The 111,481-nt window shown below is 68.6% G+C and carries 111 protein-coding genes, 2 tRNA genes, 1 other RNA gene, 2 riboswitches and 1 other annotated feature (2 of these 117 cut by a window edge); of the genes, 41 read left to right on the top strand and 73 right to left on the bottom strand.

The genetic code is table 11. The features are described 5' to 3' along the window. The 6 genes from ACW174_RS10240 to ACW174_RS10215 form a co-directional block, all read right to left on the bottom strand. A protein-coding gene (locus ACW174_RS10240) for a UDP-N-acetylmuramoyl-tripeptide--D-alanyl-D-alanine ligase (protein ID WP_492014327.1) crosses the window boundary here: on the bottom strand, positions 1-358 show its beginning. 1,034 nt of this gene lie to the left of the window's left edge; only the first 358 of its 1,392 coding nucleotides appear in the window; it begins with the start codon at positions 356-358; the stop codon falls past the left edge of the window. Next, positions 351-1,808: a UDP-N-acetylmuramoyl-L-alanyl-D-glutamate--2,6-diaminopimelate ligase gene (locus ACW174_RS10235; RefSeq protein ID WP_492014326.1), complete on the bottom strand. Its 1,458-nt coding sequence runs from the start codon at positions 1,806-1,808 to the stop codon at positions 351-353. Before ACW174_RS10235 ends, ACW174_RS10240 begins: the two co-directional genes overlap by 8 nt. Next, positions 1,805-3,415, bottom strand: a complete 1,611-nt coding sequence (locus ACW174_RS10230; protein WP_492017269.1) for a peptidoglycan D,D-transpeptidase FtsI family protein — start codon at positions 3,413-3,415, stop codon at positions 1,805-1,807. The genes ACW174_RS10235 and ACW174_RS10230 overlap by 4 nt, the downstream gene beginning before the upstream one ends. Positions 3,416-3,519: 104 nt before the next feature. Next, positions 3,520-3,954, bottom strand: coding sequence for a cell division protein FtsL (ftsL, locus tag ACW174_RS10225; RefSeq protein ID WP_492014325.1), 435 nt, complete (start codon positions 3,952-3,954; stop codon positions 3,520-3,522). Beyond that, positions 3,951-4,907 (bottom strand): 16S rRNA (cytosine(1402)-N(4))-methyltransferase RsmH, encoded by a 957-nt coding sequence (gene rsmH, locus ACW174_RS10220; protein WP_492014324.1) that lies wholly within the window; start codon positions 4,905-4,907, stop codon positions 3,951-3,953. Before rsmH ends, ftsL begins: the two co-directional genes overlap by 4 nt. Beyond that, positions 4,904-5,386 carry a division/cell wall cluster transcriptional repressor MraZ gene (locus tag ACW174_RS10215; RefSeq protein ID WP_492014323.1) on the bottom strand — a complete coding sequence of 161 codons (483 nt, stop codon included), beginning with the start codon at positions 5,384-5,386 and terminating at the stop codon, positions 4,904-4,906. Before ACW174_RS10215 ends, rsmH begins: the two co-directional genes overlap by 4 nt. Positions 5,387-5,779: 393 nt before the next feature. Here ACW174_RS10215 and ACW174_RS10210 point away from each other — a divergent pair, with 393 nt between their 5' ends. After that, on the top strand, positions 5,780-7,243 hold the full coding sequence (locus tag ACW174_RS10210; RefSeq protein ID WP_492014322.1) for a serine hydrolase: 1,464 nt from the start codon (positions 5,780-5,782) through the stop codon (positions 7,241-7,243). A gap of 122 nt (positions 7,244-7,365) precedes the next feature. Here ACW174_RS10210 and rnpB read toward each other — a convergent pair. Continuing rightward, positions 7,366-7,743, bottom strand: an RNA gene (gene rnpB / locus ACW174_RS10205) — RNase P RNA component class A. Positions 7,744-7,822: 79 nt separating this feature from the next. Between rnpB and ACW174_RS10200 the strand changes: the two genes are divergently transcribed. Further along, positions 7,823-8,032, top strand: a complete 210-nt coding sequence (locus ACW174_RS10200; protein WP_492014321.1) for a hypothetical protein — start codon at positions 7,823-7,825, stop codon at positions 8,030-8,032. Then, on the top strand, positions 8,029-8,316 hold the full coding sequence (locus ACW174_RS10195; RefSeq protein WP_492014320.1) for a type II toxin-antitoxin system RelE/ParE family toxin: 288 nt from the start codon (positions 8,029-8,031) through the stop codon (positions 8,314-8,316). The genes ACW174_RS10200 and ACW174_RS10195 overlap by 4 nt, the downstream gene beginning before the upstream one ends. Before the next feature lie 16 nt (positions 8,317-8,332). Here the strand turns inward: ACW174_RS10195 and ACW174_RS10190 are convergent, their stop codons facing one another. The 3 genes from ACW174_RS10190 to sppA form a co-directional block, all read right to left on the bottom strand. Beyond that, a complete protein-coding gene (locus ACW174_RS10190; RefSeq protein WP_492014319.1) occupies positions 8,333-9,094 on the bottom strand; it encodes an N-acetylmuramoyl-L-alanine amidase in 762 nt (253 codons plus the stop codon). Positions 9,095-9,106: 12 nt separating this feature from the next. Continuing rightward, entirely contained in the window at positions 9,107-9,427 is a 321-nt protein-coding gene (locus ACW174_RS10185) for a hypothetical protein (protein WP_492014318.1), read from the bottom strand. A gap of 105 nt (positions 9,428-9,532) precedes the next feature. Beyond that, positions 9,533-11,314: a signal peptide peptidase SppA gene (sppA, locus tag ACW174_RS10180; RefSeq protein WP_492014317.1), complete on the bottom strand. Its 1,782-nt coding sequence runs from the start codon at positions 11,312-11,314 to the stop codon at positions 9,533-9,535. A 222-nt stretch (positions 11,315-11,536) separates the two neighbouring features. Between sppA and panD the strand changes: the two genes are divergently transcribed. Together panD and ACW174_RS10170 are read left to right on the top strand one after the other, a co-directional pair. Beyond that, the gene (gene panD / locus ACW174_RS10175; protein ID WP_492014316.1) at positions 11,537-11,893 is read left to right on the top strand and encodes an aspartate 1-decarboxylase; all 357 of its coding nucleotides are present in this window, start codon (positions 11,537-11,539) and stop codon (positions 11,891-11,893) included. 58 nt (positions 11,894-11,951) lie between these two features. After that, positions 11,952-12,227, top strand: a complete 276-nt coding sequence (locus ACW174_RS10170) for a hypothetical protein (RefSeq protein ID WP_492014315.1) — start codon at positions 11,952-11,954, stop codon at positions 12,225-12,227. A 129-nt stretch (positions 12,228-12,356) separates the two neighbouring features. On the opposite strand, the gene ACW174_RS10165 is transcribed toward ACW174_RS10170, so the two are convergent. Beyond that, complete coding sequence (locus ACW174_RS10165) at positions 12,357-13,157, bottom strand: SIMPL domain-containing protein (protein WP_492014314.1); 801 nt, start codon at positions 13,155-13,157, stop codon at positions 12,357-12,359. A 218-nt stretch (positions 13,158-13,375) separates the two neighbouring features. On the opposite strand from ACW174_RS10165, the gene ACW174_RS10160 reads away from it, so the two are divergent. After that, a tRNA-Ile gene (locus tag ACW174_RS10160) sits at positions 13,376-13,451 on the top strand. Positions 13,452-13,507: 56 nt separating this feature from the next. On the opposite strand, the gene ACW174_RS10155 is transcribed toward ACW174_RS10160, so the two are convergent. Next, the gene (locus ACW174_RS10155) at positions 13,508-15,004 is read right to left on the bottom strand and encodes a hypothetical protein (protein WP_492014313.1); all 1,497 of its coding nucleotides are present in this window, start codon (positions 15,002-15,004) and stop codon (positions 13,508-13,510) included. Between the two features lie 15 nt (positions 15,005-15,019). Continuing rightward, positions 15,020-16,507: a tetratricopeptide repeat protein gene (locus ACW174_RS10150; protein WP_492014312.1), complete on the bottom strand. Its 1,488-nt coding sequence runs from the start codon at positions 16,505-16,507 to the stop codon at positions 15,020-15,022. 276 nt (positions 16,508-16,783) lie between these two features. Between ACW174_RS10150 and ACW174_RS10145 the strand changes: the two genes are divergently transcribed. The 4 genes from ACW174_RS10145 (at position 16,784) to ACW174_RS10130 (ending at position 20,050) form a co-directional block, all read left to right on the top strand. Next, complete coding sequence (locus tag ACW174_RS10145) at positions 16,784-17,287, top strand: GAF domain-containing protein (protein ID WP_492014311.1); 504 nt, start codon at positions 16,784-16,786, stop codon at positions 17,285-17,287. Positions 17,288-17,357: 70 nt separating this feature from the next. Further along, entirely contained in the window at positions 17,358-18,035 is a 678-nt protein-coding gene (locus ACW174_RS10140) for an SDR family NAD(P)-dependent oxidoreductase (protein ID WP_492014310.1), read from the top strand. Then, positions 18,032-18,859, top strand: a complete 828-nt coding sequence (locus ACW174_RS10135) for an HpcH/HpaI aldolase/citrate lyase family protein (protein ID WP_492017268.1) — start codon at positions 18,032-18,034, stop codon at positions 18,857-18,859. The genes ACW174_RS10140 and ACW174_RS10135 overlap by 4 nt, the downstream gene beginning before the upstream one ends. A 69-nt stretch (positions 18,860-18,928) precedes the next feature. Beyond that, a complete protein-coding gene (locus ACW174_RS10130; protein WP_492014309.1) occupies positions 18,929-20,050 on the top strand; it encodes a beta-ketoacyl-ACP synthase III in 1,122 nt (373 codons plus the stop codon). A 378-nt stretch (positions 20,051-20,428) separates the two neighbouring features. Here the strand turns inward: ACW174_RS10130 and ACW174_RS10125 are convergent, their stop codons facing one another. The 9 genes from ACW174_RS10125 to petA form a co-directional block, all read right to left on the bottom strand. Continuing rightward, complete coding sequence (locus tag ACW174_RS10125; RefSeq protein WP_492014308.1) at positions 20,429-21,607, bottom strand: M48 family metallopeptidase; 1,179 nt, start codon at positions 21,605-21,607, stop codon at positions 20,429-20,431. Between the two features lie 104 nt (positions 21,608-21,711). Beyond that, complete coding sequence (locus ACW174_RS10120) at positions 21,712-23,349, bottom strand: saccharopine dehydrogenase family protein (protein WP_492014307.1); 1,638 nt, start codon at positions 23,347-23,349, stop codon at positions 21,712-21,714. Further along, positions 23,346-23,774: a thiol-disulfide oxidoreductase DCC family protein gene (locus ACW174_RS10115; RefSeq protein ID WP_492014306.1), complete on the bottom strand. Its 429-nt coding sequence runs from the start codon at positions 23,772-23,774 to the stop codon at positions 23,346-23,348. The genes ACW174_RS10120 and ACW174_RS10115 overlap by 4 nt, the downstream gene beginning before the upstream one ends. Before the next feature lie 184 nt (positions 23,775-23,958). Then, on the bottom strand, positions 23,959-24,345 hold the full coding sequence (locus ACW174_RS10110) for a RidA family protein (RefSeq protein WP_492014305.1): 387 nt from the start codon (positions 24,343-24,345) through the stop codon (positions 23,959-23,961). Beyond that, positions 24,345-25,967 carry a M28 family peptidase gene (locus ACW174_RS10105; protein WP_492014304.1) on the bottom strand — a complete coding sequence of 541 codons (1,623 nt, stop codon included), beginning with the start codon at positions 25,965-25,967 and terminating at the stop codon, positions 24,345-24,347. The genes ACW174_RS10110 and ACW174_RS10105 overlap by 1 nt, the downstream gene beginning before the upstream one ends. 238 nt (positions 25,968-26,205) lie before the next feature. Further along, on the bottom strand, positions 26,206-27,852 hold the full coding sequence (locus tag ACW174_RS10100; RefSeq protein WP_492014303.1) for a M28 family metallopeptidase: 1,647 nt from the start codon (positions 27,850-27,852) through the stop codon (positions 26,206-26,208). A gap of 165 nt (positions 27,853-28,017) precedes the next feature. Continuing rightward, positions 28,018-28,896, bottom strand: a complete 879-nt coding sequence (locus tag ACW174_RS10095; RefSeq protein ID WP_492014302.1) for a cytochrome c1 — start codon at positions 28,894-28,896, stop codon at positions 28,018-28,020. A gap of 8 nt (positions 28,897-28,904) precedes the next feature. Further along, positions 28,905-30,203 (bottom strand): cytochrome b, encoded by a 1,299-nt coding sequence (locus ACW174_RS10090; RefSeq protein ID WP_492014301.1) that lies wholly within the window; start codon positions 30,201-30,203, stop codon positions 28,905-28,907. Between the two features lie 17 nt (positions 30,204-30,220). After that, positions 30,221-30,760, bottom strand: a complete 540-nt coding sequence (gene petA / locus ACW174_RS10085; RefSeq protein WP_492014300.1) for a ubiquinol-cytochrome c reductase iron-sulfur subunit — start codon at positions 30,758-30,760, stop codon at positions 30,221-30,223. Between the two features lie 196 nt (positions 30,761-30,956). Between petA and ACW174_RS10080 the strand changes: the two genes are divergently transcribed. Then, entirely contained in the window at positions 30,957-31,400 is a 444-nt protein-coding gene (locus tag ACW174_RS10080; protein ID WP_492014299.1) for a tRNA (cytidine(34)-2'-O)-methyltransferase, read from the top strand. Here the strand turns inward: ACW174_RS10080 and ACW174_RS10075 are convergent. Together ACW174_RS10075 and ACW174_RS10070 are read right to left on the bottom strand one after the other, a co-directional pair. Next, on the bottom strand, positions 31,397-31,978 hold the full coding sequence (locus ACW174_RS10075) for an NUDIX domain-containing protein (RefSeq protein WP_492014298.1): 582 nt from the start codon (positions 31,976-31,978) through the stop codon (positions 31,397-31,399). The two genes, ACW174_RS10080 and ACW174_RS10075, sit on opposite strands and share 4 nt — an antisense overlap. Positions 31,979-31,986: 8 nt before the next feature. After that, a complete protein-coding gene (locus ACW174_RS10070) occupies positions 31,987-33,249 on the bottom strand; it encodes a dipeptidase (RefSeq protein ID WP_492014297.1) in 1,263 nt (420 codons plus the stop codon). Positions 33,250-33,348: 99 nt separating this feature from the next. On the opposite strand from ACW174_RS10070, the gene hemF reads away from it, so the two are divergent. Then, positions 33,349-34,224: an oxygen-dependent coproporphyrinogen oxidase gene (gene hemF / locus ACW174_RS10065; RefSeq protein WP_492014296.1), complete on the top strand. Its 876-nt coding sequence runs from the start codon at positions 33,349-33,351 to the stop codon at positions 34,222-34,224. Here hemF and ACW174_RS10060 read toward each other — a convergent pair. After that, positions 34,221-35,096 (bottom strand): LysR family transcriptional regulator, encoded by an 876-nt coding sequence (locus tag ACW174_RS10060; RefSeq protein ID WP_492014295.1) that lies wholly within the window; start codon positions 35,094-35,096, stop codon positions 34,221-34,223. The genes hemF and ACW174_RS10060 overlap by 4 nt on opposite strands. Positions 35,097-35,172: 76 nt before the next feature. Between ACW174_RS10060 and ACW174_RS10055 the strand changes: the two genes are divergently transcribed. After that, complete coding sequence (locus ACW174_RS10055; protein WP_492014294.1) at positions 35,173-36,213, top strand: YeiH family protein; 1,041 nt, start codon at positions 35,173-35,175, stop codon at positions 36,211-36,213. On the opposite strand, the gene ACW174_RS10050 is transcribed toward ACW174_RS10055, so the two are convergent. Next, complete coding sequence (locus tag ACW174_RS10050) at positions 36,210-38,696, bottom strand: hybrid sensor histidine kinase/response regulator (RefSeq protein WP_492014293.1); 2,487 nt, start codon at positions 38,694-38,696, stop codon at positions 36,210-36,212. The two genes, ACW174_RS10055 and ACW174_RS10050, sit on opposite strands and share 4 nt — an antisense overlap. 37 nt (positions 38,697-38,733) lie before the next feature. Beyond that, positions 38,734-39,423, bottom strand: a complete 690-nt coding sequence (locus ACW174_RS10045; RefSeq protein ID WP_492014292.1) for a type 1 glutamine amidotransferase — start codon at positions 39,421-39,423, stop codon at positions 38,734-38,736. 136 nt (positions 39,424-39,559) lie between these two features. Between ACW174_RS10045 and ACW174_RS10040 the strand changes: the two genes are divergently transcribed. Continuing rightward, positions 39,560-39,862, top strand: coding sequence for an antibiotic biosynthesis monooxygenase family protein (locus ACW174_RS10040; RefSeq protein WP_492014291.1), 303 nt, complete (start codon positions 39,560-39,562; stop codon positions 39,860-39,862). 3 nt (positions 39,863-39,865) lie between these two features. Here ACW174_RS10040 and rlmJ read toward each other — a convergent pair whose 3' ends face one another. Next, complete coding sequence (rlmJ, locus tag ACW174_RS10035; RefSeq protein ID WP_492014290.1) at positions 39,866-40,684, bottom strand: 23S rRNA (adenine(2030)-N(6))-methyltransferase RlmJ; 819 nt, start codon at positions 40,682-40,684, stop codon at positions 39,866-39,868. A gap of 72 nt (positions 40,685-40,756) precedes the next feature. On the opposite strand from rlmJ, the gene ACW174_RS10030 reads away from it, so the two are divergent. Next, complete coding sequence (locus ACW174_RS10030; protein WP_492014289.1) at positions 40,757-41,746, top strand: DNA topoisomerase IB; 990 nt, start codon at positions 40,757-40,759, stop codon at positions 41,744-41,746. Between the two features lie 4 nt (positions 41,747-41,750). On the opposite strand, the gene ACW174_RS10025 is transcribed toward ACW174_RS10030, so the two are convergent. The 6 genes from ACW174_RS10025 to ispH all read right to left on the bottom strand — a co-directional run bounded on the left by ACW174_RS10025 (position 41,751) and on the right by ispH (position 46,786). Further along, on the bottom strand, positions 41,751-42,131 hold the full coding sequence (locus ACW174_RS10025; protein ID WP_492014288.1) for an opioid growth factor receptor-related protein: 381 nt from the start codon (positions 42,129-42,131) through the stop codon (positions 41,751-41,753). 88 nt (positions 42,132-42,219) lie between these two features. Further along, on the bottom strand, positions 42,220-43,272 hold the full coding sequence (gene tdh, locus ACW174_RS10020; protein WP_492014287.1) for an L-threonine 3-dehydrogenase: 1,053 nt from the start codon (positions 43,270-43,272) through the stop codon (positions 42,220-42,222). Further along, a complete protein-coding gene (locus ACW174_RS10015) occupies positions 43,269-43,589 on the bottom strand; it encodes a barstar family protein (protein ID WP_492014286.1) in 321 nt (106 codons plus the stop codon). Before ACW174_RS10015 ends, tdh begins: the two co-directional genes overlap by 4 nt. After that, positions 43,590-44,780, bottom strand: a complete 1,191-nt coding sequence (locus tag ACW174_RS10010; protein WP_492014285.1) for a glycine C-acetyltransferase — start codon at positions 44,778-44,780, stop codon at positions 43,590-43,592. Positions 44,781-44,820: 40 nt separating this feature from the next. Beyond that, positions 44,821-45,738 (bottom strand): DUF4232 domain-containing protein, encoded by a 918-nt coding sequence (locus ACW174_RS10005; RefSeq protein WP_492014284.1) that lies wholly within the window; start codon positions 45,736-45,738, stop codon positions 44,821-44,823. Between the two features lie 76 nt (positions 45,739-45,814). Further along, entirely contained in the window at positions 45,815-46,786 is a 972-nt protein-coding gene (ispH, locus tag ACW174_RS10000; RefSeq protein WP_492014283.1) for a 4-hydroxy-3-methylbut-2-enyl diphosphate reductase, read from the bottom strand. Positions 46,787-46,936: 150 nt separating this feature from the next. Between ispH and ACW174_RS09995 the strand changes: the two genes are divergently transcribed. From ACW174_RS09995 to ACW174_RS09980, 4 genes are all read left to right on the top strand, one after another. Then, positions 46,937-47,635 carry a Tat pathway signal sequence domain protein gene (locus ACW174_RS09995; RefSeq protein ID WP_492014282.1) on the top strand — a complete coding sequence of 233 codons (699 nt, stop codon included), beginning with the start codon at positions 46,937-46,939 and terminating at the stop codon, positions 47,633-47,635. Then, positions 47,635-49,437 carry an arginine--tRNA ligase gene (gene argS / locus ACW174_RS09990; protein WP_492014281.1) on the top strand — a complete coding sequence of 601 codons (1,803 nt, stop codon included), beginning with the start codon at positions 47,635-47,637 and terminating at the stop codon, positions 49,435-49,437. Before ACW174_RS09995 ends, argS begins: the two co-directional genes overlap by 1 nt. A gap of 29 nt (positions 49,438-49,466) precedes the next feature. Beyond that, entirely contained in the window at positions 49,467-50,474 is a 1,008-nt protein-coding gene (locus ACW174_RS09985; RefSeq protein WP_492014280.1) for an adenosine deaminase, read from the top strand. A gap of 107 nt (positions 50,475-50,581) precedes the next feature. After that, complete coding sequence (locus ACW174_RS09980; protein WP_492014279.1) at positions 50,582-51,043, top strand: peptidase S1; 462 nt, start codon at positions 50,582-50,584, stop codon at positions 51,041-51,043. A gap of 75 nt (positions 51,044-51,118) precedes the next feature. Here ACW174_RS09980 and ACW174_RS09975 read toward each other — a convergent pair whose 3' ends face one another. Beyond that, positions 51,119-52,153: an alpha/beta hydrolase gene (locus ACW174_RS09975; RefSeq protein WP_492014278.1), complete on the bottom strand. Its 1,035-nt coding sequence runs from the start codon at positions 52,151-52,153 to the stop codon at positions 51,119-51,121. Positions 52,154-52,263: 110 nt separating this feature from the next. After that, positions 52,264-52,361: riboswitch (glycine riboswitch) on the top strand. A gap of 4 nt (positions 52,362-52,365) precedes the next feature. Continuing rightward, a riboswitch (glycine riboswitch) is annotated at positions 52,366-52,452 on the top strand. A 56-nt stretch (positions 52,453-52,508) separates the two neighbouring features. On the opposite strand from ACW174_RS09975, the gene gcvT reads away from it, so the two are divergent. From gcvT to ACW174_RS09945, 6 genes are all read left to right on the top strand, one after another. Beyond that, a complete protein-coding gene (gene gcvT, locus ACW174_RS09970; RefSeq protein ID WP_492014277.1) occupies positions 52,509-53,621 on the top strand; it encodes a glycine cleavage system aminomethyltransferase GcvT in 1,113 nt (370 codons plus the stop codon). 11 nt (positions 53,622-53,632) lie between these two features. Next, the gene (gene gcvH / locus ACW174_RS09965; RefSeq protein ID WP_492014276.1) at positions 53,633-53,998 is read left to right on the top strand and encodes a glycine cleavage system protein GcvH; all 366 of its coding nucleotides are present in this window, start codon (positions 53,633-53,635) and stop codon (positions 53,996-53,998) included. A 71-nt stretch (positions 53,999-54,069) separates the two neighbouring features. Next, positions 54,070-55,416 (top strand): aminomethyl-transferring glycine dehydrogenase subunit GcvPA, encoded by a 1,347-nt coding sequence (gene gcvPA, locus ACW174_RS09960; protein ID WP_492014275.1) that lies wholly within the window; start codon positions 54,070-54,072, stop codon positions 55,414-55,416. A 14-nt stretch (positions 55,417-55,430) separates the two neighbouring features. Beyond that, positions 55,431-57,002 carry an aminomethyl-transferring glycine dehydrogenase subunit GcvPB gene (gene gcvPB, locus ACW174_RS09955; protein WP_492014274.1) on the top strand — a complete coding sequence of 524 codons (1,572 nt, stop codon included), beginning with the start codon at positions 55,431-55,433 and terminating at the stop codon, positions 57,000-57,002. A gap of 15 nt (positions 57,003-57,017) precedes the next feature. Continuing rightward, positions 57,018-57,971: an SDR family oxidoreductase gene (locus tag ACW174_RS09950; RefSeq protein WP_492014273.1), complete on the top strand. Its 954-nt coding sequence runs from the start codon at positions 57,018-57,020 to the stop codon at positions 57,969-57,971. 104 nt (positions 57,972-58,075) lie between these two features. Beyond that, entirely contained in the window at positions 58,076-58,543 is a 468-nt protein-coding gene (locus tag ACW174_RS09945) for a DUF6789 family protein (protein WP_492014272.1), read from the top strand. Positions 58,544-58,630: 87 nt separating this feature from the next. Here the strand turns inward: ACW174_RS09945 and ACW174_RS09940 are convergent, their stop codons facing one another. The 13 genes from ACW174_RS09940 to ACW174_RS09880 all read right to left on the bottom strand — a co-directional run bounded on the left by ACW174_RS09940 (position 58,631) and on the right by ACW174_RS09880 (position 68,956). Continuing rightward, positions 58,631-59,146, bottom strand: a complete 516-nt coding sequence (locus ACW174_RS09940) for a F0F1 ATP synthase subunit B (RefSeq protein WP_492014271.1) — start codon at positions 59,144-59,146, stop codon at positions 58,631-58,633. Continuing rightward, positions 59,146-59,700 (bottom strand): F0F1 ATP synthase subunit B family protein, encoded by a 555-nt coding sequence (locus tag ACW174_RS09935; protein ID WP_492014270.1) that lies wholly within the window; start codon positions 59,698-59,700, stop codon positions 59,146-59,148. The genes ACW174_RS09940 and ACW174_RS09935 overlap by 1 nt, the downstream gene beginning before the upstream one ends. Positions 59,701-59,788: 88 nt before the next feature. Next, positions 59,789-60,013 (bottom strand): F0F1 ATP synthase subunit C, encoded by a 225-nt coding sequence (locus ACW174_RS09930; protein WP_492014269.1) that lies wholly within the window; start codon positions 60,011-60,013, stop codon positions 59,789-59,791. A gap of 52 nt (positions 60,014-60,065) precedes the next feature. Further along, positions 60,066-60,857, bottom strand: a complete 792-nt coding sequence (locus tag ACW174_RS09925; RefSeq protein ID WP_492014268.1) for a F0F1 ATP synthase subunit A — start codon at positions 60,855-60,857, stop codon at positions 60,066-60,068. 4 nt (positions 60,858-60,861) lie between these two features. After that, on the bottom strand, positions 60,862-61,224 hold the full coding sequence (locus ACW174_RS09920) for an AtpZ/AtpI family protein (RefSeq protein WP_492014267.1): 363 nt from the start codon (positions 61,222-61,224) through the stop codon (positions 60,862-60,864). A 1,406-nt stretch (positions 61,225-62,630) separates the two neighbouring features. Beyond that, complete coding sequence (locus tag ACW174_RS09915; protein ID WP_492014266.1) at positions 62,631-63,032, bottom strand: hypothetical protein; 402 nt, start codon at positions 63,030-63,032, stop codon at positions 62,631-62,633. Between the two features lie 70 nt (positions 63,033-63,102). Continuing rightward, positions 63,103-65,013, bottom strand: a complete 1,911-nt coding sequence (gene dxs / locus ACW174_RS09910) for a 1-deoxy-D-xylulose-5-phosphate synthase (RefSeq protein WP_492014265.1) — start codon at positions 65,011-65,013, stop codon at positions 63,103-63,105. Positions 65,014-65,131: 118 nt separating this feature from the next. Further along, the gene (locus ACW174_RS09905) at positions 65,132-66,043 is read right to left on the bottom strand and encodes a polyprenyl synthetase family protein (protein ID WP_492014264.1); all 912 of its coding nucleotides are present in this window, start codon (positions 66,041-66,043) and stop codon (positions 65,132-65,134) included. After that, entirely contained in the window at positions 66,043-66,393 is a 351-nt protein-coding gene (locus tag ACW174_RS09900) for a tRNA-binding protein (protein WP_492014263.1), read from the bottom strand. The genes ACW174_RS09905 and ACW174_RS09900 overlap by 1 nt, the downstream gene beginning before the upstream one ends. Next, positions 66,393-66,641 (bottom strand): exodeoxyribonuclease VII small subunit, encoded by a 249-nt coding sequence (locus ACW174_RS09895; RefSeq protein ID WP_492014262.1) that lies wholly within the window; start codon positions 66,639-66,641, stop codon positions 66,393-66,395. The genes ACW174_RS09900 and ACW174_RS09895 overlap by 1 nt, the downstream gene beginning before the upstream one ends. 50 nt (positions 66,642-66,691) lie before the next feature. Further along, positions 66,692-67,324, bottom strand: a complete 633-nt coding sequence (locus ACW174_RS09890; protein ID WP_492014261.1) for a peptidylprolyl isomerase — start codon at positions 67,322-67,324, stop codon at positions 66,692-66,694. Positions 67,325-67,335: 11 nt separating this feature from the next. Next, positions 67,336-67,974: a histidine phosphatase family protein gene (locus tag ACW174_RS09885; RefSeq protein ID WP_492014260.1), complete on the bottom strand. Its 639-nt coding sequence runs from the start codon at positions 67,972-67,974 to the stop codon at positions 67,336-67,338. Between the two features lie 61 nt (positions 67,975-68,035). Then, positions 68,036-68,956: a histone deacetylase family protein gene (locus ACW174_RS09880; protein ID WP_492014259.1), complete on the bottom strand. Its 921-nt coding sequence runs from the start codon at positions 68,954-68,956 to the stop codon at positions 68,036-68,038. 64 nt (positions 68,957-69,020) lie between these two features. Here ACW174_RS09880 and ACW174_RS09875 point away from each other — a divergent pair, with 64 nt between their 5' ends. Genes ACW174_RS09875 through ACW174_RS09860 form a run of 4 tightly spaced genes read left to right on the top strand, consistent with a single transcriptional unit; the run spans position 69,021 to position 72,039 of the window. Then, positions 69,021-69,548, top strand: coding sequence for a GNAT family N-acetyltransferase (locus ACW174_RS09875; RefSeq protein ID WP_492014258.1), 528 nt, complete (start codon positions 69,021-69,023; stop codon positions 69,546-69,548). A 51-nt stretch (positions 69,549-69,599) separates the two neighbouring features. Next, entirely contained in the window at positions 69,600-70,259 is a 660-nt protein-coding gene (locus tag ACW174_RS09870; protein ID WP_492014257.1) for a hypothetical protein, read from the top strand. A gap of 60 nt (positions 70,260-70,319) precedes the next feature. Continuing rightward, positions 70,320-71,498, top strand: a complete 1,179-nt coding sequence (locus tag ACW174_RS09865) for a vWA domain-containing protein (RefSeq protein ID WP_492014256.1) — start codon at positions 70,320-70,322, stop codon at positions 71,496-71,498. Between the two features lie 34 nt (positions 71,499-71,532). After that, positions 71,533-72,039 (top strand): hypothetical protein, encoded by a 507-nt coding sequence (locus ACW174_RS09860; RefSeq protein WP_492014255.1) that lies wholly within the window; start codon positions 71,533-71,535, stop codon positions 72,037-72,039. 69 nt (positions 72,040-72,108) lie between these two features. Here ACW174_RS09860 and ACW174_RS09855 read toward each other — a convergent pair whose 3' ends face one another. The 5 genes from ACW174_RS09855 to ACW174_RS09835 all read right to left on the bottom strand — a co-directional run bounded on the left by ACW174_RS09855 (position 72,109) and on the right by ACW174_RS09835 (position 75,778). Beyond that, a complete protein-coding gene (locus ACW174_RS09855; RefSeq protein WP_492014254.1) occupies positions 72,109-72,294 on the bottom strand; it encodes a CsbD family protein in 186 nt (61 codons plus the stop codon). A gap of 86 nt (positions 72,295-72,380) precedes the next feature. Then, positions 72,381-72,833: an NUDIX domain-containing protein gene (locus ACW174_RS09850; RefSeq protein WP_492014253.1), complete on the bottom strand. Its 453-nt coding sequence runs from the start codon at positions 72,831-72,833 to the stop codon at positions 72,381-72,383. 1 nt (position 72,834) lies between these two features. Further along, positions 72,835-73,881, bottom strand: a complete 1,047-nt coding sequence (locus ACW174_RS09845) for a sensor histidine kinase (protein WP_492014252.1) — start codon at positions 73,879-73,881, stop codon at positions 72,835-72,837. Beyond that, complete coding sequence (locus tag ACW174_RS09840) at positions 73,878-74,303, bottom strand: response regulator (protein WP_492014251.1); 426 nt, start codon at positions 74,301-74,303, stop codon at positions 73,878-73,880. The genes ACW174_RS09845 and ACW174_RS09840 overlap by 4 nt, the downstream gene beginning before the upstream one ends. Further along, entirely contained in the window at positions 74,303-75,778 is a 1,476-nt protein-coding gene (locus ACW174_RS09835) for a sensor histidine kinase (protein WP_492014250.1), read from the bottom strand. Before ACW174_RS09835 ends, ACW174_RS09840 begins: the two co-directional genes overlap by 1 nt. A gap of 164 nt (positions 75,779-75,942) precedes the next feature. On the opposite strand from ACW174_RS09835, the gene ACW174_RS09830 reads away from it, so the two are divergent. Next, complete coding sequence (locus ACW174_RS09830; protein ID WP_492014249.1) at positions 75,943-76,650, top strand: hypothetical protein; 708 nt, start codon at positions 75,943-75,945, stop codon at positions 76,648-76,650. A 158-nt stretch (positions 76,651-76,808) separates the two neighbouring features. Next, positions 76,809-82,607 carry a beta strand repeat-containing protein gene (locus ACW174_RS09825; protein WP_492014248.1) on the top strand — a complete coding sequence of 1,933 codons (5,799 nt, stop codon included), beginning with the start codon at positions 76,809-76,811 and terminating at the stop codon, positions 82,605-82,607. Positions 82,608-82,675: 68 nt separating this feature from the next. Here the strand turns inward: ACW174_RS09825 and flhA are convergent, their stop codons facing one another. The 9 genes from flhA to fliQ all read right to left on the bottom strand — a co-directional run bounded on the left by flhA (position 82,676) and on the right by fliQ (position 92,173). Beyond that, a complete protein-coding gene (gene flhA, locus ACW174_RS09820) occupies positions 82,676-84,769 on the bottom strand; it encodes a flagellar biosynthesis protein FlhA (RefSeq protein WP_492017267.1) in 2,094 nt (697 codons plus the stop codon). 83 nt (positions 84,770-84,852) lie between these two features. Then, positions 84,853-86,250: a sigma-54-dependent transcriptional regulator FlbD gene (gene flbD / locus ACW174_RS09815; RefSeq protein ID WP_492014247.1), complete on the bottom strand. Its 1,398-nt coding sequence runs from the start codon at positions 86,248-86,250 to the stop codon at positions 84,853-84,855. Positions 86,251-86,308: 58 nt separating this feature from the next. Next, positions 86,309-86,641, bottom strand: a complete 333-nt coding sequence (gene fliN, locus ACW174_RS09810; protein WP_492014246.1) for a flagellar motor switch protein FliN — start codon at positions 86,639-86,641, stop codon at positions 86,309-86,311. After that, positions 86,641-87,291, bottom strand: coding sequence for a FliH/SctL family protein (locus ACW174_RS09805; protein WP_492014245.1), 651 nt, complete (start codon positions 87,289-87,291; stop codon positions 86,641-86,643). Before ACW174_RS09805 ends, fliN begins: the two co-directional genes overlap by 1 nt. Before the next feature lies 1 nt (position 87,292). Further along, positions 87,293-88,318 carry a flagellar motor switch protein FliG gene (gene fliG / locus ACW174_RS09800; RefSeq protein WP_492014244.1) on the bottom strand — a complete coding sequence of 342 codons (1,026 nt, stop codon included), beginning with the start codon at positions 88,316-88,318 and terminating at the stop codon, positions 87,293-87,295. Between the two features lie 14 nt (positions 88,319-88,332). Continuing rightward, positions 88,333-89,967: a flagellar basal-body MS-ring/collar protein FliF gene (fliF, locus tag ACW174_RS09795; protein WP_492014243.1), complete on the bottom strand. Its 1,635-nt coding sequence runs from the start codon at positions 89,965-89,967 to the stop codon at positions 88,333-88,335. 95 nt (positions 89,968-90,062) lie between these two features. Next, the gene (flhB, locus tag ACW174_RS09790) at positions 90,063-91,139 is read right to left on the bottom strand and encodes a flagellar biosynthesis protein FlhB (protein ID WP_492014242.1); all 1,077 of its coding nucleotides are present in this window, start codon (positions 91,137-91,139) and stop codon (positions 90,063-90,065) included. Then, positions 91,132-91,902, bottom strand: coding sequence for a flagellar biosynthetic protein FliR (fliR, locus tag ACW174_RS09785; RefSeq protein WP_492014241.1), 771 nt, complete (start codon positions 91,900-91,902; stop codon positions 91,132-91,134). The genes flhB and fliR overlap by 8 nt, the downstream gene beginning before the upstream one ends. Positions 91,903-91,909: 7 nt before the next feature. After that, on the bottom strand, positions 91,910-92,173 hold the full coding sequence (gene fliQ / locus ACW174_RS09780) for a flagellar biosynthesis protein FliQ (RefSeq protein WP_492014240.1): 264 nt from the start codon (positions 92,171-92,173) through the stop codon (positions 91,910-91,912). 132 nt (positions 92,174-92,305) lie between these two features. Between fliQ and folE the strand changes: the two genes are divergently transcribed. Beyond that, the gene (gene folE, locus ACW174_RS09775) at positions 92,306-92,881 is read left to right on the top strand and encodes a GTP cyclohydrolase I FolE (protein ID WP_492014239.1); all 576 of its coding nucleotides are present in this window, start codon (positions 92,306-92,308) and stop codon (positions 92,879-92,881) included. Positions 92,882-92,893: 12 nt separating this feature from the next. Here the strand turns inward: folE and ACW174_RS09770 are convergent, their stop codons facing one another. Next, the gene (locus tag ACW174_RS09770) at positions 92,894-94,375 is read right to left on the bottom strand and encodes a SulP family inorganic anion transporter (RefSeq protein ID WP_492014238.1); all 1,482 of its coding nucleotides are present in this window, start codon (positions 94,373-94,375) and stop codon (positions 92,894-92,896) included. Positions 94,376-94,426: 51 nt separating this feature from the next. Then, positions 94,427-94,479, bottom strand: a sequence feature (sul1 is cis-regulatory element that is thought to sense ions involved in sulfur or methionine metabolism; They are found in Alphaproteobacteria). An 82-nt stretch (positions 94,480-94,561) separates the two neighbouring features. Here ACW174_RS09770 and ACW174_RS09765 point away from each other — a divergent pair. Further along, positions 94,562-95,710 (top strand): acyltransferase family protein, encoded by a 1,149-nt coding sequence (locus tag ACW174_RS09765; protein ID WP_492014237.1) that lies wholly within the window; start codon positions 94,562-94,564, stop codon positions 95,708-95,710. A gap of 3 nt (positions 95,711-95,713) precedes the next feature. Here ACW174_RS09765 and ACW174_RS09760 read toward each other — a convergent pair whose 3' ends face one another. From ACW174_RS09760 to flgB, 4 genes are all read right to left on the bottom strand, one after another. Continuing rightward, positions 95,714-96,097, bottom strand: coding sequence for a VOC family protein (locus ACW174_RS09760; protein WP_492014236.1), 384 nt, complete (start codon positions 96,095-96,097; stop codon positions 95,714-95,716). Positions 96,098-96,178: 81 nt separating this feature from the next. Next, complete coding sequence (gene fliE / locus ACW174_RS09755) at positions 96,179-96,478, bottom strand: flagellar hook-basal body complex protein FliE (protein ID WP_492014235.1); 300 nt, start codon at positions 96,476-96,478, stop codon at positions 96,179-96,181. A 10-nt stretch (positions 96,479-96,488) separates the two neighbouring features. Continuing rightward, positions 96,489-96,908 carry a flagellar basal body rod protein FlgC gene (flgC, locus tag ACW174_RS09750; RefSeq protein ID WP_492014234.1) on the bottom strand — a complete coding sequence of 140 codons (420 nt, stop codon included), beginning with the start codon at positions 96,906-96,908 and terminating at the stop codon, positions 96,489-96,491. Between the two features lie 17 nt (positions 96,909-96,925). Next, positions 96,926-97,333, bottom strand: coding sequence for a flagellar basal body rod protein FlgB (gene flgB / locus ACW174_RS09745; protein ID WP_492014233.1), 408 nt, complete (start codon positions 97,331-97,333; stop codon positions 96,926-96,928). 144 nt (positions 97,334-97,477) lie between these two features. Between flgB and ACW174_RS09740 the strand changes: the two genes are divergently transcribed. Genes ACW174_RS09740 through ACW174_RS09730 form a run of 3 tightly spaced genes read left to right on the top strand, consistent with a single transcriptional unit; the run spans position 97,478 to position 98,961 of the window. Next, complete coding sequence (locus tag ACW174_RS09740) at positions 97,478-97,753, top strand: flagellar biosynthetic protein FliO (protein ID WP_492014232.1); 276 nt, start codon at positions 97,478-97,480, stop codon at positions 97,751-97,753. A 20-nt stretch (positions 97,754-97,773) separates the two neighbouring features. Continuing rightward, positions 97,774-98,562 carry a flagellar type III secretion system pore protein FliP gene (gene fliP / locus ACW174_RS09735; RefSeq protein WP_492017266.1) on the top strand — a complete coding sequence of 263 codons (789 nt, stop codon included), beginning with the start codon at positions 97,774-97,776 and terminating at the stop codon, positions 98,560-98,562. 60 nt (positions 98,563-98,622) lie between these two features. Beyond that, entirely contained in the window at positions 98,623-98,961 is a 339-nt protein-coding gene (locus ACW174_RS09730; RefSeq protein WP_492014231.1) for an HU family DNA-binding protein, read from the top strand. Between the two features lie 32 nt (positions 98,962-98,993). On the opposite strand, the gene ACW174_RS09725 is transcribed toward ACW174_RS09730, so the two are convergent. Then, positions 98,994-101,852 carry a tetratricopeptide repeat protein gene (locus ACW174_RS09725; protein ID WP_492014230.1) on the bottom strand — a complete coding sequence of 953 codons (2,859 nt, stop codon included), beginning with the start codon at positions 101,850-101,852 and terminating at the stop codon, positions 98,994-98,996. Positions 101,853-102,006: 154 nt separating this feature from the next. On the opposite strand from ACW174_RS09725, the gene ACW174_RS09720 reads away from it, so the two are divergent. Next, positions 102,007-102,414 carry a DUF983 domain-containing protein gene (locus ACW174_RS09720; protein ID WP_492014229.1) on the top strand — a complete coding sequence of 136 codons (408 nt, stop codon included), beginning with the start codon at positions 102,007-102,009 and terminating at the stop codon, positions 102,412-102,414. 4 nt (positions 102,415-102,418) lie between these two features. Here ACW174_RS09720 and ACW174_RS09715 read toward each other — a convergent pair whose 3' ends face one another. The 4 genes from ACW174_RS09715 to ACW174_RS09700 all read right to left on the bottom strand — a co-directional run bounded on the left by ACW174_RS09715 (position 102,419) and on the right by ACW174_RS09700 (position 106,898). Beyond that, the gene (locus ACW174_RS09715; RefSeq protein WP_492014228.1) at positions 102,419-104,008 is read right to left on the bottom strand and encodes a sensor histidine kinase; all 1,590 of its coding nucleotides are present in this window, start codon (positions 104,006-104,008) and stop codon (positions 102,419-102,421) included. After that, the gene (locus tag ACW174_RS09710; RefSeq protein ID WP_492014227.1) at positions 104,005-104,715 is read right to left on the bottom strand and encodes a response regulator; all 711 of its coding nucleotides are present in this window, start codon (positions 104,713-104,715) and stop codon (positions 104,005-104,007) included. Before ACW174_RS09710 ends, ACW174_RS09715 begins: the two co-directional genes overlap by 4 nt. Positions 104,716-104,717: 2 nt before the next feature. Further along, positions 104,718-106,328, bottom strand: a complete 1,611-nt coding sequence (locus ACW174_RS09705) for a DUF4153 domain-containing protein (RefSeq protein ID WP_492014226.1) — start codon at positions 106,326-106,328, stop codon at positions 104,718-104,720. Positions 106,329-106,821: 493 nt separating this feature from the next. Continuing rightward, positions 106,822-106,898, bottom strand: a tRNA-Arg gene (locus tag ACW174_RS09700). A 308-nt stretch (positions 106,899-107,206) separates the two neighbouring features. Here ACW174_RS09700 and ACW174_RS09695 point away from each other — a divergent pair. Then, positions 107,207-109,693 (top strand): helicase-related protein, encoded by a 2,487-nt coding sequence (locus tag ACW174_RS09695; protein ID WP_492014225.1) that lies wholly within the window; start codon positions 107,207-107,209, stop codon positions 109,691-109,693. Then, positions 109,690-109,971 carry an RNA-binding S4 domain-containing protein gene (locus ACW174_RS09690; RefSeq protein WP_492014224.1) on the top strand — a complete coding sequence of 94 codons (282 nt, stop codon included), beginning with the start codon at positions 109,690-109,692 and terminating at the stop codon, positions 109,969-109,971. The genes ACW174_RS09695 and ACW174_RS09690 overlap by 4 nt, the downstream gene beginning before the upstream one ends. Here the strand turns inward: ACW174_RS09690 and ACW174_RS09685 are convergent. Then, a complete protein-coding gene (locus tag ACW174_RS09685; protein WP_492014223.1) occupies positions 109,955-110,584 on the bottom strand; it encodes a YceI family protein in 630 nt (209 codons plus the stop codon). The genes ACW174_RS09690 and ACW174_RS09685 overlap by 17 nt on opposite strands. 151 nt (positions 110,585-110,735) lie before the next feature. Here ACW174_RS09685 and fdxA point away from each other — a divergent pair, with 151 nt between their 5' ends. Further along, the gene (fdxA, locus tag ACW174_RS09680) at positions 110,736-111,077 is read left to right on the top strand and encodes a ferredoxin FdxA (protein WP_492014222.1); all 342 of its coding nucleotides are present in this window, start codon (positions 110,736-110,738) and stop codon (positions 111,075-111,077) included. 315 nt (positions 111,078-111,392) lie between these two features. Beyond that, positions 111,393-111,481, top strand: partial view of a CarD family transcriptional regulator gene (locus ACW174_RS09675; protein WP_492014221.1) — the beginning only. It continues 454 nt past the right edge of the window; the window shows 89 of its 543 coding nt (coding positions 1-89); its start codon is at positions 111,393-111,395; its stop codon lies off the right edge, out of view.

Raw genomic sequence — 111,481 nt, 5'->3', positions numbered from 1 at the left:
TCGCCTGGGTCACACTGGTCTTGCCGACCGAGCCCGTAACGGCGCCCCGCTTCACCTGCGGCGCCCGCTCGCGCGCGAAGACGCCCAGCCCCTCCAGCGCCCGCAGGGTGTCGGCCGTGATCACGGCGGGCCCGTTCACCGCCCGCTCGACGATCGCGCCGGTCGCGCCGTTGGCGAAGGCCATGTCGGCGAACTCATGCCCGTCACGCGCGCCCTTCAGCGCCACGAACAGGTCGCCGGGCGTGATCTCGCGGCTGTTGTAGGTGATGCCGGTCGCCTCGAACGGGGCGCCGGACAGGCGGCCTCCGGTCGCGGCCTCGATCTCGACGGACGTCCAGAGGGGTTCGATATCAGGCATGGATACGCAGGGCTTCGGCGGCTTCGGTGGCGTCGTCGAAGGGATGGGTCACCCCGCCGACGATCTGGCCCTGTTCATGCCCTTTTCCGGCGATGACCACCACATCTCCTTCACGCATCAGGCTGATGGCGTGCTGGATAGCGCGGCGGCGGTCGCCGATCTCCTGCGCGTCGGGACAGCCCTCGCGCACCGCCTTGCGGATCGCGGCCGGGTCTTCCGAGCGGGGATTGTCGTCGGTGACGATGGCGACATCGGCCAGACGGCCCGCGATCTCGCCCATCAGGGGTCGTTTGGCCCGGTCCCGGTCGCCGCCGGCGCCGAACACCACGATCAGCCGCCCCGTCGCGTGCGGCCGCAGCGCCTTCAGCACCGTCTCCAGCCCGTCGGGCGTATGGGCGTAGTCGACGTAGACCTCCCCCTGGCCGACGCCGCCGTTGATCCGCTCCAGACGCCCCTGGGCGCCCTCGATCTTCTCCATCGCCGCCAGCACCCGCCCGGCGTCCTCGCCCGCGGCGATGCACAGGCCCGCGGCCACCAGGGCGTTCGACGCCTGGAAGGCGCCGGCCAGCGGCAGCAGCACCTCATGCAGTTGGCCCTGCACGTCCAGCGTCAGCCGCTGCCCCTCGGGCACAGCCCGTCGCGCCACCAGCGCCAGATCCCGGCCGCGCTCGCCCACCCCCATCACGCCGAGGCCCGACATGATGCTGGCGGCGGCAAAGGCCGAATAGGCGTCCGAGTCCGCGTTCAGCACCGCCGTCCGCCCGCGCGGCAGCAGGGTCTCGAACAGGCGCATCTTGGCGGCGCGATAGCCGTCCATGTCGCCGTGATAATCCAGATGGTCCTGCGTCAGGTTGGTGAAGGCCGCGGCCCTCAGCGTCACCCCGTCCAGGCGACGCTGGTCGATGCCGTGCGACGAAGCCTCCAGCGCCAGATGGGTCACCCCCTCCTGCGCCAGCTGGGCCAGCATCCGCGCCGCGTCGGCGGCGTCCGGACTGGTCAGGCCGGGGCCGGTCAACGCCTGATTAACGTTACCTGTCTGTTTCAAAACCCCGAGCGTGCCCATGCTCGCGGACGTCAGGCCCAGCGCCGCCCAGATCTGACGGCAGAAGGCGGCGACCGAGGTCTTGCCGTTGGTGCCGGTCACCGCGACGCAGGTCCTGGGCTGATCGCCGTAGAAGCTGCGCGCCGCGATCGCATAGGCCCGGCGCACATCGCCCGAGGTGACCAGCACCGGAGCCAGACCCGCGTCCGTGTCGGACGGCGCCAGCACCGCCGCCGCCCCCTGCGACAGGGCTTGCGGAATGAAGGCCCGACCGTCGGCGGCGGTCCCCGGCAGGGCGACGAACAGCGAGCCCGGCGCGACCTTGCGGCTGTCCGCGGTGACGCCGGTGATCACCGGGTCCGAGGACACGTCGCGGCGCAGCAGATCTGACAGGCGAATGGCGCTCATGGGACGGGCGCCGCGGGCGGGAGGACGGGATCGGCCACGCGGCCGACGCCGAGGAAGCCGGCGATCCGGTCGATCACACGGCCCGCCACGGGCGCCGCCACGGCGCCGCCCAGCTGCGAACCGACCGCCGGCTCGTCGACCAGCACGAAGACCACATAGCGACGGGCGCTGTCCGGGCCGTCCGCCGGGAAGACCGCGGCGAACGAACCGACGCCGTGGCGCGCGTCATAGCGGCGGTTGACCAGCTTGTTGGCCGACCCGGTCTTGCCGCCGACCCGCAGGCCGCTGGCGTTGGCCGACTTGCCCGAGCCGCGCAGGACGTTGGCGCGCATCAGGGCGCGGACATCGCGCGAGGTTTCGGGCGAGACCACCCGGCGGCCCTCGACCTGCGCCCCGCCGCGACGCAGGGACAGCGGCCGATAGAAGCCGCCGTTGACCAGCGCCACCGTCGCCGTCGCCATCTGCAGCGGGGTGATCATGATGCCGTAGCCGAACGACATCGACGCGCGGGTCGAGTCTTCCCAGTTGGCGGGCCGACGCGGACGGGCCGACTCGTGCAGTTCGATCGGCGCGGCGTCCAGCAGGCCCAGCCGCTGGAAATAGTCGCGCATCCGGTCCGCCCCCAGCTCCACCGCCATGCGCGAGGTGCCGATGTTGGACGAGTGCAGATAGACCCCTTCCAGGGTCAGGATTTCGTTGGTGGCGTGGAAGTCGGTGATCCGGCGGTTGCCGATCATATAGGGCTGCGAGGCGTCGAACATGGTGTTCATGTCCGCCAGGCCGGTGTCCAGGCTGGCCGCGATGGTGAAGGTCTTGAACACCGACCCCATCTCGTAGTGGCCCGAGGTGACGCGGTTCAGGGTGTCGGTCGTCGGCCAGCTGGCCATGCCCAGAACCTCGCCGGTGGTGGCGTCCGCCACGATCCCGACCGCGCCCTTGGCCTGCACGGCCGAGGCGGCGGCGGACAGCTCGTTTTCCAGCACGCCCTGCACCCGCAGGTCGATCGACAGCGGGAAGCTGCCGCCGTCGGCGCCGGCGGCGCGGATTTCGTCGTTGAAGGCCAGCTCGGCGCCCGAGATGCCCTTGGCCCCCGTATCGGACACGCCCAGCACGTGCCGCGCCGAACTGCCCAACGGATAGGCCCGCACATTCTCCGGCTCGAACGTCACCCCGCCCAGCGCCAGCGCATGCACCGCCGCCTTCTCTTCCGGCTTCAGCTGACGCAGCACCAGCGACCGCGACGTGCCCTTCAGGACGTCGCGCAGCCTCGACAGCGGCACGCGCGGCAGGGCCCGGCGAATCTGCACCTCGGCCAGTTCGCGGTCCCAGACCTCCTTGGGATCGATGAACAGGTTGTAGTGGGTGATATTGGTCGCCAGCAGCGCGCCGTTGCGGTCGACGACGTCCCCGCGCGACACGGCGTTCGGATTGGCCCCCGGACCGACCACGCCCTTGGGCGTCAGCAGGGCCGCATGCACCGCGCCCATCGCCAGCAGGCAGAAGACCGCCGAGAAGGCCGACAGGATGACGAAGATGCGGACGCGGGTGTCTTCTTCCGGCCGCGCATCGGCGCGGGCCCGGCCGAAGGCGTGCTCGACCCACCACATCGCCTCGCCGATCCAGCGCCACGAGGGCAGCAGGCGACGCAGGCCATAGACGGCGCGCACCGGGCGCTGCGCCGGACGGTCCCAGGCGTGCGGATCGTGAACGCTCATTGCGCGCCCTCCGCGCTGGCGGCCGGCGCTGCGGCGGCGACCGGCGCGGCGTCAGCCGGCGTCGGCGCGATGACCACCACCGGCTTGGGCGCGGGCACGGGAACCAGATGCGCCAGATTGTCCTCGCTGGCCTGCCGCTTCATGTCGACCGGGCCCAGCCCCGCCTCCCGCGACAGGGCTTCCAGCCGCGCGGGCTGCTCCAGCCGGGCGACCTGGGCGCGCAGCAGGCGCACGCGCTGGCCGCTCTCGCCGATCTGCTGTTCCAGCTCCGCGATGCGGGCGCTCTCGCGCGCCGCCGCGGCCTTGGCCAGATAGACCGAGAAGATCATGGCCGCGACCAGCGCCACGCCGATGATCTCGACCCAGCGAATGCCGCGCACCTTCCAGGCGAACAGGCGGTTCAGGGTGTGGCTGAAGACGGCGGCGTTCATGCGGCGATCCTCCCCCACGGCGCGGCGTCGGTGCGGACCGCGGCCCGCAGCTTGGCCGAACGCGAGCGCGGATTGACGGCCAGCTCGGCCTCGCCCGCCTCGACCGCGCCCTTGAAGCTCAGGGTGAAGCTCGGCTTGCGCGGGTCGACCGCCACCGGCGCATGACGCGAGCCGGCCGGCGCATTGCCGGTCCGCTCGGTCAGGAAGGCCTTCACGATCCGGTCTTCCAGCGAATGGAAGGTGACCACCGCCAGACGCCCGCCCGGCGCCAGCGTCGCCTCGGCGGCCTCAAGGCCCGCGCGCAGCTCGCCCAGCTCGTCGTTGACCGCGATCCGCAGCGCCTGGAATACCCGGGTCGCCGGATGGATGGCCGCGCCGCGACGGCCGCCCAGCGCCTTCTCCACCACGGCGGCCAGATCCAGCGTGCGCTCGAACGGCTGCTCGACCCGGCGGCGCAGGATGGCCGTCGCGACCCGTCCCGACTGACGCTCGTCGCCGTACAGTTTGAAGATGTGGGCCAGCGGGCCGTGGTCCCAGGTGTTGACGATGTCAGCGGCGGTGACGCCCTCGTCCGACATCCGCATGTCCAGCGGCCCGTCGCGCATGAAGGAGAAGCCGCGCTCGGCCTGATCCAGCTGCATCGACGACACGCCGATATCGAACACGACGCCATCCAGCTTCGCCTCGCCGGTCTGCGCGAAGGCGTCGGACAGGCCCGAGAACGGCGTGCGGATCAGGCGGAAGGTGTCGGGATAGTCCCGGGCCACCGCATCGGCGTGCGGCTGCACCGTCGGGTCGCGATCCAGTGCGATGACCGTCGCGCCGGTCTTCAGGATGGCGCGCGTATAGCCGCCCGCGCCGAAGGTCGCGTCGATGATCACATCGCCCGTCTGCGGCGCCAGCGCCTCCAGCACCTCGGCGATCAGGACGGGGGCATGAAGAGCGGCGGTCATGCGCCCTCCCCTTGCGGACGGCGCGCCCGCAGGGCCAGCCGTCCGGCCTCGCCCCGCTCGCGCACGGCCTGCCGCGCCAGCGCCCGGCGTTCGTCGCGACGCGCATTCCAGCGGGCGCGATCCCAGATCTGGAAGCGCGAACCCAGACCGACGATGACCACGTCATCGCCCAGCCCGGCCTCCTGGCACAGGCCCTCCGGCAGGGTGATCCGCCCGCCGCCGTCATAGGCCAGCGGACGCTGACCGGCGTAGAAGGTCTCTTCCAGGGCGGTGCGCAGGTCGTCGCCGAACGGCAGCTCCTCGATCATCGAGACATACTCGGCCATCAGCTTGTCGCCGCCGGCCTCGAGGCAATCGGACTCGATCGAGAAGAAGCAGAACACGCCGTGCTCGGCGCCGTTGTCGGCCGTGCGGAATTCCTGCGGGATCAGCAGGCGGCGCTTGCCGTCCAGTTGTTTCTCATAGGTCGAGAGAAACACGCTCTGCCCAATCGAGCCCCTGCGAGCCCGCTCCCCATAATCCCGTTGACGCCAGTCGGCGCACCCACACCCCTACTGAAGTCTGGGATAGCATGGGACTGACTGCGCCTCAATGGGATTAGTTGACGCCCGTTAACCGTCAAGCTGGCCCAAAATCCAGCAAAAACCGGAACATACAGTGAACTATGCACATGGGGACGGGCGGTGGACGGATCCTGACAGCCCCGTCGATCCAAGCGGTTAACACGCGCGCGGCGGCGCTTGCCGAGGCCCTGACGCACGCGTCCCAAGCGCCGGCCAAAAATCCGCGCCGCTCCCGGTCGCCATTACCAAAGCTTCACTGGCGGACGCGGACCCGAAATGGTCGCTTGTCGGCCCGCGATTGGAGCCGCCATGACGTATCGCCACCTGACCCTCGCCCTGGCGATCACCGCCGCCCTGACCGCAGCCCCGCTCGCGGTCTCGGCCCAGCCCTCGGCCCCGTCAGCCACCCCGCAGTCGATCCGCGCCGATCTGGACGCCTGGGTCGGCCGCCAGATGACCCTTCGGTCAATCCCCGGCATGCAGGTGGTGGTCGTGAAGGGCGGGCAGGTCGTCTTCTCCGGCGCCTGGGGCCTGGCCAATCTGCAGACCCCGGTTCCTGTGACCCCGGAGACCGTCTTCTCGATCAACTCCGCGACCAAGACCTTCACCGGGGTCGAGATCCTGCGGCTGGTCGAGCGCGGCGAGGTGGATCTGGACGCCCCGGTCTCGACCTATCTCGCGGACCTGCCCCAGGCCTGGCGTCCGATCACCATCCGCCAGCTGCTGACCCATATGTCGGGCCTGCCGGATATCATCACCCGCGACGGCGGCTATGTCGGACAGGACCGCACCGCGGCCATCGCCGCCCTCGCCGACCTGCCGCTCCGGTCGGGCCCGGGCGAGCGGTTCGCCTACAACCAGACCAACTACCTGCTGCTGCAGTGGATGATCGAGCAGGCGCGCGGACAGTCGTTCGAGGCGGTCGTGGCCCAGGACGCCTTCGCGCCCTTCGGCATGACCCACGCGGGGTTCGGCGACTCGCTCGACCTCATTCCGGGCAAGGCCGACAGCTATCGCTATGGCCGCCCCGTCGGCGGCGAACCGCCTCGCCTCCAGAACGTGCACGAACTCTTCCCGCCCTTCACCCGCGCCGCCGCGGGCATCAACAGCTCGGGCCAGGACCTGGCGCGCTGGCTGATCGCGCTGCAGGCCGGCGAGATCCTTCGTCCCGCCACGCTGGACGCCCTGTGGACGCCCGGTCGCTTCAACGACGGCAGGGCCGGTGAATGGGCCAATGGCTGGGTGGTCGTCGATCGGCCGGAGCATCGGTCCGTCGGCATGTCGGGCGGCGGTCGATCCGCCTTCTCCATCTATCCGGACGACGGAGTGGCCGTGATCATCCTGACCAATCTCGCCGGCGCCTATCCCGAGGAGCTGATCGATCCCGTCGCCGCCCGCTTCATCCCCGGCATGACGCTGAGCGGCGTGACCGCCCTGCGCGAGCGGCTGGAGAGCGAAGGCTTCGACCGGGCCGAACGGATCGTGACGGAGCTCGTCGCCCGCGACGGCGTGGCCTCCCTGCCCGAGAGCGACCTGAACAACTGGGGCTATCGCCTGCTGGGCGGCGGCAAGACCGCCGACGCCCTGACGCTGATGAAGATCATCGTCCGCCTCTATCCCGACAGCGGGAACGCCTATGACAGCCTGGCAGAGGTCTACGCCCGCGCCGGCGACCGGCCCCGCGCCATCGAGAACTACCGCCGCGCCCTCGCCCTCGACCCCGCCAACACCAACGCCGCCGACCAGCTCAGGGCGCTGGAGGCCGCCCACTAAGGTCGCCCGTTCTGGCGCCAGAATCTTCGCTCAAGCAGCGAGGCCCCGCGGGCCGAGCGTTAGCGCACCAAAAACGCCCTCAAGCAGCGAGCGCCCGCGGCGCGAGCGTTAGGGCCAAAATAACGGTCAGACGGCCTGTAAGCCGGGTTCTGTTCCGCCCGAAAGCGGTGACGATCATTCCTCTGGACCGGCCATTGCTGACCGGTTCTCGCGACCTACCCGGATGCTCTCGGGCGGTGAGCCCTGTGAGCCGAAGCCCACGCGACATCCCTATTCGGTCTTGCTCCAGGCGGGGCTTGCCATGCCGGTCCTGTTGCCAGTCCCGCGGTGGGCTCTTACCCCACCCTTTCACCCTTACCGGCCCCGCAGGTCCGGAGGTTTGCTTTCTGTGGCGCTATCCCTCGGGTCACCCCGGGCGGGCGTTACCCGCCGCCTTTTCACCGTGGAGCCCGGACTTTCCTCGACGGAGCAAGCCCCGCCGCGACCGCCCGGCCGTCTGACGGGCGGACTGATGCCCCCCCGGACGCCGGGGGTCAACCGAATGATGCCCGCGAGCCCCGGTTGTGCTAGCCTTCCGACATGGCCCACCCCGCGCCGACATACCCCGTCGACCCCGCGACCGAGACAGCCGAAGCGCGCGCGGCCCGCGTGGCCTGGGAGCGCGCGCGCCTTGCTGAGGCCGAGGAAGACATCGCCGCCGGTCGATACCTTGAAGGCGAAGAAGCCGTCCGGTGGCTTGAAAACGAGTTGGCCGAGGCCGAGGCCGCCTTTGAACGCGAGCCCGAGTGAGCTTGCTGCGGTTGCGGGTCGTTGATCGGGCCCGGATCGACCTCGCGGGCGCGCACGCATGGCTCACCCAACCCGGCAGCGGTCGCAGAGGTCACGGCCGCTACGCCGCCATCATCAAAGCCATGCTGGACCTCAGATCAGCGCCATTGCGCTGGCCCATCGGAGACACGCCCGACGTTCGCGAGCGGGCCGTCGAGGGTCATCGCATCTGGTATCGGGTAGATCTCGAGACCCGACAGATCGAGATTTTGCGCGTCTTCAGTCCCGGACAGGATCGTCCCTGACAGCGCATACCGGGCGTCAGTTCAGCACGCCCGTCACGCTCTCCGCCGTCGCCAGTTGCAGCACCCCCATCAGGGTCGCCCGCGTCTCGCCGTCGGCGACGCCGTCAACCTGTGCCGGCCGCCAGTGGCGCTGGAAGGCTTCCACGGTCCGCTGGGTCGCGGCGTCATAGTCCCCGCCCGGCGGCAGCGCATAGCCCAGCCGATGCAGCCCGGCCCTCAGCACGATCACGCCCAGCCCCTCGTCGCCGGGCCCCAGCGGGGCGCCCAGGGCCGCGATCCGCTCCGGCGCCGGTTCAAACCACAGGCCATGCCCGACCGCGGCCAGTCGCTTCCACGGGAAGCGCTCACCCGGGTCCTGTTTGCGCTCGGGCGCCACGTCCGAGTGGCCGATGATGCGGGCGTCGGGGATGGTCCAGCGGGTGCGGACGTCCGAGATCAGGCTGATGACGGCGTCGATCTGGGCCTCAGGGAAGTCGCGATAGCCGAACTCATGGCCCGGGTTGACGATCTCGATGCCGATGGAGGCGGCGTTGCAGTCGGTCTCGCCCTGCCAGCCGCCGCGCCCGGCGTGCCACGCCCGGCGCTCTTCCGGCACGAGCCGCAGTATCGAGCCGTCCTCATCGACCAGATAATGGGCTGACACCCTCGTCCCGGGGTCGGTCAGTCGCGCCAGCGCGGCCTCGGCGGTCGGCATGCCGGTATAGTGCAGCACCAGCATGTCCGGCGGCGACCGGCGCATGTCGAAATTAGGGGACGGGACGTCCTTGACGATCAGCATGGCGGCGCGGCCTCAGCGGCCCGTCCGCTCCCAGCCGTAGGCGACCCAGGCGTCGCCTTCCTTGCGGGCCTCGATCACATCGTCACCGGCGCGACGGTCGCGGCGGGTCATGGTGCGGCGGGCGCGCAGGGCCAGGCCGGCGAAGAAGACCAGCACCGCCGCGATCACCGCGATCACTGCGACGGCGGCGGCGGTGACGATGGCCAGCACAGCGCCCACGGCCATCGCGGCCAGGGTCGCGATCAGGCCGAACAGCCACAGGACCGGCGCCAGCAGTCCGTTCGACGGACGGCGGGCCGCGGGGCCAAGGATGAGGCGTTCGGAGGGGGTCATGTCTTCACCTGGGTCAGCGCCGGGTACAACGCCGTACAGTCAATGTCGGTCCATGGGGGGCCGTCGTCAATGCGCGGCGCCTTCACAGGCGAGTGTCTGCTCCGCCTAATAGGGCTGTTCGGCCAGCACGGACGCGCCTGACGCGCGCGCCCGGTCGGTCTCGATGCGACGAACCGCCGCCTCCGCCTGCGGATCGTTCATGATCCCGCCGATGCCGATCAGGACCCGCGCCGCCTCGCCCGAGACGCCGAACGCCTTGGACAGGGCCTCGAACGGCGAGCTCGCTTCCGGATAGCGTTTGAAGCGCACGTCGGTGTCGGCCGGGATGCGGGCCAGCGCCTTGGCCTTGGCCACGGCCTCTTCCAGTCCACCCAGCTGATCGACCAGCCCGATGCGGTGGGCCTGCGCCCCGGTCCAGACGCGGCCGCGGGCGATCTCGCGCACGCGGGCCGGCTCCAGCCGACGGCCGGTGGCGACGCGGGTGATGAACTCCTCATAGGTCCGGTCGATCTGGGCCGCGAAGGCGGCGCGTTGGGTCGCCGTGAACGGCTGCGACGGCGAGAAGGCGTTCGCATAGTCGCCGCCGACGGTCAGGTGGCGCATGTCCACCCCGAACCGGCCCAGCGCATCGGCCAGCACGAACTTGCCGCCGAACACGCCGATGGAGCCGGTCAGGGTCGAGGGCTGCGCCACGATCCAGCTGGCTTCCGAACTGATCCAGTACCCGCCCGAGGCGGCATAGTCGCCCATCGACACCACCACCGGCTTGCCGGCGGCCTTGGCCGCGCGCACGGCGGCCAGGATCTGCTCCGACGCCTCCGGCGATCCGCCGGGCGACGAGACGCGGAAGACGATGGCCTTCACGTCCGTGTCCTCGATGGCCTCATAGATGGCCTTGGCCGTGTCGTCCGAGGTGATGGACGAGCCGCCGCCGAACGGGCTGCCGCCGCCGGCGCGGCCGGTCACGATCGCGCCCTCGCCGCCGACGATGGCGATGGCGTCCTTGCCCGAGCCGGCGCGCTCGCCGGTCGAGGCCGCGTAGTCGTGGAAGTCCATGATCTCCGCGCCCTTGCCGGCGCGGCGCTTGATCTCGGCCTCGGCCTCCTCGACCTGTCCGATCTTGTCGACCAGACGGCGTTGCAGGGCCTGCGGCGCCGAATAGGGCCCGGCTTCGATCACGGCCTTCAGCTGCGGCAGGGTGAACCGGCGATCCTGCGCCGCATTGGCCAGGGCGCTGTCGTAGATCGAGGTCATCCACGCCGTCATCGCCTCGCGGTGGGCAGCGGTGAAATCGCTCTGCGTATATTCGTTGACCGCGTTCTTGTACTCGTAGCGCTGCTCGAACTGGGCGTTGACGCCATACCGTTCAAACGCGCGCCCCAGGAACACCGTGTCGGCCGAGAAGCCCGCCAGCTGGAAGCCGGCCGTGTTCTGCATCCACAGTTCGGACGCCGAGGCCCCGACCATATAGCTCGACACCGTCGTCCCGACCGGCTGGAAGCCCTGGCTGTGCGCGATCACGATCTTGCCCGCGCTGCGGAAGCGACGCACCGCCTGTCGGATCTCGTCGGCGGCGGCGGGGGTCATCCCGGCCTCGGGCAGACGGATCAGCAGCGACTTCACCCGCGTGTCGGTCTGGGCCTGGGCCAGGGTGTCCACGATCTGCATCGTCGACAGCCCGCTCCCGCCGAACACCGCGAACGGATTGGTCGGGGTCTGGTCGCTGATGCTCTCGCGCAGGTCCAGCTCCAGCACCGTATTGCTCGGCGCCGGCTCCTTGGCGCTCAGCGACCCGATGGCGATCGCCAGGAAGAAGAAGGGCACGATGACGAAAAAGACGAACAGCCCCGCGAAAACGCCGGCCATCGTGAGGAAGAACTGCTTCATGGGGCGTGCGTGGTCTCAAGGCCGGGCCGGGTGATGGCCACATTTTGACCATAGAGCGGCAGGGCTTTCGGTCAAATGAACGTCGCGTAACCGGCGAATGCGCCGCAGCATGACTTATGGTGCGTTGCCGAAAGCGAGATTGAAGACGGCGAGGGAAATCCCTATATCAGCCGCCTGCGAGCGGGGGCCTATCGCCCCGCGTCATTTCCGGACCGCGCTCCCATGCTGGTCACCCTGATGAAGGCCAAGCTTCACCGCGCCACGGTGACCCAGGCCGACCTCGACTACGAGGGCTCGATCGCCATCGACATGGACCTGCTGGATGCGGCGGGGATCTTCCCGCACGAGCAGGTCGATGTGCTGAACATCACCAACGGCGCCCGCTTCACCACCTACGCCATCGAGGCGCCGCGGGGTTCCAAGGTCATCGGCGTCAACGGCGCCGCGGCCCGTCTGGTGCAGAAGAACGACAAGGTGATCGTCGTCACCTACGGCCAGCTCCCCTCCGAAGAAGCCCGCCAGTGGTCGCCCAACGTCGTGCTGCTGGACGACGATAACAACATCAAACACAGCGCCTGATCCCTCCCGCTTGACGGCGGCGTGTCCCCGGCCTTCCCTCCCCTTCGGAGGAACGGCCATGACCCGCACGATCTCGAGCCTGCGCTGGGTGCTGTACGGCGCCTATGTCCTCGCGGCCGCGGTCGCGCTGATGATGGCGTTTACGCCGGGGCTGGCCCTGCTGGGCCTGCCGCCCGAGCGGGTGACCTTCCTGCCCGCCACCTTCGCCGGCCTGCCGTGGACCCTGCCGCTGCTGGTGGCGAAGTTCGATTCCGTCACCACCCTCGCCATCGCCCTCGTCGGCGCCCTGCTCAACGTGGCGATCGGCCTGATGCTGGCGCGGTCGGGGGACTGACGGGCGTGGCGAGTGGCGCTTGGCGCGTGGATCGCCGTGTCGGATGACAGCGGAAGGGCGGCGCGGACCTTTCGGTCGCACGCCGCCCGCCAGCCACTGGCCACTAGCCACTAACCACTCGCCCGCGCCTTACCGCGCCAGATCGTACACACCCGTGATGTCGATCCGCACCGTCAGCTCGCCGGCCGCGACCGGGGTCGAGTCGGCCGCCATCTCCATGCGCGCGGCGGCGTACATCGGGCGCGGCGGTTGCGGGGCGTAGCCGCCGCCCTCGGTCAGCGAGCGGATGCCGCCCAGCGGCGTGCCCAAGGCCTGCGCGTACAGGGCCGCCTTGGCCTGCAGGTTGCGCACCGCGATCTGGCGCGCCTGGTTCTCGGCCGCCGACGGATCCTTCAGACCGAAGCTGATGCCGCTGATCTGGTTGACGCCCGCGCTGACCACGGCGTCGGCGGTCGTGCCGACCTTGGTCAGGTCGTTGATGATCACCGTCACCTGGTTGTTGGCCTGATAGCCCCGCAGCCGCGGCGGGTTGTTCTCGACATAGTCATACTGCGCCGACAGGTTCAGGCCCGAGGTCTGGACGTCGCGCTCGTTGATCCCGGCGCGGCGCAGGGCGGCCATCACCTGGTTCATCTTGGTGGCGTTCTGCGCCATGGCCTCGGCGGCGGTGGTCGCCTCATTGACCACGGCGAAGGTGATCGTCGCCATGTCCGGCGTCGCCCGCACCTCGCCATAGGCCGACAGGTTCAGGCTGGGGCGCTCGGTGACCGCCTGGATGGTCAGCGGCGCGCCGCCGTTCGGCTGCGACTGGGCATGGGCGGCGGGGGCGGCGACCATCAGGGCGGCGGCCGCCATCAGCGCGCCGCCGAAGATCAGGGCGCGGTTGGACACGGCGGGCAGGGCTGCGGCGGCGGCGGCGGGACGGGTCATCGGGGAAGGCTCCGTGAGAGACGAGGTGTCGTTGCGGACACCGTCGTCGGCGTCCGTGTTCCAACCATGACCATAAGCGCCTGAACGGGCGGTCAGGGTCCATTGGCAGAAACCGTTCATCGGCGTGACAACGCAGACAGGTCGGCGGCGGATCAGAGGCCGCATCGCCCTTGGCAAGCCGCCGCCCCGCCTGCTAGGCCGGACCTCCCTCGCTCCGGGGGCCCGTAGCTCAATGGTTAGAGCCGACCGCTCATAACGGTCTGGTTGGGGGTTCGAGTCCCTCCGGGCCTACCACCGCGAACAAAAACGGCGCCCCATCGGAGCGCCGTTTCCTGTTCCAACTCAGAGGCTCACCGCCCCCAGAACCCGCCCCCGCCACCCCGGCTCCACCGGTCTTCCCCGCGATACCGCTCATCCCGCACATAGCGCCCGTCGCGGTCGTACCAGCCGTTGCCGTCCTGGTAGTCGTCGTAGCCGTCCAGCTGGTAGCCGTCGTCGTAGTATTCGACGCCCAGCAGGCCGTCTTCCTGGCCCCACCAGTCGCGCGGATAGGCCCCGCGCGCGCATTCCCAGCCGTCGCCGGGGCGCCAGTAGGGCTCATGGCGGCCGCGATAGCGGTCGCGGAACTGCGGGCGACAGGCGGACTGCGACCAGACGCGGTTGCCGCTGGCCTGCACATTGGCCCGGGCCTCGCGATAGATGGGGTCGCGCATGCCGGCGAAGACGTTGTTGACGATCACCGCATTGCCCGCCGCCGCCGCGACGCCGACCGAGGTCGCGCGCACCCGGCTGTCGGCCAGCCTCAGCTCGCCGCTGTACAGCACCACCCCCTTGTCCGAGCGGCAGACGCGGCTGTTCTCGATCGAGACAGAGGCGCCCTCGACCACCACCCCCTCGACGAAGCCGCAGACGGCGGTGTTGTCGATCTCGACCCGGCCATAGTCGCGCCCGGCGCGCACGATCACACCGATGCTGCGCGGACCGAAGGCGTTGGGCGCATTGGTCCCCTTCAGGGTGGTGGAGGTCAGGCGTGACGGCGCACCGGCCGCCGGGGTGATCTCGATGCCCGACTGGGCGCCCGACACCACCGTCTCCCAGGTGTTCAGCACCGCGCCGTCGGCGACGATGGCCGGGGCGATGGTCCGGGCCTCGATCACCGCATTGCGAATGTCCAGCAGGCCGCCGTCGGCATAGATGGCCGCCTCATCGCCCGCGTGGTGGAAGCCGACCCGGTTCATGACGATCTCGGCGCCGTAGCCGACGATGCAGGCGGCGTCGCCGGCGCGCGGCGAGGCGAACACCATGTCGCGGATCTCGACCCGCACGCCCTGCGCCACCGTCATGCACGGCAGGCCGTCCGGCGCCTGCAGGGTGGGCTCGGAATTGCGGGCCCAGTCGCGCGGATCAAAGCCGCCCTCGCCGATCAGGGTCATCGGCTTGTCGATGTTCAGCCAGCCGACGCAGGCCCCGGCCCGCGACCGGATCACCAGCGTCCCGCCCGGCCGCACCCGGCGCACGGCGTCCTCGACCGCGCCCGTCCCCGGATTGCCGCCACAGTCGACCAGCACGACCTCTTCTCCGCCCGGCCGCAGCGGCGGGTAGCCGGGGCGCCAGCCGGAATTCCAGTCCGGGCGGTGGCGGCGATAATCATAGCGGTTGCGGTCGCGCCGCTGGCTGTACGACCGGGTCGGCGGGTCCAGCAGGACGCCGAAATTCGGGCGCGTCTGGCTTTCGACCTTGGCCGCGACCTGGGCGTGGGTGGCCGGCGCCCCGAGGGCGAAGGCCGCGACGGTCGCCGCGATCACCGCCGCGCCGCTGATGATGCCGAGGGGATTGCGGGTCGTCATGGGTTCACGCCCTCCTTAGCGGCGCTGCGAACGGGAAACCTGGGCCAGCACGGCCTGCAGGCGCCCCGCTGACGGGCCGAAGCCCGACAGGGCGGAATCGATACGGTAGGCGACGGCCTGGGCCTTGTCCTGATCGGCCACGCCCGAGACGCCGAGGGCGAAATAGCTGGACATGGCGAACTTGGCCTCGGGGCTGCCCTGACGCGCCGCCTCCTCGAACCATTTGAAGGCGCGGGCGTAGTCGGCGGGCAGGCCGATGCCCTCGGCGTACATCACCGCCAGCACCAGCTGCGCCTCGGACGAGCCGTTGACCGCCGCCAGCTGGATCGCGCGCACCCGCTCCAGATAGGACAGCCGGCCCTCCATCGGGTGGCCCAGCATGGCCTCCAGCGTCTCGATCTGCCGCTTGGACAGGTCCTCGGGCCGCTGCGCCGCCGTCTCGGTCACGCCCAGATAGCGCAGGGCGCGGCCCACGTGGATGAAGGGCAGCTCGCCGGCCATCCGGCCCAGCGCATATTCATAGGCGTCCCCGCGCGGCCGGCTTTCGTCCGAGAAGGGCACCCCCGACTGCGGCGCGGTGTTGGGATAGAATTCGAACGGCGGCGTCCACTGGCGCGCCTTCACCTCGACGAAGCGCTGGTACTGGGCCCGGCTCGGGGCCGACCGCTCGAAGTCGCGCATCAGCACATAGGCGCCCACGTCGCCGGTCTGCACCGCCAGATAGTTGTACAGATAGGCGTCCACGTCATTGCGCTGGAACAGGCTGGTCGCCGCCGGATAGCCGCGGCGGTCGCGCTCGCGTCCCTGCCCCCGGTCGGCGTGGCCGCGCCCCCAGGCCTCGCGCGCCTGGCGGTTGTCTTCCGGCTCGCCGAACGGGCCGTACAGGCCGTCATGCAGACGGGCCAGGGTGCGATAGCCCGAGGCGTCCTGCGTCGACAGGATGTAGATCACCCGGTCGCGCACCGCCCCCTGCTCTTCCAGGGTCATATTCCCCAGCAGGCGATCCAGCTTGCGATAGGCCTCATGCCGCTCGAACGCGCGACAGTCGTCATAGCGCGACAGCGGACGCCATCCGCCCCAGCCGCCGCGGTTCACCCGGTTGATCGGCGCATAGCCCTGGTCATTGGCCAGCGCCATCGCGATCCAGGTCGCGCTTTCGATCGGGTCCTCGATATTCTTGTCGGTCGCCCGCACGGCGGAGTAGCGCGCGCCCAGCTCCAGCTGGGCGAAGAAGTCGTTCTGGAAAGCCGCGCGGCGCAGGGCGCGCAGGCCGGTTTCCTGGGCGTTGAACTCGGTGCCCGTCATCGAGGCCGGGCGCGGACAGCTGTTGGAGGCCGCGTCGGACCCGCCCTGCCAGAACCGCACGCCGCTTCCCCGGTCCCCGCACGACGCCATGCCCAGCGCCGCGACGGCCAGCAGGCCGGCCACAGCCGCTATGGCGACGGGACCGCGAGAGCCGCCGGAACGCGAACGTCTGCCGTGATCGCCTTCGCCGTCAGCCATAACCCCTCGCACACCCACGGGCGTCTCCGCCCCCACCCGTTAACCAGTTCCGTTAACCATTGCGGGACTGCGACAGTCCGGTCCAGTTAAGGTCCTGTCAAGGTTAACGCTGTTTTGCGACAAAGCGTTGCCGCATGACGGCCATTTTGTGACCGGACGTCAGTTGTCCACGGGAATCAGCGGCTTGCGAACCGGCGCGGCGGACGTGATTCCCGCCCTCGCTTCCGCCCCGGCGCCGACCTATATGCGACCCACGCGCCCCGGAGTTTACGCCTGATGTCCTACGTCGCCCGCGACGACCGCCCCGCCGACAAGGCCGCCCGCTATGCGGAGGTCGAGGCGGAAATCCTCGCCGTGCTGGACGGAGAACCCAATCTGACGGCCCGCATGGCGACCGTTGCCTCCATGCTGGCCGACGCCTTCCCCGTCTTCTTCTGGACCGGCTTCTATGTCGTCGATCCGGACAAGGCCGAGGAACTGGTGGTCGGTCCCTATCAGGGCACGCTGGGCTGCCTGCGAATCGCCTTCAGCCGCGGCGTTTGCGGCGCCGCCGCCCGCACCGGCCAGACCCAGATCGTCGAGGACGTCCACGCCTTCCCCGGCCACATCGCCTGCGACGCCCGCTCGGCCAGCGAGATCGTGGTCCCCGTCTTCGACGCCTCGGGCGCCCTGATCGCGGTCTTCGACGTGGACGCCACCGTCACCGCCGCCTTTGACGCCTCGGACGCCCGGGCCCTCGAACAGCTGATGGCGCGGGTGTTCGCCGCCCCTTCGGCCTGAGCCGGACCACGCCTTCTTTTTTGACCCGGGCTCTGCACTCTTCGCACCCCGTTTTTTGCTGGAGCCCCTGATGTCTGACCGCGTGATTCTGGTGACCGGCGGCCACGGCGCCCTCGGCTCCGCTGTCGTGCAGGCCGCGCTGGCGGACGGGCTCAAGGTCGCCGTCGTCGACCACGCCGAGGGCCTGCCGGTCCCCGAGGGCGTGCTGGAGCTCGGCGGCGTCGACCTGACGGACCCGGCCTCGGCGCAACAGGCCGTCGACGCCGCCGTCGCCCGTTTCGGCCGCCTCGACGCCCTGCTCAACATCGCCGGCGGCTTCGTCTGGCAGACCACCGACGACGCCGCCCCCGCCTGGGAGAAGATGTTCGCCCTCAACCTCTCCACCGCCCTCAACGCCAGCCGCGCCGCCCTGCCCCACCTGAAGGCCTCGCCCGAGGGCCGGATCGTGAACGTCGGGGCCAATGCGGCGGTGAAGAGCGCCGCCGGCATGGGCGCCTATGCCGCCTCCAAGTCCGGCGTCCACCGCCTGACCGAAAGCCTGGCCGAGGAGTTGAAATCCACCTCGGTCACGGTCAACGCCGTCCTCCCCTCGATCCTCGACACCGAGCAGAACCGCAAGGACATGCCCGACGCCGACCCGTCCCAATGGGTCGCCCCCGCCGACCTCGCCCGCGTCATCCTCTTCCTCGCCTCGCCCGAAGCCCGCGCGGTGACCGGGGCGCTGGTGCCGGTCACGGGCAAGGTCTGACCGTGAGGTCCGCCCTCTTCCTTCCCGCCAGCAATCCGCGCGCCGTCGAAAAGGCCCGCACCCTGGACTGCGACGTCGCCATCCTCGACCTCGAGGACGCCGTCGCTCCTGAAGCCAAGGCCGATGCCCGCGCCGCCGCCGTCCAGGCCGTCCGCGAAGGCGGCTTCGCCACCCGCCTCGGCGTCCGGATCAACGGGCTGGACACCCCGTGGGGCGCCGCCGACCTCGAGGCCCTTACCGAGGCCGGCGCGACCCTGATCGTCGCCCCCAAGGTCGACGACGCCGACGCCGCCCGCGCCCTGACCGCCGCCCTACCCTCCGGCGCCGTCCTTTGGGCCATGATCGAGACGCCGCGCGCCCTGCTGAACCTGAACGCCATCGCCGGGATCGAGGGGCTGGAGGCCCTGATGCTGGGCGTCAACGACCTGGCCGTCGGCCTGCGCACCGGCCCGTCGCCGGACCGCGAGCCGCTTAAGCCCTGGCTGGCCGCCACCGTCGCCGCCGCCCGCGCCCACGGCCTGCTGGCCCTCGACGGCGTCTACAATGCCTTCACCGACGCCGAGGGCTTCGCCGCCGAATGCGCCCAGGGCCGCCTCTACGGCTTCGACGGCAAGAGCCTGATCCACCCGTCCCAGATCGCCCCCGCCAACGCCGCCTTCGCCCCGTCCGAGGCCGAGATCCGCCACGCCCGCGCCATCGTCGCCGCCTTCAGCCTGCCGGAGTCCGAAGGCAGGGGCGCGATCCGGGTCGACGGCCAGATGGTCGAGCGGCTGCATCTTTCCGAAGCCGAACGTGTCCTCGCCCATCTCGACCGGACGCGATGAGAGGCCTATCTAAGGGTTCTGAATAAGAACGGACGCCGCCCACAGCAGGCGCCGCAGGGAACGCATCGAGTGACCACCAACGCCGTCATCGCCGCCACCGGGCTGTTCACGCCCGACCAGTCCATCTCCAACGAGGAACTGGTCACGGCCTACAATGCCTATGCCGACCGCTTCAACGAGCGCCACAGCGCCGAGATCGCCGAGGGCGATGTCGCCCCCCTGACCCACTCCTCGGTCGAGTTCATCGAGAAGGCCTCAGGCATCAAATCCCGCTTCGTGCTCGACAAGGCGGGCGTGCTCGACCCCGAGCGCATGGCCCCCAACATCCCCGAGCGCTCGAATGACGAGCTGTCGGTCCTCGCCGAAATGGCCGTCAAGGCCGCCCGCGACGCCATCGCCGCCTGGGGCAAGCCGGTCAGCGAGATCGGCGCCGTCCTGTGCGCCGCCTCCAACATGCAGCGCGCCTATCCGGCCATGGCCATCGAGGTCCAGCAGGCCCTGGGCATCGAGGGCTTCGCCTTCGACATGAACGTCGCCTGCTCCTCGGCCACCTTCGGCCTCAAGACGGCGGCGGACTTCATCGCCTCCGGCTCGGTCAAGGCCGTGCTGATGGTCAACCCCGAGGTCTGCTCGGCCCACCTGAATTTCAAGGACCGCGACAGCCACTTCATCTTCGGCGACGTCGCCACCGCCGTCATCGTCGAGTCGGCCGATCAGGCCGGACCGGGCGGCTGGGACATCCTCGGCACGCGCCTGAAGACCAGCTTCTCGAACAACATCCGCAACAATTTCGGCTTCCTCAACAACGCCGCGCCCGAGGGCATCGGCGCGCCCGACAAGCTGTTCGTCCAGCAGGGCCGCAAGGTGTTTAAAGACGTGGTGCCGATGGTCTCCGACATGATCGTCGACCACGCCGCCGAACTGGGCGTCGACCCGACCGGCCTCAAGCGGATGTGGCTCCACCAGGCCAACATCAACATGAACCAATACATCGGCCGCAAGGTGCTGGGGCGTGAGCCCGAGGGCGACGAGAATGTCATCATCCTCGACGAATACGCCAACACCTCCTCGGCCGGCTCGATCATCGCCTTCCACCTGCACCACGACGGCTTCGCCCCCGGCGACACCGGCCTGATCTGCAGCTTCGGCGCGGGCTACTCCGCCGGCACGGTCTTCGTCCGCAAGCGCTGACCATCTCCTCCCCGTTCGCGTCGCGAATGGGGAGGTGTCGCGCTTCGGATACGAAGCGTGACGGAGGGGGCGGCTCAGGCTTCAGACAGCCCTCCGCCATCTCCTCCCCGTTCGCGTCGCGAATGGGGAGGTGGCGCGCTTCGGATACGAAGCGTGACGGAGGGGGCGGCTCAGGCTTCAGACAGCCCTCCGCCATCTCCTCCCCGTTCGCGTCGCGAATGGGGAGGTGTCGCGCTTCGGATACGAAGCGTGACGGAGGGGGCGGCGCAGGCTTCAGACAGCCCTCCGCCAATCCCCTCGCCCCTTCGCCGCCCCCTCCGTCTCCTCGCAATGCTCGGAGCCACCTCCCCATCGCGGACCGCGACGGGGAGGAGACGGTCACTCGGCCCGATGCGCCGCCTTCCACTCCATCGCCCGCCGCACCCGGCTCTCGACCGAGGGGTGGTCATAGAAGATGAACTCCTCGACCGCCGACGGCGACGGGGCGCGGTATTCGGCCGTCTTGATCAGGGCCTTGGCCAGCCCGTCCGGCTCATTGGCCTGAACCAGCGAGAACTGGTCGGCGTCGGCCTCGATGGTCCGGGTCAGGGTGCTGAACGCCGGGGTCGCCAGCAGGCCCAGCACCGCCGCGATGGCCGCCAGCACCGGCAGGCCCGCCGGGTCGGCCACGCCCCCGATCCGCGCCCCGCCGCCCAGCAGCCGCTTCACCGGTTCGAACAGACGGTCGGCCAGCCAGAAGAAGATCGCCATCAGGACGATCAGCACGCCGGTCATCCACAGCGTGTGCATATGGACATAGTGGCCCATCTCATGGCCCACGACCCCGCGCACCTCGGCGATGTCAGCCCCCTTGGCGAACATCACATCGCTCATCGCCACCCGCGCCGACCCGAACAGGCCCGAGACATTGGCGGTGTAGCGGTCCGACTGTTTGGAGCCGTCATAGATGTAGATCTTGTCGTCCGGCGTCCCCGTCTTGTGCGCCAGCGCCACCACCGCATCGCGCACCGGCCCGTTCGGCGCCGGGGTATAGGTGTTGAACAGCGGCTCGATCAGGATCGGCGAGATCACCAGCATGAACACGACCGCCACCGCCGTCAGGCCCGCGCCCCACGCCCACCACAGCCCCCGGGCCCGCCGGATGATGAAGTAGAGGGCGACCAGCAGCACGGCCATGAAGGCGGTCGAAATGCCCGCGCTCATCGCCGCCTCGGTCAGCCAGCCGGTCAGCGGCTGCTCCGTCAGCCCGTACTGCCGCTCCCGCCACCAGCTCTCATAGATCGACCACGGCAGGGTCAGGACAAAGCTCATCACCAGATAGACCGCCCCGACCACCAGCGAGACCAGCTTGGGCCTCGGCTTCCGACGTTCCAGCCGATCCCGGATGCCGCTCAGCCAGCCCGACCGGATGATGATCCACGACACGGCCACGCCGACCACCGCCGCCCACAGCAGCAGCCAGTGGCCGCCCTGGGTATAGCTCACCGCCCGCGCGGTCTCCTCGGGCGACAGGTTCGCCAGCCAACGCGCGGTCTCGGCCGCCGGATCGATGCTCATGATGGGTCCCTCCCTGGACGGTGGGAGATGACGCCGCCCCGGCGGCCCTGTCAGCTTAAATCGCCGTCACCTCCGGCAACCGCGCCGGGACGGACGGGAAGGGCTCAGCGGACCCGCTCCAGCCAGCCCCGATAGCGCACCACCCGCCCGATCAGCGGCAGGCTGATCGTGACGTCGAAGACGAACCGGCCCTCCGCGTCCACCTCTTCGAACGCCACCGTCGACGGCGACAACCCCTTGGGCAAGGGCATCGGCCCGGCCCGCCAGCCCTCGACGCGATAGACCAGCCGATCCCCCTCCGGCGTCAGGATCAGGTCCATGCTCAGCGGCCCGAACCGCTCGCTGACCCGCCCGCCGGGCCGGGGCCGCGACAGCACGCTGGCGAAGCCGTGGCCGCCGATCCGCCGTCGCCAGATCGCGCGCTCGCCGTCGGCCTCGACGGCGACCTCGGCCTCGCAGTCCGCCTGCGCCCTGGGGAAGCCGACGAGCCGCGCGACCAGCGCCGCCAGCGGGGTCGTCGCCCCCTCCGTCATCGCCCGGCCCCGCCACAGAGACCGCCCCGGCGTCTCGTGCAGGGTCCGGATCGGTGCGGGCAGGCTGTCGAACGCCGGACCGATGGCGTTGGGATACAGCCCCCTGTGCGTCTCCGTCGTCGTGCTCAGGCCATGCGGCGCCATCTCGTCCACGATGGCCTCCAGCGGCAGCACGCCCACACAGGCCCGCGCGCCCGGCGCGACCCCTCCGGCGGCGATGGCGCGAATGGCGGCCAGGGCGGGCAGCGACGGCGTCACCGGCCCCTCCCCCGGTTCGGCCACCAGCCGCCAGACCGCCCGTACCGCCCGGCCCTGTCCGTCCACGCCCAGCGCCTGCACCCGCATCGCGCCCCGGTCCGATCCGCTCGTGGAATGCAGCTTCGCCATCACCAGCAGCGCCTTGGCCAGCGGCACGGGATTGAACCGCAACCACCCGACCAGCCGGGCCAGCAGCCAGCCCTCCAGATGCAGGGTCGACGGCTCCATCCCCGCCAGAAACAGGGCGCTGTCCCGCGGCGCGAACCGGGCGGGAAACAGGTCCAGATCCGGCGTCTCGCACAACGACACCCGCCGCCGCCCCGCCGCGCCGAAGTCCCGCGCATACAGCCCGCTCCAGCCGCGCCGCATCGTCCAGACGCCGCCATCGAACACCATCACCGGCCGTCCCATCCACGACAGGATGGCCTGCATGACCGACAGCCCCTTGGGCGCCCGCGCGCCGGGCGAGATGGCCGCCTCCACCGACACGATCTCGCGCCAGCCTTCGGTCAGCCGATCCAGCACGGCGTTGGACAGGGCCGGCGTCGAGCTGCACCCGGTCAGGGCGACCACGCCCGCGTCCCGGGCGGCCTCATCCAGCGCCGGAAAGGCCTTCACGAAATCCCGGCCGTCGGCCAGATCGACGGCGTGCAGCCCCGCCGCGATCGCCGCCCGCGCCGTCGTCGGCTCCGCGCCCTGGAACGGCCCGGCCATGTCGGCGACGATAGACGCTCCCGTGGCCTTCAACTGGTCCGGCGTCAGGGTCGTGGTGTCGAGCAAGGCGACTTCGACCGTCTCCCCCGGAAACGCCCGACGCAGCCGCGCCGCCACGCCCTCGGCCCGCGCCCGGTCTCGCCCGGCCACGACCACGCCGAAGCCGTGCCGCAACAGCCCCTCGGCCAGCCGCGATCCGAACACCCCGCCGGCCCCGATCACCAGCACCGTCGTCATGCCAGAAAACGCTCCCGATCCCCGGGCGACGGGACCATGCAGGCGTCGGTCCGCCCGAAGATTGCATAACGGTTCTTCGCGATCAGATCATAGACCGGGTCCCGCAACAGGCGCGGCGCCGCCTTCAGCCCCTTCAGCGCCCGCGTGCGCGGCAAGGCGCCCAGCACCGTCAGGGCCGCGTCCGATTTGAAGAAGATGCGTCCGTCCAGAACCACGGCATTGGTCTGCGGCGCCTCGGGATCGACGCTATACCGCTCCGCCAGCGCCCGCCCCGCGTCCGACTGGATCGGCAGAAAGCGGAAGCGCCGCTCGGGGTCATGATCAATGACGAACCGCACCCAGCGCGAACAGAAGACGCAGACCCCGTCGAACAGGATCAGGCCGTCGGGTTCGTCAGGAGCAGGCTGCGGCGACCAACGGCTCATGGAAGGACAGTGGGCCTCTCGGGAAAAGCGAGCAATGCGGCATTCCTCCCCTTCAGGGGAGGGGGACCATGCGAAGCATGGTGGAGGGGCGCCGGCGGAGTGCGCGGTTGGCCTCGCCGGAGCGCGCGGCAGGCGCCCCTCCACCGCTACGCGGTCCCCCTCCCCCAAGGGGGAGGAACCGGATTTACCCCGCCGCCACGGCCTCGATCTCGACCAGCCAGCCCGCTTCGAACAGCCCCGTCACGATCACCGTCAGCGCGGTTTGCCGTCCGCCCAGCCGTCTCAGCCGGACCTCCCGGTTCGGAAGAGCAAACTCCCGATCCGACAGGAAGGTCGTGACCTTCACCAGATTGTCCAGCGTCATCCCCGCCGCCCGCAGCTGGGTCTCCACATTGTCCCAGACCTGCTCGCACTGGCCGGTGAAGTCGTCGGCCAGCGACCCGTCCGGCGCGACCGGAATCTGTCCGGACAGATAAAGCCAGCGGGTCGCCCCGCTGACTTCACAGGCCTGGGCATACTCGCCCTCCGCCGGCGGCGAGCCGTCGCCGGTCAAGGGGCGGATCGACAGCATCAGTCGCGCGCCGCGTCCGAACGGGCCCGCACCTGGGCGAACTCCGAGGTCGGCTTCCAGCCCGGCCAGTCGCGGCTGTTCGCGAGATCGAGGCCCAGATGGTACAGCAGGGTCAGGTTCTCGACCGCCGAGGTCAGGTCCCAGTCCGCCGACCATTCGTCCGACGCCTTGTGATAGTCGGCGGCGAACTTGGCCTTCCACGCGGCCTCGCCGGCTTCACGCCCGCCCTCGACCCAGTCCCAGCCGTGCCACGGCATGATCGCCGGCACGCCCATGCGGGCGAAGGGGAAGTGGTCCGAGCGGTAGTAGAAGCCCTGCTCCGGCTGGTGATCGTCCGAAACATAGCGGCCCAGCGGGGCGGCCAGCGCCTCCAGCCGGTCCTCCAGATCGTTCTGTCCCTTGCCGAAGATCGGCACGTCGCGGGTCGAGGGCGACAGCGGCAGCATGTCGATATTGATGTCGGCGACGGTGGTCTCCAGCGGATAGACCGGGTTGGCCGCATAGCCGTACGAGCCCAGCAGGCCCAGCTCCTCCGCCGCCATATGGGCGAAGACGATGGTGCGTTGCGGACGCGGCGCGGCGCTCAGCTGACGCGCCATCTCCAGCACGCCGATCGTGCCCGAGGCATTGTCCCAGGCGCCGTTCCAGATCTGGTCGCCGGTCACGCCGGGGTGCTGGTCGGCGCCGCCCACGTGATCCCAGTGGGCCGAATAGATGATGGTCTCGTCCGGGTGGGTCGTGCCGGGAATCCTGGCCAGCAGATTGTGCGTCACCAGGGTGTCGATGGTCTCGGACACGTCCAGCGACAGGCTGACGCCGTTCAGCGGCACGGCCTTGAACGCTCCGCTGGCGGTGTCGGCGAAGCTGTCCATGCCCAGACCCGCGGCCGCGGCCATGGCGAAGGCGGTGTCGTGGTTGATCGCGCCCGAGAACTCTAGGTCCGCCGCGCCCGGCGTCAGGGTGCGGGTGCGGTTGGCGCCGCGGGTCATCCCCTGCCACTGGGGCGAGCTGGCCGGCTGGGCGATCAGGGTGATCACCCCCACCGCGCCGCGACGGAAGGCTTCATCCGCCTTGTAGGCGCCCGACTGGTAGTTGGTGGCGTAGTCGCCGTTGAACACCGCGCCGTCCGGCTCGCCCGCGACGACCACCACGACCTTGCCGCGCACGTCGATGTCGCCGTAGTCGTCCCAGTTCCGCTCGGGCGCCGTGATGCCGTAGCCGGCGAAGACCAGACCCGCATTGCGGATCGAGGCGCGGCCGTCATTGGTCACGGCGCGCAGGGTGATGTCGGTTCCGACCGTCAGGGCGTGGGACTGTCCGTCCGGGCCGGTCCAGCTGGCCGTGCCGCCGGCGACGGGGGTGTAGCGCTTCAGCTCCACCGGCTGCAGCCACTGGCCGTCCGGCCCGCCGGGCTGCAGGCCCATGGCCTCGTACTGCGCCTGCAGGAAGGCCAGCACCATCCGCTCGCCCTCGGTGCCGGGATAGCGGCCCTGATAGTCGTCGGCGCTGATGGTGCGGATGTCGTTGCTGATGCGCTCGGCCGAGAAGCTCTGGGCCTGGGCGGCGCCGCTGACCAGCAGCACGGCGGCAAGGGCGATGCCGCCCGTCAGTTTGCGAAACATGGTGGGAGACTCCATCCCAAATCAGATGGCGCGCACCTTAGGGCGGCCCCGAAAGACCGCCCCTTACTTTTTTGTCATCTGGGCCGCGGCCCGTCCGTCCGTTTCTGACGCATCGGCATGCCATGGTGCCGATGGTCCTTCTCGCCGTCCGCCCGGCCCGAACCCGTTCAAGTTCGAGTCTTCTTTTTCCGAATTCAGAAAATTCGGGTCTGTATCGATCGTAACAGTATCAACCCGGCTACCGCCGCTGGTCCGCCGTCGCCGCCCGGGCCGGACCGAACTCCGAGCCGTCCTTCCACTGCGGCCAGACGCGGCTGTTCGCCAGGTCCTCACCGACCGAATACAGCACCTGCAGGTCCTCGACCTGACCCCGCAGGTCCCAGTCCGCCGACCACTCGTCCGCCGCCTGGTGATACCGGCTGCGGCCATACTCCGACCGGCTGGCCTGACGGTCGGCGAGGGGCTCGTCCCGGAAGTCGCCGGTCGAGCCGCCGTAGGTCATCGGCACCCCGCGCTTGGCCAGCGGGAAGTGGTCCGACCGGAAATAGCCGCCCGAGGCCGGGTTGGCGTCCGGCTGGATCGTCCGCCCCTGGCTCTCCACCACCGCGCCGATCCGCTCGTCCAGATCCGACTGGCCATAGCCGGTGATGCCGTACCGGTTGACCCGGCCATAGACATTCATCGAGTCGACATTGAACCCGCCCACCGTCGTCGCCAGCGGATAGACCGGGTTCGAGGCATAGAACTCCGACCCCAGCAGACCGCTCTCCTCGGCCGTAAAGCTGATGAAGACGATCGACCGCTCCGGCCGCGGTCCCGAACCGAAGGCCCGGGCCAGCTCCAGCAGCCCCGCCGTGCCGGTGGCGTTGTCCACCGCGCCATTGAAGATCGTATCGCCCTCGGCGTCCGGTGCCCCGACCCCGATGTGATCCCAGTGGGCCGTGTACAGGATGGTCTCGTCCGGATGCGTCGTGCCCTCCAGACGGGCGATGACATTGTGCGTCGTCACCTGGGTCGAGGCCACGTCGAACATGGCGCTGACCGTCGCGCCGGTCAGTCCGACCGGGCGGAAGTCGCGGCTGCGCGCGGCGACCTTCAGCGCCTCGAAATCCTGACCGGCGGCGCGGAACAGGTCCACCGCCACGTCGCGCTGCACCCAGGCCTCCATCGGCACGCGCTCGGCCGCCGCGTTCTGGCGCACGATGTCGAACTGCGGTCCCGACCAGCTGTTCGTCACCGTGGCCCAGCCGTAGGACGCCGGCGCGCTCTCGTGGACGATGATCACGCCCGCCGCGCCCTTCCGCGCGGCCTCCTCATATTTGTACGTCCAGCGACCGTAGTAGGTCATGGCCCGCCCGCCAAAGGTGTTCAGCTCCGGCTCCTCGAAGTCGGCGTCATTGACCAGCACGACGATCACCTTGCCGCGGACGTCCACGTCCTTGAAATCGTTCCACTGCCGCTCGGGCGCATCGATGCCGTAGCCGACGAAGACGAGCGGCGCGTCCATCAGGTGCACGTGCTCGCCCGGCAGGCGGGTCGAGATCACGATCTGCTGGCCCTGGGTCAGCGGCACGGCCGTCTCCCCGACCTTGAACTGGGCCCGGATGTTCGACGCGGTGAAGCGGTTCAGGGTCACGTCCTGCGTCCACTGACCGTTCGGCCCGCCCGGCTGCATCCCCGCCGCGCCGTACTGGGCGCTCAGATAGTCGATGACCTTCTGTTCCGCCGGGGTGGCGATGCCGCGCCCCTCGAAGCTGTCGTCCGACAGGACCCGCACGTCCTCGGACAGGCGCGCCGTGTCGAAGGTCGGGGTCTGGGCGGCGACGCCCGTCGCGGTGAGCAGGGCGCCGGCGATCAGCGCGGCGACGGAGACGGACAGACGCATGCTTTGGACACCCTCGGCCTTTTGAACAGGAGGCGGACGTTAGGGCGCCGCGCCGGGGCTGTCGATCAGGCCGCGACGCCGCAGGGGCCGGGATCCGGCGCAACGAAAAACCCGCCGGAGCGCAGGCTCCGGCGGGTCGATCATGTCAGCCTGTGAAGGGGAGCCCTAGTGGGCGACGCCCTTCCAAATCCGGCGGTAGGACAGGTAGGTCACACCGGCGAACAGGAGCAGGAAGATCAGGGCGCCGACGCCGCTGCGCTTGCGCTCGACCTGCTTGGGATCCGACGCCCACGCGATGTAGGCGGCGACGTCCTTGGCATAGTTGTCGGCGGTCTGGGCCGTGCCGTCGTCATAGGTCACCTGGCCGTTCCGCAGCGGATTGGGCATGGCGATGAAACCGCCGGCCGGCACGTGGTCCGCGTCGCCCGTCCAGAACGGGGTCAGGTCGCCGGCCATATAGGCATTGTAATTCTGGCCCGGACGGATGGTCAGACCCGCCGGAACGGCGTGATAGCCGGTCAGCAGCGAGTAGATATAATCCGCGCCGCCGTGACGCGCCTTGGCCATCACCGACAGGTCGGGCGGGGCTGCGCCGCCGTTGGCCGCGGCCGCGGCCGTGGCGTTCGGGTAGGGGTTGGGGAAGCGGTCGGCGGCGGTGCCGTCGCGCATCACCGGCTCGCCGGTTTCGGTGTCGATGTCCGCGATCTGCACTTCCTTGGCCAGCGCCTTGACGAAGCGGTTCTCGGCCGCGCTGGCCTGGTGCGCGTCGTAGAAGGGACCGCCCGGCTCGGCCAGGGTGCGGAAGTGCATCAGGTTCATGCTGTGGCAGGCCGCGCAGACCTCCCGGTACACCTTGTAGCCGCGTTGCAGCTGGCCCTGGTCGAACCGGCCGAACGGGCCGTCGAACGAGAAGCCGCCGTCACGCAGGGCGTGGCCTTCGCCGCCCGCGGCCAGAGCCGGGCCGGCGGCGAGGGTCAGGCCGGCCGCCGCGGCGATCAGGACCAGGGTCTTCTTCATGGAACGCATCGAAGTCTTGAGGGTCATGGTCGCGATCAGCCCTTGTGCTCGTCGCCACCCGACAGAACGGGTTCCGAAATGGTCGCCGGGATCGGGAGCGGCTTCTCCTTCAGACCCACCAGCGGCAGGATCACGAGGAAGAAGGCGAAGTAATAGAGGGTGAAGAACCGGGTCAGCCACAGGTAGCTGTTCAGGTCACCGTCGACGAGGGTGAAGGTCTTGAAGTCACCGATCACCGGGGCATCGGGCAACTGACCACCACACCAGCCCAGACCGATACCGACGATCACGAAGATGATGAAGAAGGTCCGCATCGTCGGGCGGTAGCGCATCGAACGCACCTTCGACGTGTCCAGCCACGGCAGGACGAACAGCACGCCGATGGCGCCGAACATCGCCACCACGCCGCCGAACTTGTCCGGGACAGCGCGCAGGATCGCGTAGAAGGGCAGCATGTACCACTCGGGCACGATGTGCGCCGGAGTCTGCAGCGGGTTGGCCGGGATGTAGTTGTCGGCGTGACCCAGGGCGTTCGGCATGAAGAAGACGAACAGCGCGAACAGGATCAGGAACAGGATGATGGCGAAGCCGTCCTTGACCGTGAAGTACGGGTGGAACGGGACCATATCCTTCTTCTCCCGATCCTTCGGGATCAGGATGCCGACCGGGTTGTTCTGGCCGGCGGTGTGCAGGGCCCACAGGTGGAGGACCACGCAGCCCGCGATCACGAACGGCAGCAGGTAGTGCAGCGAGAAGAAGCGGTTCAGCGTCGCGTTATCGATGGCCGGGCCGCCGCGCAGCCAGATCAGGATGGGCTCGCCGACGACCGGGATGGCCCCGATCAGATTGGTGATCACCTCGGCGCCCCAGTAGGACATCTGGCCCCACGGCAGGACGTAGCCGAGGAAGGCGGTGGCGATCATCAGGAAGAAGATCACGCAGCCGACGATCCAGATCATCTCGCGCGGCGCCTTGTACGACCCGTAATAGAGCCCCCGCAGCATGTGCAGGTAGACCGCGATGAAGAACATCGAGGCCCCGTTGGCGTGGGTGTACCGGATGATGTCGCCGCCGTTGACGTCACGCATGATGCGCTCGACCGAGGCGAAGGCCAGTTCGGTGTTGGGCACGTAGTGCATGGCCAGCACGATGCCGGTCGCGATCTGGGTCGCGAGGCAGAGGGCCAGGATGCCGCCGAAGGTCCACCAGTAGTTGAGGTTCTTCGGGGTCGGCAACGACATGTAGTCCGCGCCGAAGCGGACGATCGGAAGACGGCTGTCGAGCCATTTCTCGACGCCGGTCTTGGGGACGTAGGTGGATTCGTGATCGCTCATCGTTCTCTTATCCGTCCTCAGCCGATCTTCACGCGCGTGTCGGACACGAACTCGTACTCCGGCACCACCAAGTTGGCCGGCGCCGGCCCCTTACGGATGCGGCCCGAGGCGTCGTAGTGCGAACCGTGGCAGGGGCAGAACCAGCCACCGAAGTCACCGGTGCCGAAGGTCGGGACGCAGCCCAGGTGGGTGCAGTTGCCCAGCACGACGAGATACTTCTCGTGGCCCGGCTTGGTGCGCTCGGCATCCGTCTGCGGTTCTTTCAGGTCGCTGGCGTGGTCATCGGCGATGACGCGCTGCAACTCGGCGGGCGAGCGGAAGCGCACGAACACCGGCTTGCCCTGCCATTTGATGACGACCTGCTGGCCTTCCTGGACCTTGGTCATGTCGAATTCGATCGACGCCAGGGCCAGGGTGTCCGCCGCGGGGTTCATCTGGTTGATCAGCGGCCAGACGACCATGGCGCCCGCGCCGACCGCGGCCGCACCGGCGGCGATGTGGATGAAGTCCCGGCGGGTGGCGTCGCCGCCTTCGCCTTCAACGACCGATTCGGCCACGTCTCACTCCTCGTACGCCGCTTTCCACGCCCGGGAAGGAGCATGGCGATCACGGCATGAATGCATTAGCGGAAACCCGGAAATCCCGCCCGACCCGTCTTTGCGGCGCTTCGACGCAAGTGGCTGACGCCACTTGCGAAACAGTCGCAAAACAGACCGCGACAAGCCCCCGGGCCACGCGTATGAGGGCTCTAGAATGCGTCTCGCCCTTTTTCAACCAGCCATTCCGCAGAACGTCGGCGCTTGCATCAGGCTGAGCGCCTGTTTCGGCGTTGAGTTGCACATCATCGAGCCCACCGGTTTCCGTCTGGATGATCGGGCGATGAAGCGCGCCGCGCTGGATTACGGCCCCTTGGGACATATGGTCAGGCATGCCGGGTGGGAGGAATTCCATCGGGACAAGGGGGCTGGCCGGCTGATTCTGTTCACGACCAAGGGCGCCACCCCGATCCAGGACTTCGCCTTCCGGCCGGACGATACGCTCCTGTTCGGCAGCGAGCCCACGGGCGCGCCGGATTTCGTCCACGCGGCCGCGGATGAGCGGGTGGTGATTCCACTGAAACCGGGCGCGCGGTCGTTGAACCTGTCGGTGTCGGCGGGAATCGCCCTGTTCGAAGCCCTCAGACAGACAGGCCTCTAGGCAAAGACCGTCAGGGCCGCGTGTTGCAACAACATGATGGTCTTGGCGTCGCGGATGCGGCCGTCGCCGATCATGGCCATGGCCTCGTTGAAAGCGAGTTCGAGCACGTCGATCTCCTCCCCCTCGCCTTCCAGACCCCCGCCGTCCCCGATCCTCATGGAGGCGTCATATTCGGCGACGTACAGGTGCAGGCATTCCGTGACCGAGCCCGGGCTCATGAAGCTCTCGAACACCAGGCGGATGTCGCCCAGGCGATAGCCGATCTCCTCCTCGACTTCCGACCGGATCCGCGCCTCGGGATCGGCGTCGTCCAGCAGCCCGGCAGGGACCTCGATCAACAGGCCGTCGTAGCCGTTGCTGAACGCCGGATAGCGGAACTGCTGCGTCAGAATGACCGTACGGGTGGCCAGGTTATACGGCAGCAGGGCGACGCCGTTGCCACGGTCGTAAGCCTCACGCTCCTGGGTTTGCCAGCTTCCATCCTTGCGGCGCCAGTCAAAGGTGGCCTTGCGCAGGATATACCAGTTGTCAGAGAGGACCTTGATGGCGTGGACGCGCACACGGTCGGCGACAGACATCGGCTTGCTCATTCCGGGGCGCCCTCGGACGCCAGAACGGCAAGGCCGGGGCGGTCGGCCGACTTTCCGGTCGTGATCGTTTCGACCGCGCGCATCACGCGCAGTACATTCTCGCCCGCCAGCTTCCGGATATCCGCCTCGGTCCAGCCATTCGCCATCAGGGCGGCGAGGATGCGGGGATAGGCGTCCACGCCGCTGATCCCGTCCGGCAGGGCGTCCACGCCGTCGAAGTCGCCGCCCAGCCCCACATGGTCGATCCCCGCCACGTCGCGGACGTGCTGGATATGGGCGACGACATCGGCGATGCCCGCGTGCGGAATAGGGTTGGCGGCGGTCCAGGCGGTCAGGCCGTCGCTCACGGCCTGCGGGGAGCCCGGGTTCAGAGCCTTCAGCCGGGCCTCCTCGGCGGCGCGGCCGGCGTTCCAGCTGCGCACGGTCTCATTCACGAAGCCCGGCACGAAGGTGACCATCACCACGCCGCCGTCCCCGGGCATCATCCGCAGGACAGTGTCCGGCACGTTGCGCGGGTGGCCGGTCACGGCGCGGGCGGACGAGTGCGAGAAGATCACCGGCGCCTCGGACACCCGCATGGCGTCCAGCATGGTCTCCTCCGAGACGTGGCTGAGATCGACCATCATGCCGATCCGGTTCATCTCCCGGACCACCTGCTCGCCAAAGGGCGACAGGCCGCCCCATTTGGGCGCGTCTGTGGCGCTGTCGGCCCACGAGGTCGTCTTCGAATGGGTCAGGGTCATGTAGCGAACCCCGGCCTGGTGGAACTCGCGCAGCAGACCGAGGGAGTCGTCGATGGAATAGCCGCCCTCGATCCCCATCAGGCTGGCGATGCGGCCCTGACGGTGGATGCGGACCACATCTTCGGCGGTCGTGGCCAGTTCGAACACATCGGGATGGGCCGCGACGAGGCGGCGGACGGTGTCGATCTGCCCCCACGTCTCGCGGGCGGCTTCGGTCGGGGGTAGCGAAGCCGGGACATAGACCGACCAGAACTGACCGCCGACGCCGCCCGCGCGGAGGCGAGGAATGTCGGTGTGCAGTTCGGTCGAGGCGTGCAGGTCGCGGGTCAGGTCCACGGCGTAGGGATCGTTGCCGTGTCCCTGGCGCAGGGCCCAAGGCAGGTCGTTGTGGCCGTCGATCAGCGGCGTTCGCTCCAGAATGCGCCAGGCGCGCGCGGAGCCCGAGTCGTCCTGCGCCAATGCCGGCGCCGCCGCGGCGGACAGGGCGGCGGCGGCCATAAGGGCTGTGCGAAGCATCGGCGGTCTCCCCAAACGAACACGGGAGACAGTGGCAGAGGCGTGGGCATCGTCAAAGGCGACACTTTCGTCCGGCGACGCCACGGCCTAGGAAGCGCCATGACCGACGCCTCCGATCCCCTCGCGCAGAAAAAAGCCGACGCCCGCCAGTGGTTCGAAGCCCTGCGCGACCGCATCCACGCCGGGTTCGAGGCGCTGGAGGACGCGGCGCCCGCCGACCTGTTCCCCGGCGAACCCGGCCGGTTCGTGCGCACGCCCTGGGAGCGCAAGGACGGCGGCGGCGGGGTCATGGGCATGATGCACGGCCGCCTTTTCGAAAAGGTCGGGGTCCACGTCTCGACCGTGCACGGGACCTTCCCCGCCGACTATGCGAAGTCGGTGCCCGGCGCAGCCGAGGACCCCCGCTTCTTCGCCACCGGCATCAGCCTGATTTGCCATCCGGTCAGCCCGCGCATTCCGGCGGTGCACATGAACACCCGCTTCATCGCCACGACCAGGAGCTGGTTCGGCGGGGGCGGCGACCTGACGCCCGTGCTGGATGTGGACCGCCATCAGGACGCTCCGGACACCGTCGCCTTCCACGCCGCCATGAAGGCCGCGTGCGACGCGCACGATCCGAGCTGGCATCCGAAGTTCAAGGCTTGGTGCGACGAGTATTTCTGGCTCCCCCACCGCAACGAGCCGCGCGGCACCGGCGGCATCTTCTACGACCACCACGACAGCGGCGACTGGGAGCGCGACTTCGCCTTTACCCGCGACGTCGGCGAAGCCTTCCTAGAGGTCTATTCGCGGATCGTGGCCGGCCGGATGAGCGAAGCCTGGACGGCGGAGGAGCGCGAGGAGCAGCTGGTCCGGCGCGGGCGCTACGTCGAGTTCAACCTGCTCTACGACCGTGGCACCATGTTCGGCCTGAAAACCGGCGGCAATGTCGACTCGATCCTGAGTTCGATGCCGCCCTTGGTGAAGTGGCCCTAAGCCATCAGGCTCACAAAGGCGTCACCCGCCCGACTGCGATACCGGTCCCGGTGGCGTAGCAGGCGGAACGGTCGTTCCGGCAGACGAAACGGCGCCACGACCAGACGGCCCGCCGCCACCGACGCCTGCGCCACGCTTTCTGACAGGGCGGTGGCTCCGGCGCCCGCCTCCGCCGCCGCCAGCACGGCTTCGTTCGCCGGCAGGGTCATGGCGATGGGCAGGGTCGCCGGATCGATCCCCGCGGCCCGCACCGCCTCCTCCAGCGTGGACCGGGTGCCCGAACCCCGCTCCCGCAGAACCCAAGGGCTCGACACCAGATCGGCCGCGTCCAGACGCCGCAGCCGGGCCCACGGGTGATCCGGAGCGACGACCACCGTCAGCCGATCGGAGCCTACCCGGGTCTGGCTGAGCGCCGGATCCTCTACGGTCCCCTCGACCAGACCGATCTCCGCCAGCCCCTGCAATACGGCGTCGGCGACCTCCCGCGTGTTGCCGATGGCGACGTCCAGCTCGACGCCCGGATAGGCTTCGTGGAAGGCGACGAGCCGGCGGGGAAGCCAGTAGCTGGCGATGGTCTGGCTGGCATGGATCGACAGACGGCCGCGGCGAAGCGCGCTCATGTCGGTCAGGGCGGCCTCGGCGGCGGCGGCGCGCGCCAGCACGGCGCGGGCTTCGGGGAGGAAGACGCGTCCGGTCTCGTTCAGGGTCACCCCCCGCCCGACCCGGTCGAACAGGTGGATGTCATATTCCGCTTCCAGCGCCGCCAGGGCGTTCGACACCGCTGACTGCGTCAGGTTCAACGCGCGGGCGGCCGCGGTGACATGCTGACGCTCGGCCACGGCGACGAAGATGCGAAGGCGTTCCAGCGTCATGATCAATCTCCGGATCGGATCATTCAGACAATAACAATCCGTTGGATGTGGGTCGAGCAAGAGCGCACGACAGGTCATGACCGCGTCGCCGATGAGCCCTCCGCTGCCCTCCACGAACACTGTGTGGAAGATCCTGCCCGGACTGGTGCTGTGCGCGGTCGTCAGCGTCGCGGCGGCAGGACTGGCGGAGATCGAGCGGGCGGTGTTCGGCCATGCCTGGCTGGAATCGCTGGTGCTGGCGATCCTGATCGGCGCCGGGGTGCGCACGGCGTGGACGCCCGGCGAGATCTGGCGGCCCGGCGTGTCTCTGGGAGCCAAGACCCTGCTTGAGGCGGCGGTGGTCCTGTTGGGGGCCACGGTCAGCGCGGCGACGCTGCTCAGACTTGGACTGCCTTTCATGGCGGGGATCGTGGCGGTGGTCGCGGTCGCCATCGTTGCCGGATCGGCCATCGGTCGGGCCTTGGGCCTGAGCCCGCGCATGGCCCTGCTGATCGCCTGCGGCAACGCCATCTGCGGCAACTCGGCGATCGCCGCCGTCGCTCCGGCCATTGGGGCGGAGGGTGAGGAGGTCACCGCCTCCATCGCCTTCACGGCCGTGCTGGGCGTGGCGGTGGTGCTGCTGCTGCCACTGCTGGGGACGCTGGCGCAGATGACCCCGCTGCAGTTCGGCGCCTTGGCCGGGCTGGGTGTCTATGCGGTGCCGCAGGTGCTGGCCGCCGCCGCGCCGTTCGGTCCCGTCGCAGTCCAGACCGGCGCGCTGGTGAAGCTGGCGCGGGTGCTGACCCTCGGTCCGGTCGTTTTCATCCTGTCTCTGATGAACCGGCGCACTGTGGGAGACGGCCCTGCCCTCCCCCTGCACCGCATGGTCCCGTGGTTCATCCTCGGGTTCATCGCCATGATCGCCCTGCGCTCGGCCGGCCTGATCCCCGCGCAGGCGCTGGGTCCCATCAGCGGGCTGACCCAGGTGTTGACGGTGCTGGCGATGGCGGGGCTGGGCTTGCAGACAGATCTGCGCGCGGTGGCGAAGTCCGGCGGGCGGGCGGTGCTGGCGGCGGTGCTGTCGCTGGCGGTGCTGCTGGGTCTGGCCCTGCTGCTGATCCGACTTCTGGCGCTCTAGGCGGCCGCGCGATCCGGCTGGGCCGACAGGGCCTCGGTGATCGCATTGAACAGGCTGGCCAGGGTGACCGGCTTGGTCAGATGGCCGTCCGCCCCGGCCAGACGTCCGGCCTCGACGTGTTCCGCCATGGCGTTGGCGGTCAGCATGATGATCGGCGTACGAACCAGACCCTGCTCCCGTTCGAGGGTCCGGATGGCGCGGGTAGCGGTCAATCCGTCCATGACCGGCATCTGCATATCCATCAGCACCAGATCGTAGGCGCCGTTTCGGAACGCCTCCAGCGCCTGTTGCCCGTCCTCGACCGCGACCATGTCCATCGCGGTGGCGGCCAGCATGATCTCGACCACCTTGCGGTTGGCCGGATGATCGTCGGCCAGCAGGATTCGCAGCGGCGTGGCCGACACATCGACCGCATCATCGCCCGCGACCGGCTCGACCAGAACCGCCTCGACGGGCGGCAGCGGAATCTCGAACCAGAAGGCCGCTCCCTCCCCCGGCGTGCTCTCGCAATCCAGAACGCCGCCCATCAGATCGACCAGCGCGGTGGAGATGGCGAGACCCAGGCCGGTGCCCCCGAAGCGTCGGGTAATGGAGCCGTCCGCCTGCTGGAAGCGAATGAAGATGCGGCCCTTCTGTTCGGCGTCAAAGCCGACGCCGGTGTCGTGGACCCGGAAGACGGCGCGCCCGTCCCCGATCGCCTGCACGGCGATGGACACCGCGCCCTCAGCGGTGAATTTCAGCGCGTTGGAGACGAGGTTGTTGAGCACCTGACGCAGGCGGACAGGGTCGCCCTCGACGAAGCCGGCCAAGGCCGGATCGAAATCGACATTCAGGGCCACACCCTTGTCCTCGGCCTTTACACGCCAAAGGGCGGCGACGTCGCTGACGGCCTGTTCGAGGTTGAAGGGGATGGGCTCCAGCGCGACCTGACCGGACTCGATCTTGGCGCTATCGAGGATGTCCGACAGAAGGCGCTCCAGGGTCGCGCCGGACGAGCGGATCAGCTCGACCATCTCATGCTCCTGCGCGTCCAGATCACGGCGCGCGAGGGAGTCGGCCATCGACACCACGCCGTTCAGGGGCGTGCGGATTTCATGGCTCATGTTCGCCAGGAATTCGGACTTGGCGCGGTTGGCTTCCTCGGCGCGACGACGGGCATCGCGCAGATAGCGGGTCAGCCGCCACTGCCAGGCGAGGGCGGCGGCGGCGCACAACAGGAAGAGCACCACGATGGCCGTCACGGCCAGTTGCAGCCGGGTGTTGGCGCGCGCGGTTTCGAGCTGGTGCCGACGTTCGGAAAGCTGCTGCTGCATATTTCCGGTGACCTGATGCACCCCGGCGCTGAAGCTGCGGGCGGCATCGGTTTCGCCGACCAGCATGTGGGCGCGCAGAACGCGATAGGCCTCGGCCGGGCGACCTTCTGCGAACAGGATTTCCGCCTCGACGTGATCCACTTCGGACTGATGGCCGACCTCCATCTCCAAACCGCGCAGGACGGCAAGGTCGCGGCGAGCAGCGGCGACCTGCCCTGTCCGGGCGCGGGCGATAGCCCGCAGCGGCAGGGCGTCACGCGCGAGGAAGGCGGCTTCGCCCAGATCCTCTCCATAGGGCGCCAGACAGGTCAGAACAGCCTGCGGCTGCTGCCGCGCATTGGCCACCGTGGCGCAGAGGCTGGCGTCATAGATTTTCAGCGCCGGCACATCCGATCGCTCGGCCAAACGATGGTGAGCGGCGAAATAGCGCGCTGCCCGGTCGTTGTCGCCGATGCTCACCGCCATCATGGTCAGGTTGTAGAGGCTGTCGAAGTCAGGACGCGGATAGGCCTGGTTGGAATAGTCGATCTCGAATTTGCGGAAGGCGTCGGCGGCGCCCTCGACGTCGTTCAGGTCCTTCAGCCCCATGCCCGCAACCTCCCAGATGCCGGCCCGTGCGGTATCGGCGAAGGGGTCGTTGGCGGGAATGTCCGACTCGGCGGCGGTCAGCAGTTGCAGGCCTTCACCGACCTTGGACTGATCGATCAGCCACAGGGCGGCCAGTCGGGCGGCATGGGCGCGAACGAACCAGTCCCGGCCCGTCGTCGTCATATGGCCCATCTGCGTCGCCACCCCGACCTCGCCCTGATCGTAGCGGATGGCCAGGTCGTTCAACTGGGCGATATCGATGTAGCGGGCGTCGTTCTGGGCCCGGGCCGCGGCGGCGAGGCGGCGGTTCCAGACCTTTGCCCGTTCGAACTCGCCCTGGTTCAACGTGGTCCAGGTGACATGGTAGAGCCGGTTCAGCCCCTCGCGATCCGTGCGGGTCATGGCCTCGCGACCGAAGTGCTCCAGCGCCGCGAACGTGGTCGATGCCGCACGACGCTCAACGAAATCGGCCAGCCGCGTTCCGTCGTCAGAGGGCCGCGACGTCTGGGCGCGCACGGCCGTCGCGCCCCCGAACAGAGCGAGCAAAACAGCAACGGTAAGCGCGAAACGGAAAGGCGGCATGCCCGTCCTCCATCGCACAGCATTCATTGAATAAGGTTTACGGCTTCAGGAAGCCGCGGATCCAGTCCGTTACAACCGCGCGATCATTGGGCCCGGACAGGGTGCCGAGCGCCTCATCGACCGTTTCCGGTGGAATCCGTCCGCGCCGCCCCGCCGTCAGGTCCGCGGCGTAATCAGGGGTGAATTCCGGGTGTCCCTGAAAGCTGATGGCGTCCTCGCCCCACGCCAGTCCGGCGAAGGGTGTAAAGTCGCTCCGCAGGGTGACACGGGCATTGTCGGGGACGGCGACGACCTGATCCTGATGCGAGACCGGGATAGCGACCGTCGCGGCGGCGGGCGTCATCCAGCCGCCCGTCCCGACCACCTGATAGCGATGCAGGCCCACGCCCCAGCCGCGGTCCGACTTTTCGACCCGCCCCCCCAAGGCCTGCGCCATCGCCTGATGGCCGAAGCAGACACCGACCAGCCGGGTCTGGCCCTGCGCCAGCCGGATCCAGTCGAGCAGCGCCTCGATCCACGCCTCGGCTTCGTAAACGCCGGCCGCCGAACCGGTGATGATGGCGCCATCGAAGGCGACCGGATCGGGCCACTCGCCTTGCTGTACATCGAAGGTGGTCACGTCGAACCCGTCGCCCAGCAGGCTCCGGAACATGGCGGGATAGTCGCCGTGGACCAAGGCCAACGTCGGGGGCGGCGCACCGGTCTTCAGGACGGCGATACGGGTCATACGGCTCTCCAGAGGCTTACCGATATGGTCCGACGACGCGGACAGGCAAGGCGCCGCGGGCGAGCTCGGACACGGAGGCCAATTTTAATGGAGCGTCCGTACAAAGCTGAAGCAAAACTCGTCTAGAGGACACGCCATGTCCGACGCCGATCCCGTAGTGCTTATCAACGTCTATCGGTGCGAGCCCGAGCGCCAGCCCGCCCTGATGGAACATCTGGCGATCATGGTCGCAGCCCAAAGGCAGGCAGAAGGATTCGTTTCGGCCACCCTGCACAGGGGACTGAACGGCAAGGTCGCGGCCGTCCACGCGGTCTGGCGCTCCCGTGAGGACTGGAAGGCCATGGCCCGGTCGCCGGACGTTGCGAAAGCGATGGAGCCGATCATGGCCATCGCTACCTTCGAACCGAACCTCTACGAGCCCGGCGAAGTCATAGAATAGGGCTCAGGCGGTCCAGACCTCGGCCTTGGCCCCCGCGTCGCCCAAGGTGGCGGCCACCCAGTCGCAGACCTGACGCGCGGCCTCTTCCGCGCCCGCCGGGGCGTTCAGGATGACCATGGCGCAACCGTTCATCTTCATCGGATTGGTCAGCGGGCGCAGCCGAGCCTCGGCGACCAGCACCCGCTTGGCGCCCGCCTCGTCCAGACGACGCAGGAAGCCGTCGAAGGTTTCAAGATCCTTCAGCGGGGTCCAGACCGCGACCATGGCCCGCGGGTCGGCGCGGACGATCGCGGCGGCGGTGTCGGCGGCGCGGATATAGTCGTCCGGCCGCTCGAACGGCGGGTCGATCAGCACAAAGGCTCCCGGTGCGCGGGCGGCCTCTGACCGGGCCTGATCATAGCCGTCCCCGCCACGGGCCGTGGCCTGCGGAAAGGGCTTGAGCGCCTCGATCAACAGGTCCAGCACCGGGGGATTCAGCTCGAACCCCACATAGTGATCGTCCCGATCCAGCCGCCTCGCGATCAGAAGGGGCGACCCGGGATAAAGGCGTGCGCCGCCGTGCGGGTTCAGTTCGCCCACCGCCTTCGCCAGACCCTCGATCAGCGGCGGACGCCCCTGCGCCGCCATCAGCCGCACGATTCCGGCCTCCGCCTCCTTCGACCGGACCGCATCGCCGCTGAGGTCATAGACTCCGGCGCCCGCATGGGTGTCGATCACCGTCACCGGTCCTGTGGCGCGGCGACGGTCGAGCAGCCAGAGCACGAGCGCATGCTTGACGAGATCAGCGAAATTTCCGGCATGGAAGCTGTGGCGATAGTTCATCTGCATGCCCTCCGCCTCCCGGTGCGCCGGGTCAAGAGGAACCGGTTGATCCGCGTCTCGTTGGTGATCGCCATGACCGACGTCGAAATCCCTGAAGGCCTGACCTGGTGCAGCGACGAGATGTCGGGGCTGTCACGCCGCAAGTCCGGAACCGGGTTCCGATACCTGGACAAGAGCGGCAAGAGGATCGCCGACACCAAGGTGCTGGACCGTATCCGCGGCCTGGCCATCCCTCCGGCCTGGACGGACGTGTGGATCTGTCCCCGCGCCACCGGCCATATCCAGGCGACCGGGCGGGATGTGAAGGGTCGCAAGCAGTATCGCTATCACGCCGACTGGAGCCGCCACGCCTCGGAAAGCAAGTTTGATCGCCTGCCCTCCTTCGCCCGCGCGCTGCCAAAGCTGCGAAGCAAGGTGGAGGCTGATCTGGCGACGCGCGGCGTGACGCGCGAAAAGGTCATAGCCACCGCCGTGCGGCTGCTGGAAATCACCCTGATCCGGGTCGGCAATGCCGAGTACGCGAAGCAGAACCGCTCCTATGGCCTGACGACCCTTCACAAGCGACATCTGGAGCTGGACGGCGCCGCCCTGACTTTCGCCTTCAAGGGCAAGAGCGGCGTGGAGCACGAGGTGAGGGTTCGGGATCGGCGGCTGGCGACCGTCGTGCGCTCTTTGCGCGACCTGCCGGGGCAGCAGTTGTTCAAGTACCGCAACGCCGAGGGCGAGCTTTGCCCGATCACTTCGGACGATGTGAACGCCTATATCCGTGACGCCATGGGCGAGGCCTTTTCCGCCAAGGATTTTCGGACCTGGGCCGGGACAGTTTCGGCGGCGCGCGCCCTGCGGGATGCGGAAACGCCGACCTCGCCCACCGACGCCAAACGCAAGATCACCGTCTGCGTAAAGGCCGTTTCCGGTCTGCTGGGAAACACGCCGACGGTCTGTCGATCGTCCTACGTCCATCCCAAGGTGTTCGAGATGTTCGAGGCCGGGGAGCTGCGCGCCCTGCCCGGGCCCGACGCCAAGGGGTTCGAACCCGCCCTGTTGCGCGCGCTGAAGTGAAGCCTCAGGCGGTCGCCCAATAGCCACGACTGCGGGCGCTGACCGGCGCCCCGCTCGCCTGGACCTTGGCCAGAATACCCGCGCGGAAGGTGTCGGCCTCTTCATCGCCGCGCAGCCGCCTCAGGGCGCGGATGATCCGCGTGATCCGAAGGTGGTTGTGGTCCGCCGACTTCAGCCAGTGATCATTGTTGCGATAGAACGTCGCCATCCGGTCAGTCGCCGCGGCCAGCGTGCACTGGGCCATGACGGAGTCGCAGACGGCGGTCGCCTGTTCGTCGGTCAGCACCGGCGCGTCCGGGACCGCAGACGACGGCTCGGTCAGCGGGAACAGCCACTGGATGAAGTCGTGGGTGTTCTCCAGCGCGGCGTCATCAAACGAGAGCACGTCGAAGACGGTGCGCCCGCGCGCATCGGTCCCTTCGCCCTCAAGAAAGGCGAGGACGGAGGGGGTCGATGCCGTCAGTGTCGCCTCCTCAGGCGGTCTTGTCCCAGTTCAGCACGACCTTGCCCGACTGGCCGGAGCGCATGGCCTCGAAGCCCCGCTCGAAGTCCTGATAGGGCATCTGGTGGGTGATCAGCGGCGACAGGTCCAGCCCCGCCTTCAGCAGGCCCAGCATCTTGCGCCAGGTGGTGAACATCTCGCGGCCATAGACGCCCTTGATCGTCAGGGCCTTGAGGATGATCTGGCCCCAGTCGGTCTCCATCGGCTTCGACGGAATGCCCAGCAGGGCCATGCCGCCACCCATGATCAGGGTGTCGACGCATTGTTTGAAGGCGATCGGCGAGCCCGACATCTCCAGCGCCACGTCGAAGCCGACCTTCAGGCCGAGTTCGTGCATGACATCCTTCAGGTCTTCCTTCGTTGTGTTGACCGTGCGAACGCCGGGCGCGACCTTCTGGGCCAGGTCCAGGCGGAAGTCGTTGATGTCGGTCAGGACCACGGTGCGCGCGCCCGCATGACGGGCGACGGCGGCGGCCATCATGCCGATCGGGCCGGCGCCGGTGACCAGCACATCCTCGCCCAGCAGGTCGAACTGCTGCGCCGTGTGCACGGCGTTGCCGAACGGGTCGAGGATCGAACCGATCTCATAGGGGACATCGTCCGGCAGTTCGATCACGTTAAAGGCGGGCGCCACCACGAACTCGGCGAAGGCGCCCTGTCGGTTCACGCCGATGCCGCGGGTGTCGGGGTCGAGGTGGAAGTGACCGGCGCGGGCGGCTTCGGAATTCAGGTCGATGACATGGCCCTCGGCCGATACACGCTGGCCGATCTTCAGGCGGCGATCCACGTCCTTGCCGATGGCGACGATCTCGCCCGAGAACTCGTGGCCGGTGATCATCGGGACCGGGACGTTCTTCTGCGACCACTCATCCCAGTTCCAGATGTGGATGTCGGTGCCGCAGACGGCGGTGCGCTTGACCTTGATCAGCACATCCTCGTCGCCCGGCGTCGGGATCGGGGCGTCGATCAGCTCCAGGCCGACTTCGGGACGGGTCTTGGCGAGGGCCTTCATGGTGTCGGTCATGCATTACTTCCTGTCGTTTCGGCTTCGGCCGCGCCCTGCGTGAGGTTCAGCCTGAAGCGTGATCGCGGTTCCGTCTCCGCGTCCCTGAGAACGCCGACGACGGTGTCGAAGTCTGTGCCCATGCTCTTGGCCGAGACTTCGGCATGGGTCCAGTGGATGGTCAGCGGCGCCTGGATGGCCGCCAGCACCAGATCGAAGAGGGCGTCGAGATTACGCCCGAACCAGTCAGGGGTTTCGGGGATCCCCTCGATGGCCGCATAGAAGTCCGCCTTCGAAAGGATCGTCCGCCCGTCGAACCGCGCTTCAATCGGCTGCATTCAGATGACGCCGAGTTCGCGCCCGGCCGTCTTGAACGCCTCCACAACCTGATCAATCTGATCGAAGGTATGCGCCGCCGACATCTGGGTTCGGATGCGGGCCTGACCGCGCGGCACCACCGGGAAGCTGAAGCCGATGACGTAGACGCCCAGCTCCAGCAGGCGGGCGGCCATGTCCTGCGCCAGCTTGGCGTCGCCCAGCATCACCGGGATGATCGGGTGCTCGCCCGGTTGCAGGGTGAAGCCGGCTTCGGTCATGGCGGCGCGGTAACGAGCGGCGTTGGCGAAGAGTTGTTCGCGCAGCTTGTCACCTTCCTCGCCGGCAGCGATGCGGATGGCTTCCAGCGACGACCCGCAGACGGCGGGGCTGAGGGCGTTGGAGAAGAGGTAGGGCCGGGCGCGCTGCTTCAGCAGGGCGACGACGTTCGACCTGGCGCAGATGAAGCCGCCCATGGCCCCGCCCAGCGCCTTGCCGAAGGTGCCGGTGACGAAGTCGACCTCGACGCCGTTCCAGGCGTAGGAGCCGCGCCCCTGCGGGCCGAGGAAGCCCGTGGCGTGGCAGTCGTCGACCATGATCAGGGCGCCGTACTGGTCCGCGAGCGCCCGGATGTCCTTCAGGCGGGCGATATAGCCGTCCATCGAGAAGGCGCCGTCGGTGGCGATGATGATTTCTTTCGCGCCGTCGGCCCGGGCCTGCTTCAACTGGGCCTCGAGGTCGGCCATGTCCGAGGTGGCGAAGCGATAGCGTTTGGCCTTGCACAGGCGAACGCCGTCGATGATCGAGGCGTGGTTCAGGCTGTCGGAGACGATGGCGTCGTCGGCGCCGACCAGCGGCTCAAAGATGCCGCCGTTGGCGTCGAAGGCGGCGGCGAACAGGATCGTGTCCTCGAAGCCGAGATAGTCGGCGATCGCCCGCTCCAGCTCCTTGTGGATTTCCAGCGTGCCGCAGATGAAGCGAACCGAGGCCGTGCCGGCGCCCCACTTCTCCTGCGCCCGGATTCCCGCCTGCGTCACCCGCTCGTCGCCGGCGAGGCCGAGGTAGTTGTTGGCGCAGAAGTTCAGGACATCGCGCCCGCCCACCTTGATGACCGGTCCCTGACGGGAGGCGATCACGCGTTCAGGCTTGGTCAGCCCCTGGGCGTCGATGTCGGCGAGTTCCGCGGAGACGCGGTCATAGAAGGTCGCTGTCATGCGCGCTCCGCTACGCCGTTTTCGCGATGGTTTGAACCCCTTAAACCGTCGGTTCAGGCGCGGTCGCGCCGGCCGGGGGCAGCAGACGGATCGGACTGACCCTGACCCGGCTGCTGCAAGGGCTGAAGGCCATGTCCAGCGAGACGGCCGAGGTGTCGCCCGGGGCGGTCACGCGGATGCGCGATACATTCGGGCAGGTCGTCTGGCCCTCGGCCTCATTGGGTACGACGTTCCAGGCGATCTCGAACGCGGCCTTGGCCTGCGGAGCCAGCAGGACAGGGGTCGGCGGCTGGCTCTGGGTGAAGTAGCTGCCCAGGCTTTGTTCGCTGCGGATGGCGGTCAGGTTGCGACCCTGGCGGTCCTGCAGCACCACGCCCGGATAACCGGTCAGGCTGCAGGCCGTCGCGCTGATGTTCTGAAGGCCGATGTTGGTGACGCGATTGCCGGCGCCCGCGTCCCCGCCTTCGGTGGACAGCTTGAGCTGGGGACCGCGGCAGGGCGCGGCGGCGGGCAGGACCCCGCCCGGCGCAGGCTGGGGCGTCGGCACGGGGCCCGGCGCGACCGGGCCCGAGGATGGTCGGCTGCAGCGCTCCAGCACCACCGACCCGACCTCTTCGTTCGGGCCGAGACGGCTCAGGGTCGCACTTTCGGTCCCGTCACGATTGGCGGTCCACCATTCGATGTCTGACCCGACGTAACGGGCTCCGGACGCCGCCTGGGCGGTGCGCAGGGCGTAGGTACGGCCCTGATAGGTCAGTTGCGCGCTCGAGGTATCGGGATAGGCGACGGTGATCGACTGGCCGCTTTCGCAGGCATAGCTGACCGGCGGCGCGGCGGGGGCGGTCGGGGCGGGGGATGGCGGCACGGGCGCGGGCGGCTGTTCGGCTTCCGGAGAACAGGCCGCCACGGCCAGGGCCAGAACGGAAACAGCGGTGGTGCAGGCGGCAGTCAGGCGCATGGAGAAGTCCCTTTCCCGGTCGCAGCGTTAACGCCACCGAACGGCAAAGGCTCCGCTTGTGCAAGCGGCGCGAAGGTCAGGCGGTCAGAAGACGCGGCAGCTTGAAGGTCACCGTCTCGCGTTCGCCGTCGTCCTCGACCACATCGGCGTCGAAGCGGTCGCGCACCGCCTGCACCAGCTCCTCGATCAACCGCTCGGGCGCGGACGCGCCGGCAGTGATGCCCAGTGTCGACACGCCGTCCAGCCACCGCCAGTCGACCTGGCTGGCGTCATCGACCAGTCGGGCGTCACGGGCCCCAGCCTTCATGGCCACCTCGACCAGCCGCACGGAGTTGGAGGAGTTCTTGGACCCGATTACCAGCACAAGATCGCAACCCTCGCCCAGCCGCTTCACGGCCTCCTGACGATTGGTCGTCGCGTAGCAGATGTCTTCCTTGTGCGGGTCGGGCAGTTCCGGGAAGCGCCGCTTGAGCGCGCCCAGGATTTCCGCCGTGTCGTCAACCGACAGGGTGGTCTGGGTGGCGTAGGCCAGCGGGGCGTCGCCCGGACGCTGGAAGGTCTCGGCGTCTTCCACCGTCTCGACCAGACTGATGGCCCCGGCCGGAAGCTGGCCCATGGTGCCTACCACCTCCGGGTGACCGGCGTGACCGATCAGAATGATGTGGCGACCGGCGGCGTGGTGGCGTTCGGCCTCGACGTGGACCTTGGAGACCAAGGGGCAGGTGGCGTCGAGATAGAGCATGTCCCGGAAGCGCGCCGTCTCGGGCACGGACTTGGGCACGCCGTGCGCGGAGAAGACCACCGGCCGGTCGTCGGGGCATTCGTCCAATTCCCTGACGAACACCGCGCCCATCGACCGTAGCCGTTCGACCACGTGGCGATTGTGCACGATCTCATGGCGCACATAGACCGGCGCGCCGTATTTCTCGATCGCCCGTTCGACGATCTGGATCGCCCGGTCCACGCCCGCGCAGAAGCCGCGTGGGGTCGCGAGACGCACGGTCAGGGCGCGCTTGTCGGCCGGTCGGATCGGCTGGTGAACGGTCATGCGGGGGAACCTAGTCGTTCAGGCCGTCCGCCGCCACCGTCGTTTCCGTGCGCGGCGGGTTTGCCGCGCCTCCGTTTAGCCGCTATCAGCGGCAAGCGTGCGAACGGCGTCGGGCTGTCGCCGCCTCCTCGTGATCTGGAAGAGCATTTGATGCGTCGCGTCCTGAAGATTTCCCTCGCTTCGGCTCTGGTCGCCGCCACCCTGTCCACCGCCATGCCGCCCGAAGCCGTCGCGCAATCGCGCCCGGGCAGCCCGCGACAGCAGGGCGGCGCGCAGGATCGTCCCGAAGCCGGTGACCAGCAAAGCGGCGCGCGCCCGGTGCGCATCGCCCCGCTGCGCCGCCGCACCGCCGCCGGGCCCTGCCCCTATGTGAAGGTGCTCTACGACGCCGCGCGTTATGTCGAGATTCCCGCGGGCCAGGTCGCGGCCGCCAACGTCGGCTACACCGGTGAGATCGAGGGTCTTGTCTCTGACTGCGCCTATCAGAGCGACGAACCGATCCAGGTCGAGACCCGCGTGCTGTTCAACCTGGGCCGCGGGCCACAGGCGCAGGGCGAAGGCCGTACCTACCGCTACTGGATCGCCGTCACCGAGCGGAACAGCGCCGTGCTGGAGAAGGTTTATTTCGACCTGCCGGTGAGCTTCCAGAACGGAGCGACCACGACGACGGTGACTCAGGACAACACCATCAGCATCCCGCGCGCCTCCGCCACGACCAGCGGTGACCATTTCGAGATTCTGGTCGGCTTCGACGTCACGCCCGAGATGGCCGAGTTCAATCGCTCGGGCAGCCGCTTCCGCGTCAACGCCGGCCGCGTCCCCCCCGCCGCCCCCGCTCCGGCCCAGTAATGACCGACCTCAGAACGGAACTGGGCGAAGCGGTCGCAGCCGCCTTCGCCGCCGAAGGCGTGGACCCGGCGCTGGCGCGGGTCACGGCTTCTGACCGCCCTGATCTGGCGGACTTTCAGTCCAACGGCGCCCTGGCCGCCGCCAAGGCGTTGAAGGCCAACCCGCGCGAGCTGGCGGGCAAGGTCGCGGCGCGGCTTGAAGGCGACCCGCGATTCGCCTCGGTCGAGATCGCCGGACCGGGCTTCATCAATCTGAAGATCGCGGACGCCACCCTGGCGAAGCGCGCGGCCGAAGCCGCCGCCGATACCGACCACGCGGGCGCCGCCGTGGTCGGGGACCCGCGCAAGGTCATCATCGACTTCGCCGGTCCGAACGTGGCCAAGCCGATGCACGTCGGCCACCTGCGCTCGTCCATCATCGGCGAAAGCCTGAAGCGCCTGTTTCGCTTCCGCGGTGATCAGGTCTGGGGCGACGCCCACTTCGGTGACTGGGGCTTCCAGATGGGCCTGCTGATCGTCGCCGCCGGCGACGAGGGCAAGGCGGACGCCTTCCTGGCCGAGGGCGACGGCCCCTTCCCGGCCGAAAGCCCGGTCACGCTGGAAGACCTGGAGCGCCTGTATCCGCAAGCCGCCGCCAGGGCCAAGGAAGACCCGGCCTTCCGCGACCGCGCCCGCAAGGCGACGGCGGAGCTGCAAGGCGGTCGCCCCGGCTATCGCGCGCTGTGGTCCCATTTCGTCGCCGTCAGCCGGACCGCGCTGGAACGCGAGTTCGGCGCCTTGGGCGTCACCTTCGACCTTTGGAACGGCGAGAGCGACGCTGATCCGGTGATGGCCGAGATGATCGCGCATCTGGAAAGCACCGGCCTGCTGGTCGAGGATGACGGCGCCCGCGTGGTCCACGTCGCGCGCCCCGGCGAGACCCGCAAGAAGAAGCTGGCCGACGGCTCGGTGATCGAGGCCCCTTCGCCCCCGCCCCTGCTGGTGATCAGCTCGGAAGGCTCGGCCATGTACGGCACGACCGACCTGGCCACGATCCTGGACCGCCGCAAGGCGATCGACCCGGACCTGATCCTTTACGTCGTCGACGAGCGCCAGGCCGAGCATTTCGAGCAGGTGTTTCGGGCGGCCTACCTGGCCGGCTATGCCGCCGAGGGCTCGTTGGACCACCTCGGTTTCGGCACGATGAACGGGCCGGACGGCAAGCCTTTCAAGACCCGCGCGGGCGGCGTCCTGAAGCTGCACGACCTGATCACCATGGCCACCGACAAGGCGCGCGAGCGTCTGACCGAAGCCAGGCTGGGCGATAACCTGCCCGCCGACGAGTTCGAGGACATCGCGCACAAGGTGGCCATCGCCGCCCTGAAATTCGCCGACCTGTCGAACGCCCGCACCACCAGCTACGTCTTCGACCTCGACCGCTTCATGAGCTTCGAAGGCAAGACCGGTCCCTATCTGCTGTATCAAGCCGTTCGCATCCGGTCCCTGCTGCGCAAGGCCGCCGATCAGGGCCTCGCGCCCGGCGCCATTGTCATCGGCGAACCGGCGGAGCGCGACCTGGCCCTGACGCTGGACGCCTTCTCGCAAGCCGTGGCGGACGCCTACGACAAGCGCATGCCGCACGTGATCGCCGAACACGCCTACCGGCTGGCGCAGTCGTTCTCGAAATTCTACGCCGCCTGCCCGGTGCTAATCGCGCCGGATGCGGAGACCAAGGCCTCGCGTCTGGCCCTGTCCAAGGCGGCGCTCGACCAACTGGTGATCGCCCTGTCGCTGCTGGGGATCGACACGCCGGAGCGGATGTAGGTTAAGCTCCCGCCCTGAGGAGAAGCTTCATGTCGCTCGACGCCTATATCGCCGGCCTGCCCAAGGCCGAACTGCACCTGCACATTGAGGGCAGTCTTGAGCCTGAGCTGATGTTCGAGCTGGCGCAGCGCAACGGCGTGGCCATTCCGTTCGACAGCGTCGAGGCGGTGCGGGCGGCCTATGACTTTTCGAACCTGCAGGACTTTCTCGACATCTATTACGCCGGGGCCAATGTCCTGCTGACGCGCAAGGATTTCGAGGATCTGGCCTTCGCCTATTTCCAGCGCGCCGCCGCCGACACTGTCCGGTACGCCGAAATCTTCTTCGATCCGCAGACCCACACCGACCGGGGCGTTCCGTTCGGGGTGGTGGTTGAGGGGCTGATCGCCGGGATGGACCGGGCGAAGGCGGAACTGGGCGTCACCTCCGGCCTGATCCTCAGCTTCCTGCGCCATCTGTCGGAGGAGGAAGCTTTCGCCATCCTGGATATGGCCAAGCCCTATCTCCACCACTTCGTCGGGGTCGGGCTGGACTCGTCTGAGGTGGGCCATCCGCCGTCAAAGTTCGTGCGCGTCTTCGCCGCCGCCCGTGAGCTGGGCCTGAAGCTGTGCGCCCACGCCGGCGAGGAAGGCCCGCCCGCCTATGTGCATGAGGCGCTGGACCTGCTGCACATCGACCGGATGGACCATGGCAACCGGTCGATGGAGGACGAGAGTCTGATCCGGAGACTGGCGGCCGAGCAGATGACGCTGACGGTCTGTCCGCTGTCGAACCTGAAGCTCTGCGTCGTCGACGACCTGAAGGACCACCCCGTGCCCGAGATGCTGCGCCGGGGCCTGCACGTGACGCTGAACTCGGACGACCCGGCCTATTTCGGCGGCTATGTGAACGCCAACTACGCCCGACTGGCCGAGGCGGTGAACCTGACCCGCGAGCAGGTGACGCAGATGGCGATCAACAGCTTCGAGGGCAGCTTCCTGAACGACGCCGACAAGGCGGCACGGGTCGCTGAAGTCCGCGCCTACGCCGCGGCCTGACGCGCCAAGCGTCACCATTCTTCTGGAGTTCAGGCGCTGGCAGGTTAGTGTACGCTATCGAACACTTTGACAGCTGCGGCACACGCGCCGCTTGAGAGGGGAACTTCATGATCAAACGCCTTTCTGCGCTGGCGCTCGCCTGCGCCCTGACCGCCGCCGCCATGCCTGCCAATGCGCAGGACGCCAGCCTGACCGCCAATTTCGGCGAGCATCGCCTGACGGCGGGCTTCCGGCCTGACCCGTATTCGGTGGACGTCGTTGCCGGCGGCAGCATCGACGCCGCGCGCCTGGGCGGCAGCTGTGTCGGAAAGATCAGCACGGCACCGGACTTCCAGCTGACCTATACCGGCGGCGGCCTGCCGCTGGCCTTCCGTACCCGTTCGGGAGAGGACACCACCCTGGTGATCAACGGTCCCGACGGCGCCTGGCACTGTGATGACGACAGCTGGGGCGACGGCGACGCCCAGGTCATCTTCCGCGACGCGCAAAGCGGCGTCTACGATGTCTGGATCGGCACCTATGGCGACAATCCGGCGTCGGGCGCCCTGATCATCACCGAAGAGCCGTAAGCCTCTCATTGGTCCAAACGAGAAAGCCCCCGGTGTCGCACCGGGGGCTTTTGCGTTCTGGCCCAGAGGGCGGGTTCAGATCGGCAGGATCGCGGTGCCGAAGGCTTTCTTCAGATCGTGAGCGGCGAGATTCTGGGCCAGGGCGGCGTCGGGGACGACCAGTCCCATGCCGAAGAACTCATGCGTCGAACCGTTGAAGGTCTTGTGGCGCACATCATTGCCGGCCGCCTCCAGCTTCTCGGCCAGTTGCTGGCCCTCGGTGCGCAACGGGTCGATCTCGGCGGTGATGACCGTTGACGACGGCAAGCGCGACAGATCGGCGGCGCCCACCACATTGACGCGTGGATCGGCGGTTTCAGCTTCGCTGGCGAAGGTGTGCTTCACGAACCATTCGATCATCGGCTTGTTCAGCGGCTTGGCCGTGGCGTTCTCGACATAGCTTTCGTTGTTCAGGTCATTGCCGACCAAGGGATAGACCAGAACCTGGTGCATCGGGGCCTGCAGACCCTGATCGCGCGCCGCGATGGAGACGTTGATCGCCAGATTGCCGCCGGCGCTCTCGCCCATGACCGCCACCTTGCGGGGATCGCCGCCGATCGACTGGGCGTTGGCCAGCGCCCATTTGTACGCCGCGACCGCGTCGTCATGGGCGGCGGGGAATTTGTTCTCGGGCGCCTGACGATAATGGACGGACAGCACCACGACGTCGGCGAAGCGAGACACGCCGCGCGGGCCGCCGTCATACACGTCCAGGTCAGCGATCACGAAGCCGCCGCCATGGAAATAGACGACCAGCGGCTTCAGATCGTCGCCGTCGCGCTCGGGGCTGTAGACGCGGGCCTGGAGCGGACCGGCGGCGCCGTCGATCATGATGTCGCGGGTCTGGATGCCCAGCGTCGGGTCCTCGTCCTTGATCGTTTCGCGCAGGATTTTCTTCACGGCGTCGGTCGGCGTCGGCTGGCGACGGGCCTCTTCCGGGCTCAGCGTCTCGATCGGCTTGCCGCCGAGGTCTGCGAGGGTGTCGAGCACCTTCTGCATCATCATGTCCGGCTTGGCCGGGGTCGTGCGAGGCTGGTCGTCGTTACCGAAAATCTTGTCGAGGATCGACATGGGGAGGCTGTCCTTGGTCTGTTTGTACGTCAGGGCAGGCCAACCGTGGGCAAGCGGACCGGTTCCGTTCGGTCCAGCTTGACTTCAAGGCTGAGTCGGGGTCTTGGAACGGGGCTCTCGCGGGAGAGATCGGGACCGTCCAGGCGGGCCCGGAGCCGAAGGCGCAACCGCCCCGGAAACGCTCAGGCAAACGGACCGCGAAAGCACACGGACGCTGGAAAGTCGCTCTAACGGGCGCGCCGACGGAGCAAGGGCGGCCTCACCGAGGGCGCCGGAATCTCTCAGGCTTCAGGACAGCGGGGGCGCGAGGACGGCGGAGCTACCGCCAAAACACGCGACCGCGAAAGTCTGATCCATGACCGACCAAGCCCTGAAGACCACGCCCCTGAACGCCGCGCACCGCGCGCTGGGCGCCCGCATGGTGGGCTTCGGCGGCTACGACATGCCGGTCCAGTACGAAGGCGTGCTGGCCGAGCACCGCTGGACCCGCGAACACGCCGGCCTGTTCGATGTCTCGCACATGGGCCAGTGCAAGATCACCGGCGAGGACGCCATCGCCCAGTTCGAGCGCTTCGTGCCCGGGGACTATGCGATCCTGAAGGCCGGCAAGCAGAAATACTCCCTGCTGCTCAACGAGCAGGGCGGCATCATCGACGACCTGATGGCCGGCAAGCCCGACCACGACGGCCTGTTCGTGGTCGTCAACGCCGGCAACAAGGACGAGGACTTCGCCTTCTGGTCCGCCCACCTTGAGGGCGATGCGGAACTGACGGTTCTTGACCGCGCCCTGATCGCCATCCAGGGCCCGGAGGCGGCCGAAGTCATGGCCGCCCACGATCCGGTGTTCGGCGATTTCGGCTTCATGGATTGCGCCCGCCTGATGCTGTTCGGCGTGGACTGCTACGTCTCGCGCTCGGGTTACACGGGCGAGGACGGCTACGAAATCTCGGTCCCGGCCGCCGACGCCGAGCGCATCTGGACCGAAATCCTGAAGGACGCCCGCGTGAAACCGATCGGTCTGGGCGCACGCGACAGCCTGCGTCTGGAAGCCGGCCTGCCGCTGCACGGGCACGACATTGATCCGACCACCAGCCCGGTGGAAGGCGCCCTGACCTTCGCCCTGTCGAAGTCCCGCAAGGAGCGGGCCGACTTCAACGGCGCCGAACGCATCCTGAAGGAACTGGCCGACGGCCCGGCACGCGTCCGCGTCGGCCTGAGCGTCAAGGAAGGCGCCCCGGCCCGTGAAGGCGCCGAGATCGCCGATCCGGACGGCAACATCATCGGCAAGGTCACCTCGGGCGGCCCCTCGCCGACCCTGGGCCGCAACATCGCCATGGGCTACGTGCCGCCGGCTCTCGCCGAACTGGGCACGGACCTGAAGGTCGTGGTGCGCGGCAAGTCCGCCGCCGCCGAAGTCATCGCCATGCCGTTCGTGGCGCAGCGCTACTACCGCAAACCCAAAGCCTGAGAGATCAGACCATGAAGTTCACCAAGGATCACGAGTGGGTCAGCCTCGACGGCGACATCGCCACCGTCGGAATTTCCAAGCACGCTGCTGACGCCCTGGGCGACGTGGTGTTCGTCGAGACTCCGGAAGCCGGCAAGACCGTCAGCCAAGGCGATAGCTTCGCCGTGGTCGAGAGCGTCAAGGCGGCCTCGGACGTCTACGCCCCGGTGTCGGGTGACGTGGTCGAAGGCAACGCCGCCCTTGCCTCGGCCCCGGAAACCGTCAACGCCGACCCTGAAGGCGAAGGCTGGTTCGCGAAGATCCGCATCGCGGACGCCGCGCAACTGGACGCCCTGATGGACCGCGCCGCCTACGACGCCTTCCTCGCCACCCTCTGAAATGACGTTGCGACCCGCTGATTCAAAGTCAGCGGGTCAGCGCGGCCGCTCTCCCCGGCCTGGAGTTCCCCATGCGCTACCTGCCCCTGACCCCCGACGACCGTACGGCGATGCTTGCCGCCATCGGCGCGAAATCCATCGACGACCTGTTCGTGGACGTGCCCCAGGCGGCGCGCCGTGAGGGCTTCGTCGACCTGCCGCGCGTGGCGGGTGAACTCGAGGTCGAGCGCGCACTCGGCGCCATGGCGGCGAAGAACGCCTCGGCGGGTACGGTGCCCTTCTTCTGCGGCGCGGGGGCTTACAAGCACCACGTCCCGGCGACCGTGGACCACATCATCCAGCGGTCGGAATTCCTGACCAGCTACACGCCCTATCAGCCGGAAATCGCGCAGGGCACGCTGCAGTACCTGTACGAGTTCCAGACCCAGGTCGCGAACCTGACCGGCATGCCGGTGGCCAACGCCAGCCTCTATGACGGCTCGACCGCCATGGCCGAGGGCGTGCTGATGGCCACCCGGGTGACCCGCCGCAACAAGGCGGTGATCTCGGGCGGCGTCCACCCGCACTACGTCCGCGCCACCGAGACCGTGGTTCACGCCGTGGGCGTCGAGACCGAGGCCCTTCCGGCGGCGGTCGACGCCGAAGCGGACGTCATCGCCCGCATCGGCCCGGACACCGCCTGCGTGGTGGTCCAGACACCCAACATCTTCGGCACCGCCACCGATGTGACGAAGATCGCGGAAGCCGCCCACGCCGCCGGCGCCCTGCTGATCGTGGTGGTCACCGAGGCCGTGTCGATGGGCCTGCTCAAGTCGCCGGGCGAAATGGGCGCCGACATCGTCGCGGCCGAAGGCCAGTCGATCGGCAACGCCCTGAACTTCGGCGGTCCCTATGTCGGCCTGTTCGCCACGCGCGAAAAGCTGATCCGCCAGATGCCCGGTCGCCTGACCGGCGAGACGGTGGACGCCGACGGCGAGCGCGGCTTCGTCCTGACCCTGTCGACCCGCGAACAGCACATCCGCCGCGACAAGGCGACCTCGAACATCTGCACCAACTCGGGTCTCTGCACCTTGGCCTTCACCATTCACATGAGCCTGCTGGGCGAGACGGGGCTTCGCAAGCTGGCCCTGCTGAACCACGAGAAGGCCGTCGCCACCCGCGATGCGCTGGCGGCGATCCCCGGCGTCGAAATCCTGACCCCGCGCTTCTTCAACGAGTTCGCGGTGCGTCTGCCGAAGAACGCCGCCGAGGTTGTCGACACCCTGGCGAGCCATCACATTCTGGCCGGCGTGCCCTACAGCCGCCTGGCGCCCGACGCCGGCCTGGACGACGTCCTGCTGGTCGCCGCGACCGAAACCACCCTGGACACTGACATCACCCTGCTGGCGAAAGCGCTCGGCAAGGTGCTGGCGGCCTGAGCGGAGACAGAACGATGAGCACCATGAACACTGTCGGCCGCCCGACCACCCCGAACGCCGTGGCCGAAAAGCCGGCGACCCTGACCGGCGCCCGCGGTCTTCTCCAGAACGAGCACCTGATCTTTGAGGGCGAAGGCTGGGGCAAGACCGGCGTCGACCTCCCGGAGCCCAAGGGTTCTGCCTCGGATCTGGGCGATCTGGTCCGCAAGGATCCGATCGGCCTGCCCGGCCTGTCGGAACCCGAAGCGATGCGCCACTACGTGCGCCTGTCGCAGAAGAACCACGCCATCGACCTGGCCATCTATCCGCTGGGCTCGTGCACGATGAAGCACAACCCGCGCCTGAACGAGAAGATGGCCCGTCTGCCCGGCTTCTCGGACATCCACCCGCTGCAGCCGATATCGACGGTGCAGGGCGCGCTGGAGCTGATGGACACCCTCGCCCACTGGCTGAAGACCCTGACCGGCATGCCCGCCGTCGCCCTCTCGCCCAAGGCCGGCGCGCACGGCGAGCTGTGCGGCCTGATGGCCATTCGGGCGGCCCATGAAGCCAGCGGCCAGCATGAGCAGCGCCGCAAGGTGCTGGTGCCCACCTCGGCCCACGGCACCAACCCGGCCACGGCCGCCTTCGTCGGCTACACTGTGGTCGAGGTCGCCCAGACCGAAGACGGCCGTGTCGATGTGGCCGATCTGGCCGCCAAGCTGGGCGACGACGTGGCCGCCATCATGGTGACCAACCCCAACACCTGCGGCCTGTTCGAGCGCGACATCATCGAGATCGCCCGACTGACCCATGAGGCGGGCGCCTATTTCTACTGCGACGGCGCCAACTTCAACGCCATCGTCGGCCGGGTCCGTCCCGGCGACCTCGGCGTCGACGCCATGCACATCAACCTGCACAAGACCTTCTCGACGCCGCACGGCGGCGGCGGTCCGGGCGCGGGTCCGGTCGTGCTGTCGGAAGCTCTCGCCCCCTTCGCCCCGGCCCCGTGGGTCGTGCATGACGACAACGGCTATCGCCTGGTCGAGCGCGAGGAGGACGAGGCCGTTCAGGCTTTCGGCCGGCTGTGCGCCTTCCAGGGCCAGATGGGCATGTACACCCGGGCCCTCAGCTACATGATGAGCCACGGCTCGGACGGCCTGCGCCAGGTCGCCGAGGATGCGGTGCTGAACGCCAACTACATCAAGGCCCGCCTGTCGGACCTGATGTCAGCGGCCTTCCCCGACGGCCCCTGCATGCACGAGGCCCTGTTTGACGACGAGTGGCTGAAGGGCACGGACGTCACCACCCTCGACTTCGCCAAGGCGATGATCGACGAGGGCTTCCACCCGATGACCATGTATTTCCCGCTGGTCGTCCACGGCGCCATGCTGATCGAGCCGACGGAAACGGAGTCCAAGGCCGAACTGGATCGCTTCATCCACGCCATGCGCCTGCTGGCCGAAGCGGCGAAGGCCGGAGATGTCGACCGCTTCAAGGGGGCTCCGTTCCACGCCCCCCTGCGTCGTCTGGACGAGACCCGCGCCGCCCGCTCGCCGGTGCTGCGCTGGACCGCGCCGGAAGGCTCCAACATCGCGGCGGAATAGCCTACCCGACTTGCGGTGAAGCCCGTCGTCGCCGACATGTCCGGCATGACGCGCTTCACCCTCGACGACATTCCCGACCTGACCGGCAAGCTGGCGGTCGTTACCGGCGCCACCGGCGGCCTCGGGCTGGAGACGGCCCAGGCCCTCGCCGGCGCAAACGCCGAGGTCGTGCTTGCCGGGCGCAATGCGGCCAAGGGCGCCGTCGCCATGGACCGAATCCGCAGCCGCCACCCGACCGCGGCCATCCGGTTCGAACCGGTCGACCTGTCCCGACTGGCCGACGTGCACGCCTTCGCCGACCGCATGCTGGCGGCGGGGCGGCCCATCGACATCCTGATCAACAACGCCGGCGTCATGGCCCTGCCGACCCGCCAGACGACGGCGGACGGCCACGAGATGCAGTTCGGGACCAACTATCTGTCCCACTTCGTCCTGACGGCCCGTCTGCTGCCCCTGTTGACGGCGGGCCGGGCGCGGGTGGTCCAGTTGGCCAGTATCGCGCACAAGGGTGGGCGGATCCGGCTGGACGATCTCAACTACACCCGGGGCTACAAGGCCTGGCCGGTCTATCAGCAGTCCAAGCTGGCGATGCTGATGTTCGCCATCGAGCTGCAGCGCCGCAGCGACGCCAACGGCTGGGGCCTGACGAGTGTCGCGGCCCATCCGGGCTTCGCCCGCACCGACCTGATCGCCAACGGCCCGGCGCAGGGCGGCGGAAGCCTGTTTGGTGGCGTCACCCGCCTGCTGGAACGCCTCGTCAGTCACTCGGCGGCCGATGGCGCCCTGCCCACCCTGATGGCCGCCACAGCGCCCGACGTGACCCCCGGCGGCTATTATGGGCCGCAGGGCTGGCAGGACCTGAAGGGGCCGCCGGGACCGGCCGACATCCGCCCCCAGGCGCTGGACACCGCCGTCGCCGCCGGATTGTGGGCCGCGTCTGAGCAGCTGACCGGCGTCCACTTCTCCTGAGCCCCGCTCCGTGCACGGCAATGTGAACGCGGTTCGGCAGGACAGGCGTATGCTCAGCCTCGCGTTATCAAGAACCGAAACAAGCGTTGGGAGGCGCTCTGGTCATGATGTCACGCGTAAAAAAGGGTCTGGTCGCGGGTTTTGCGGCCACTGTGACGGTCTCGATTCTTGAGGCCGTGAATGCGACGGTCGGCCATTGGGCGGTCAGTTTCCCCCAGCTTCTGGCCTATGCTCTCAAAATGCCGGAGACACCGGCGGTGGGATGGATCGCCCACATCGTCGTCGGCACCCTGGTGCTGGGGCCGCTGTTCGCCATCCTGTGTCCCAGACTGCCGACGGATACGCCTGAGTCGAAGGGCATCCTGTTCGCGGTGGGCGCCTTCATCCTGATGGGCCTGTTCCTGGCGCCGCTGATGGGCGTCGGCATGTTCTTCATGCGGGCGGGCTTCGGCACCCTGGCCTGGATGATCGCCAGCCACGCCGTCTTCGGCATCGTGCTGGGCAATGTCTACGGGCGGCTGGTGAGGCGAGAAAAGCTTCACCCGGTCGTCAACGCCGCCCCGGCGCACTGAACGAGAAAGGCCCCGCCGAACCGGCGGGGCCTTTTTTGTTGGGCCGCGGTCAAAAGGCTTCGCCTTTTCGACCCGACGCGGCCTGATCTAGTTCAGCCGGCCGCCCAGTTGGCCGATGGCGGCGTCGAGCAGGGGATCGGTCGTCTGGCCGGCCACGCGGGCGGTCAGGATCTGCTCGGCGGCCCTGGCGGCCAGATCGGTGGCGGCGGCCTTCACGTCGGCCATGGCCTGGGCCTCGGCCTGCTCGATGCGGCGTTCGGCCAGGGCCTGACGGCGCGTCATGGCTTCTTCCAGCTTGACCTTGGCTTCGGCTTCCAGACGACGGGCGTCGTCCTCGGCGGCCTTCAGCATGGCGGCGGCCTGGGCCTCGGCCTCGGCCTTTTCAGCGCGGATCTGGGCCAGCAGGGCCTCGGCTTCGGCGCGCAGACGGGCGGCTTCGTCGAGCTCGGCCTGGATGGTGTTGGCCTTCAGGTCCAGCTGGCCGGCGACCAGTTTGGGCACGCCGGCGAGGATCAGGATGCCGACGAAGATCAGCAGGCCGATCGCAACCCAGAGCTCCGGGTTGTCGAGGCTGTACATATGCGGATCGAGGAAGTGAGGCATCAGGCGGCTCCCTTGACGGCGGCCAGCTCGGCGGCCGTGGGGGCCTTGCCGGTCAGGCGTTCGACGATGGCCGAAGCCGTGTCATTGGCGATCGCGCCGACGTTGGTCATGGCGGCGTCGCGGGTCTTGGCGATCGCGGCCTCGGCCTCGGCGATGCGGGCCGAAACGGCGGCCTCTTCGGCGGCCTTGCGAGCGCCGGCTTCTTCGGCGATGCGCGTCGCGGCGGCGACAGCCGTGGCGCGGCTTTCGGTGCGGGCGCGGGCGACGTCGGCCTTGGCGGCGGCGGCCTGCTCGGCGGCCTCAGCCTGAACCTGACGCGCGGTGGCGACGGCGCTGGAAATGGTGTCGGCGCGTTCGTCCATCACGCGGCGGAAGCGCGGCGCGAAGACCTTGCTGATCAGCAGGTACAGGACGAGGAACAGAACCAGCAGGTAGGCGATCTGCCCGAACCAGTGCTGGGTTTCGAACTGCGGCAGGCCGCCTCCGCCGCCGTGGCCTTCGGCCTCGGTCGTCGCGTGAGCGTCGGCGTGCGGGTCAATCGGAGTGGTGGCCATCAGGAGTCCGTTGGGTCTGGAAAAGGCGACGACGGCGGAACAGGCTTTCCAGCCCGCTCACGCCGCCGTTTTCAGCGTGATCGCTGGATCAGCCCAGCCAGGCCAAGATGCCCAGAACGAAGGCCAGGATGCCCAGGGCTTCAACCAGGGCGGCGCCGACGAACAGGTTGCCGACTTGCGAAGCGGCGGCCGACGGGTTGCGCAGGGCGCCGGCCAGGAACTGGCCGAAGATGTTGCCCACGCCGATGCCGGCGCCGAGCATGCCCAGGGTGGCCAGGCCGATGCCGAAATATTTGAAGGAAGTCGGTTCCATGATGAGTGTCCTTATTCAGTCAGGATGGTTTGGAGGAAAGCTGGGCGGGCTTTTAGTGGCCGTGGCCCAGGTTGACCACATCGTTGAGATAGATGCTGGCCAGAACGGCGAAGACGAAGGCCTGCAGGAAGGCCACGAGGAACTCGAGGGCGGTCAGGCCGACCACCATGCCCATCGACAGGGCGGCGACCGGCAGGCCCAGCAGGCCCAGACCGCCTGCGGCGGCCAGCGCGCCCATCGAGACGACGAAGCCGGCGAAGATCTTCAGGGCGATGTGGCCGCCCAGCATGTTGCCGAACAGACGAAGCGCCAGGGTGATCGGACGCAGCAGGAACGACAGGAACTCGATCAGGCCCACGACCGGGCGAATCAGCAGGGGCGCGCTGGTCGGCCAGAACAGCGCGAAGAAGCCCAGGCCGTGCTTGGCGAAGCCGATGCCGATGACCAGCAGGATGGTCAGGAGGGCGAAGGTGCCCGTGACGGCCAGCTGCGAGGTCGCGGTGAAGGTCAGGAACATCCCCAGCAGGTTCATCCCGAGGACCAGGGTGAACAGGGTGAAGACGAACGGGAAATATTTGCGGCCCTCGTGGCCGATGATCGAACCGGTGACGCCGTCGACCAGACCGAAGAGCTGTTCGCCCGCCGCCTGCCAGCGGCCCGGAACGATCTTGGCGTTCGAGGTGACGAGGGTCAGGAAGCCGACGACCAACAGGAAGGCCAGCGTCATGGCGACGTGCGAATTGGTGACGGCAAGGTGCACCGTGCCGACGACCGGCAGGGTCACTTCACCGAAGTCCAGACCCGGAAGGGCGTGAATCTCGAACTGTTCGATCGGATCGGCCACGCGCCTATCGCTCCTCGTCTTCGTCATCGAACGGGATGGATTTGGGCTCCACCCCGGCTGCTTTTGCCTGCGCCATCAGCCGGTGGGCTGTGCGACGCGCCATGTAAATCGACAGGGCGAAGCCCAGAAGGACCCCGCCGATAATCCCCCAGGGCCTGGTTCCGAAGAGCCAGTCCGCCCCGAACCCCGCCGCCAGTCCGATGAAGACCCCGCCGAACAGGTCGGCGACGATCTTCCAGGCCTGACTGGTCACCGCCATGCCCGCAGCCTCCGCCGACGTCGGCGGCGCGTTGCGCGCCTCCATGTCGGATGCGCTCTTGTTGAGACGAGCGATCGCCTCTTCGCGCGATTCCGGGGGCAGGGACATATGGGCCTCAGCGCTCCGACGGTGAGGCCGGAGGGGGTCTGAATTCGGCGCGGAACCTATAGGCGAGACCCGCGCAGGTCAAGGCGGCTGAACCATGCCTCAGTCTATTGAAATTTCGCATATTTATTTCTCCACAGGCCAGGCGTGGCGAACGGTCGCTGGGCGGGGGTCGGGATTCGCGGTTTCGACTGCCTTTCGAAGGGGGTTTCGGGGTTTCGGGGCCGGGCGGGTTCCTGGCGACGACGGCGCGTCTGGGGCGGTGGATTGAGGAGCGCGGGCCGTCTGGAGACGTGCGATCCGGCGGGGGCCGATGACATCGGGGTTCGGGACCACTCCGGCCGACACCGCGCCGCCCTCTCCTGATCGACGCTGGCGCGCCGATCTGTCCTCTCCATCGCCTTGAAGGGGCGATGGAGAGGTGAGGACCGGGCACGACTTTTGGCCGCTTCGGCCTGAAGCGGGGATGGGAAGGGCGCGGGACGCCGGGCCTCGCCCGGTGTGGTTATTGGTTTACCGTTTCGACGAGAGCGACGTCCCGCGTGGTCGTTGTACGCGCGCCCTCCGGCTGGCGGCCCTCCTGTTGGAGCCTTGCCGGATCATCCGCCGACGCCGTTGCCGACGACCGACGCGGGGCGGACATAACGATCAATCGCCATCGGCCCGCTCCACAGGCAGCGCGGCGAGCAAGCGGGCAGGATCCCTCCCTGCCCGACGAGGCCCCCTGCACTCTCCATCGCGCAGGCTTCATCGCTCAACCACAGCCCGCCGTCGTCGAGAAGCGTGGATCCGACGCCCTCCCCATCGACGGGATGGGTTGAGTGTGCGGCGGGGGCTTCCTCAGGCGGGAAGATGACGCTGGGGGATTATTTTCGAGCGCGGGATCAGGGGGTTAGGCGGTGGAGATGTGCGGGTTCAGGGGGAATGACTGCGTATTTTTGGAGGACGGACACCGCTTGGGCTATGGAGAAAGGCCCGCTTGTCATCCCGGCCGGAGCGAAGCGGAGAGCCGGGACGCGATGGTGGTCAAGATGATCCACGCCCGGACAGCCCGTCAGGGCTGAGCCGGGCGACAGCCGGAGGTGAACTCAACCCTGCTCCCGGACAAGCGCTGCGCGCTTTCCGGGAGTGCGTTGAAGAGTGCGCCGCGCGTCCCGGCTCTCCGCTTCGCTCCGGCCGGGATGACAAGGGCTGCGGCTTACGCCGAATGCCGACGATCGACCCTCACCCTTTCGCCTTGCCGATCGCTTCGCTTCCGGAGGCTCAAGCCCTCTCCCATCGGGAGCGGGAGCGGCTTTTCCGGCCCTGACGGAGCCGCCCTCTCCTGATCGACGCTGACGCGCCGATCTGTCCTCTCCATCGCCTTGAAGGGGCGATGGAGAGGTGAAGGGTTCAGCCGAAGCGGCGGATCAGTTCGCGGGCGGTTCGGCGGTGGGCTCGCCGCAGCGCAGGCCGGTGTAGAGGCCGTTGAGATAGTACCAGCGCTGTTCCACGGCGGCCTCGCGCGCCTCGCGGCGCTCCCGGCCGGGCCGGTTCAGGGCGTCGACGCCCGCGATGGCCAAACCCGCGCCCGGGATCAGCATCGCCGCGCCCGCGCGTCCCACACCCACCACGCTGCTGAAGACGCCCCCGCCGTGCGCGCCGCCCATCCCGGCGCTGAGCTCGGCGGCCTCATCGGAAATCTGACGGCAGGTCATGGCGGCGTCCCCCTCGCGGAAGATGGGCTGGGCCTCGGGCGGAGCGGCCACCTCCTGCGCGAGAACGGGCCCCGCGGCGAGCGCGAGGGCGAGGGCGGGAATAATGCGTTGCATGACCGTGAAACTCCGAACCGCCCACCGTGCCCAGCGGAACGGCGGACGCGGTCCGAAGTTGCCTGCGACGTCAGGCGCGGACGGCGCGGGTCGCCTCGACGCCGAGGGCCTGCAGGGCGGTGGCGGCGATCTGGTCGGCGTTGAGGCCGGCCTGGGCGTACTGGGCGACCGGGCTGTCCTGATCCTGGAAGACGTCGGGCAGGTGCAGGGTGCGGATCTTCAGCCCGGCGTCGAGCGCGCCCCTTGCCGCCAGCATCTGCAGCACGAAGCCGCCGAAGCCGCCCATGGCGCCCTCCTCCACCGTGATCAGGCATTCGTGCTCGCGGGCCAGACGCAGGATCAGGTCCTCGTCCAGCGGCTTGGCGAAGCGAGCGTCGGCGACGGTGACCGAGACGCCGCGCGCGGCCAGAACGTCGGCGGCCTTGAGCGATTCCTGCAGCCGGGTGCCCAGCGACAGGATGGCGACGGTCGTGCCCTCGCGGATGATGCGGCCCTTGCCGATCTGCAGCGGGGCGGCCAGTTCCGGGATCTCGACCCCGACGCCGTCGCCGCGCGGATAGCGGAAGGCCGAGGGCCGGTCGTCGATCTCCAGGCTGGTGGCGATCATGGCGGCCAGATCGGCCTCGTCGGCGGCGGCCATCAGCACCATGCCCGGCAGGGCGCCCATGAAGCCGATGTCGAACGAACCCGCGTGGGTCGAGCCGTCGGCGCCGACCAGGCCGGCGCGGTCCATGGCGAACCGGACCGGCAGGGACTGGATGGCCACGTCGTGGACGACCTGGTCGTAGCCGCGCTGAAGGAAGGTGGAATAGATGGCGCAGACCGGCTTCATCCCGTCGGCGGCGAGGCCGGCGGCGAAGGTGACGGCATGCTGTTCGGCGATGCCGACGTCATAGGTGCGGGTCGGGAAGGCCGCGCCGAACAGGTCCAGCCCCGTGCCCGACGGCATGGCGGCGGTGATGGCGACCACCGACGGGTCGATCCGCGCGCGCTTGATCAGCTCGGTCCCGAAGACCTTGGTGTAGCTGGGGGTGTTGGAGACGGGCTTGGTCTGCTTGCCCGAGACCACGTCGAACTTGACCACCGCGTGCAGCTTGTCGGCGCTGCTTTCGGCCGGGGCGTAGCCCTTGCCCTTCTGCGTCACGACATGGACCAGCACCGGGCGGTCGGTGATGGCGGCGGCGTTCTTCAGGATGGGGACGAGGTTGTCCATGTCATGCCCGTCGATCGGACCGACATAGTAGAAGCCCAGCTCCTCGAAGAAGGTGCCGCCGACGACCATGCCGCGGGCGTATTCCTCGGCCTTGCGGGCGGCTTCCTTGAACGGCCGCGGCAGGTGTTCGACGAATTTCTTGCCGATGTTGCGGACCTGGCGATAGGCGCCGCCCGAGACCTGACGCGCCAGATAGGCGCTCATCCCGCCCACCGGCGGGGCGATGGACATGTCGTTGTCGTTGAGGACCACCATCAGCTGGCCGCTGGTGGCCTCGATGGCGTTGTTCATGGCCTCATAGGCCATGCCGGCGGACATGGAGCCGTCGCCGATGACGGCCACGACGCGGTTGCTCTCGCCCTTCTGGTCGCGGGCGGCGGCGAAGCCGAGCGCGGCGCTGATCGAGGTCGAGGCGTGGGCCGCGCCGAAGGGGTCGTATTCGCTCTCGCTGCGCTTGGTGAAGCCCGACAGGCCGCCGCCCATGCGCAGGGTGCGGATGCGGTCGCGACGCCCGGTCAGGATCTTGTGCGGATAGCACTGGTGACCGACGTCCCAGATCAGGATGTCCCTGGGCGTCTCGAACACATGGTGAAGCGCGACCGACAGCTCGACCACGCCCAGACCCGCGCCCAGGTGGCCGCCGGTGACGGAGACGGCGTCGATGGTCTCCGCCCGCACTTCGTCGGCCAGCTGTTTGAGCTGGGGAATATCGAAGCTCCGCATATCGGCGGGGAACTTGACTTGGTCGAGAAGGGGCGTGTCGGGCATGCGGGGTGTTTGTACCTAAGCCTTTGGTCTTCCAACACGCAGTAGAGCATTTCGCTGCGGTCGAGGTCGATCCGGTCAGGAAAATCCGTGCAGGAACGGTGCAGGGGAAGCCCCCCTATCAGGACCTGCGCTGAAGCACAAAGTCCACGCTGGCCTTGAGGATATCGGCGTCGGGGCCGAACAGGTCCAGATGGGCGCGGGCCTGATCGGCGAGGTGCGCGACCCTGTGCCGCGCCTGATCGACGCCCAGAAGGGTGACGAAATTGGTCTTGCCCTGGGCCGCGTCCTTGCCCGCCGCCTTGCCGAGAATGTCCTCGTCGCCTTCCACGTCCAGCAGATCATCGACGATCTGGTAGGCCAGGCCGATGTCGTGGGCGAAGCTGGTCAGGGCCTGACGGTGGCTCTCGCGGGCCCCGGCGATGATCAGCGGAATCTCGAAGGCGAAGGTGAACAGGGCCCCGGTCTTGAGCCGCTGCATGCGGGCGACGCCGCCCAGGTCGTCGCGCACGCCCAGCAGGTCGATCATCTGGCCGCCGGCCATGCCGCGGGCGCCGGACGCCAGCGACAACCGCGCCGCCAGCTCGCAGCGGATGGCCGGATCCTCGTGGGTGTCCTCATGCAGGATGATGTCGAAGGCGGCGGTCTGGAGGGCGTCGCCGGCGAGCACGGCGGTGGCCTCGTCATAGGCGCGGTGCACGGTCGGGCGGCCCCGGCGCATGTCGTCGTCGTCCATGCAGGGCAGGTCGTCGTGGACCAGGCTGTAGGCGTGGACGCACTCCAGCGCGCAGGCGGCGCGCAGGACGGGGCGTTCCTCGATATCGAACAGCTGGGCCGCCTCCAGCGCGAAGAAGGGGCGCAGGCGCTTGCCGGGCCCGAGGGCGGCGTAACGCATGGCCTCGGTCAGGCGGGACTCGGGGCCTTCGGCGCGGGGCAGCAGTTCGTCCAGCGCCACGGTGACCAGGTCGGCGACCTCGGCCACCCGGTCGATGACGCCCTGTTCGGGAGAGTTGGCGGCGTGAGGCTTTTGCATCAGAACAGTCTCCCGCCCAGGGGGGTGTCGCGGTCGACGCCGACCAGCACGACATTGCCCTCCGCATCCGGGAAGCCCAGCGTCAGGACCTCGGACATCACGGGCCCGATCTGGCGCGGCGGGAAGTTGACGACGGCGGCGACCTTGCGGCCCTGCAGCTCGTCCAGCGTGTAGTGGACGGTGATCTGGGCCGACGACTTCTTCACGCCGATGTCGGGGCCGAAGTCGATGGTCAGCCTGTAGGCGGGCTTGCGCGCCTCGGGGAAGGGCTCGGCCTTCACGACCTGCCCGACCCGGATATCGACCTTCATGAAGTCGTCGAAGCCGATGGTTTCGGCGATGGCCGACATCAGTCGAACGCGGCCGGTTCGGCGCCGCGCGGCTGGCCGTCGGGGCCCACGACGATCTTCTCGACGCGCAGCTGGGCCGCCTTGAGCCGGGCCTCGCAGTGGGCCTTGAGGCGCGCGCCCTCTTCGTACAGGGCGATGGATTCCTCCAGCGGAGCCTGTCCGGATTCCAGCTTCTGAACGATCTGCTCCAGCCGCTGCAGGGCGTCTTCGAAGCTGAGGTCGGCGGGGATGGGGGCGGCGTCGGTCATGTCCGGCGACCCTAGAGGGGCCGGAAGCGCGCCTCAAGCGGTCAGAGCGCTTAATCCCGGCTTTCAGCGACGCGGGCGGCGGAGAGGATCTGCACGGGCGGCGCCAGCATCTGGCCCTTCATCACCCCCTCGCCCTCCGTCGGCGACTTGGGCGCGACCAGGATGGCGCGGACCAGATCCATGCCCTCAACCACCCGCCCGAAGGCGGCGAAGCCGGGATCGTCGGGCGCGGTCTTGCCCGCATCGAGCGAGGTCAGCGGGCCCCGGATAATGAAGAAATCGCCGGTCGCCGTGCCGGGCGTGTAGCGGGCCATGGAGATGACGCCGTCGGTATGGGTCAGGCCCGTCTGGCTGGTCGGCTCATGGGCGACGGGCGGCAGGATGCGGGTCCGGGCGTTGTTCGTGCCGCCCTGGATCAGGCCGATGTCGGCCCCCAGCTCCATGCCGCGATAGAAGGTCGTGCCGTCGAAGCGATGCTCGTCGACATAGCGCAGGAAGTTGGCGGAGGTGATCGGCGCGCGGGGGTCGGTCTCGATGACGATGGTCCCCAGGGTGGTCACGAGGGCGACCCGGACGCCGGCTTCCGCGACCGCTTCGGTCGTCGGCGCGTCCTGCGCGAGGGCGGGCGCGGCCGTCAGGGCGGACAGGCAGAGCAGGCCGGAAAGCAGGAACCGCCGGATCATATGCGTCTCCGTCAGCGCTTCTCGAAGCGGCGCTGGGACCAGTAGCGGAAGCCCTGGTTGTGGACGAGCTTCCAGCCGGCGGCCTTCAGCCGCTTGCCGACCATGTGGTTGAAATAGCCGTGGGCCAGCACCAGCACGTCCTGGCCGGAGGCGGCGCGGCCGATCAGGACCTGCGCGGCCTGTTCGGCGCGGGCCTCGGCCTCCCGGCGGGTTTCCTGCCCCTCATGATGATTGAAGGCGTGCCACCAGAAGCGGGCGACGCCGCCCCAGTATTTCGGCGGAAGCTTGAACCAGGCCGGGAAGTGCGGCGGCGGCAGGGGCGCCTCGATGAACAGGGCGTCGGTCAGGATCTCCTTGCCCGCGGCGGCGGCGGCGGCGGTTTCCTGCGCCCGGGGACGGGTCGAGGCGTAGATCGCGCCCGCGCCCTCGGCGGTGGCCAGCAGTTCGGGCGGCGGAGTCTGGCCCGCGCGCAGGCCGCCGACCTCGTATCGGGCCCACCACTCGCGGTACTGATCCGAGGTCAGCATGCATTTGCGCGACAGGGCGGGTTCGCCGTGACGCGCCAGGGTGATGGAGCCGGGACGCACCGCCAGCGGGGCCGCGCGAGACGGCGCGGGCTCGATCGGTGCGGACGCGGGGGCTTCAACCAAGGACGTGTCTCTCGCGGCGAGGGGCATGATGTGCGGACCAACGCCTTGCGGCGGTCTGTCCTTATTCCTCCCCCAAGGCCTGTACATGGGCGACCGACGAACGGCCCAGCCCCTCTAGGTCGTAACCGCCCTCGAGCGAGGAGACAACCTTTCCCCCGCAGCATGACCGCGCGACCTCGATGACAGCGCGGGTGGCCCAGGCGAAATCTTCGGCCTCGAGGCTCTGATGCGCCAACGGATCACGCCGGTGGGCGTCGAAACCAGCGGAGATCAGAATCAGGTCCGGCCGGAAATCCTGCAGCGCGGGCATCAACCCGCCGGAGAAGGTGGCGCGCCAGGCCTCGCGCGCCGCATGGGCCGGGACCGGCGCGTTGACGATATTGCCGACGCCGGTCTCCGACGCGGCGCCCGTGCCGGGATAGAGGGGCATCTGGTGGATGGAGCCGAGGAACAGGCTGTCGTCATCCTCGAAGGCCGCCTGGGTGCCGTTGCCGTGGTGGACGTCGAAATCGATGACGGCGACACGGGCCAGCCCTTCCGCCTGCGCCACCCGCGCCGCCACGGCGACGTTGGAGAACAGGCAGAAGCCCATGGCGCGGTCCGGCTCGGCATGGTGGCCGGGCGGGCGGATGGCGGCGAAGGCGCGGGTCAGTTCGCCCCGGCTCACCGCGCGCACCGCATCGACCACCGCCCCGGCCGCCAGCCGCGCGGCGCGAATGCTGCCGGGAGACAGGACGGTGTCGGCGTCCAACTGGTTCAGACCTTCGACGGGCGAGGCGTCCAGCAGGCGGGCCACATAGGCGGCGGGATGCAGTCGCTCCAGATCGGCGACGGCGGCTTCGGTCGCCTGCCGGCGGTCGCGATCCAGCCCGGCCTCCGCCAGAGCCCCCAGAACGGCGCGCAGCCGCTCGGGGCTTTCCGGATGGCCCTGACCCGGCTGGTGGGCGAGCATGTCGGTGTGGGTGAAAAGGGTGGCGCTCATGACGGCGAGACTAGGCGCGCGCCCTCGACTTGTCGCGCGCGGATACAGGCTCTAGGGCGGAGCCATGACCGAAGCCACGATCCGTCCCGCCCGCATCGAAGACGCGCAAGCCCTGGCCGACCTGGGTCGGGAAACCTTCGTCGACACCTTCGTGACCGGGTTCGGCATTCCCTATCCGGTGGCGGACCTGACGGCGTTTCTGGACGCCAGTTTCAACGCCGACACCATCCGCACCAAGATGGCCGAACGGGGCGCGGCCTGGTGGGTGGCGGAACGGGACGGCGAACTGCTGGCCTTCGCCAACACGGGGCCGAACACCCTGCCCCACCCCGACGGCAAGAGCAGTCATGCGGAGCTGCGGCGGCTGTATGTGTCCAAGGCCGCGCAGGGACTGGGGTTGGGCACCCGGCTGCTGGCCATCGCGCTGGAGTGGATGGAGGCCAACAGCGACGGCCCGCTGTGGATCGGCGTCTGGAGCGGCAATCTGAAGGCCCAAAAACTCTATGAGGCCTACGGCTTCGAAAAGGCGGGCGAGTACCGGTATCCGGTCGGCTCGTGGTTCGATGACGAGTTCATCCTGCGGCGCGGATAGACGGGAGCCACGGGGCGTGGCTTGATCGGCGCCTGTTTTCGGGGGACGACCATGCTTGCTCGCTTGACCTTCATCGCCACCCTGGCCGTTGCACCGGCGGCCGTAGCGCAGGACGCGCCGGCGCGCGCCGGCGCGGAACAGATCGCCGCGTCGCGCGCCCTGGCCGATCAGCTTATCGCCGACGGTGACGCCGCGGGCATCTTCGTCAACTCGACCAAGGATGACGGGGTGGCCCGCGTGACCCACGTCGCCAGCGGCATGACCTGCACGTTCGACGGCGGCCCCGAGGATCGGGTCTACATCTTCCCGCAAGGCCCCGGCGGCATTCCGCGAGGCGAGGATGTGGGCTGCGTTTCGCGCGACGACGCCCTGAAGATCGACCTGACGCTCTACGCCACCCATTACCGTCCGCTGCCCGATGCAACCGAGGTTCTGGCCATTGCCCGGCAGGGGATCATGGCCCGTTGGCCTGACGCCCTGCCCTACACCGGGAGTCTCCCCGCAACGACCGTGGAAGGCCGCGCCCCGACGCGGATCGCCGCCTACAAGATCCGGATGGACGACGCCGAAATGCTCACGATGGCGCTGGTGACCCATCGCGACGGTTGGGGCTTCAAGGCCCGCGCGACCGGCCCTTACGGGGATGCGACGGGCGTCGCCCTGTACACGGGGCTCATGCTTGAGAGCAGCTTGCTGAGGCGCGAGGACTGAGCCCTCAACCCGCGCCGGATTTAATTGGGCGGCGGCCCCGCCCCTGCTAGTCTGCCTCCCATGCTCCTGCCCTTCTTCACAGCCCTGCGCGACGCCAAGGTTCCGGTCTCGATGAAGGAATGGCTCCATCTGATGGAGGCCATGGACAAGGGGCTGGCCGACGGGAAGGTCGATGACTTCTACCACCTGTCGCGCGCCGTGCTGGTCAAGGACGAGAAGCACTACGACCGCTTCGATCAGGTGTTCGGCAAGGTGTTCGCGGGCATCGAGACGGTGGGCGCGGGCGAGGACCTGACCGCCCGTCTGCCCGAAGACTGGCTGCGGTTGCTGAACGAGAAATTCCTCTCCGACGAGGAGAAGGCCGAGATCGAGGCCATGGGCGGGTTCGACAAGCTGATGGAGACGCTGAAAGAGCGGCTCGAGGAGCAGAAGGGTCGGCACGAGGGCGGCAACAAATGGGTCGGCACCGGCGGGACCAGCCCGTTCGGCCATGGCGGCTACAATCCCGAGGGCGTGCGCATCGGCGGGCCCGGCAAGCACGGCCGGGCCGTGAAGGTCTGGGAAAAGCGCGAGTACAAAAACCTGGACGACCAGGTCGAGCTGGGCACCCGCAACATCAAGGTCGCCCTGCGCCGCCTGCGCCGCTTCGCCCGTCAGGGGGCGGCCGAAGAACTGGACATGGACGCCACCATCGACGGCACCGCGCGTCAGGGCTGGCTGGACATCCACATGCGGCCCGAGCGGCGCAATACGATCAAGGTGGTGCTGTTCCTCGACATCGGCGGCTCGATGGATGCCCATGTGAAGATGTGCGAGGAGCTGTTCTCGGCCGCGAAAACCGAGTTCAAACACCTGGAATTCTTCTACTTCCACAACTGCCTTTACGAGGGGGTGTGGAAGGACAACCGGCGTCGGCACGCCGAGAAGATCGACACCTGGGACGTGCTGAACAAATACCCCGCAGACTGGCGCGCCATCTTCGTGGGGGACGCCACCATGTCCCCCTATGAGATCACCATGCCCGGCGGCTCGGTCGAACACTGGAACGAGGAAGCGGGCGCGGTCTGGCTGAAGCGGGCGACGCAGCAGTGGGACAAGGTCGCCTGGCTGAACCCGTCGCCGGAGCGGTACTGGAGCTATTCCGCCTCTGTCGGCCTGATCCGCGAAGTGGTCGATGAGCGGATGTATCCGCTGACGCTGGAAGGCCTCGAGAAGGCGATGCGGGCGTTGGCGAAATAGGCTAGCGTGGGCGCACACATCCGGAGGCTTCCCCATGCTGACCGCCGCCGTGCTTTCCGCCCTGATGCTGCAACAGGCCGCCGCCGGTCCGGTGGTGTGGACGACGCCCCTGCCGGCGCCCGAGCCTGTCGCTGCGGCCGAAGCGCCGCCGCTCCCGGACTGGGCCCGGGCCGATCCCTATGGCTATGAGCGGTCCGAATGCAGCCCCCTGATCCGGGCCGCGTCGGAGACGATGGAAGCCTGCCAGACGCGCGTCCGCTTCGCCCTCGCCGCCAATCTGGGGAACGCCGTGCCCGCGGGGCTGAGGCCCACGGCCTCGATGGACAATTGTCGTCAGGAAGCCGCGGGGGATCGCTACGCCCTGCAGTGCGCGGCCCCGTCCCGCACCGTGCCCGCGGAGCCTGACCTGAGGGACAAGGTGTGCAACACCCGCCCCAGCGGCACGCGCGAGGGCGTCATGACCTATCGCGAGGAGTGCACGGTCGGCGGCCAGCCGGTCCGCGAAGAGGGACTGCGCATCAACCTCGGCGGTCGCGACTAGGCGACGAACAGACAAACGCCGCGCCCCTTGCGGAGCGCGGCGTCTGATTGAGTGAGGTTCGGGCGAACCTTAGTTGCGCTTGTCGTCGCGCAGGGTGTCCTTGATGCCACCCACGGTGTTCTGGACCTTGCCTTCGAGCTGGTCGGCCTTGCCTTCAGCTTTCAGCTTTTCGTCACCGGTCACCTTGCCGGCGAATTCCTTGGCCTTGCCGCCGAGGTTCTTGGCGGCGCCTTCAACGCGATCATGATCGGCCATGATAAGCTCCCTGAGTTGACGACGCCGGAAGAGCGTCGCTTCGGCAGGAACAACCGTGGGGGGGCGCTGGGGTTCCCTCGGCGGGATCAGCCCTTACGCCGCAGCCAGGTCGCGACCGCCCAGGCGTGGGCGTCGTGGCGCAGTTCGGTCAGGGCGGTGTGCGGGTGCAGCCAGACCAGTTCGTGGTCCGCCTCGACCTTGGCCGACGGATCCAGCGAGACCTGTTCGGCGATCCAGAAACCGCCGGTGTTGTTCAGCGGCTCGCCGGTGGATTTGCGGAAATACTGGGCGGCCTCGGCGATGCGGGCGAAGGGACGGACGGTCATGCCGGTCTCCTCGACGAACTCGCGAACCAGCGCCTGCTCCTCGGTCTCGTCGCCGTCCACGGCCCCGCCCGGCAGGTCGTAATAGCTGCCCTCCCCGCGATCGACGCGGACACAGGCCAGCCTGCCGTCATGGAAGACCAGGCCGAAGGCGACGGGACGGCGGACGTAGTCCAGGCCGGGCTCGGCGAGGCCGAACTGCAGGGCGGCGGTCATGTCAGAGGTCGAAGGCCAGACGGGCGCGGACGCCGCTATGAGCCTTGTCGAACTCGACCGCCGAGCGCAGGCCCGACGCCATGGCCGAGATGATCTTCCCGCCCAGACCGGTGCCCTTGGGCGTGCCGTCGCCCATGCCGGGACCGTCGTCCTCGACCGTCAGCAGGGCGCGGCCGTCGGAGCCGGTGCGCAGGATGACGCGGATTTCGCCGCCCTGGCCGGGGGCGTAGGCGTATTTGACGGCGTTGGTGACCAATTCGGTCACGACCACGCCCAGCGACACCGCCTGATCGGTCGAAACGCGCATGGGTTCGACCTCCAGCGTGATGGCCGGCGAGCCCGCGCCGGGGCCGACCGACTTGCCGAGTTCGTCGATCAGGCCCTTCAGATACTCGTCCATGTCGACCGAGGACATGTCGCCGGAGGTGTAGAGGCGGCGGTGGACGTGGGCCACGGCCTCGATCCGCGCCTGGGATTCCTTCAGGGCCGCGCGGGCGCCGTCGTCGGCCAGGTGGCGCAGCTGCAGGGACATGAAGCTGGACACCAGCTGCAGCGAGTTGCCGACGCGGTGGTTGACCTCGCGCAGCATGGCCTCGGCCCGGTCGCGGGCGAGGCGGACCTGCTCGTGGGCCTCGTCGTTCTCGCGCTGAAGACGGCGACGCGAGACCGCCTCCTCCAGCGCATTACGCAGCAGGGCGGTGAAGTCCTCGGACACGTCCTTGATGACGTAGTCGGCGGCGCCGGCGCGCAGGGCGGCGACGGCGATGCGGCCCTCCTGAGCCCCGGTGACATAGACCACCGGCGGCGGATCGTTCAGGGCGACGATGTCCGGCAGGACGTCCAGCCCCTCGCGGCCGGGCATGTAGTGGTCCAGCGCGACGGCGTCGAAATCGCCGGGACGCGCGATGAGGAGGTCCAGCCCCGCGTCGCCGTCAGGCGCGCAGGTGACGGCATAGCCGTGACGCCCCAGCTCCTTCTCGACCAGTCGCGACAGTCCGCGATCATCGTCGATATAGAGCAGGCGAATGACCTCCCCTTCGGTTTTCACTCGATTTCCGGCGCCTGCATGACGGAGAGGAAGAGCCCGAGCTGGCGGATCGCGCCCGCGAAGCTCTCATAATCGACCGGCTTGGTGATGTAGACGTTGCAGCCCAGATCGTAGCAGCGCTGGATCTCGACCTTGTCGTCCGTGGTGGTCAGGACGACCACCGGGGCGCGGCGCAGGCGTTCGTCGTTCTTCACCCGCTCCAGAATGTCCGTACCCGACATATCCGGCAGGTTGAGGTCCAGCAGGATGAGCAGCGGCCCGTTGGCGCGCACTTCCGGGCTGAACAGATAGTCGATGGCCGAGCTGCCGTCGGCGAAGTGCGCGATATCGTTGGCGATATTGGCGCGGCGGATATTCTTCTCGATCAGCTTGGCGTGACCGAGGTCGTCTTCGATCATGACGATCTTGACGGAAGTGCTCATCAATACTCTCCGGCATCCGCGAGGATGAGGCGTGTGGGGAATTTGAGGATGAATGTCGAGCCCTTTCCGAGCTCTGAATCCACCGTGATTTCGCCGCCGAGCCGGCGAACGCTGTTGCGGACGAAGGCCAGCCCCAGCCCTTCGCCGGAGCGATCCTGACGGCCCGAGCGGCGGAACAGCTCGAAGATGCGTTCGTGGTCCCGGGGCGTGATGCCGCGCCCGTTGTCCTGGATGCGATAGAAGACCCAGCCGCCCTGTTCCTCACCCGAGACGACGATGCGGCCCGGACGGTCATGGTCGAGGTATTTGACCGCATTGTCGATCAGGTTGCCGAAGACCTGCTCGACCGACAGGCGGTCGCTGTCGAGGCGGGGCAGAGGTTCGACGATGATCTCGGCATTCGCCTCGCCGGTCTGGTGGTTCAGGCTGTCGGCGATGCCCTGGACCATCTTCGACATGTCCAGCAGTTCCGGCGTCAGGGAGCGGCGGCCTTCGCGGGACAGCTTCAGGATGGCGTTGATCAGCCGGTCCATCTTCTCGGTCGACGCCCGGATGAAGCCGATGGCCTCGGGCATGTCCTCGCGGACGGCCATGATGACGTCGGCGTCCACCGGGCGCGTCTTCTCGGCGTCGGCGATGGCCTTGTCGATGACCTTGCCGGCCTGCTCCAGCTCCGAGGTGTAGCCCATGACATTGACCAGGGGCGCGCGCAGGTCGTGGCTGACGATATAGGCGAAGCGCTGGATTTCCTCGTTGGCCCGGGTCAGGTCGGCGGTGCGCTCGCGCACCTGCCCCTCCAGCCCGGCGTTCATGCGGGCGATGGCCTCCCGGCCCTCCTGGATCTCCATCACATAGCGCCGCAGCATCCAGGCCACGACGGCGGCCAGCGCCAGGATCAGCAGGGCGCCGATCGCATTGGCGACCACCGTCACCGAGCTGGCCCACTCGGTCTGACGGGTGCGGAACTGCAGGCGCGTCTGGGTGATCTCGTCGACGGCCAGGGTTTCGGCGCGGAACGCGTCCATCGCGGCCTTGCCCTCGTTGCTGCGCACGACGCCCAGCGCCTGTCCCAGTCGCCCGGTCCGGGCCATGTCCACCGTGCGCTGCAGTTCCGCCAGCTTGGACTCGGCCAGTTCGCGCAGGTGGGCGACGCGCGGTTCGAGGTCCACGTCGCCGGTCGACAGGCGGGTCAGTTCGTCCAGCATCTCCGGCAGGTCGCGGGACGCCTCGTTATGCACCTGCAGATATTCGGGATTGCCGGTCAGCAGGAAGCCGCGCTGGCCGGTCTCGGCGTCGATCAGACGGATCAGCACGGTCCGCGTCTGACGGCGCAGCTGCTGGGTGGCTTCCACATCGTCGTTGAAGCGCGCCGTGCGGTCGATCATCACGAAGGTGGCGATGTTGCTGGCCAGCAGCAGGACGAGCGCGAGCGTCAGGAGGCCCGCGACACGCCGCCCGAGGGTGGGTGTCCGCAAAAACTGACCCAAGGCCCCAAGGGTGTCGCGCCAAGCCGAACTCATCGGGCGGGAGCATTAGCGCCGCCATTTGCCCTGTCCAGTCGCCTTGGGGGAGAAACCCTCGCACTGTTGAGGATTTACGGTAAAGATTGTCCCGTCTTGATCGGGGGAAAGGGACGCAGATGGTTTGGTGGTGGTGGATCGCTCCGGCGGTCGTGGGGCTGATCGGCCTGGTTCTGCTGGTGAAGGGGCTCGGCGCCCTGTTCCGGGGCAGGATCGTCGGCGGGCTCCTGGGCGGGGTCGGCGGCGCGGGTTTCCTGGCCGCCGCCGCGATCGCGTCACTGCTGGCGCTGGATATCCAGACCTATTCTCGCCTGACCTATGAGCGGCCCGTGGCGACGATCATGACGCGCCAGCTCGGACCGCAGTATTTCGAGGCGACGGTGATCCAGCACGCGCGCGGTCAGGACATGCCGGCGGCGACAAACCTCTACCCGCTGCACGGCGACGAGTGGCGGATCGAGGCGCAGGTGCTGAAATGGAAGCCATGGGCCAATGTCATGGGTCTGGACACCCAGTACCGGCTGGACCGCCTGTCGGGCCGCTACCAGTCCGTCGAGCAGGAGATCAACGCCGAGCGCAGCGTGCATCCGTTGACGCCGACGGAGACGGACAACGGCCTGCCGTGGAAGATCAGCACCTGGGACACGGCGCGGAAGTACCGGCGCTACGTCGACGCCGTGGACACCCTGTACGGCGGCGCGGCCTATATGCCGATGGCCGACGGCGCCCAGTATGAAGTCTGGATTACCCAGTCCGGACTGGTCGCCCGCCCCGTCAACGACGCGGCGCGCAACGCCTCGGCGGGCGGCTGGACGCCGGTGCAGTAAGGCCGGCGCCCGGACACGCGTCACAGGGGAATTTCCCTGATGATACCGGGACGTACAGACCAGACTCTGGGACGGACAGACATTTCCGCGTTCGTCCGGCACGCCTAATGATGTGTTAATCGCCCGGGCGTCCGACGCGATGCGCGGGGAATTCCGAGATGCCATCCGTCCTTACCGGCCTGAACACCACCGTGTCCGTCACGGAGGGTGGCGCCGCAGTGCTGCTGTCTCCCGGCGCGACCCTGTCGGGCGACGGCGTCTTCGGCGCGGGCGCCTATCTGGTGCTTCGGGGCGGCGCCCCGGGCGACAGCTTCGCCGTGCGTAGCACGGGAGACGCGCCGGGGCAGATCAATGTGGTCGGCAACACCCTCGTCTACTACGGGGGTGTGCAGATCGGCACGGTCAGCACCGTCGAGGGCGAATACCGGATCACGTTCAACGCCGATGTGACCGCCGCGGCGGTCGAGGCGATCGTGCAGAACCTGACCTATCAGAACACGTCGAACGACCCGACCGCGCACCATGAGCTGTTCCTGAACGTGGTCGATGTGAACGGAGCGGACCTGGGCCTCACCCGGTCCGGCGACGCCTTCGCCATCCGCACCTTCACCCAGACCAACGGCGTCCTCATCGACGACGGCAGCGCCACCACCCCCTTCATCTGGACCTTCAGCAACGCCCCGACCCTGTTCTCCGGTACGGCGACAAACACCAACCTGACCCTGCACGGGTTCAACTATGTGGATGATCGCGGCATGGAGGCCGCCAGTTTCGGCGCGGGGACCATCGTCGCCAACGTCGGGCTGACGAACCTGGTCTACACGCGCGGCAACCTGTACGGCGACGCGACCGACGCGATCGTCGCGGGCGGTTCCGACGGCTCCCTGCGCCTGTTCCGGCACAATCCAAGCGCCGCGCAGCAGGCCTTCACCGCCGATGTGGGCGCCAACAGCTCGCCGACCCTGGCCGACATCGACAGCGACGGCGACCTCGACCTGATCGTCGGCGCGGCGGACGGCCATCTGTACCTCTTCGCCAACACGGGCACGGCCACCGATCCGGTGTTCGAGTCCCGGACCGGCGCCGACAACCCGTTCGATGCCATCACGGTGACCGGCTTCAGCGCGCCCGCCTTCCTCGACGTCGATCATGACGGCGACGTGGATCTGGTGCTGGGCTCGGCGGACGGGACGCTCCGCTATTTCCAGAGCAGCGGCGGCCTGACCCCCGTCTTCACCGAACAGACCGGCGACGCCAACCCGTTCGACGGCATCGACGTGGGTAACCGCAGCGCGCCCTTCGTCTTCGATCTGAACGGTGACGGTCGGCTGGACCTGATCATCGGCCAGGCCGACGGCCGCTACACGGTTCTGGAATCGGTCGACACGCGCGGGGCCGAGATCGACGTCCACATCACGCCGATCAACAGTCTGCCGACGGCGTCCGGCGGGTCGGGGCTGACTGTCGCCGAGGGCGGCAGCGCGGTGATCTCCAACATGCAACTGAACTTCATCGACACGGAAACCCAGCAGTCCGAGCTGGTCTACACCCTGACCAGCATCCCCGGCGGGGAGGTCTTCCTGGGCGGCGTCGCCCTGACGGTGGGCCAAACCTTCACCTACGCTGACCTTCAGGCCGGGCGGATCAGTTACCGGCACGGCGGCGCCGAGGAAACGGCCGTCCAGATCGGCTATACCGTCACTGACGACGATGGTGGCGTGCAGGCCGACCAGACCCTGAACATCACCATCACGCCGGTGAACGACGCGCCGGTAATGACCGGCGCAACCGGCGCCGGCTTCGACGAGAGCCTGGTCAACAGCGCGCCGCAGCGACTGCTGACCGGTGTGACCGTCACGGATGCCGAGGGCAATTTCGACGGCGGCAAGGTGGTGATCGGCGGCCTGTTGGCCGAGGATCGCGTCACGATTGGACAGCAGGGCGCCGGGGCCGGCCAGATTTCCCTCTCAAGCGCCGACAGCGGCGCGACCGTCAGCTATGGCGGCGTGGCCATCGGCGTTCTGGTGATCGGAACCGACCAGACCCTGACCGTGACCCTGAACGCCAATGCGACCGCAGCCGCGGTGCAGGCGCTGGTCAATGATCTGTACTACGCCAACGTCTCCGACGCCCCGACGGTTACGCGTGATCTCTATGTCAACGTCGTGGACGGCGCCGGCCGCGATCTGGTCACCGGGTACAGCTTCGCGCCCGCGGTCGTCGCAACGGGCCTGCCGACCGGCCTGGTGATCAATGCGTCGCCCGAACTGGCGGACATGGACGGCGACGGCGATCTGGACCTGTTCATGGGCCAGTCGGACGGCTTCGTCTCCTATTACCAGAATACCGGTTCGACCGCGGCGCCGGTCTATAGCCTGGCGCCGACGCCGACCGGGCTGACGGCGGACTACGGCTCCTTCTCGGAGGTCGAAACGGCCGACATGGACGGCGACGGCGATCTGGATGTGTTCGTCTCGGCCCCGGGCGGAGTTCGCTATTTCCGCAACGACGGCGACGCCACCACGCCGAACTTCACGCTCGTGAACACCCTCACGACCGGAACCGTTGCCCGGAGCGCCGTGTCGGTGGGCGATCTGGACGGCGACGGCGACCTGGACGTGGTCGTCGGCAATAGCGGCGCCAACATGCGCTACATCCAGAACACCGGCAGCGCGACCGCTCCGACCCTGACCTTGCTGCCCGCCGGGCAAGGACCGGTGAACTTCGCGTCGGGCTCGACGGTCACCCATCCTCTTTTGCTCGACATCGACGGCGACGGCGACCTCGACATGCTGATGGGCGCCCAGAACGGCTCAGTGACCTTCCGCGAGAACACGGGCACGGCGACCGCCCCCGTGTTCGGTGCGCAGCAACTGTCATTCTTCGGACCGACCCCCGCCGGAATCGTCACGCGACTGGACAGCGCCGACATCGACGGGGACGGAGACCAGGACATCCTGATCGCCGTCGGCAACGCGGGGACGGCCACCACGACCCAGTTCTTCGTCTATGAGAACACCACGCCGCGCGGCCAGACCGTGACCGTGACCATCAACCCCCAGGACGAGCCCGACCTGCGGGAAGACCGCTTCTCCATCGACGACGATGTCGTGCTGACCGGCTCCCTGTTCGCCGACAACGGCTACGGCGCCGACAGCGGTCCCCGGCTTGTGGTCAATGCCCTGTTCGACAGCCCGGGAGCCGTGGGTCGGCCGATCACCTTCCCCTCGGGCGCGACGCTGACGGTGCAGGCGGACGGCACCTTCACCTACGACCCCGGTCCGCTGCGGGACCTGGCCCCGGGCGCCAGCCATTACGAGTCCTTCAACTACAGTGTCGAAGGCGTTTACCAGCAGGTGATCATCAGGGTGAACGGCGCGGACAACGACGACACCGCGACCAGTACGGCGGGCGACGACACCCTGATCGGGGGAGCCGCTGGAACCGACACCGTGGTCTACAGCGGCGCGACCTCGGCGGTGCGCGTCGACCTGCGTCAGACCGTGGCGCAGAACACCAGCGGGGCCGGGACCGATACGCTTTCGGGCTTTGAGAACCTGACCGGTTCGGACTTCAACGACCTGCTGATCGGCGCGGGCGCCGACAACGTCCTGCGCGGCGGCCTGGGCGCCGACACCCTGCTGGGTCTGGGCGGAAACGACATCCTGGTCGGCGGCGCGGGCGCGGCCAATACGCTGCAGGGCGGGCTGGGCGACGACGTCTATGTGGTCGAGGCCCAGGACACCGTGGTCGAACTGGCCGGACAGGGGCGCGACCGGGTCGAGACCACGCGCAACCTCTACACCCTGTCCGCCAATGTCGAGGACCTGACCTTCACCGGGACCGGCGCCTTCACCGGCTACGGCAACGCCTCGGACAACGTCCTCACCGGCGGCGCCGGCGATGATTTGCTGATCGGCGGCGCGGGCGCCGATACGCTGAACGGCGGTCTGGGCAGCGACACGGCGGTCTATACGGCGGCGGCCGGCGGCGTGACCGCCGACCTGAACGCAGGCGTGGCGACGAACGACGGCGACGGGTCCTCGGACGTCCTGAGCGGGATCGAGAACCTGACCGGCTCGGCCTTCGACGACACCCTGACGGGCGCCGCGGGCGTCAACTATCTGATCGGCGGCGCGGGCGACGACGTCATCAACGGCCGCGGCGGCAATGACTGGCTGTACGGCGGCGACGGCGAAGACACCGTCTCCTATGCCGACGCGACCGCCGGCGTGGCGGCGTACCTCTACGCCCGTACGGCGCAGGACGGCGAAGGCGGCATGGACGTTCTCACCGGCTTCGAGAACGTCACGGGCTCGGCCTTCAACGACCTTCTGGTCGGCGACGAGGGTGGCAACGAACTGCGGGGCGGCGCCGGGCGCGACGTCCTGCTGGGCCGCGAGGGAGCGGACGTGCTTTACGGCGGTGCGGGCGCGGCGAACCAGCTCCAGGGCGGGAGTGGAAACGACGCCTATTACGTCGACGCCGTCGGCGACACGATCATCGAACTGGCCGGCGAGGGCTATGACCTGGCCTATGTGAGCGTCAGCGCCTTCGTCGTGCCGACGAACGTGGAGCAGATCTATTACACGGGCGCCGGCGACTTCACCGCCGTCGGCAACGCCCAGGCCAACTACATCTACGGCGGCACGGGCCGCGACCTGCTGATCGGCGGCGACGGCAATGACATCCTGAGTGGCGGAACCGGCGCGGCCAACACCCTGATCGGCGGGACGGGCAGCGACGACTACTACGTCTCGGCGGTCGGCGACTCCGTGGTCGAACTGGCCGATGAGGGCGACAACGACCGCGTCCTGACGACCCTGACCAGCTATCGCCTGTCCGCCAATGTCGAGCACCTGAGCTATGTGAGCTTCGGCGGGACCGCCGGGTTCAACGGAACGGGCAATGCACTGGACAACACCCTCTTCGGCGGGGACGGCGACGATGTGCTGCACGGTCTGGAGGGGAACGACACCCTCTACGGCGGCAGCGGCAATGTCAGCGGCGGCCTGTTCGGCGAGCCCGTCGTCGACAACGGCGACGGCGTGGACACCCTGATCGGCGGGGCGGGCAATGACCGGCTGGTCAGCTTCCGCGCCATCGGCGACCGCATGGAAGGCGGGACGGGGGACGACATCTACGAGTTCGACAGCCAGCCGCAGGCCCTGATCGAACGGGCCGGCGAGGGCACGGACACCATCCGCACCGCCCTGACCAGCTGGACCCTGGCCGAGAATTTCGAGAACCTCAGCTTCATTGGTCAGGTCGGGTTCAGCGTGCCGCTGACCGCGGACGTCACGGGCATCGGCAATGCCGCGAACAACGTCATCATCGGCGGTCAGGGGAATGACACCCTGACCGGTCTGGCCGGGGACGACAGCCTGAACGGGAACGACGGCGACGATGTCCTGACCGGCGGGCTGGGCGACGACACCCTGACCGGCGGCAGCGGCACGGACACCGTCTATATGACGGGGCTGCGCAGCGAATACACGCTGGACACCGCCACCACCTCATCAGGGCTGTTCCACATCACCGACACGGTGGCGGGGCGCGACGGCGCGGACTCGTTGTTCTATGTCGAGCGCATCGTCTTCTCGGACGGCGAGGTCTACATGGTCCCCGCCCCGGCCGCGCCGACCTTCCCGGGCATGCCCGGCGGTCCGGGCTTCCCCGGCTTCCCGGGCGGTTTCGCACCCGGCCTGTCGGAGAAGGACGACGGCGTCTGGACGCTTCCGGCCCTGTCGGATGATGACTTCCTGTCCGTCGGCGGCGATCAGCCGCCGGTGCTTCCGGCGCTCGACGCCACGGTCAAGGCCTTCGACCTGCCGCAGGTCCAGCCGGGTCTTGAGATCGCGCTGGAGGATATGGTGGTCCGCCCGACGCCCGGCGCCTTCAACGGCGCCCTGCACAACGCCGATCTGGTCGCCTATTACGACCACTGGCTGATGTAGGGGCGTCGCGGCGCAGGCCGGACGAAAAAAGGGCCGCGGCGGAGCGATCCGCCGCGGCCCTTTTCAATTCAGACGGAGCCGATGGTCCGCAGGCGCGCCTTGGGGTGCACCTCGTTCTGGCTCATCACCACGGTCTGGCCGCGGAAGCGTTCGATGATCGAGCGGACGTAGGGGCGGACCTGCGGCCCGGTCAGCAGCACCGCCGTCTCGCCCGACATGGCGGCGCGCTCGAACACGTCGCGGACGGCGCGGATGAAGTCCTGCAGGCGCGAGGGCGCCATGGCCAGCTGCTTGTCCTCGCCGGGGCCGATCAGGCTTTCGGCGAAGGCCTGCTCCCACTCGGGCGACAGGGTGACGATGGGCAGGGCGCCGTCGTCGCCCTTGTGCTGCCAGCACAGCTGGCGGGCCAGTCGGGCGCGGACGTGCTCGACCAGGGTCGTGACCGAGGTGGTGTGCGGCGCGGCCTCGGCCAGGCCTTCCAGAATGGCGGCCAGATCGCGGATCGAGACCTTCTCGCGCAGCAGGGACTGGAGGACGCGCTGCAGGGTGGTCACCGTGACCACGGCCGGGATCAGCTCCTCGACCAGCTTCTTCTCTTCCGTGCCGAGCTCCTTCAGCAGCTTCTGCACCTCGGCGTAGGAGAGCAGGTCGGCCATGTTCTCCTTGAGGATCTCGGTCAGGTGGGTGGTCAGCACGGTCGAGGGGTCGACGATGGTGTAGCCGCGGAAGGTGGCTTCCTCGCGCAGGCTTTCGTCGATCCAGGTGGCGGGCAGGCCGAAGGCGGGTTCGCGCGTATGCTCGCCCGGCAGTTCGACCTGACGGCCCGCCGGGTCCATGGCCATCAGCGAGCCGAGGCGCACCTCGCCGGTCCCGGCCTCCATCTCCTTGATGCGGATGGCGTAGCCCTGGGTGCCGAGGCGCATGTTGTCGAGGATGCGGACCGACGGCATGACGAAGCCGTACTCCTGGGCCAGCGAGCGGCGCAGGGCGCGTACCTGATCGGTCAGGCGGCGCCCCTCCAGATCGTTGATCAGGGACAGCAGGGAATAGCCCAGCTCGATCTTGACCTCGTCGATGGTCAGGGCGGTGCCGATCGGCTCCTCGACATCCTCCCTGGGGCCGGCGGCGGTCTGGGCCAGCTCGGCCTCGGTGGGCTGGGGCTTGAGCCGCTCGCGACCCAGCTTCCAGGCCATGAAACCGGTCCCCGCGGCCAGGGCGAAGAAGGGGATGATCGGCATGCCGGGGATCAGGCCGATCAGGGCCGAGGCGGCGGAGACGACGCCCAGGCTGACCGGGTTGGTGGCCAACTGGGCGACGAAGGCCTTGTCCGCGGTGCCTTCGACACCAGCCTTCGACACCAGGAAGCCGGCGGCGATGGAGATGATGATGGCCGGAACCTGGGTGACCAGACCGTCGCCGATGGTCAGCTGGACATAGGTGTTGGCGGCGTCGCCGATCGGCATGCCGTGCGAGATCACCCCGATCAGGATGCCGCCGATGGCGTTGATGAAGGTGATGATCAGGCCCGCGACGGCGTCGCCGCGCACGAATTTGGACGCGCCGTCCATGGCCCCGAAGAAGGTCGACTCCTGCTCCAGCTCCTTGCGGCGCAGCTTGGCCTGATCCTCGGTGATCAGGCCCGACGACAGGTCGGCGTCGATGGCCATCTGCTTGCCCGGCATCGAGTCCAGGGTGAAGCGGGCGGACACTTCGGCGATTCGGGTCGAGCCCTTGGTGATGACCACGAAGTTCACGACCAGGATGATCGAGAAGATGATCACCCCGATGATGAAATTGCCGCCCATCATCAGCTCGCCGAAGGCGGCGATGACCTGACCGGCGGACGCATGCCCCTCCTGCCCGTGGGTCAGGATCAGGCGGGTCGAGGCCAGGTTGAGGCCCAGACGGAACAGGGTCGAGACCAGCAGCACCGTCGGGAAGATGGCGAAGTCCAGCGGCCGCTTCATCATCACGGCCGTCATCAGGATCAGCACGGACGACACCAGCGAGATCGCCAGCAGCAGATCCAGCAGGAATTTCGGCACCGGCAGGATCAGCAGCATGATCACGCCGATCACGCCGACCGCCATCAGCACCTCGCCGCGCATGAACCAGCCACGCATGTCGCCGGCGGTGGGACGGGCGTAGCCGTCCTTCATCATGATCGGCGTGTCAGTCATGGCCGGGCGCTCCCGCGGACGGGGCTGGTCGGGACGCTTCTGCAGTCCTTACCCGGGTTCATGGATCAGGCCGCGTAGCCGGCGGCGGCGATGCCCGACTGGGGCGCGGGGATGCTCGTGCCCTCGTCGGCGTATTCGTTCAGCTTGTTGCGCAGGGTGCGGATCGAGATGCCCAGGATGTTGGCCGCATGGGTGCGGTTGCCCAGGCAGTGCGACAGGGTGTCGAGGATCAGGGTCTTTTCCATCTGCGCGACGGTCTGGCCGACGTGCGACCGGGTGACGACGTCGGCGGCGTGCGCCGCCCGGGCGGCGGGACCGGCGTCATGGGCCGGGGCGGCGCCGTGCGCGCCGGCGGACAGGGGCTGGCCGTCCGGAAGGCGGATGGCCTCGACGTCGATCTCGGGCCCGACCGCCAGCAGCACCGCGCGGTGCATGGCGTTTTCCAGCTCGCGGACGTTGCCGTTCCAGCGATGCGAGACCAGGGCGCGTTTGGCGTCGAACGAGATCGGCTTGACCGGCACGCCGTTGGCGGCGGCGTATTTCTTGACGAAGTGATCGGCCAGCACGGCGATGTCGCCCGGACGCTCGCGCAGGGCGGGCAGGCGCAGGTTCACGACGTTCAGGCGGTACAGCAGGTCTTCGCGGAAGGTCCCCTCGGCGACCGACTTGGCCAGGTCGCGGTTGGAGGTGGCGATGATGCGGATGTTGACCGGGACGGGCTTGGTCCCGCCGACACGGTCGATGACCCGCTCCTGGATGGCGCGCAGCAGCTTGGCCTGCAGGCGCACGTCCATCTCGGAGATTTCGTCCAGCAGCAGGGTGCCGCCGTCGGCCTCCTCGAACTTGCCGATGCGCCGGGCCATGGCGCCGGTGAAGGCCCCCTTCTCATGCCCGAACAGTTCGGACTCGAGCAGATTGTCAGGGATGGCGGCGCAGTTGACGCTGATGAACGGCCGGTCGGCGCGCTTGGACCCGCTGTGCAGGTAGCGGGCCATGACCTCCTTACCCACACCGCTCTCCCCCGTGATCAGGATCGAGGCTTCCGAGCGGGCGACCTGATCGGCGAGCTGGATGACGTGCGACATCGACGGGTCGGCCGAGATCATCGGACGGTCGTCATCGGCCACCGCCGACAGCACCGCCGCGATCAGGTCCGCTTCCGGCGGCAGGGGGATGAACTCCTTGGCCCCCGCGCGGATGGCGTTGGCCGCGTCCGTGGCGTCGGCGTCGACGCCGCAGGCCACCACCGGCACATGGATCCGCTCGTTCTCATTGGCCAGAATCAGCGCCGCGATGTCGACGCGGTAGTCGACCATCAGCAGGTCGGCCCCCTGCCCTCGACGGAGCTGTTCCGTCGCCTGATCGCCGCGCTCGACGTGCTGCACCTTGGCGCCGTGCGCCATGGCCATCTTCACCGCCGTCGCCAGCTGTCCGCTGAGCCTGCCAACCACCAGAAGCCGCATGGGTCTTCTCCTTAAATCCTACGCATCGATCCGCGTCCGCGAACCGGGTCCAACACCGTCAGGCGTTGCTGTCTTCGATCTTGATGATTTCCGTCATGGTCACGCCCAGACGGTCTTCCACGACCACCACCTCGCCGCGGGCGACGAGGCGGTTGTTGACGAAAATGTCGATGGCCTCGCCGACCTTGCGGTCCAGCTCCAGCACGCTGCCGCGGTTCAGCTTCAGCAGCTGGGCCACGGACATGTGGGCCTTGCCCAGCACGGCCGAGATATTGACCGGCACGTCGAAGACCGGCGCGAGATCGTGCGCGGTCTTGTCGGTGTGCTCTTCGTGCGCGGCAAGGCCGGGGGAGTCGGGGAACTCTTCCAGCGCCATGGTATCCGTGGCCATCAGGACCTCCCGTTCAGGGTTTCAGCGTGCCCGGCCTCGGAGGCCAGGGCGGAGTTCAGGGCCTCGACCATGCGGTCGAAGGTGGCCTTGGGATCGAAGTCGGCGCGGCCGTCGGCCCATTCCAGACGGAAGGCGGCGGGCGGCAGGCCGGGCTCATCGCGGAAGGCGACCACGCCCGAGAAGCCCGCGTCGACGCCCAACTGCTGCAGGCTGGCGCGGCTGTCGTCGGTCAGGTCGCCGGTCCGGATCACCAGACGGGGCGAGGCGTCGATCTCCTGCGCCAGGGTCTCCAGCGCGGCCTGCAGCGGCGCATGGGGGAAGCGGTCGAGGGCGGCGGCGGAGACGACGCGGGCGGCCGACATGGCCAGTTCCGCCGCCTGTTCGCGGTGGGCCTGGGCGATCTGGGTCAGGGCCGGAGCCGCGGAGGCCAGCGCCTGCGCGATCGAGGACAGGGCCATGGCCTGGATGCTGGCGACCTCGGCCAGAGCGGTCTCGCGGGCTTCCAGCGCGGCCTGGGCCACCAGCGCCTCGACCTCCGCCTGGGTCCAGGCGCGCTTGGTGGGACGCCAGGCCGTGGCCTGGATGACATCGCCGACCGAGTCGAACTCGGTGTCGAAGAAGAAGGCTCGTTTTTCGGGTTGCGCGGTCATGTCAGTAAATCAACTCGTCGTCGCCGCCCTGGCCGACCAGCATGATCTCGCCCTTGGCGGCGAGATCCTTGGCGACCTGAACCATGGCCATCTGGGCCTGATCGACGTCCTTCAGACGGACCGGCCCCATCGACTCCATGTCTTCGCGCATGATCTTGGCGGCGCGTTCGGACATGTTGGAGAAGAACATCTCGCGCAGGGTCTCGGACGCGCCCTTCATGGCGAGGCCGAGGGAGTCTTTCTCGACCGCGCGCAGCAGGGTCTGGATGCCGCCGGGGTCCAGCTTGGACAGGTCCTCGAACACGAACATCAGGGCGCGGATGCGCTCGGCCGCCTCGCGGTTGCGCTCTTCCAGCGCGCCGATGAAACGGGCCTCGGTCTGGCGGTCGAAGCTGTTGAAGATGTCGGCCATCAGTTCGTGGCTGTCGCGCTTGGACGTGCGCGCCAGGTTGGACATGAACTCGGTGCGCAGGGTCTGTTCGATCTTGTCGAGGATGTCGCGCTGCACCGGCTCCATGCGCAGCATCCGCTGCACGCACTCCAGGGCGAAGTCCTCGGGCAGGCTGGTCAGCACGCGCGAGGCGTGGTCCGGCTTGATCTTGGACAGGACGACCGCGACGGTCTGCGGGTATTCGTTCTTCAGATAGTTGGCGAGGACGGCCTCGTTCACATTGCCCAGCTTGTCCCACATGGTGCGACCGGCGGGACCGCGGATCTCCTCCATCAGGGCGTCGACGCGGTCGCCCGGCATGAAGGAGGCCAGCAGCTTCTGCGTCTGTTCGTAGCTGCCCATGACGGCGCCCGAGCCGCTCATGCCCGAGACGAACTCGACCATCAGCTCCTCGACCACCTGGGCGCTGACGGTGCCGAGCGAGGCCATGGCCTGGGAGATCTCCTTGATCTCCTCCTCGTCCAGACCTTCCCACAGCCGGGTGTGGTCCTCGCCCAGCGACAGCAGGATGACGGCGGCCTTTTCGGGCCCCGTCAGTTTCCTGACATCGTCGACAGCCGGTTTCTTGGTGACCATGCGCGCGCCGGACATCAGCCTTCGTGCACCCAGCTACGGAGGATGGAGGTCGACTCCTCGGGATGCTTCTCGACGAACTCGGCGACCTTCTTGACCGAAGACGCCTTCACCTGACCCTCGATGCGGGCGATGTCGAGCCGCTGCTCCATCTCCGACGGAGGGCCGCCCAGTTGCGGCACGCCGCCGGCTCCGCCGACGATGGTGGTCTGCAGCGAGGTGACGCCCGGGCCGGCCAGCTGGGCCTGACCCGGCGTGGGGCCGCCGGTGGTGGCGGTCTTCAGCAGGGGGCGCAGGACGAAGAAGATCAGCAACACGCCGGTGATCAGCAGCACCAGCAGCTCGACCCCGCGCATGGCGTCGTCCTTGGTGAAGTTGAACATCGAGCTGCCCGCCTCTTCGCCGCCGGCGGCCAAGGGGTCGCGGTTGAAGCGGACGTTGAGCACCTCGATCTTGTCGCCCCGCGTCTCGTCGATGCCGACGGCGGCGGCGACCAGCGACTTGATCTGGGCGATCTCTTCCGCCGTGCGGGCGGTATAGGTCGGCTCGCCCTTGCCGTCGGCGGCCGGGGTCCACTTGCCGTCCAGCAGCACCGACACGGCCAGCTTCTTGACCTCGCCCGCCTCTTTCACCGTGGTCGTGGTGGTGTTGGAGATTTCGTAGTTGGTGGTCTCGGTGTTCTGGGTGTCGCGCGAGCCCTGCGGCGTCGCGGCGGGAGCCTGCCCCCCGGGAATGTTGTTGGCCGCGGTGGCGCCGCCGTCCGGGGCGCTGCTGGTGTCCGAGCTCTCCGAGCCGTTGGTCTGGGTCGACTTCACGACCTGGCCGTCGGGATCGAAGCGCTGCTCCTGGGTCGTGGAGCGGGCGTGATCGATCTCGGCGGTGACCTGCACGCGCGCGCCGCCGACGCCGACGACGCCCTCGACGATATCCTTGATGCGGGCCTGCAGCTGCGATTCAGTCTGGCCGCGCGCCTCCTCGGCGGAGGCCGCGCTGAAGCCGTCGGCGCCCGAGCCCGCCGCCAGGGTGCGGTTCGAGGTGTCGGTCAGGGTGATCTTCTCGGGCTTCATATTGGGCACCGAGGAGGCGACGACGTTACGGATCGCCTGCACCTGCGCACTGGTCAGCTGCCCGCCGGTCACGCCCACGACGACCGAGGCGGTCGGTTCGGCGGCCTGGGACTGGAACAGCTCGCGGCGCGGCATGGCGATCATGACCCGCGCCGACTGGATGCCGCGCATGGTCATGATGGTGCGCGCCAGCTCGCCCTCGAGCGCGCGCTTCTCGTTGAGGTTCTGCTGGAACTCGGTCTGGCCCAGCACCGACTGGTTGTCGAAGATTTCGTAGCCGACGCTGCCCGAGGTCACGAGACCCTGCCCGGCGACCAGCATGCGGGCCTCGCCCACCTGATCGCGGCTGACGAAGATGGTCGAGCCGTCGCCCTTGGAGCTGTATTTGATGCCCGCCGTATCCAGGGCCGAGGTGACCGAGGAGGCTTCCCGCAGGTCGAGGCCCGAGTACAGCAGGGCGTCCGGCGCCTGACCGATACGCAGCATGACGGCGATCAGCACAGCCGCGACGCCGGCGGCGACGCCCAGCACCACGGCCAGCCGGCCGATCCCGAATCTCTGCAACGCCGCCGTGAAGCCGCCCACGCGCTCTCGCCCCGATACTCACGGGACACTGATCCGACCCGCTGGGCAGAAAATGCCGGGCACGTGGTAAACGACGCGTTAAGACCCGTGAACGATCAGCGGTTTCGCCGTTTGCCCATGACGAATCCGATCACCTTGGCCGCAGCCTCGAAATGCTCGCGCGGGATGGTTTCGTCGATATCCACAGCCGCATAGAGGGCGCGGGCCAGCGGCACGTTCTCGATAATCGGCACATTGTGCTCGCGCGCCACTTCCCGGATGCGCAGGGCCAGGGCGTCGACGCCCTTGGCCACACAGATGGGGGCGGCGTCGCCCTGATCCGGCTCGTAACGCAGGGCGACGGAATAGTGGGTCGGGTTGGTGACGATGACCGTGGCCTTGGGCACGTTCTGCATCATCCGCTGGCGGCTGCGCTGGGCGCGGATCTGCTTCAGCTTGGCCTTGACGTGCGGATCCCCCTCGGACTGCTTGTAGTCTTCCTTCAACTCTTCCTTCGACATCCGCATCCGCTTGTTGAAGCTGAAGCGCTGCCACAGATAGTCGGCGCCGGCGGTGAAGCTGAGGAAGATCAGCGCGGCGCTCATCAGGGCGATGGCCAGGTCGCGGCTCAGCGGCAGGATGGCCGCCGGCGGCATGGCGACCAGGTTCTCGAACTCGCGCACATGCGGCTTCATCACCATCCAGCAGATGGCGCCGATGGCGAGCAGCTTGATGAAGGTCTTGATGAACTGGACCAGTCCGTCCGCGCCGAAGATGCGTTTGAACCCCGCCATCGGACTGACCCGGTTCCACTGGGGTTTCAGCTTTTCACCGCTGAAGATGAGGCCCGACTGGGCCAGGTTGCCGCCCGCCCCGCCGATGATGGTCGCCAGCATGACGGCGCCCAGGAAGGGGGCGATGGCCCACAGGGCCTGCCCCCCGATCTCCACGCCCGCTCCGGCTTCGAGACCGCCGATCATGGTGTGCGGGGCCGCGATGAAGGGCAGCAGGTCGCGCGCGATATTGCCTGCGAACATGCCGCCCAGCGTCAGCACCACCGCCGCCGCCCCCAGCAGGGACAGGGCCGAGCCGACGTCGGCGGACTTGGCGACATCCCCCTTGGCCCGCGCGTCGGCTAATTTTCGGGGGGTGGCTTCTTCTGTCTTCGACTCGGGATCGGCGCCTTCAGCCACCGGCGCCTCCCGCGAAGAGCTGGGCCAGGGCGCGATAGCGGTCGATGAAGACCGTACCGACCACGCCGAGACTCAGGGCGAACACCGACAGGCCGAGGATGACGCTGAGCGGCGCCGCGGCGAAGAAGACCTGGAACGACGGCATCACCCGCGCGACCAGGCCCGAGGCCAGGTTGAAGATCAGGGCGAAGACCAGCACCGGCGCCGACAGCTGGACGCCCAGCATGAAGCTGTCGCCGAGGGTCCGGATGGCCAGGGTGGCGAAATCGCCGGTCATCAGCGGCTTGGCGGGGGCGATCAGCTCATAGGATCCGACCAGCCCGGCGATGAACAGGTGATGGGTGTTGGTCGCGAAGATCAGGGTGGTGCCCAGCACCATCAGGAAGGCCGAGATGGTCGAACCCGGCTGGGCCTGAAGCGGGTTGGCGGTCTGGGCGAAGCTGAGGGTGGTCTGCAGGGAGACGATCTCGCCCGCGGTGGACAGGGCGGTCATGAAGCTGCGCAGCAGGGCGCCCATCATCAGGCCGACGATCACCTCGCGGATGATCCAGCCCGCCATCCCGCCCAGCGTCGCCGGAAGCCCGGGCAGGCCGCCGGCCACGACCGGCCAGAGGGCCAGGGTGACGACCAGGGCGAAGGCCAGGCGGATGCGCGGCGGCACATAGCTTTCGCCCACGCCGGGCAGCATCAGCAGCACCGCGCCGATCCGTGCGAAAATCAGCGCGCCCTGCCAGACCTGTTCTGATGTGGCGTAGGGCTCCACCGGCCGATCACATGCCGGCGATGCGCGCGGCGATGGTCCGCATGAAGCCGCCCAGCAGGGCGCCCATCAGCGGCAGGAACAGCAACAGGGAGACGAAGATGGCGATGATCTTGGGCGCATAGATCAGGGTCTGCTCCTGAATCTGCGTCAGGGCCTGGACCAGTCCGATCACCACGCCGACCACCAGACCCACCAGCAGGATCGGTGTGCACAGCTGGATCGTCAGCCAGAGGGCGTCGCGACCCACATCCAGAACTTCTGCGCCGCTCATTCCACGCTCCACCAGCCACAGAACGCGCGGCCGAACCGGGCAAGAAATGCCGGGGGTGTGGTTAACAAGGCGTTAGTGATGCGCTTGGGTTTCTCCCTCCCCTTCCCCGGATTGGGACGTTATAGGCATGCCATGACCAAGCCGAGCATCACCCAGGCCGACGCCGAAGCCGCCGTTCGCACCCTCATCGAATGGGCCGGGGACAATCCCGATCGCGAAGGCCTGCTGGACACGCCCGCGCGCGTCGCCCGCAGCTATCGCGAGCTCTACGAAGGCTATGAGGTCGATCCGCGCCAGTATCTGGAGCGCACCTTCCAGGAGGTCGGCGGCTACAACCAGATGGTCGTGCTGAAGGACATCCGTTTCGTCAGCGCCTGCGAGCATCACATGCTGCCGGTCGTCGGCGTGGCCCACGTCGGCTATCTGCCGACCGATCGCGTGGTCGGCATTTCCAAGCTGGCCCGCGTGGTGCGCGGCTTCGCCCGACGCCTGCAGATCCAGGAGAAGATGACCTCCGAGATCGCCCTGGCCATCGAGGAGGTCCTGCGGCCCCAGGGCGTGGGCGTGGTCATCGAGGCCGAACACAGCTGCATGACCCTGCGCGGCGTCAACGCCCCGGGCGCCAGCCTGACCACCAGCCACCTGAGCGGCGTGATGCGCGACGACCCCCGCACCCGCGAGGAATTCCTGCGCCTGACGCGGAAGTAGGGACCGCGGCCCCTAGTGGGCCGCGCCCGCCGGCAGGTGCGCCTTGTCATGCCGGCCGACCCGGTCAATCAGGGTCTGGCCGGCCGCGTTCATGCCGATGACCTCGACCTCCGCGCCCTGACGGCGATAGCGGAAGACCACCTTATCCACCGCGGCGACGCCGGTCAGGTCCCAGAGGTGGGCGCCGGTCATGTCGATCTCGACCCGCTTCGGGTGGCCGTGATGCTCGAAGGCGGCGGCGAAGACGTCTGACGAGGCGAAGAACAGCTGGCCGGTGACGCGGTAGCGCAGGACGCCGTCCTCGGGCGTTCCGATCTCCTCCACGACCACCGTCTTGCCGACCTTCCGCATGAAGAAGATCGCCGACAGGATCACCCCCAGCACCACACCCTTGGACAGGTCGTGGGTGGCGACCACCGTGACCGTCGTGGCGATCATGACGATGGACGACTGGAACGGGGTGGAACGGATATTCAGCACCGACTTCCAGTCGAAGGTGCCGACCGAGACCATGATCATCACCGCCACCAGCGCCGCCATCGGGATGCGCGCGACCCAGTCCTGAAGCACCAGGATCAGGAACAGCAGGAACAGCCCGGCCCACAGGGTCGACAGCCGACCGCGCGCGCCGCTGGTCACATTGATGATCGACTGGCCGATCATGGCGCACCCCGCCATGCCGCCGAACAGGGAGGCGGCGATGTTGGCGATGCCCTGCCCCCGCGTCTCGCGATCCTTGTCCGAGGGCGTGTCGGTGATGTCGTCCAGCAGGTTGGCGGTGAGCAGGGACTCCAGCAGGCCGACGAAGGCCAGGGTCGCCGCGATCGGCCCGATGATCGTCAGCGTCTCCCAGGTCAGGGGCACGGCCGGGAAGTGGAACATAGGCAGGGTCGAGGGCATCTGGCCCATGTCGCCCACGGTGCGCACGTCCAGCCCGGACCAGATGACGAAGCCGCTGAGCAGGACGATGGCCACCAGAGGCGACGGCACGGCCTTCGTCAGCCGCGGCAGGCCGTAGATGATGACCAGGGCCGCGCCGACCAGGGCGAAGGTCTGCCAGTTGGCGCCGATCAGCTCGGGCATCTGGGCCAGGAAGATCAGGATGGCCAGGGAGTTGACGAAGCCGGTCATGACGCTGCGGCTGACGAAGCGGATGTAGCGTCCCAGCTTGAGCAGGCCGACGCCGATCTGGAACACCCCGGTCAGCAGGGATGCGGCGAACAGATATTCCAGCCCATGGTCCCGAACGAGCGTGACCATGAGCAGCGCCATGGCGCCCGTGGCGGCCGAGATCATGGCGGGCCGACCGCCGACGATCGAGATGGTGACCGCGATGATGAAGCTGGCGTAGAGCCCCACCGCGGGATCGACCCCGGCGATGATGGAGAAGGCGATCGCCTCCGGAATGAGGGCCAGGGCGACGACCGTGCCGGCCAGAAGGTCACGGCGCGGATTGGCGAGCCATTGCTGGCGCGCGGAAGCGATGAGGGTCATGGAAAGTGTCTGTCGTTCGACCCGGCGGCGCATCGCGCTTCGACCGGATCCGGTTTCCCGAGGGATCGGCGCCCGGGGTAGCCACCCGATCAAACGGGTCCTTGTGACGCGCGTCAGATGCCCGAGTCATCAGCGGATAGCAACGGCCCACTCCTTGCGGCGCGGACCTCGAAAGAGAGTTTTGCCGTGCCCTGGACCGTGATTTCGACCCGTAATGAGACAGTCCCCATCGTTCGCGGTGGCTGGCTGGACGCGCTGCGTTTCATTGTGGCCAGCCTGATCATCCTGCACCATTTCCAGATGTCGGCGCCCGTGCCGCTGGCCGAGGGCCTGCATCCGGTGTTCGAGCGCGGCGGCTTCCTGCTGACCAACTTCTTCCTGATCGACAGCGGCTATGTGCTGATGCGGGTCTATGGCGCCTCGCTCGCCAAGGGGTCGATGTCGGCGGGCGACTTCTTCCTGAAGCGCTACCTGCGCGTCCTGCCCGCCCATCTGATCATGGTGGGGCTGCTGGTGGCGCTGGTCGTGGTCGGCGGCGCCCTCGGTTTCGCGCCGCGCGCGCCGGAGTGGTTCCGCTGGGACCAGCTGCCGGCGCAGGTCACCCTGACACAGGCGTTCGGCGTGCACGGCGGACTGGGCTGGAATGCGCCCAGCTGGTCGGTATCGGCCCTGATCGGCTGTTACCTGGCCTTCCCGTGGATCCTGCGCGGGCTGGTCAGGATGGGGCCGTGGAGCGTGCTGCTGAGCGGCGTCGGCCTCTACCTGCTGGCCAACCAGCTGACCTGGACCCTGTTGGGCTACCCCGTCTACCAGATGCCGATGGGCTTCGGCTTCTTCCGCGCCCTGCCCCTGTTCGTGCTGGGCATGTCGCTGGCCTGGTTCGCGCAGAAGGTCTGGATCGCCCCGAAGCCGGCGGGCTGGGCCGGGATCGGCGCCGCGTTGGCGCTGGCCTTCGTCCAGTATTTCGACAAGCACGCGCTCATCTCGCTGGCCTGTATCTCCACCATCATCCTGGCCGCCGGCGCGACGCCGACGCCGCGGCCGTCGAAATGGGTGGAGAAGGCCGCGCAGGTCTCGTTCTCGATGTTCATCACCAATGAGGTCGTGCGCATCGCCTGGTTCGGCGTCGCCAATGTCCTGATCGCGAAATTCGCCCTGCCCGCCACCGCGCAGTGGGCCCTGTGGTTCGCGGGCGTCGGCGCGGCCTTCGTCTTCGCCTTCCTGTTCCACACCGTCATCGACACCCCGATCCAGGACCGCATCCGCGGCTGGCTGAAATCGCGCCGTCGTCGCGCGACCCCGCCGCTGCAGCCCGTGGTCTCGATCGAGGGCTGACGCCTACATCCCCTCGATCAGGTGCAGGATGTTGCCGTCGGGATCCTTGAACCAGACCAGCTTGGCCGGTCCGGCCTCGTGGATGTCGCCGTTCAGCGTCATGCCCATGTCGGGATAGTGTTCGAACGTCACGCCCTTGGCGCGCAGGTCATCGACGACCGCGACGAGGTCGCCCTTCATGTCCCAGGTCACGGCGTTGGCCTTGTTCGTCCCGGCGAATTCCGACCGGTAGACGGTCAGCTGCGTGTCTCCGGTGCGAAACGTCAGCAGCCCGGCTTCCGCGTTCGACCCGATGAGGGTCAGCCCCAGCGTGTCCTCGTAGAAGCCGCGGGCGCGGGCGATGTCACCGACGGCGATGATGGCGGATGAACTGCGATCCTTGAGCATGGCGATCTCCTTTCATTGCGAAAGGCAGCGTCCGGGCCCGGGGCCGGTTCCCGGGGACAAGGGCCGTCGGTTCAGACGCCGTCAGATCGGCATCCGCATGATTTCCTGATAGGCCTGGATCACCTGATCGCGGACGGCCATGACCGTTTCCAGCGAGGCCTCGGCGGAGCTGACGGCGGTGACCACGTCGATCAGACTGCCCTGCCCCTGCACCGAAGCGGCCATCTGGCCCTCGGCGGCGCGCGAGGTCTGGGTCATGTCGCCCATGACATTGGTCAGCATCTCGGCGAAGCCGGACTGCTGCGGCCCTGCCGTCGGCGCGGTGGGCATGGCCCCGCCCTGGATCGCCGAATAGGCCTTGGCCGCCATCATGGGGTTCATGGCTCAGCCCTTATTTCTTGATCAGGTCGAGGGTGCGCGAATCCATCGACCGCGCCGTCTCGATAACATTGAGGTTGGCTTCGTAGGCGCGCTGCGCCTCGCGCATGTCCATCGCCTCGATCAGGGTGTCGACGTTGGGGCGCAGCACATAGCCCTCGGCGTTGGCCGCGGGGTGCGAGGGGTCGTACTCGGAGCGGAAGTCGCCCTGATCGGCGCGGACCTCCGCGAGGCTGACGCCGGTCGCGCCGTTGATCTCGCGCGCCTGGAAGACGGGGATCTGGCGACGATAGGGCTCGCCGCCGGGCGTCAGGGCGGTGGACTGGGCGTTGGCGATATTCTCGGCGATCACGCGCATGCGCGACTGCTGCGCCTTCAGGGCGCTGGCCGCGACGGCCATGGCGTTGTTTCGGGGCGAGACGGGATCAGGCATCGGCTATTCCCTCTGAATCAACGACCGGGCGCGCGGGCGGCGGTGCGGAGCATCTGCATGGACTTCTGGTAGAAGCCGATGGCGGCGTCATAGGCCATGCGGCTCTCGGCCATCTTCAGCATCTGCTCCTCGACCACGACCGCATTGCCGTCGAGCGTGGTTTCCGAATCGGGCGCCTTGACCGTGTCGAAGCGCGACGCCTGCTGTCCCGGCGGGGCGATGTGCATCGCGCTGGTGCGGGCCATCTGAAGCGCGCCGCCGCCGCGCATCGCCGCCGCGAAGTCGGCGGGCTGGTTCAGGTCGCGGCCGACGTAGCCGGGCGTGTCCGAGTTGGCGACGTTCTCGGCGATCACGCGCTGGCGCTGGTCCAGCCATGACAGGCGGCCCTTGATCTGGCTCAGCAGCGGAAGGTCGGTGAAGCCCACGGCGTCGGGTCTCCGGGCGCGGATCGCCCAAGGTGATGGGCAGAAAATGCCGCCTCCATGGTTAATGAGACGTTATCTCAACCCGCCGTTAACCATGATCGCCGAAGGGTGAGCCGCCGGAATCAGTCTTCGGCGGGGCCTCGCATGAATTTCCTCGACCTGCTCAGGGCCGTTTTCGCCCTGGCCTTCACCCTCGGCATCATCGGTCTGGCGGCCTGGGCCGCGCGACGCTACGCGCCGCAACTGCTGGCCAAGCTCAGCGCCGAGCGCGGCGAGCGCCGGATGCAGGTGGTCGAAACCCTGGTGCTGGACCCGGCCCGTCGGCTGGTTCTGGTCAAGGTCGACAGCGAGGAGCGCCTGATCCTGCTGGGCGAGGGTCGCGAACTGATCGAGCCGCGCGGACCGGAGGCGGGCCAGTGAGCCTGAAGGGCGTGTTCGTCATGCCGACGCGGGCCGAGTTGAAGCGCGCGGCACTGCTGTCGCTGTTCTCCACCCTGCTCTGTCTCGCCTTTCCGCTGGCGGCGCTGGCGCAGGACGTGGCCGGCGGCGCGGCGATCAATGTCGATCTGGGCACCGGCGCGGGGCTGACCGAACGGGTCGTCCAGCTGGTCGGCCTGATGACCGTTCTGTCGCTGGCGCCGTCCATCGTGATCATGACCACCAGCTTCGTGCGGATCGTGGTGGTGCTGTCCCTGCTGCGCACGGCGCTGGGCATGCAGCAGTCGCCGCCCAACGCGGTTCTGGTCTCCCTGGCCCTGTTCCTGAGCGCCATCGTCATGGCTCCGACCTGGCAGGACGCCTATGATTCGGGCATCCGCCCCCTGCTGGACCAGCAGATGGAGCTGCCTCAGGCCTTCGATGCGGCGTCAGAACCTGTGAAGACTTTCATGCTGGGTCAGGTCGACCCGGACGACCTCGCCCTGTTCACCCGACTGTCCCAGATCGAGGCCCCCGCGCAGGCCATCGACCTGCCCCTGCGGGTGGTCACTCCGGCGTTCATGATCAGTGAGCTGAAGCGGGCCTTCGAAATCGGATTTCTCCTTTTCGTTCCGTTCCTTGTGATCGATCTGGTGGTCGCCAGCGTGCTCATGTCCATGGGTATGATGATGTTGCCTCCGGTGGTGATTTCCCTGCCGTTCAAGCTGATCTTTTTCGTGCTCGTGGATGGCTGGAGACTGGTCGCCGGGAGCCTTGTCGAGAGCTTCCAGCGAGCGTCCGGTAGCGGATAAATCCCCATCCTGTGGGGGTTACAGCGGCAAAGCCGCTTGCCATGTCGGGAAAAAGCGGCGTTGATCCGTCCGTCGTCGCCCCTGACTCACGGGGCGAACTTAATCGGGAAACGACCCACAATGACCACTCAAGCCGAACTCATCGCCGCCGTCGCAAAAGACGCTGGTGTCAGCCAAGCCGATGCCGGCCGCGTTCTGGAAGCGATCGTGAAGAACATTCACAAGTCGCTGACCGACGGCGGCGACATCCGCATCTCGAACCTCGGCGTGTTCGACACCGCTGCCCGCGCTGCCCGCGAAGGCCGCAACCCGGCCACCGGCGCGACCATCAAGATCGCCGCCTCGAAGGCTGTCCGCTTCCGCGTCTCGAAGCCGCTGAAGGACGCCGTCAACGGCTAAACCTTTCGGCGGCGTGAGCCGCTGATGGTGATTCAGGAACGGGCGGGGGTCGCTGGGCGAGTCCCGCCCGTTTTCTGTCTGAGCTCGGCCTTCATCTCATTGACCCAGCCGGCGAAGGTGTCCGCCGACCGGCTGAGGGTGGTGAAGTCGCCGGCCGAGACCGTACCGTCCGTACCGCTCATCCCCTCGAGCGCGATCGACAGGGCGATCTTCGAACGGGCCCCGGCCACGAACGGACGATAGTTGCGCGACAGCCGACCCAGCCCGGCTGCGTCATTCGCCAGCGAATAGCCGACGCCGGCCCGGATCAGGCGGGCCTCTTCGTCGGCGCTGAGCGCCGTCGGGGTCTTGAAGCGCTCCCCCAGGGCGGCGTCGTACAGCGTCGCCGCCGCGCCCCAGTTTTCCTGCTTCCAGAAGATTTCGGCCTTCACCGCACTGGCATCGGACGAGGCGTCCGCGCCCAGCACTTCCAGCGCGTGGTCGTAGCGGCCCAGGTTCATCAGGGCGCGCGCCTCCAGCGCCCGCCGCTCCGCGTTCAGGGCGTTCGGCAGCAGGGTCGAGCGCGAACTCCAGATCGCCTGCAGGGCCTTCTCCGGCTGGCGGTCCATCAGATAGACGGTGGCCAGATCGGTCGCGACCTGCGCCTTGGCGACGCCTTCCAGCCGGGTGTCGACCTGATGCTTCAGCAGTTCGGCGGCCTGATCCAGCAGGTCCACGTCGATCAGGCGGCGGGCCAGACGACGCACCATCTCGTCGCCGTCGGCGCCGATGGGGGTCAGTTCCCGGAAATCATAGAACAGGCCCAGCGCCTGCACCGGCTGCAGCCCGTCCGCGCCGCCCTCGAGGAACAGCATGCGGAAGGCGTTGGCCAGGTCGAGGGACAGGTCCGCCGCGCCCGGCAGACGGTTCATCCGCCCGCCCGCGCCCTTCAGCGCGGTCAGCGCCTCGCGATACAGGCCCTGCGACAGGTACAGCTTGCCCAGCTCGCGGATGACCGAGAGCTCGGTGGCGTCGCCGCGCCAGCGCCAGCGCAGCGCCTCCAGCTCCTTGGCCGCCGCGTCCGGCTTCATCGTCCCGCGCGCCAGGGACAGGCGGATCAGGCCCAGTCGGGCGGGGACGGCGACATTGTCCAGCGGGGCGCGGCCGACGGCGGTGTAGACCGCCAGCGCCCGGTCGCCCATGCCGTCCTGCTCGAACAGCCGGGCCTGCACATTACGGGCGGCCAGCTGGTCGGCGGCGGGGGCGTTCTGGCTGAACACATAGCTCAGCAGGGCGCGCGCGGCCTCGGGGTCGCCGCTTTCCAGCGCGGCCTCGGCATGGGCGGCGCCGAAGCGGGCGCGCCAGGCGGGCGGGAAGTCGTCGACGGCGCCGGCCCCGGCGGCGAAGGCCTGACGCGCGGCGGCCCAGTCGCCCTGTTTCGAGGCGATATAGCCGCGCCACACGGCCGAGGCCGGGTCGCCGGCCACCGCGGCGGAGGCGAAGTCGGCCTGCGCCTCTTCGAGCCGCCCGATCGACGCACGCGCCGCGCCGCGCAGGCCGCGCAACTCAGGCTCGCCCGCCATGTTGGGCGCCTTGGCGACGATGGCGTTCAGCACGCCGATGGCCTCGTAGGACAGGCCCGATCCGGCGAGGAAGCGCGCGAAGGCCAGGCGGGCCTCTACGGGCGCGCGGGGATTGTCCCCGGCGGCTCCGGCCTCCTCGCCGGCGGCGTCCTGCAGCTGGCGATAGCGGGCGGCGAATCCGGCGTGGCCGGTGCTCTCCCAACCGGCCACGATCAGGCCGGGATATTTGCCCTTCTGCGGCGCGCCCGGCTCCGAGCTCGGCGCCTCCAGCGCGGCCGACGGCGCCGACAGGGTCAGGCCGCCCGGACGGCTGAGGGTGACCAGATCGCCATCGGCGCGGATGGCGAGGTCCGACACCAGGGTCTCGATCGCCAGACCATGCGCGCTCGGCAGGATCGTCATGTCGATCGTCTGGCGGCTATCGGCGAAGCCCTTGCCCGGCGCGCGGGCGGTGACGGCGGCGAAGCGGTCGCCGGCCATCGGGTCGGTCAGCCAGATCGCCTTGGTCGCCCCGGCCATGCGCGCGACCAGCGCGGGCTCGCCCGTATCATCCCGGTCGACGGTGACCCCGCCCGCCGAGGCCGCGGGTCCGCCGACGGTGACCGTCCAGGTCGCGCCGGTGGCGGTGGCGGAGACCCGCAGGGCGCGCGGCGCGGCGAGGCGGACGGCGACGTGGTCCGGCCCGGCGGTCCAGTGCGCGCCGGTCGCGGGTCCGAGATCCTTCGCCCCGTCCATGTCGAAACGGGCGGGCGTGTCGAACACCACCCAGACCGCGTCGCCCCGACGGAAGACGGCGGCGGCGACCGGCTGGTCCCATTTGAAGTCGAGGCTGACCTTGCCGGGCGCGACATGGGACACCACCGGCACGGTGGCGACCCGGGCCTGCTCCAGCGGGACGACCGGCGCTTCCGGGGCTGTGGCGTACAGGTTGACGAAGACCGCCCCGTCCGCCGCGCCGGTGCGGACATCCGCGCCCTCGGCCAGCGTCAGGATCAGTTCGGTGCCGCCCCGGACCGAGCGTGTCTCGACCTTCTCGACTCCCTTGGGCGGATCGACGCGCAGGCGCGACACGTCCGGCGCGGCGGTCGAGCCGATACGGACGACGACGGTGTTGCCCTCGCGGCGGATCTGCGACCGGGCCCCGATGACCCCGGCGAACTCGACACGGGTGAAGGTCTCATTGGCGCCGACGCGGATGGTGACGGGATCCAGCGGCCCCGCGCCCTCCTGGGCGTACAGGGGCGTCATGGGGGCGAGCACGACGGCGCCGGCCGCGGCGGCCGCCGCGGTCGTTCTCAGAATGCGCTTGCTGGTGCGGGCCCCGGACATACGCGCGCACACTCGCGCGTCTGCTCTTTAAGCACGGTTAACGGATGGTGACCGGCCCCCGGCCTTGGACAATTTGCCCACCGTGACAAACAGCCCGGCTTGCGGTCCGCCTGCAACAGGCCGACATCGGATCAACGAAGGAACCGGACCCGCCATGAGCGACCCCGTCTACCCGCCTCTCAGCACCCTGAAGACCGGCCTGCGCTGCCGCTGCCCCCGCTGTGGCGAAGGTCCGTTGCTGCGCGGCTTCCTGACCATCCGCGACAACTGCCCGAACTGCGGCCTGGACTACAGCTTCGCCGATCCGGCGGACGGGCCCGCCTTCTTCGGCATGAGCCTGGTCGGCGTCGTCGGAATGGCGCTGTTCATGTGGTTCGAGTTCACCGTCCACCCGCCGATCTGGGTCCACATGGTCGTGACCATGCCCCTGCTGGCGCTCGGCTGCCTGGCCGTGCTGCGTCCGCTGAAGGGCTGGCTGGTGTCCGAGCAGTTCGTGCACAAGGCCGCCCCGCCCGAGTGGGAAAGCATCGGCAAGCACGGCGATGGCTCGAAGTGGAAGTGACGCCTCAGGCGTCGGCCACCGGCAGGCCGATCTCGAACACCGCCCCGGCCGCTGACGGCACGAGGTCCAGCGTCGCCTGATTGGCGGCCAGAAGGGCGCGGGCGATGGACAGACCCAGCCCCGCCCCGCCCTCGCTGCGGCGGGTGGTGAAGAAGGGCTCGAACACGCGGTGGTGGTCGGCGGGCGTCACGCCCGGGCCGTCGTCCGAAAGGGACAGGATCACCGTCTCGCCCGCCCGCCGCGCGGCGATCCGCACTGCCTTCGCCCCGGCCTGACGGCTGTTCTCCAGCATGGTCGAGACCACCACCTCCAGCGTCGCCTCGGGCGCGGCCACGGGCGGCAGATCGTCGGGCAGCTCCAGTGTGATGGTCAGCTCCGGCGAGCCCGCGTCGAGGGCTTTCCGCAGCGGCGGCTTCAGGTCCACCGACAGGCCCGCCTCGGGCCGCGCCATGTCCGCGCGCGCCAGATCCATCAACCGCGTCACCAGCGCCGACAACCGCCGGCCGTCGGCGGCGATGTTGTCCAGGAAGCGGCGACGCTCCTCCGGCTCCATGTCCTCGTGGTCCTGCAACAGTTCGACCGCGCCGTTGATTCCCGCCAGCGGGGTCTTGAACTCGTGGCTGACGGCGGCGGCGAAGTCGCGGAGGTAGCGGGAGCGGCGGTCGATGGCCTCGGCCATGACGCCGAAATCCTCGTAAAGGGTGCGGATCTCGATCGCGGCGGTGCTCGGCGGCGGCGGGACCTCCCCGCCCCCGGCGGCGACCTCACGCGTGACCCGGCTGAGACGTTCGATCGGCTTGGCGATGCCGCGCGACACCAGCACCGCCAGGAAGCCGATGAACCCCAGCACCCCGACCACGCCCAGCGCGATCTTGATGCGATCCTGATAGATCCCCCGGAACAGGGCGCGGGGCGAGCGCGAGACCAGCACCACCCCCTCCACCCGGCCGTTCACCACCACCGGCCGGGCGTGGTGGATACGCAGGCCCGACGCCCGGCTGAGCCACTCCATCGAATAGCGCGGGTGGTAGGAATCGTTGCGCCTCAGCACCGTATCCGCCCGTCCGGCCAGGGCCGCGCGGACCTCCGGTATGTCCTTCCAGCTACCGCCCTGTCCGAAGCCGCTGACCACCACGCCATTGCGGTCCAGCAGGATGATCGAGGCCAGGGTGGTGCGGCTGGTCTCCTGCATGATGGCGTCCAGCCGCGACCCGACCGCCATCGCGTCGGCGTCAGGCGCGCCCGCGGCCCGTGCCGGCGGACGGACGGGCAGGACCGGGGTCGAGCCCAGGTCGATGGTGGCCCCCTCCGGCTGATACCAGCCCGGCGTTTCGCGCTGCGCCTGCGTCGGAGCCGTCAGGCGCGTCCCTGGCCAGAGGGCCTCGGCCGTGGCCGTCAGGACCGCCGTCTGGGCCACCAGCTCGGCCTCGGTCTGGCGCACGAGGGTGTTCTCGTAGACCCGCAGGAAGATGCCCGCGAACCCCGGCAACAGGGCGGCGAACAGCAGCACAGACAGCAGGATGGTCCTCAGTCTCAACGCCGGCCAGTGCCGCCGGACGAACAGGCGGAACCGTCCCGGTGCCCCCTTCGTCACGCCGAGGCGCCGGCGCAGCGGCCGAGCTGATAGCCCAGCCCGGCCCGCGTCTCGACCACGTCCCCGCCGCCCACCGCCGCGAACTTGCCGCGCAGGTTGCGGATGTGGCTGTCGATGGTCCGGTCGGTCATGGCGAAGCCCGGTCCGTGGACCCGGTCGATGATGGCGTCGCGGGTGAAGACCATGCGCGGCTGGGCGGCCAGCACCCGCACGATGGCGAACTCCGTCACCGTCAGCGGCACCTCGGCCCCGCCCCAGGCGGCGCGCCAGCCCTCGGCGTCCAGCGACAACTGGCCGTGGCTCACCGCGCCCGACGGCAGGGGCGCGGGCGTCCGCGCCGTGCGTCGCAGGATGGCCGCCACGCGGGCCACCACCTCGCGCGGGCTGAACGGCTTGGTGACATAGTCGTCGGCGCCCAGTTCGATGCCCAGGATGCGGTCGAACTCATCGTCCCGCGACGACAGGAACAGCACCGGGGTGTCGCCCCTGGCCCGCAGGCGACGGCAGGTCTCGATCCCGTCCATGCGCGGCATGTTGATATCCAGCACCACCAGATCGGACGGGTGGGCGTCCAGATCGATCAGGGCCGCCTCCCCGTCCGCCGCCTCGCGCGTGGCCAGTCCCGCCTTGCGCAGGGCGAAGGTCAGAAGGTCGCGAATGTGGGGGTCGTCATCGACCACCAGAACAGTGCGTTGCATGATCGCCATGTTCAGGCTCCCGGGGCGGAGGTCAACGGTGTGAGGACGGACTCCTGCGGCGGCATCGCCACCGGAGGCGGGACGTCCGGCGGGGTCGGCGGGGGCGGCGGGGGCCGCAGGCGACCGTCCCAGTCGCGGCTGCCGGGCGCCGGCGGCGTCAGCGGGCGGCTCGCGGTCAGGGCCCGGACCCGCGCCAGTCGCCGTTCCCCCCGCCAGGTCCAGCTGCGCCAGTCCGACTGGCGGCGCCTCAGGTCGAACAGGATCGGCTGGCGCACGGCGGCCAGACGGTCACGCAGCGCCGGGTCGTCCGTCGTCCGCTCCAGCTCGACCAGAGACACCAGCGCCGGCTCGCCCAGCGAGTGCAGATAGCCCACGTCGAGGACCGCGCCCGTGCCGTCCACCTCCCGCCCATGCTTCACGTTCCAGGACGCCGCCACGGCGCCCAGATCGATCGTGCTGACGGCCGCCAGCACGACCAGCACCAGCTTCACATTGGCGTCGATCAGCCAGTGGCCGTCCTTGTTCTTCAGCAGGCGCCAGCCGATCAGCAGCAGGCCGATCCCGACCAGCACCATCCAGAGCATGGCCGCGATGCGGAAGCGGGTCAGGGCATAGCCCTCGACATAGTCCGCCGTGCGCAGCAGGGCCGAGGCGACCAGCACCATGTTCTGCCCGACCCACAGGGTCACCAGCCCGCGCACCAGCGGCCGCTTCGCCGTTTCCGATCCGGGCCGCAGGGCGACCAGCACGAACAGGCCGGCCAGCAGGGCCGTGACGATCAGGGGATAGGCGCCGCGGTGCGCATAGTCCGCCAGCGTCATCTCCCCCGGCAGGGGCGCGCCGCTCCACAGGAAGGCGACGTCCAGCCCGTTCTGCAGGGCGAACAGGACGTTGAAGACCAGCAGCGACAGGGTGACGGAGGCGGGGTTGACCCCGGGAATGCGCCGCTCGCCCAGCGAGGGCAGGGCCTGCAGCCGCCGATACCAGCGCGGACGCAGGATCATCCCCACCAGGACCATGGCGATCAGCGAGCCGATCAGGCGCAGGATCGTGACGCCTGACAGCGGCGGCAGGCGCAGGGCGTCCAGCACGCCGGAGATCACCGGATTGGCCCGGGCGAACAGCAGCAGGAAGACCAGCCCGCCGATCATCGGCAGGGCCAGCAGCTTCAGCAGCGCCGCCGGCGACACCTTGCCCGACCGTCGACGCCGCAGCCGACCCAGCCGCACCAGATCCAGGATCGGCCCGACCAGCCCGACCGCGACATGGATGATGATCCGCTGCGCCCAGCGCCAGGCGGGCTCCGCCTCGCGCACCCGCGCCGACAGCACCGCCACGGTCAGAAGCAGGCCGAACATCAGCCAGCCCAGCCCGTCCGGCCGCTCGATCATCACCGCCGCCAGCGCCGCCGCCGCAAGGATGGCGAACAGGGCCCGCCGGTCCCGCAACAGGCCGCGCCGGACGACCAGCACCCCGACGATCCAGGCCGCCGCGAAGGCCCCGACGACGGCGCCCCACGGCGCGGACCAGAAGAACAGGGCGTTCGCCAGACCGGCCAGCAGGGCCGCGACCCCGACCTTCAGCCAGAACGACGCACGCGTGAATGGATGGGTGCTGAGCATGGACCTCCCCTTTGCTGAGGCGGTCGTTGTCGCGGGTCAGGGTTCAGGCGTGCGGGATCGGGGAAGGAGCCTCAGCGGAGGGGGTGTGCAGAAGCGGTGCAGGCGCCGCTCCGGCTTGCGGTCACTCAACCATGCGGCCGGCGCGAACCTGTACGCTTATGTGAAGGCGGATCCGGTGAAAAGAAAGAGACGCAAGATAAGATAAAATCAACAGGAATATACCCATATCCCATACCAGCGCCCTGGTACTTTTTATAATCAATAGCGCTAGTTTTACTTCTTTCGCTTCCACTTGTTGCATGGAGCGCAAGAAACATACTGACCAGCTATATTGATGTAATTGTTTGGGGCTGGGGAGCCTGGTCGCTACTCACCATTTTTATGGGAGCAATTGCGTTCAAGAAAATCAGTATGATCTTCGGACTGCAGGCCGAAAATTCACTGAATAGCCCCCGCAAATTCAATGACCGCCGGTTGATATTCCCATGAAAACTGGCGACCCCGGCAGGACTCCAACCTGCGACCTCGGCTTTAGGAAAGCCTTGCTCTATGCAGCTGAGCTACGGGGCCATGGTCGGGTGAACTAGCGGAGCGCGACGCGTGACGGAAGCGGGGCGGCGGGGATTTCTTCCCGCCGCCCCTTTTTCTGGCCCGCCGCCTGTCGGGCCAGACCGTGCCGGCCGGAAAAGGGTTGTGGTTAATCGGCCTTAAGATACAATATCTTGTAGGGAACAAACCCCGAATCGGGCCGTGTCGGTGATTCGGTCCTGATTCGTTTCGCCCCTGTTCCGCTTCGGGACAGCCCGGCGTTTACCCCGGTCACGTCCGCGAGACTTCCGCTTGAGGAACTGCGCCGGAAGGGCCACCTTTCCACTGACATGAGTGATCGCGGCACAGGCCGGGCCCCGTCGCGCGTAACGGCGATCCTGGGCCCCACGAATACCGGCAAGACCCATCTGGCGGTCGAGCGGATGCTGGGTCACGCCTCGGGCATGATCGGCCTGCCGCTGCGTCTTCTGGCGCGCGAGATCTATGACCGCATCGTGCGCCAGCGCGGCGCCTCCAAGGTCGCCCTGATCACGGGCGAGGAGAAGATCGTCCCTGAGCGGCCGCACTATTTCGTCTGCACCGTCGAGGCCATGCCGCTGGAGCGGACGGTCGAATTCCTGGCCATCGACGAAATCCAGCTGGTCGCCGACCCCGAGCGCGGCCACGTCTTCACCCAGCGCCTGCTGCATGCCCGCGGCCGCGAGGAGACGATGTTCCTCGGCGCCGGCACGATGGCGCCGCTGATCCGGGCGCTGGTCCCCGATGTGGAGATCGTGTCGCGCGACCGGCTGTCGACCCTGTCCTATGCCGGGTCGAAGAAGCTGACCCGCCTGCCCCGCCGCAGCGCCATCGTCGCCTTCAGCACGGACCAGGTCTACGCCATCGCCGAGCTGATCCGGCGCCAGCGGGGCGGCGCCGCCGTGGTCATGGGCTCGCTCAGCCCCCGTACCCGCAACGCCCAGGTCGAGCTGTTCCAGTCGGGCGAGGTCGACTTCCTGGTCGCCACCGACGCCATCGGCATGGGGCTGAACATGGACGTGGACCATGTCGCCTTCGCGGGCCTGCGCAAGTTCGACGGCCGCCGCACCCGCTGGCTGTACGCCAACGAGATCGGCCAGATCGCCGGGCGCGCCGGTCGCCACCTGCGCGACGGCACCTTCGGCGTCACGGGCGAGGCGCTGGAGCTGGACCCCGATCTGGTCGAACAGGTGGTCGAGCATCGCTTCGATCCGGTCGAGAGCGCCGAGTGGCGCAACGCCCGGCTGGACTTCGACACCCTGAACGACCTGCTGCGCTCGCTGGTGGTCACGCCGAACACGCGCGGGCTGAACCTGACCGCCCCGGCGCTGGACGAGACCCTGCTGCGCCGCCTGATCAAGGATGAGGAGGTGGCCCGCATCGGCCGCTCGCGCGGCGCCATCATGCGCCTGTGGGAGGCCTGCCAGCTGCCGGACTTCCAGAAGACGACGCTGGATGAGCACGGGCGGCTGTCGAAGGAGATCTTCCAGGCCCTGACCGGCAAGCGCGGACGGCTGGTCGAGGACTGGATCGCGCCCCGCTTCGCCGAGCTGGACCGCGACGACGGCCAGATCGACCAGCTGTCGGCCCGGCTCAGCGGCGTTCGCACCCTCAGCTATATCGCCAACCGCCCCGACTGGCTGGATCAGGCCCAGGGCTGGCGCGACCGGACCAAGGCGCTGGAGGAGCGGCTGTCCGACGTCCTGCACGAACGCCTGACCGCCCGCTTCGTCGACCGGCGCACCACGGCCCTGATGCAGGCGCTGAACGTGCGCGGCGACGCCATGGCCCAGGTCGAGGACGAGACCGGCGAGGTCATCGTCGAGGGTCACTCCGTCGGCCGCCTGACCGGCATCGACTTCCAGATCGACAAGGGCTCGACCGCGCTGGAGGACCGCGCCCTGCGCCACGCCGCGCGCCAGGCGGTGACGCCGGAGATCGCCAAACGCCTGGGCCAGCTGGCCGCCGAGCCGGACGAGGCCTTTTCCGTCACCCCCGACGGCGCCGTGCTGTGGCGCGGGGCGCAGGCGGGGGTCATCACCGGCGGCGAGCCCTTCGCGCCGCGCATCCGCCTGCTCGGCGATCTCGGCGCCGTCGCGGCGCGCGAGCGGGCGACCAAAAGGCTGGAGGCCTGGCTGGCGGGCGAGTCCGGCCGGGCCCTGCGTCCCCTGCGCCGGCTGAAGACCGCGATCGAGAGCGGCAGCCTGAAGGGCCTGCCGCGCGGCATCGCCTTCCGCCTGCTGGAAGCCGGGGGCGTCATCGACCGGCGCGAGGTGGAGCGCGATCTGGCCGCCCTGTCGCAGGTCGAGCGCCGCACCCTGAAGGAGTTCGGCGTCCGCCTCGGCGCCCATTCCGTCTGGCAGCCCGCCCTGCTGAAGGACCGCGCCCGTGTGGTGGCCCAGGCCTTCATGGCGCGGGAGAACTTTCGCCCGAAACCGTCCGGGCTCAGCGTCCTGCCCGCGCCGCCGCCCTCGCCGCGGCTGTTGTCCGCCTTCGGCCTGCGCGCCGTCGGCCGCTTCGCCGCGCCGGTGGAGTTGCTGGAAGCCCTGTCCGAGCGCCGGTCAAAGGGCGACGGCAGGCTCTCGGATCGCGACCTGAAGGAGCTGCACATCTCGGCCGAAGAGGCGAAAGCCCTGTCGGCCGCGCTGAAGACCGTGCGCGCGCAGCAGCCGGATCGCGCCGATCGCGCGCCCAGGCCAGTGAAGGACTCGCCCTTCGCGGCGCTGGCCGCCCTGACGGCGCCGCCGCCTGCCCCCGCCCGGCGCAAGCGCCCCCGGCGACGCGCCACGCCCGAATGAGCGAGGCCTCGGTCCGTATCGATGTCTGGTTATGGCGCGCGCGGTTCGCGAAGACGCGGACGCTGGCGGCGGCGCTGGTCGAGAAGGGCGCCATCCGCCTGACCCATCAGGGCCGGCAGGTGCGGCTCGACAAGCCCAGCCGCGCCGTCCACCCCGGCGACCGGCTGGTCTTCGCCCTCGGCGGGCGGCTGGTCGATCTGGAAGTGATCGCCCTGGGTGAGCGGCGCGGGCCCGCCGAGGAAGCCCGCGCCCTCTACGATCTTACTGCTGAAGGGTGAATTCGCCCTCGAGGTGCAGCTTGACCTCGTCGCCCAGGCCCATCGGGATGCCGTAGTTGATGCCGAATTCCGAGCGCTTGATGGTGGCTTCACCGTCAAAGCCGGCCTTGTAGGTATTGCCCATCGACGGACCGGCCTGGTTGAACTCGACCTCGATGGTCACCGGACGCGTCACGCCGCGCAGGGTCAGGTCGCCGACCACGGTCGCCTCGTTGGCGTCATCGGCGTCCACGGTCACCGAGCGCGAGACGAAGGTCGCCGTCGGGTGATTGGCGGTGTCGAAGAAGTCGGCCGTCTGCAAGTGGCCGTTCAGCGCCGCATTGCCCGAGGCCACGTCGGCCAGCGGAATGGTCGCCGTCAGGGTCGAGGCCGAGGGGTTGGCGGTGTTCAGGCTCAGCTCAGCCTGCACGTTCACGAACTGGCCGGTGTAGGTCGAGAAGCCCATATGGCTGACCGACCAGGTGATCTTGCCGTGATCGGAATCCAGCTTGTACGCGCCCGCCGTGACTTCCGCCGGAACCTTGGTCAGCGCGGCCTGGGCCACGACCGCGCCGCCGGTCAGCAGGGCGACAGAGGCGACACCGACGGCGGCGTAGCGAAGGAAGGGACGCATGGGGCAAGCTCCGATAATCTGTAAGAGTGATGGATACTAAATAGCGGCTGACGCCACAGCCGCAACCCCGAAACACCCCATCCGGTTGACACTTCGTCCCACGAGGGTCATCTGCGCGTCCGCGCCCCTCACCGAACGCCTGCCCACATTCATGACCTACATCGTCACCGACGCCTGCGTGCGCTGCAAATTCATGGATTGCGTCGAGGTGTGCCCGGTCGACTGCTTCTATGAGGGCGAGAACTTCCTGGTCATCGCCCCGGACGAATGCATCGACTGCGGCGTCTGCGAACCGGAATGCCCCGTCGACGCCATCGTCCCCGACACCGAGGACGAGCCGGACGGCAAGTGGCTGCAGATCAACGCCGAATACGCCAAGGTCTGGCCCAACATCACCGTCAAGGGCGAGGCGCCGTCGGACAAGGAACAGTTCGAACGCGAAACCGGCAAGTTCGAGAAATATTTCTCGCCCGCGCCCGGCAAGGGCAGCTGAGCGCAGACACGGCGCGCTGCCCCGATCCGGAGAGGATTTCCACCCTTCTCCGCACTGACGCTGTGGACGTTTTGAAATTCCGCAGATTTGTGATAGGTTACTGTCATTGGGTCGGGCGGTCTGCGAAATCCTCGCGCCGCCCGCGTTTGCGACAGAATCCCATCCATGCAGGTGGGATCGGCCAGAGGTTGGGTGATACGTTTCCGCATTTGACGACCAGACAGACACCCCGGCGGAACCTGTTTCCGGCGGCTGTCAGCCTGTTCTCCGTGCGCCTTCGCCTCTCCCTCCCGCTGAGTCGGGAAAGGAAATGACATGACGAGCAAGACTGGTCTGGAATTCAAGGTAGGCGACGCGGTGGTCTATCCGGCGCACGGCGTCGGCAAGGTCGCGGCCGTCGAGAC

It is taken from the genome of Brevundimonas sp. AVps31 (assembly GCF_058681355.1).
Note: the sequence above shows the minus strand (reverse complement) of the source record. Positions and strands in the feature narration are given on the sequence as shown.

Excerpts from the sequence above, each read along its gene's own strand:
- ACW174_RS10235 (WP_492014326.1), bottom strand. The coding sequence starts at position 1,808 with ATGAGCGCCATTCGCCTGTCAGATCTGCTGCGCCGCGACGTGTCCTCG.
- ACW174_RS10230 (WP_492017269.1), bottom strand. The coding sequence starts at position 3,415 with ATGTGGTGGGTCGAGCACGCCTTCGGCCGGGCCCGCGCCGATGCGCGG.
- ftsL (WP_492014325.1), bottom strand. The coding sequence starts at position 3,954 with ATGAACGCCGCCGTCTTCAGCCACACCCTGAACCGCCTGTTCGCCTGG.
- rsmH (WP_492014324.1), bottom strand. The coding sequence starts at position 4,907 with ATGACCGCCGCTCTTCATGCCCCCGTCCTGATCGCCGAGGTGCTGGAG.
- ACW174_RS10210 (WP_492014322.1), top strand. The coding sequence starts at position 5,780 with ATGACGTATCGCCACCTGACCCTCGCCCTGGCGATCACCGCCGCCCTG.
- ACW174_RS10200 (WP_492014321.1), top strand. The coding sequence starts at position 7,823 with ATGGCCCACCCCGCGCCGACATACCCCGTCGACCCCGCGACCGAGACA.
- ACW174_RS10190 (WP_492014319.1), bottom strand. The coding sequence starts at position 9,094 with ATGCTGATCGTCAAGGACGTCCCGTCCCCTAATTTCGACATGCGCCGG.
- ACW174_RS10185 (WP_492014318.1), bottom strand. The coding sequence starts at position 9,427 with ATGACCCCCTCCGAACGCCTCATCCTTGGCCCCGCGGCCCGCCGTCCG.
- sppA (WP_492014317.1), bottom strand. The coding sequence starts at position 11,314 with ATGAAGCAGTTCTTCCTCACGATGGCCGGCGTTTTCGCGGGGCTGTTC.
- panD (WP_492014316.1), top strand. The coding sequence starts at position 11,537 with ATGCTGGTCACCCTGATGAAGGCCAAGCTTCACCGCGCCACGGTGACC.
- ACW174_RS10170 (WP_492014315.1), top strand. The coding sequence starts at position 11,952 with ATGACCCGCACGATCTCGAGCCTGCGCTGGGTGCTGTACGGCGCCTAT.
- ACW174_RS10165 (WP_492014314.1), bottom strand. The coding sequence starts at position 13,157 with ATGACCCGTCCCGCCGCCGCCGCCGCAGCCCTGCCCGCCGTGTCCAAC.
- ACW174_RS10155 (WP_492014313.1), bottom strand. The coding sequence starts at position 15,004 with ATGACGACCCGCAATCCCCTCGGCATCATCAGCGGCGCGGCGGTGATC.
- ACW174_RS10150 (WP_492014312.1), bottom strand. The coding sequence starts at position 16,507 with ATGGCTGACGGCGAAGGCGATCACGGCAGACGTTCGCGTTCCGGCGGC.
- ACW174_RS10145 (WP_492014311.1), top strand. The coding sequence starts at position 16,784 with ATGTCCTACGTCGCCCGCGACGACCGCCCCGCCGACAAGGCCGCCCGC.
- ACW174_RS10140 (WP_492014310.1), top strand. The coding sequence starts at position 17,358 with ATGTCTGACCGCGTGATTCTGGTGACCGGCGGCCACGGCGCCCTCGGC.
- ACW174_RS10125 (WP_492014308.1), bottom strand. The coding sequence starts at position 21,607 with ATGAGCATCGATCCGGCGGCCGAGACCGCGCGTTGGCTGGCGAACCTG.
- ACW174_RS10120 (WP_492014307.1), bottom strand. The coding sequence starts at position 23,349 with ATGACGACGGTGCTGGTGATCGGGGCCGGCGGGGTGTTCGGATCGCGG.
- ACW174_RS10115 (WP_492014306.1), bottom strand. The coding sequence starts at position 23,774 with ATGAGCCGTTGGTCGCCGCAGCCTGCTCCTGACGAACCCGACGGCCTG.
- ACW174_RS10110 (WP_492014305.1), bottom strand. The coding sequence starts at position 24,345 with ATGCTGTCGATCCGCCCCTTGACCGGCGACGGCTCGCCGCCGGCGGAG.
- ACW174_RS10105 (WP_492014304.1), bottom strand. The coding sequence starts at position 25,967 with ATGTTTCGCAAACTGACGGGCGGCATCGCCCTTGCCGCCGTGCTGCTG.
- ACW174_RS10100 (WP_492014303.1), bottom strand. The coding sequence starts at position 27,852 with ATGCGTCTGTCCGTCTCCGTCGCCGCGCTGATCGCCGGCGCCCTGCTC.
- ACW174_RS10095 (WP_492014302.1), bottom strand. The coding sequence starts at position 28,896 with ATGACCCTCAAGACTTCGATGCGTTCCATGAAGAAGACCCTGGTCCTG.
- ACW174_RS10090 (WP_492014301.1), bottom strand. The coding sequence starts at position 30,203 with ATGAGCGATCACGAATCCACCTACGTCCCCAAGACCGGCGTCGAGAAA.
- ACW174_RS10080 (WP_492014299.1), top strand. The coding sequence starts at position 30,957 with ATGCGTCTCGCCCTTTTTCAACCAGCCATTCCGCAGAACGTCGGCGCT.
- ACW174_RS10075 (WP_492014298.1), bottom strand. The coding sequence starts at position 31,978 with ATGTCTGTCGCCGACCGTGTGCGCGTCCACGCCATCAAGGTCCTCTCT.
- ACW174_RS10070 (WP_492014297.1), bottom strand. The coding sequence starts at position 33,249 with ATGCTTCGCACAGCCCTTATGGCCGCCGCCGCCCTGTCCGCCGCGGCG.
- hemF (WP_492014296.1), top strand. The coding sequence starts at position 33,349 with ATGACCGACGCCTCCGATCCCCTCGCGCAGAAAAAAGCCGACGCCCGC.
- ACW174_RS10060 (WP_492014295.1), bottom strand. The coding sequence starts at position 35,096 with ATGACGCTGGAACGCCTTCGCATCTTCGTCGCCGTGGCCGAGCGTCAG.
- ACW174_RS10055 (WP_492014294.1), top strand. The coding sequence starts at position 35,173 with ATGACCGCGTCGCCGATGAGCCCTCCGCTGCCCTCCACGAACACTGTG.
- ACW174_RS10050 (WP_492014293.1), bottom strand. The coding sequence starts at position 38,696 with ATGCCGCCTTTCCGTTTCGCGCTTACCGTTGCTGTTTTGCTCGCTCTG.
- ACW174_RS10045 (WP_492014292.1), bottom strand. The coding sequence starts at position 39,423 with ATGACCCGTATCGCCGTCCTGAAGACCGGTGCGCCGCCCCCGACGTTG.
- ACW174_RS10040 (WP_492014291.1), top strand. The coding sequence starts at position 39,560 with ATGTCCGACGCCGATCCCGTAGTGCTTATCAACGTCTATCGGTGCGAG.
- rlmJ (WP_492014290.1), bottom strand. The coding sequence starts at position 40,684 with ATGAACTATCGCCACAGCTTCCATGCCGGAAATTTCGCTGATCTCGTC.
- ACW174_RS10030 (WP_492014289.1), top strand. The coding sequence starts at position 40,757 with ATGACCGACGTCGAAATCCCTGAAGGCCTGACCTGGTGCAGCGACGAG.
- tdh (WP_492014287.1), bottom strand. The coding sequence starts at position 43,272 with ATGACCGACACCATGAAGGCCCTCGCCAAGACCCGTCCCGAAGTCGGC.
- ACW174_RS10015 (WP_492014286.1), bottom strand. The coding sequence starts at position 43,589 with ATGCAGCCGATTGAAGCGCGGTTCGACGGGCGGACGATCCTTTCGAAG.
- ACW174_RS10010 (WP_492014285.1), bottom strand. The coding sequence starts at position 44,780 with ATGACAGCGACCTTCTATGACCGCGTCTCCGCGGAACTCGCCGACATC.
- ACW174_RS10005 (WP_492014284.1), bottom strand. The coding sequence starts at position 45,738 with ATGCGCCTGACTGCCGCCTGCACCACCGCTGTTTCCGTTCTGGCCCTG.
- ispH (WP_492014283.1), bottom strand. The coding sequence starts at position 46,786 with ATGACCGTTCACCAGCCGATCCGACCGGCCGACAAGCGCGCCCTGACC.
- ACW174_RS09995 (WP_492014282.1), top strand. The coding sequence starts at position 46,937 with ATGCGTCGCGTCCTGAAGATTTCCCTCGCTTCGGCTCTGGTCGCCGCC.
- argS (WP_492014281.1), top strand. The coding sequence starts at position 47,635 with ATGACCGACCTCAGAACGGAACTGGGCGAAGCGGTCGCAGCCGCCTTC.
- ACW174_RS09985 (WP_492014280.1), top strand. The coding sequence starts at position 49,467 with ATGTCGCTCGACGCCTATATCGCCGGCCTGCCCAAGGCCGAACTGCAC.
- ACW174_RS09980 (WP_492014279.1), top strand. The coding sequence starts at position 50,582 with ATGATCAAACGCCTTTCTGCGCTGGCGCTCGCCTGCGCCCTGACCGCC.
- ACW174_RS09975 (WP_492014278.1), bottom strand. The coding sequence starts at position 52,153 with ATGTCGATCCTCGACAAGATTTTCGGTAACGACGACCAGCCTCGCACG.
- gcvT (WP_492014277.1), top strand. The coding sequence starts at position 52,509 with ATGACCGACCAAGCCCTGAAGACCACGCCCCTGAACGCCGCGCACCGC.
- gcvH (WP_492014276.1), top strand. The coding sequence starts at position 53,633 with ATGAAGTTCACCAAGGATCACGAGTGGGTCAGCCTCGACGGCGACATC.
- gcvPA (WP_492014275.1), top strand. The coding sequence starts at position 54,070 with ATGCGCTACCTGCCCCTGACCCCCGACGACCGTACGGCGATGCTTGCC.
- gcvPB (WP_492014274.1), top strand. The coding sequence starts at position 55,431 with ATGAGCACCATGAACACTGTCGGCCGCCCGACCACCCCGAACGCCGTG.
- ACW174_RS09945 (WP_492014272.1), top strand. The coding sequence starts at position 58,076 with ATGATGTCACGCGTAAAAAAGGGTCTGGTCGCGGGTTTTGCGGCCACT.
- ACW174_RS09940 (WP_492014271.1), bottom strand. The coding sequence starts at position 59,146 with ATGCCTCACTTCCTCGATCCGCATATGTACAGCCTCGACAACCCGGAG.
- ACW174_RS09935 (WP_492014270.1), bottom strand. The coding sequence starts at position 59,700 with ATGGCCACCACTCCGATTGACCCGCACGCCGACGCTCACGCGACGACC.
- ACW174_RS09930 (WP_492014269.1), bottom strand. The coding sequence starts at position 60,013 with ATGGAACCGACTTCCTTCAAATATTTCGGCATCGGCCTGGCCACCCTG.
- ACW174_RS09920 (WP_492014267.1), bottom strand. The coding sequence starts at position 61,224 with ATGTCCCTGCCCCCGGAATCGCGCGAAGAGGCGATCGCTCGTCTCAAC.
- ACW174_RS09915 (WP_492014266.1), bottom strand. The coding sequence starts at position 63,032 with ATGCAACGCATTATTCCCGCCCTCGCCCTCGCGCTCGCCGCGGGGCCC.
- dxs (WP_492014265.1), bottom strand. The coding sequence starts at position 65,013 with ATGCCCGACACGCCCCTTCTCGACCAAGTCAAGTTCCCCGCCGATATG.
- ACW174_RS09905 (WP_492014264.1), bottom strand. The coding sequence starts at position 66,043 with ATGCAAAAGCCTCACGCCGCCAACTCTCCCGAACAGGGCGTCATCGAC.
- ACW174_RS09900 (WP_492014263.1), bottom strand. The coding sequence starts at position 66,393 with ATGTCGGCCATCGCCGAAACCATCGGCTTCGACGACTTCATGAAGGTC.
- ACW174_RS09895 (WP_492014262.1), bottom strand. The coding sequence starts at position 66,641 with ATGACCGACGCCGCCCCCATCCCCGCCGACCTCAGCTTCGAAGACGCC.
- ACW174_RS09890 (WP_492014261.1), bottom strand. The coding sequence starts at position 67,324 with ATGATCCGGCGGTTCCTGCTTTCCGGCCTGCTCTGCCTGTCCGCCCTG.
- ACW174_RS09880 (WP_492014259.1), bottom strand. The coding sequence starts at position 68,956 with ATGAGCGCCACCCTTTTCACCCACACCGACATGCTCGCCCACCAGCCG.
- ACW174_RS09875 (WP_492014258.1), top strand. The coding sequence starts at position 69,021 with ATGACCGAAGCCACGATCCGTCCCGCCCGCATCGAAGACGCGCAAGCC.
- ACW174_RS09870 (WP_492014257.1), top strand. The coding sequence starts at position 69,600 with ATGCTTGCTCGCTTGACCTTCATCGCCACCCTGGCCGTTGCACCGGCG.
- ACW174_RS09865 (WP_492014256.1), top strand. The coding sequence starts at position 70,320 with ATGCTCCTGCCCTTCTTCACAGCCCTGCGCGACGCCAAGGTTCCGGTC.
- ACW174_RS09860 (WP_492014255.1), top strand. The coding sequence starts at position 71,533 with ATGCTGACCGCCGCCGTGCTTTCCGCCCTGATGCTGCAACAGGCCGCC.
- ACW174_RS09855 (WP_492014254.1), bottom strand. The coding sequence starts at position 72,294 with ATGGCCGATCATGATCGCGTTGAAGGCGCCGCCAAGAACCTCGGCGGC.
- ACW174_RS09850 (WP_492014253.1), bottom strand. The coding sequence starts at position 72,833 with ATGACCGCCGCCCTGCAGTTCGGCCTCGCCGAGCCCGGCCTGGACTAC.
- ACW174_RS09840 (WP_492014251.1), bottom strand. The coding sequence starts at position 74,303 with ATGAGCACTTCCGTCAAGATCGTCATGATCGAAGACGACCTCGGTCAC.
- ACW174_RS09830 (WP_492014249.1), top strand. The coding sequence starts at position 75,943 with ATGGTTTGGTGGTGGTGGATCGCTCCGGCGGTCGTGGGGCTGATCGGC.
- ACW174_RS09825 (WP_492014248.1), top strand. The coding sequence starts at position 76,809 with ATGCCATCCGTCCTTACCGGCCTGAACACCACCGTGTCCGTCACGGAG.
- flhA (WP_492017267.1), bottom strand. The coding sequence starts at position 84,769 with ATGATGAAGGACGGCTACGCCCGTCCCACCGCCGGCGACATGCGTGGC.
- flbD (WP_492014247.1), bottom strand. The coding sequence starts at position 86,250 with ATGCGGCTTCTGGTGGTTGGCAGGCTCAGCGGACAGCTGGCGACGGCG.
- fliN (WP_492014246.1), bottom strand. The coding sequence starts at position 86,641 with ATGGCCACGGATACCATGGCGCTGGAAGAGTTCCCCGACTCCCCCGGC.
- ACW174_RS09805 (WP_492014245.1), bottom strand. The coding sequence starts at position 87,291 with ATGACCGCGCAACCCGAAAAACGAGCCTTCTTCTTCGACACCGAGTTC.
- fliG (WP_492014244.1), bottom strand. The coding sequence starts at position 88,318 with ATGGTCACCAAGAAACCGGCTGTCGACGATGTCAGGAAACTGACGGGG.
- fliQ (WP_492014240.1), bottom strand. The coding sequence starts at position 92,173 with ATGAGCGGCGCAGAAGTTCTGGATGTGGGTCGCGACGCCCTCTGGCTG.
- folE (WP_492014239.1), top strand. The coding sequence starts at position 92,306 with ATGACCAAGCCGAGCATCACCCAGGCCGACGCCGAAGCCGCCGTTCGC.
- ACW174_RS09770 (WP_492014238.1), bottom strand. The coding sequence starts at position 94,375 with ATGACCCTCATCGCTTCCGCGCGCCAGCAATGGCTCGCCAATCCGCGC.
- ACW174_RS09760 (WP_492014236.1), bottom strand. The coding sequence starts at position 96,097 with ATGCTCAAGGATCGCAGTTCATCCGCCATCATCGCCGTCGGTGACATC.
- fliE (WP_492014235.1), bottom strand. The coding sequence starts at position 96,478 with ATGAACCCCATGATGGCGGCCAAGGCCTATTCGGCGATCCAGGGCGGG.
- flgC (WP_492014234.1), bottom strand. The coding sequence starts at position 96,908 with ATGCCTGATCCCGTCTCGCCCCGAAACAACGCCATGGCCGTCGCGGCC.
- ACW174_RS09740 (WP_492014232.1), top strand. The coding sequence starts at position 97,478 with ATGAATTTCCTCGACCTGCTCAGGGCCGTTTTCGCCCTGGCCTTCACC.
- fliP (WP_492017266.1), top strand. The coding sequence starts at position 97,774 with ATGCCGACGCGGGCCGAGTTGAAGCGCGCGGCACTGCTGTCGCTGTTC.
- ACW174_RS09725 (WP_492014230.1), bottom strand. The coding sequence starts at position 101,852 with ATGTCCGGGGCCCGCACCAGCAAGCGCATTCTGAGAACGACCGCGGCG.
- ACW174_RS09720 (WP_492014229.1), top strand. The coding sequence starts at position 102,007 with ATGAGCGACCCCGTCTACCCGCCTCTCAGCACCCTGAAGACCGGCCTG.
- ACW174_RS09710 (WP_492014227.1), bottom strand. The coding sequence starts at position 104,715 with ATGGCGATCATGCAACGCACTGTTCTGGTGGTCGATGACGACCCCCAC.
- ACW174_RS09705 (WP_492014226.1), bottom strand. The coding sequence starts at position 106,328 with ATGCTCAGCACCCATCCATTCACGCGTGCGTCGTTCTGGCTGAAGGTC.
- ACW174_RS09695 (WP_492014225.1), top strand. The coding sequence starts at position 107,207 with ATGAGTGATCGCGGCACAGGCCGGGCCCCGTCGCGCGTAACGGCGATC.
- ACW174_RS09690 (WP_492014224.1), top strand. The coding sequence starts at position 109,690 with ATGAGCGAGGCCTCGGTCCGTATCGATGTCTGGTTATGGCGCGCGCGG.
- ACW174_RS09685 (WP_492014223.1), bottom strand. The coding sequence starts at position 110,584 with ATGCGTCCCTTCCTTCGCTACGCCGCCGTCGGTGTCGCCTCTGTCGCC.
- fdxA (WP_492014222.1), top strand. The coding sequence starts at position 110,736 with ATGACCTACATCGTCACCGACGCCTGCGTGCGCTGCAAATTCATGGAT.